At 29.8% G+C, this 115,343-nt stretch carries 105 protein-coding genes, 1 riboswitch and 1 other annotated feature (2 of these 107 cut by a window edge); of the genes, 23 read left to right on the forward strand and 82 right to left on the reverse strand.

The features are described from left to right. The 31 genes from FDN13_RS03325 to FDN13_RS03480 form a co-directional block, all read right to left on the reverse strand. Window positions 1-1,631, reverse strand: partial view of a phosphodiester glycosidase family protein gene (locus tag FDN13_RS03325; protein ID WP_168190059.1) — the 5' end (the start) only. Its footprint begins 2,530 nt before the window's first position; 1,631 of the gene's 4,161 nt are visible here — the first part of the coding sequence; the start codon lies at window positions 1,629-1,631; its stop codon lies off the left edge, out of view. A gap of 117 nt (window positions 1,632-1,748) precedes the next feature. Further along, window positions 1,749-4,676, reverse strand: a complete 2,928-nt coding sequence (locus FDN13_RS03330) for an insulinase family protein (protein WP_138978896.1) — start codon at window positions 4,674-4,676, stop codon at window positions 1,749-1,751. Between the two features lie 139 nt (window positions 4,677-4,815). Then, window positions 4,816-7,146: a PAS domain-containing sensor histidine kinase gene (locus FDN13_RS03335; protein WP_168190060.1), complete on the reverse strand. Its 2,331-nt coding sequence runs from the start codon at window positions 7,144-7,146 to the stop codon at window positions 4,816-4,818. A gap of 152 nt (window positions 7,147-7,298) precedes the next feature. Then, window positions 7,299-8,093 carry a tryptophan synthase subunit alpha gene (trpA, locus tag FDN13_RS03340; RefSeq protein ID WP_138978898.1) on the reverse strand — a complete coding sequence of 265 codons (795 nt, stop codon included), beginning with the start codon at window positions 8,091-8,093 and terminating at the stop codon, window positions 7,299-7,301. Next, complete coding sequence (gene trpB, locus FDN13_RS03345; protein ID WP_138978899.1) at window positions 8,083-9,267, reverse strand: tryptophan synthase subunit beta; 1,185 nt, start codon at window positions 9,265-9,267, stop codon at window positions 8,083-8,085. The genes trpA and trpB overlap by 11 nt, the downstream gene beginning before the upstream one ends. Then, on the reverse strand, window positions 9,264-9,908 hold the full coding sequence (locus FDN13_RS03350) for a phosphoribosylanthranilate isomerase (RefSeq protein ID WP_138978900.1): 645 nt from the start codon (window positions 9,906-9,908) through the stop codon (window positions 9,264-9,266). Before FDN13_RS03350 ends, trpB begins: the two co-directional genes overlap by 4 nt. After that, the gene (gene trpC / locus FDN13_RS03355) at window positions 9,895-10,692 is read right to left on the reverse strand and encodes an indole-3-glycerol phosphate synthase TrpC (RefSeq protein ID WP_138978901.1); all 798 of its coding nucleotides are present in this window, start codon (window positions 10,690-10,692) and stop codon (window positions 9,895-9,897) included. Before trpC ends, FDN13_RS03350 begins: the two co-directional genes overlap by 14 nt. A 1-nt stretch (window position 10,693) precedes the next feature. Further along, on the reverse strand, window positions 10,694-11,707 hold the full coding sequence (trpD, locus tag FDN13_RS03360) for an anthranilate phosphoribosyltransferase (protein WP_138978902.1): 1,014 nt from the start codon (window positions 11,705-11,707) through the stop codon (window positions 10,694-10,696). Next, window positions 11,688-12,278 carry an anthranilate synthase component II gene (locus FDN13_RS03365; protein WP_138978903.1) on the reverse strand — a complete coding sequence of 197 codons (591 nt, stop codon included), beginning with the start codon at window positions 12,276-12,278 and terminating at the stop codon, window positions 11,688-11,690. The genes trpD and FDN13_RS03365 overlap by 20 nt, the downstream gene beginning before the upstream one ends. Then, window positions 12,279-13,709, reverse strand: a complete 1,431-nt coding sequence (trpE, locus tag FDN13_RS03370) for an anthranilate synthase component I (RefSeq protein WP_138978904.1) — start codon at window positions 13,707-13,709, stop codon at window positions 12,279-12,281. 127 nt (window positions 13,710-13,836) lie between these two features. After that, window positions 13,837-14,070, reverse strand: a binding site (T-box leader). 129 nt (window positions 14,071-14,199) lie between these two features. Continuing rightward, complete coding sequence (locus tag FDN13_RS03380) at window positions 14,200-14,850, reverse strand: sugar transferase (protein ID WP_138978905.1); 651 nt, start codon at window positions 14,848-14,850, stop codon at window positions 14,200-14,202. Between the two features lie 11 nt (window positions 14,851-14,861). Beyond that, entirely contained in the window at window positions 14,862-15,425 is a 564-nt protein-coding gene (locus FDN13_RS14345) for an acyltransferase (protein ID WP_243120257.1), read from the reverse strand. 28 nt (window positions 15,426-15,453) lie between these two features. Next, the gene (locus FDN13_RS03390; RefSeq protein WP_138978906.1) at window positions 15,454-16,791 is read right to left on the reverse strand and encodes a nucleotide sugar dehydrogenase; all 1,338 of its coding nucleotides are present in this window, start codon (window positions 16,789-16,791) and stop codon (window positions 15,454-15,456) included. Beyond that, window positions 16,784-18,034, reverse strand: coding sequence for an O-antigen ligase family protein (locus FDN13_RS03395; protein WP_138978907.1), 1,251 nt, complete (start codon window positions 18,032-18,034; stop codon window positions 16,784-16,786). Before FDN13_RS03395 ends, FDN13_RS03390 begins: the two co-directional genes overlap by 8 nt. Before the next feature lie 22 nt (window positions 18,035-18,056). Continuing rightward, the gene (locus tag FDN13_RS03400; RefSeq protein WP_138978908.1) at window positions 18,057-19,085 is read right to left on the reverse strand and encodes a glycosyltransferase family 2 protein; all 1,029 of its coding nucleotides are present in this window, start codon (window positions 19,083-19,085) and stop codon (window positions 18,057-18,059) included. 11 nt (window positions 19,086-19,096) lie between these two features. Then, the gene (locus FDN13_RS03405; protein WP_138978909.1) at window positions 19,097-20,143 is read right to left on the reverse strand and encodes a glycosyltransferase family 4 protein; all 1,047 of its coding nucleotides are present in this window, start codon (window positions 20,141-20,143) and stop codon (window positions 19,097-19,099) included. A gap of 15 nt (window positions 20,144-20,158) precedes the next feature. Beyond that, complete coding sequence (locus FDN13_RS03410) at window positions 20,159-21,577, reverse strand: O-antigen ligase family protein (protein WP_138978910.1); 1,419 nt, start codon at window positions 21,575-21,577, stop codon at window positions 20,159-20,161. Between the two features lie 10 nt (window positions 21,578-21,587). Further along, entirely contained in the window at window positions 21,588-22,877 is a 1,290-nt protein-coding gene (locus FDN13_RS03415; protein WP_138978911.1) for an ABC transporter substrate-binding protein, read from the reverse strand. Between the two features lie 5 nt (window positions 22,878-22,882). Next, window positions 22,883-24,421 carry a murein biosynthesis integral membrane protein MurJ gene (gene murJ / locus FDN13_RS03420; protein WP_138978912.1) on the reverse strand — a complete coding sequence of 513 codons (1,539 nt, stop codon included), beginning with the start codon at window positions 24,419-24,421 and terminating at the stop codon, window positions 22,883-22,885. A gap of 15 nt (window positions 24,422-24,436) precedes the next feature. Beyond that, the gene (locus FDN13_RS03425) at window positions 24,437-25,540 is read right to left on the reverse strand and encodes a glycosyltransferase family 4 protein (RefSeq protein WP_138978913.1); all 1,104 of its coding nucleotides are present in this window, start codon (window positions 25,538-25,540) and stop codon (window positions 24,437-24,439) included. 25 nt (window positions 25,541-25,565) lie between these two features. Next, on the reverse strand, window positions 25,566-26,306 hold the full coding sequence (locus FDN13_RS03430; protein ID WP_207670934.1) for an acyltransferase: 741 nt from the start codon (window positions 26,304-26,306) through the stop codon (window positions 25,566-25,568). Then, on the reverse strand, window positions 26,306-27,400 hold the full coding sequence (locus FDN13_RS03435; RefSeq protein WP_138978915.1) for a Gfo/Idh/MocA family protein: 1,095 nt from the start codon (window positions 27,398-27,400) through the stop codon (window positions 26,306-26,308). Before FDN13_RS03435 ends, FDN13_RS03430 begins: the two co-directional genes overlap by 1 nt. A 50-nt stretch (window positions 27,401-27,450) precedes the next feature. Further along, window positions 27,451-28,764, reverse strand: a complete 1,314-nt coding sequence (locus FDN13_RS03440) for a nucleotide sugar dehydrogenase (protein WP_138978916.1) — start codon at window positions 28,762-28,764, stop codon at window positions 27,451-27,453. Window positions 28,765-28,788: 24 nt separating this feature from the next. Next, entirely contained in the window at window positions 28,789-30,630 is a 1,842-nt protein-coding gene (locus FDN13_RS03445; protein ID WP_138978917.1) for a polysaccharide biosynthesis protein, read from the reverse strand. 200 nt (window positions 30,631-30,830) lie between these two features. Next, the gene (locus FDN13_RS03450) at window positions 30,831-32,174 is read right to left on the reverse strand and encodes a DUF4340 domain-containing protein (RefSeq protein WP_168190061.1); all 1,344 of its coding nucleotides are present in this window, start codon (window positions 32,172-32,174) and stop codon (window positions 30,831-30,833) included. Beyond that, the gene (locus FDN13_RS03455; protein WP_168190062.1) at window positions 32,171-33,589 is read right to left on the reverse strand and encodes a GldG family protein; all 1,419 of its coding nucleotides are present in this window, start codon (window positions 33,587-33,589) and stop codon (window positions 32,171-32,173) included. Before FDN13_RS03455 ends, FDN13_RS03450 begins: the two co-directional genes overlap by 4 nt. Before the next feature lie 14 nt (window positions 33,590-33,603). After that, the gene (locus tag FDN13_RS03460; RefSeq protein WP_138978920.1) at window positions 33,604-34,467 is read right to left on the reverse strand and encodes an ABC transporter permease; all 864 of its coding nucleotides are present in this window, start codon (window positions 34,465-34,467) and stop codon (window positions 33,604-33,606) included. Further along, window positions 34,464-35,438 (reverse strand): ABC transporter ATP-binding protein, encoded by a 975-nt coding sequence (locus FDN13_RS03465; RefSeq protein WP_138978921.1) that lies wholly within the window; start codon window positions 35,436-35,438, stop codon window positions 34,464-34,466. The genes FDN13_RS03460 and FDN13_RS03465 overlap by 4 nt, the downstream gene beginning before the upstream one ends. 224 nt (window positions 35,439-35,662) lie before the next feature. Continuing rightward, a complete protein-coding gene (locus FDN13_RS14570; protein WP_138978922.1) occupies window positions 35,663-36,145 on the reverse strand; it encodes a PTS sugar transporter subunit IIA in 483 nt (160 codons plus the stop codon). Window positions 36,146-36,168: 23 nt separating this feature from the next. Further along, window positions 36,169-37,614, reverse strand: coding sequence for a PTS transporter subunit EIIC (locus FDN13_RS03475; protein WP_207670904.1), 1,446 nt, complete (start codon window positions 37,612-37,614; stop codon window positions 36,169-36,171). Window positions 37,615-37,755: 141 nt separating this feature from the next. After that, complete coding sequence (locus FDN13_RS03480; RefSeq protein ID WP_138978923.1) at window positions 37,756-38,592, reverse strand: PRD domain-containing protein; 837 nt, start codon at window positions 38,590-38,592, stop codon at window positions 37,756-37,758. Between the two features lie 187 nt (window positions 38,593-38,779). On the opposite strand from FDN13_RS03480, the gene FDN13_RS03485 reads away from it, so the two are divergent. The 4 genes from FDN13_RS03485 to FDN13_RS03500 are packed head-to-tail and all read left to right on the forward strand — an operon-like array spanning window position 38,780 to window position 43,815. Continuing rightward, window positions 38,780-39,526 carry an ABC transporter ATP-binding protein gene (locus tag FDN13_RS03485; protein ID WP_207670935.1) on the forward strand — a complete coding sequence of 249 codons (747 nt, stop codon included), beginning with the start codon at window positions 38,780-38,782 and terminating at the stop codon, window positions 39,524-39,526. Continuing rightward, entirely contained in the window at window positions 39,526-41,889 is a 2,364-nt protein-coding gene (locus FDN13_RS03490; protein ID WP_138978924.1) for an ABC transporter permease, read from the forward strand. Before FDN13_RS03485 ends, FDN13_RS03490 begins: the two co-directional genes overlap by 1 nt. Before the next feature lie 32 nt (window positions 41,890-41,921). Further along, window positions 41,922-43,163, forward strand: a complete 1,242-nt coding sequence (locus FDN13_RS03495; protein ID WP_138978925.1) for an efflux RND transporter periplasmic adaptor subunit — start codon at window positions 41,922-41,924, stop codon at window positions 43,161-43,163. A 19-nt stretch (window positions 43,164-43,182) separates the two neighbouring features. Next, window positions 43,183-43,815: a TetR/AcrR family transcriptional regulator gene (locus tag FDN13_RS03500; RefSeq protein ID WP_138978926.1), complete on the forward strand. Its 633-nt coding sequence runs from the start codon at window positions 43,183-43,185 to the stop codon at window positions 43,813-43,815. A gap of 47 nt (window positions 43,816-43,862) precedes the next feature. Here the strand turns inward: FDN13_RS03500 and FDN13_RS03505 are convergent, their stop codons facing one another. After that, window positions 43,863-45,359, reverse strand: a complete 1,497-nt coding sequence (locus tag FDN13_RS03505; protein WP_138978927.1) for a sensor histidine kinase — start codon at window positions 45,357-45,359, stop codon at window positions 43,863-43,865. Between the two features lie 5 nt (window positions 45,360-45,364). Continuing rightward, the gene (locus tag FDN13_RS03510) at window positions 45,365-46,060 is read right to left on the reverse strand and encodes a response regulator transcription factor (protein WP_138978928.1); all 696 of its coding nucleotides are present in this window, start codon (window positions 46,058-46,060) and stop codon (window positions 45,365-45,367) included. Between the two features lie 266 nt (window positions 46,061-46,326). On the opposite strand from FDN13_RS03510, the gene FDN13_RS03515 reads away from it, so the two are divergent. From FDN13_RS03515 to FDN13_RS03535, 5 genes are all read left to right on the forward strand, one after another. After that, window positions 46,327-46,917 (forward strand): hypothetical protein, encoded by a 591-nt coding sequence (locus tag FDN13_RS03515; RefSeq protein ID WP_168190063.1) that lies wholly within the window; start codon window positions 46,327-46,329, stop codon window positions 46,915-46,917. Window positions 46,918-47,096: 179 nt separating this feature from the next. After that, complete coding sequence (locus FDN13_RS03520) at window positions 47,097-48,485, forward strand: efflux RND transporter periplasmic adaptor subunit (protein WP_138978930.1); 1,389 nt, start codon at window positions 47,097-47,099, stop codon at window positions 48,483-48,485. Window positions 48,486-48,497: 12 nt separating this feature from the next. After that, a complete protein-coding gene (locus tag FDN13_RS03525) occupies window positions 48,498-49,199 on the forward strand; it encodes an ABC transporter ATP-binding protein (protein WP_138978931.1) in 702 nt (233 codons plus the stop codon). After that, window positions 49,200-50,378, forward strand: coding sequence for an ABC transporter permease (locus tag FDN13_RS03530; RefSeq protein WP_138978932.1), 1,179 nt, complete (start codon window positions 49,200-49,202; stop codon window positions 50,376-50,378). A 98-nt stretch (window positions 50,379-50,476) separates the two neighbouring features. Next, window positions 50,477-50,935 (forward strand): demethoxyubiquinone hydroxylase family protein, encoded by a 459-nt coding sequence (locus FDN13_RS03535; RefSeq protein WP_138978933.1) that lies wholly within the window; start codon window positions 50,477-50,479, stop codon window positions 50,933-50,935. A gap of 38 nt (window positions 50,936-50,973) precedes the next feature. Here FDN13_RS03535 and FDN13_RS03540 read toward each other — a convergent pair whose 3' ends face one another. From FDN13_RS03540 to FDN13_RS03615, 18 genes are all read right to left on the reverse strand, one after another. Beyond that, window positions 50,974-51,366 carry a secondary thiamine-phosphate synthase enzyme YjbQ gene (locus tag FDN13_RS03540; protein ID WP_138978934.1) on the reverse strand — a complete coding sequence of 131 codons (393 nt, stop codon included), beginning with the start codon at window positions 51,364-51,366 and terminating at the stop codon, window positions 50,974-50,976. A gap of 72 nt (window positions 51,367-51,438) precedes the next feature. Beyond that, window positions 51,439-52,383 carry a thiamine pyrophosphate-dependent enzyme gene (locus tag FDN13_RS03545; RefSeq protein WP_138978935.1) on the reverse strand — a complete coding sequence of 315 codons (945 nt, stop codon included), beginning with the start codon at window positions 52,381-52,383 and terminating at the stop codon, window positions 51,439-51,441. Between the two features lie 11 nt (window positions 52,384-52,394). Then, window positions 52,395-53,573, reverse strand: coding sequence for a pyruvate ferredoxin oxidoreductase (gene porA, locus FDN13_RS03550; RefSeq protein ID WP_138978936.1), 1,179 nt, complete (start codon window positions 53,571-53,573; stop codon window positions 52,395-52,397). A gap of 18 nt (window positions 53,574-53,591) precedes the next feature. Further along, window positions 53,592-53,894, reverse strand: coding sequence for a 4Fe-4S binding protein (locus FDN13_RS03555; protein ID WP_138978937.1), 303 nt, complete (start codon window positions 53,892-53,894; stop codon window positions 53,592-53,594). Then, window positions 53,887-54,465, reverse strand: coding sequence for a 2-oxoacid:acceptor oxidoreductase family protein (locus FDN13_RS03560; RefSeq protein ID WP_138978938.1), 579 nt, complete (start codon window positions 54,463-54,465; stop codon window positions 53,887-53,889). Before FDN13_RS03560 ends, FDN13_RS03555 begins: the two co-directional genes overlap by 8 nt. 331 nt (window positions 54,466-54,796) lie before the next feature. Beyond that, entirely contained in the window at window positions 54,797-55,432 is a 636-nt protein-coding gene (locus tag FDN13_RS03565; protein ID WP_138978939.1) for a ketohydroxyglutarate aldolase, read from the reverse strand. 38 nt (window positions 55,433-55,470) lie between these two features. Next, the gene (locus FDN13_RS14350) at window positions 55,471-56,196 is read right to left on the reverse strand and encodes a PTS sugar transporter subunit IIA (RefSeq protein ID WP_243120258.1); all 726 of its coding nucleotides are present in this window, start codon (window positions 56,194-56,196) and stop codon (window positions 55,471-55,473) included. Then, window positions 56,157-56,525, reverse strand: a complete 369-nt coding sequence (locus FDN13_RS14305) for a PRD domain-containing protein (RefSeq protein WP_207670937.1) — start codon at window positions 56,523-56,525, stop codon at window positions 56,157-56,159. The genes FDN13_RS14350 and FDN13_RS14305 overlap by 40 nt, the downstream gene beginning before the upstream one ends. 51 nt (window positions 56,526-56,576) lie before the next feature. Next, on the reverse strand, window positions 56,577-57,554 hold the full coding sequence (locus tag FDN13_RS14310; protein WP_207670905.1) for a BglG family transcription antiterminator: 978 nt from the start codon (window positions 57,552-57,554) through the stop codon (window positions 56,577-56,579). A gap of 209 nt (window positions 57,555-57,763) precedes the next feature. Continuing rightward, window positions 57,764-58,822: a tetratricopeptide repeat protein gene (locus tag FDN13_RS03575; RefSeq protein ID WP_138978940.1), complete on the reverse strand. Its 1,059-nt coding sequence runs from the start codon at window positions 58,820-58,822 to the stop codon at window positions 57,764-57,766. Between the two features lie 72 nt (window positions 58,823-58,894). Further along, entirely contained in the window at window positions 58,895-60,583 is a 1,689-nt protein-coding gene (locus FDN13_RS03580; protein WP_168190064.1) for a dynamin family protein, read from the reverse strand. A gap of 69 nt (window positions 60,584-60,652) precedes the next feature. Further along, a riboswitch (Fluoride riboswitch) is annotated at window positions 60,653-60,726 on the reverse strand. A 338-nt stretch (window positions 60,727-61,064) separates the two neighbouring features. After that, window positions 61,065-62,261, reverse strand: a complete 1,197-nt coding sequence (locus tag FDN13_RS03585; protein ID WP_138978942.1) for a MalY/PatB family protein — start codon at window positions 62,259-62,261, stop codon at window positions 61,065-61,067. Between the two features lie 4 nt (window positions 62,262-62,265). Further along, window positions 62,266-63,336: a M24 family metallopeptidase gene (locus FDN13_RS03590; protein WP_138978943.1), complete on the reverse strand. Its 1,071-nt coding sequence runs from the start codon at window positions 63,334-63,336 to the stop codon at window positions 62,266-62,268. 62 nt (window positions 63,337-63,398) lie between these two features. Continuing rightward, window positions 63,399-64,583: a PTS fructose transporter subunit IIC gene (locus FDN13_RS03595; RefSeq protein ID WP_138978944.1), complete on the reverse strand. Its 1,185-nt coding sequence runs from the start codon at window positions 64,581-64,583 to the stop codon at window positions 63,399-63,401. Window positions 64,584-64,697: 114 nt separating this feature from the next. Then, window positions 64,698-65,012: a PTS fructose transporter subunit IIB gene (locus tag FDN13_RS03600; RefSeq protein WP_138978945.1), complete on the reverse strand. Its 315-nt coding sequence runs from the start codon at window positions 65,010-65,012 to the stop codon at window positions 64,698-64,700. An 18-nt stretch (window positions 65,013-65,030) separates the two neighbouring features. Next, a complete protein-coding gene (locus tag FDN13_RS03605) occupies window positions 65,031-65,504 on the reverse strand; it encodes a PTS sugar transporter subunit IIA (RefSeq protein WP_138978946.1) in 474 nt (157 codons plus the stop codon). Further along, window positions 65,501-67,414, reverse strand: coding sequence for a BglG family transcription antiterminator (locus FDN13_RS03610; protein WP_168190065.1), 1,914 nt, complete (start codon window positions 67,412-67,414; stop codon window positions 65,501-65,503). The genes FDN13_RS03605 and FDN13_RS03610 overlap by 4 nt, the downstream gene beginning before the upstream one ends. An 81-nt stretch (window positions 67,415-67,495) precedes the next feature. Next, window positions 67,496-68,875, reverse strand: a complete 1,380-nt coding sequence (locus tag FDN13_RS03615) for a Sapep family Mn(2+)-dependent dipeptidase (protein ID WP_138978948.1) — start codon at window positions 68,873-68,875, stop codon at window positions 67,496-67,498. A gap of 265 nt (window positions 68,876-69,140) precedes the next feature. Here FDN13_RS03615 and FDN13_RS03620 point away from each other — a divergent pair, with 265 nt between their 5' ends. The 7 genes from FDN13_RS03620 to FDN13_RS03650 all read left to right on the forward strand — a co-directional run bounded on the left by FDN13_RS03620 (window position 69,141) and on the right by FDN13_RS03650 (window position 75,138). Continuing rightward, window positions 69,141-71,063, forward strand: a complete 1,923-nt coding sequence (locus tag FDN13_RS03620) for a BglG family transcription antiterminator (protein ID WP_256372274.1) — start codon at window positions 69,141-69,143, stop codon at window positions 71,061-71,063. 126 nt (window positions 71,064-71,189) lie between these two features. Further along, on the forward strand, window positions 71,190-71,504 hold the full coding sequence (locus tag FDN13_RS03625) for a PTS lactose/cellobiose transporter subunit IIA (protein WP_138978950.1): 315 nt from the start codon (window positions 71,190-71,192) through the stop codon (window positions 71,502-71,504). Window positions 71,505-71,525: 21 nt separating this feature from the next. After that, window positions 71,526-72,476 (forward strand): N(4)-(beta-N-acetylglucosaminyl)-L-asparaginase, encoded by a 951-nt coding sequence (locus FDN13_RS03630; protein ID WP_138978951.1) that lies wholly within the window; start codon window positions 71,526-71,528, stop codon window positions 72,474-72,476. Between the two features lie 36 nt (window positions 72,477-72,512). Beyond that, complete coding sequence (locus FDN13_RS03635; RefSeq protein WP_138978952.1) at window positions 72,513-73,850, forward strand: PTS sugar transporter subunit IIC; 1,338 nt, start codon at window positions 72,513-72,515, stop codon at window positions 73,848-73,850. Between the two features lie 18 nt (window positions 73,851-73,868). After that, entirely contained in the window at window positions 73,869-74,552 is a 684-nt protein-coding gene (locus FDN13_RS03640; protein ID WP_138978953.1) for a copper homeostasis protein CutC, read from the forward strand. A 4-nt stretch (window positions 74,553-74,556) separates the two neighbouring features. Further along, entirely contained in the window at window positions 74,557-74,862 is a 306-nt protein-coding gene (locus FDN13_RS03645; protein ID WP_138978954.1) for a PTS sugar transporter subunit IIB, read from the forward strand. Window positions 74,863-74,883: 21 nt separating this feature from the next. Then, window positions 74,884-75,138: a hypothetical protein gene (locus FDN13_RS03650; protein WP_138978955.1), complete on the forward strand. Its 255-nt coding sequence runs from the start codon at window positions 74,884-74,886 to the stop codon at window positions 75,136-75,138. 146 nt (window positions 75,139-75,284) lie between these two features. Here the strand turns inward: FDN13_RS03650 and FDN13_RS03655 are convergent, their stop codons facing one another. The 11 genes from FDN13_RS03655 to queD all read right to left on the reverse strand — a co-directional run bounded on the left by FDN13_RS03655 (window position 75,285) and on the right by queD (window position 83,194). Then, on the reverse strand, window positions 75,285-76,082 hold the full coding sequence (locus tag FDN13_RS03655; protein WP_138978956.1) for an HAD family hydrolase: 798 nt from the start codon (window positions 76,080-76,082) through the stop codon (window positions 75,285-75,287). A 184-nt stretch (window positions 76,083-76,266) separates the two neighbouring features. After that, a complete protein-coding gene (locus FDN13_RS03660; protein WP_138978957.1) occupies window positions 76,267-76,848 on the reverse strand; it encodes a 7-carboxy-7-deazaguanine synthase QueE in 582 nt (193 codons plus the stop codon). After that, a complete protein-coding gene (locus FDN13_RS03665; RefSeq protein ID WP_168190066.1) occupies window positions 76,841-77,290 on the reverse strand; it encodes a 6-pyruvoyl trahydropterin synthase family protein in 450 nt (149 codons plus the stop codon). Before FDN13_RS03665 ends, FDN13_RS03660 begins: the two co-directional genes overlap by 8 nt. 5 nt (window positions 77,291-77,295) lie before the next feature. Next, window positions 77,296-77,988 (reverse strand): 7-cyano-7-deazaguanine synthase QueC, encoded by a 693-nt coding sequence (queC, locus tag FDN13_RS03670; protein ID WP_138978959.1) that lies wholly within the window; start codon window positions 77,986-77,988, stop codon window positions 77,296-77,298. A 10-nt stretch (window positions 77,989-77,998) separates the two neighbouring features. Then, window positions 77,999-78,763 (reverse strand): acyl-CoA dehydratase activase, encoded by a 765-nt coding sequence (locus FDN13_RS03675; RefSeq protein ID WP_138978960.1) that lies wholly within the window; start codon window positions 78,761-78,763, stop codon window positions 77,999-78,001. Between the two features lies 1 nt (window position 78,764). Continuing rightward, the gene (locus FDN13_RS03680) at window positions 78,765-79,778 is read right to left on the reverse strand and encodes a 2-hydroxyacyl-CoA dehydratase family protein (RefSeq protein WP_138978961.1); all 1,014 of its coding nucleotides are present in this window, start codon (window positions 79,776-79,778) and stop codon (window positions 78,765-78,767) included. Between the two features lie 562 nt (window positions 79,779-80,340). Then, window positions 80,341-80,757: a secondary thiamine-phosphate synthase enzyme YjbQ gene (locus tag FDN13_RS03685; RefSeq protein ID WP_138978962.1), complete on the reverse strand. Its 417-nt coding sequence runs from the start codon at window positions 80,755-80,757 to the stop codon at window positions 80,341-80,343. A 12-nt stretch (window positions 80,758-80,769) separates the two neighbouring features. Beyond that, window positions 80,770-81,237, reverse strand: coding sequence for a 2-amino-4-hydroxy-6-hydroxymethyldihydropteridine diphosphokinase (folK, locus tag FDN13_RS03690; RefSeq protein ID WP_138978963.1), 468 nt, complete (start codon window positions 81,235-81,237; stop codon window positions 80,770-80,772). Continuing rightward, window positions 81,234-82,070, reverse strand: a complete 837-nt coding sequence (folP, locus tag FDN13_RS03695; protein ID WP_138978964.1) for a dihydropteroate synthase — start codon at window positions 82,068-82,070, stop codon at window positions 81,234-81,236. Before folP ends, folK begins: the two co-directional genes overlap by 4 nt. Next, the gene (folE2, locus tag FDN13_RS03700) at window positions 82,067-82,837 is read right to left on the reverse strand and encodes a GTP cyclohydrolase FolE2 (RefSeq protein ID WP_138978965.1); all 771 of its coding nucleotides are present in this window, start codon (window positions 82,835-82,837) and stop codon (window positions 82,067-82,069) included. The genes folP and folE2 overlap by 4 nt, the downstream gene beginning before the upstream one ends. 3 nt (window positions 82,838-82,840) lie before the next feature. After that, a complete protein-coding gene (gene queD, locus FDN13_RS03705) occupies window positions 82,841-83,194 on the reverse strand; it encodes a 6-carboxytetrahydropterin synthase QueD (protein ID WP_138978966.1) in 354 nt (117 codons plus the stop codon). Window positions 83,195-83,423: 229 nt separating this feature from the next. Between queD and FDN13_RS03710 the strand changes: the two genes are divergently transcribed. Next, window positions 83,424-84,098 (forward strand): Yip1 family protein, encoded by a 675-nt coding sequence (locus FDN13_RS03710; protein ID WP_138978967.1) that lies wholly within the window; start codon window positions 83,424-83,426, stop codon window positions 84,096-84,098. A 222-nt stretch (window positions 84,099-84,320) separates the two neighbouring features. Here the strand turns inward: FDN13_RS03710 and FDN13_RS03715 are convergent, their stop codons facing one another. The 12 genes from FDN13_RS03715 to FDN13_RS03770 form a co-directional block, all read right to left on the reverse strand. After that, window positions 84,321-84,611, reverse strand: coding sequence for a cation:proton antiporter regulatory subunit (locus FDN13_RS03715; protein ID WP_168190067.1), 291 nt, complete (start codon window positions 84,609-84,611; stop codon window positions 84,321-84,323). A 121-nt stretch (window positions 84,612-84,732) separates the two neighbouring features. Beyond that, window positions 84,733-85,677, reverse strand: a complete 945-nt coding sequence (locus FDN13_RS03720; protein ID WP_138978969.1) for a sugar kinase — start codon at window positions 85,675-85,677, stop codon at window positions 84,733-84,735. 215 nt (window positions 85,678-85,892) lie between these two features. Continuing rightward, a complete protein-coding gene (locus FDN13_RS03725; RefSeq protein WP_138978970.1) occupies window positions 85,893-87,134 on the reverse strand; it encodes a glucuronate isomerase in 1,242 nt (413 codons plus the stop codon). Window positions 87,135-87,146: 12 nt separating this feature from the next. Beyond that, the gene (locus FDN13_RS03730) at window positions 87,147-88,628 is read right to left on the reverse strand and encodes a UxaA family hydrolase (protein ID WP_138978971.1); all 1,482 of its coding nucleotides are present in this window, start codon (window positions 88,626-88,628) and stop codon (window positions 87,147-87,149) included. A gap of 4 nt (window positions 88,629-88,632) precedes the next feature. Beyond that, window positions 88,633-90,084 carry a tagaturonate reductase gene (locus FDN13_RS03735; protein ID WP_138978972.1) on the reverse strand — a complete coding sequence of 484 codons (1,452 nt, stop codon included), beginning with the start codon at window positions 90,082-90,084 and terminating at the stop codon, window positions 88,633-88,635. A 66-nt stretch (window positions 90,085-90,150) separates the two neighbouring features. Further along, a complete protein-coding gene (locus FDN13_RS03740; protein ID WP_138978973.1) occupies window positions 90,151-91,443 on the reverse strand; it encodes a TRAP transporter large permease in 1,293 nt (430 codons plus the stop codon). Window positions 91,444-91,447: 4 nt separating this feature from the next. Then, window positions 91,448-91,936 (reverse strand): TRAP transporter small permease, encoded by a 489-nt coding sequence (locus FDN13_RS03745; RefSeq protein WP_138978974.1) that lies wholly within the window; start codon window positions 91,934-91,936, stop codon window positions 91,448-91,450. 30 nt (window positions 91,937-91,966) lie between these two features. Beyond that, the gene (locus FDN13_RS03750; RefSeq protein ID WP_138978975.1) at window positions 91,967-92,986 is read right to left on the reverse strand and encodes a TRAP transporter substrate-binding protein; all 1,020 of its coding nucleotides are present in this window, start codon (window positions 92,984-92,986) and stop codon (window positions 91,967-91,969) included. 137 nt (window positions 92,987-93,123) lie between these two features. Next, on the reverse strand, window positions 93,124-94,644 hold the full coding sequence (locus FDN13_RS03755; protein ID WP_138978976.1) for a response regulator: 1,521 nt from the start codon (window positions 94,642-94,644) through the stop codon (window positions 93,124-93,126). Continuing rightward, window positions 94,622-96,127 carry a sensor histidine kinase gene (locus tag FDN13_RS03760; protein WP_168190068.1) on the reverse strand — a complete coding sequence of 502 codons (1,506 nt, stop codon included), beginning with the start codon at window positions 96,125-96,127 and terminating at the stop codon, window positions 94,622-94,624. Before FDN13_RS03760 ends, FDN13_RS03755 begins: the two co-directional genes overlap by 23 nt. Window positions 96,128-96,266: 139 nt before the next feature. Beyond that, on the reverse strand, window positions 96,267-97,463 hold the full coding sequence (locus tag FDN13_RS03765) for a MalY/PatB family protein (RefSeq protein ID WP_138978978.1): 1,197 nt from the start codon (window positions 97,461-97,463) through the stop codon (window positions 96,267-96,269). Window positions 97,464-97,467: 4 nt separating this feature from the next. Beyond that, window positions 97,468-98,520: a M24 family metallopeptidase gene (locus tag FDN13_RS03770; protein WP_256372275.1), complete on the reverse strand. Its 1,053-nt coding sequence runs from the start codon at window positions 98,518-98,520 to the stop codon at window positions 97,468-97,470. A gap of 119 nt (window positions 98,521-98,639) precedes the next feature. Here FDN13_RS03770 and tnpA point away from each other — a divergent pair, with 119 nt between their 5' ends. Together tnpA and tnpB are read left to right on the forward strand one after the other, a co-directional pair. Continuing rightward, window positions 98,640-99,041 (forward strand): IS200/IS605 family transposase, encoded by a 402-nt coding sequence (gene tnpA / locus FDN13_RS03775; protein ID WP_073249092.1) that lies wholly within the window; start codon window positions 98,640-98,642, stop codon window positions 99,039-99,041. Window positions 99,042-99,043: 2 nt separating this feature from the next. After that, window positions 99,044-100,114, forward strand: coding sequence for an IS200/IS605 family element RNA-guided endonuclease TnpB (gene tnpB / locus FDN13_RS03780; protein ID WP_138978980.1), 1,071 nt, complete (start codon window positions 99,044-99,046; stop codon window positions 100,112-100,114). 99 nt (window positions 100,115-100,213) lie between these two features. Here the strand turns inward: tnpB and FDN13_RS03785 are convergent, their stop codons facing one another. Both FDN13_RS03785 and FDN13_RS03790 read right to left on the reverse strand, forming a co-directional pair. Further along, window positions 100,214-100,564 (reverse strand): peptidase dimerization domain-containing protein, encoded by a 351-nt coding sequence (locus FDN13_RS03785; protein WP_138978981.1) that lies wholly within the window; start codon window positions 100,562-100,564, stop codon window positions 100,214-100,216. 336 nt (window positions 100,565-100,900) lie between these two features. Continuing rightward, a complete protein-coding gene (locus FDN13_RS03790; RefSeq protein ID WP_138978982.1) occupies window positions 100,901-101,326 on the reverse strand; it encodes a M20/M25/M40 family metallo-hydrolase in 426 nt (141 codons plus the stop codon). Window positions 101,327-101,741: 415 nt separating this feature from the next. On the opposite strand from FDN13_RS03790, the gene FDN13_RS03795 reads away from it, so the two are divergent. Then, window positions 101,742-102,536 (forward strand): rhomboid family intramembrane serine protease, encoded by a 795-nt coding sequence (locus FDN13_RS03795; RefSeq protein ID WP_138978983.1) that lies wholly within the window; start codon window positions 101,742-101,744, stop codon window positions 102,534-102,536. 205 nt (window positions 102,537-102,741) lie between these two features. Here the strand turns inward: FDN13_RS03795 and FDN13_RS03800 are convergent, their stop codons facing one another. The 3 genes from FDN13_RS03800 to FDN13_RS03810 form a co-directional block, all read right to left on the reverse strand. After that, window positions 102,742-103,524 (reverse strand): methyl-accepting chemotaxis protein, encoded by a 783-nt coding sequence (locus FDN13_RS03800; RefSeq protein ID WP_138978984.1) that lies wholly within the window; start codon window positions 103,522-103,524, stop codon window positions 102,742-102,744. A 425-nt stretch (window positions 103,525-103,949) separates the two neighbouring features. Then, window positions 103,950-106,085 (reverse strand): SpoIID/LytB domain-containing protein, encoded by a 2,136-nt coding sequence (locus FDN13_RS03805; RefSeq protein ID WP_168190069.1) that lies wholly within the window; start codon window positions 106,083-106,085, stop codon window positions 103,950-103,952. Between the two features lie 85 nt (window positions 106,086-106,170). Continuing rightward, window positions 106,171-107,874, reverse strand: a complete 1,704-nt coding sequence (locus FDN13_RS03810) for a phospho-sugar mutase (RefSeq protein WP_138978986.1) — start codon at window positions 107,872-107,874, stop codon at window positions 106,171-106,173. A gap of 271 nt (window positions 107,875-108,145) precedes the next feature. Here FDN13_RS03810 and FDN13_RS03815 point away from each other — a divergent pair, with 271 nt between their 5' ends. Both FDN13_RS03815 and galU read left to right on the forward strand, forming a co-directional pair. Continuing rightward, complete coding sequence (locus tag FDN13_RS03815) at window positions 108,146-108,844, forward strand: arginase (RefSeq protein ID WP_138978987.1); 699 nt, start codon at window positions 108,146-108,148, stop codon at window positions 108,842-108,844. A gap of 178 nt (window positions 108,845-109,022) precedes the next feature. Beyond that, the gene (galU, locus tag FDN13_RS03820) at window positions 109,023-109,916 is read left to right on the forward strand and encodes a UTP--glucose-1-phosphate uridylyltransferase GalU (protein WP_138978988.1); all 894 of its coding nucleotides are present in this window, start codon (window positions 109,023-109,025) and stop codon (window positions 109,914-109,916) included. Between the two features lie 48 nt (window positions 109,917-109,964). On the opposite strand, the gene srtB is transcribed toward galU, so the two are convergent. After that, entirely contained in the window at window positions 109,965-110,723 is a 759-nt protein-coding gene (srtB, locus tag FDN13_RS03825; protein WP_138978989.1) for a class B sortase, read from the reverse strand. Window positions 110,724-111,041: 318 nt separating this feature from the next. Between srtB and FDN13_RS14180 the strand changes: the two genes are divergently transcribed. After that, window positions 111,042-113,723 carry a prolyl oligopeptidase family serine peptidase gene (locus tag FDN13_RS14180; protein ID WP_168190070.1) on the forward strand — a complete coding sequence of 894 codons (2,682 nt, stop codon included), beginning with the start codon at window positions 111,042-111,044 and terminating at the stop codon, window positions 113,721-113,723. A gap of 129 nt (window positions 113,724-113,852) precedes the next feature. On the opposite strand, the gene FDN13_RS03835 is transcribed toward FDN13_RS14180, so the two are convergent. Together FDN13_RS03835 and FDN13_RS03840 are read right to left on the reverse strand one after the other, a co-directional pair. Then, entirely contained in the window at window positions 113,853-114,728 is an 876-nt protein-coding gene (locus FDN13_RS03835; protein ID WP_138978990.1) for a DUF4405 domain-containing protein, read from the reverse strand. A 66-nt stretch (window positions 114,729-114,794) separates the two neighbouring features. Beyond that, window positions 114,795-115,343, reverse strand: partial view of an FMN-binding protein gene (locus FDN13_RS03840; RefSeq protein ID WP_138978991.1) — the final stretch only. The gene runs 720 nt beyond the window's last position; the window shows 549 of its 1,269 coding nt (coding positions 721-1,269); its start codon lies off the right edge, out of view; its stop codon occupies window positions 114,795-114,797.

The raw sequence follows: 115,343 nt of genomic DNA on the forward strand, positions 1-115,343 counted from the left end.
TTAGCAGTTGAATTACTAATTATAACAGGTATCTCTCCATCACATTTTGCACTTAGATTAAACTGTTTTTTTGCGCCAGCTTGAAGCAGTATCGGACCACTTTCTGTAAAGCTTAATGCATCAAGATTTTCAACAACGTTAACATTTGCTTTTCCAACTGCATTTTTTAATGTCGCTATAACACTTCCATTTGCAGTTTTTGAGCCTGCCTTAAAATTGCCATTAGAATCTATTTGCCCTATACCACCCTCCGTTGTCCATGTTATGTTGATTTTTGTTAAGTTTACAGGATTGATATTAGTATCTACTCCCTTTAAATTGAATTTAAATGTCGAATTTTTATATATAGTAATATCCTTGTCTACTACTATATCCCCTGCTTCATAGGTTTTAGAACTTTTGCTTACAAAAAGAATACCATTAGTAATTGCTCTTTCTCTGCCATCTGAGGGCTTGTTTACAACATCAATAAAATCATTCCCATACAGCCTTACGTTCATCTGAGTTGAACCGCCACCATCTAAAGCTGCAGCTACAACTGCTCCCATATTTAGCATGACATTTGCCATCTCAGTAAATGTTATTCCATCACTAATTCCCGCAGAAGGCTTACCATAATCAACAGTAACAGCAATAACCTTTTTATCCTTTGTAATTCCTATGGCACTCCTTGCTTTTCTTGAGGTTACATGGGAGTATGCTGCCCCATTTTTAACCATTTCATCAACAGTTAATGCCCTTCCATCCTTTACAATATAGGCATAGGTTCCAACAGCCTCTACTATTCCCTTTTTATTAAAATCAAATTTTATTTTAATCTTGTCCCCTTCTTTTACATGGGATTTAACCCAATCAAACTTAGTTCCATTACTTGCAATTATAATACCATCATCTGGAATTTTAATGTTTTTACTTCCTATTCCCAATGATTCAACAACACCTTCATATTCTACTCCAAGCTTAATAGGTCCTTTTATTCCTCTAACAATCGTAAGTGCTCCATTTGATGCATAGCTTGAAAAATCTATTTTCTTATATTCATTTATCTGTGAAGTCAAAACTATAATATTATCCTTAAAGCTTTCCCTGTTTATATTATATATATCTACAGTTTCTCCGCCTGCAGTTAATTTTCCTTCCATATATATATTTTCAATAAATGGGCTTTTGTTGCTATCTATTCCAAATACAGGATATATCTTTTCCTCACTCCTTGCAAAATATCCTGCAAGAAGTGCACCTTCCTTTATCTGTGGGCCTGTACTTACACCAGTTGTCATACTAAACATATCTGCATTAATACCAGCAACAACGTTATTACCTTTAAATATCTCCCTTTGTATCTGCTGGCTTAATGTGTCGTATTTATTTACTACATCCTTTGCCTTTGAGAATATCATATCTACATCATTATCATTTAAATCTGCCGTAATTATATTCATTCTCTGCTTTATATTATTTGTTGTATATATCTGCTTCTCAATATATGTAATACCCTTTGCAATTGGTTTATTATAAAGTTCAATCTCAACACCTGGTGCAGCTTTAACCTCCTTTATATTTCCATTAAAAATTCCTGCTACAAAAAGCAGGCTTGTAAATAATGAAATAAATCTTTTTTTCTTTGCCATTTCATCACCTCTCCCAATTAATTTCTTAAACATTTACAAAATATTCTTAAATACCTTTTTTAATTAAGACGGTAAATATTTATTCATAGTTCCAAAAAATAAGGGCATAAATTTGCCCTATTCAAATACATTAATTATATTATTAAATATATCTTTGTTTTCTTTAATTTTAGTTTCACTTCCAAGAACGCATATATATTCATGTTTCATAACATCATGAACTAATCTATCAAAGCTTTTTATATCTGCTACAGTAGTATCTAATACTTCATTTCTTTCCTTTTGTAAATCTTCATAAGTTAAATGAGTTATATAATTAATATCTGCTCTTTCTGCTTTTCCAGAAGGAGTTAGAGGATAATCTAATCTTCCTATTGTTCCTATAATATACTTTGTCATCTCCCTTTTATCTGCATCAAAATTATTTAAATATTGAAAACTACTATTGTATACATTTAAAGTTTCTTTAAGGTTAGGATCACGGTATGATACAAACACAAAATTACCTGACCTATCAAACCTCATAAAGCCTCCATAAGCTCCACCTTGTACCCTTACTCTATTCCATAGATAATCCCCTGATAATATAGTTCGCAATACCTGCATTCTTCCAGTATATCTATATCCTTCTTTTATAAAATTATATCCTTTTGCAACATACTGAACATTACCAGGAGTTAAAAGCCCTTCATTTTTAGGTTCTAATTCAAATTCATATTCAACTGGTTTAAATTCTTTGTTTCCAATATAATTTAAAATCTTACCTATATTTTCTTTAAATATGCTATAATCCTTTTCTTCACATGTAACGCTAATAATAAGATTTCCTTTATTAAATATAATATCTGATGCTTTTTTAAGGTTTGATATAATTACATCCGACATAGAATCAAAGTTTTTCTCAATATCTACAATGAACTTATAATAGCTTAATCCAGAAAGCTTTTCTAAGTACGCTCCTACTTTTGAAAAATAGGACATTACCCTCATAGATGCTATAATATGTCCTCCGTCAAATATTCTCATCTCGGATCTTGATTTAATTTCCTGGATTATTTCTTTTAGTCTTTTTTTATCATTAAAATCAGTCTTCCCAGCTATTTCTCCTACAAATTCAACAAGTTTTGGTATTTTATCAGAAAGAGCCTTAGATTTTACAATAAGCTGCGGATAAAATTTGTCTAAGCTTTCTTTTTCTTGGTATGCATCAACTCCAAACCTTATGCCTCCTGTATTTATGTTTATCTCCTTTGCCAGTTCTGAATAACTATATTTTTCAGTACTCATTTTCCCTAAAACGTCAGATAATAGTGAAATATATGGTAATACATCATAAGGTACTGCACTTGTATTAAAAAGAAAGTTTATATAGAATATTTTGTTAGTAAATATTGGGTGAAAAAGAACTTTAACTCCCTCAATTGATTTTTCTTCTATAGGAATTATTTCTGCTTTAGTATTTATATCTTTAATTGAAAGCAAAGGAAGTTTTTCTAAATTTTCCTTTGAATCCGGCTCCTCCTGTCTCTTTTTAAGGGATTTAGTCTGTTGAATAACTATTTCTATTTCTTCTTCGCTCATATTATTTTTAATATCAGCAAGTTTTCTTTTGATTTCCTCTACCTTTTTCTCAGCAAGCCCCTTCTTAGGTACAAGTGCCAATATTAGGCTATGAGTATTATTTAAAAGATACTTTTCTATTAATTTTTCAAAATAATTCGTTTTTATGTTTTCTTTAAGCTTTTCGATTATCTTACCATATTGAAGATGAAGGGCTGGATTTTCATCGTAAAGCCAGCTTTCCATAAGTTTTATATCATATAAAAGCCCCTTAGGCATTCCTTCTTCTTCTGCTTCCCTCATCTCAAACTCCTTTTTGTTAATCGATGCCTCAATAAGCTTTTTGTCAATTCCTTCTTGAACAAGTTTACTTAACGTTTTAAATACAACATCTTTAAATTTATTCTTCATTTCAATATTAGAATTCTTAACTATTATGCTAAATACTGGCTGCATTATGCTGCTATCATATTGCCCAAAAACATCTTTTCCTATCCCTTCTTCTATAAGAGCTCTTTTTAATGGAGCTGCTGAAGTTTCAAGTAAAAGATGTTCAAGAATATTAAGTGCAAGATGGCTTTCAGCATCTGTTGATTTTCCAGTAACAAAACTCAAACTTAAAAAGGTTTTATCTTTTTCGTCTTCATTTGGAGTTATTGGGTACTCCAATACCATATCCTTCATAGAATCGAAGGGTTTTTGCTCTTTTATACTTGAATCTATTTCTATAATATCAAAGTCCTTTAGATAATTCTCATTTAAAAATTCAAGTTCCTTTAAAGTATCTCCATTTCCATAAAGATAAATATAGCTATTTGAAGGATGATAGTATTTTTTATGATATTCAATGAATTTTTCCTGAGTAAGGTTTGGTATAAAGTCGGGATCTCCTCCTGACTCATTACCATAAGGGCTATCTGGAAATAAATTCTGCTGAATTCTTCTAATAAGTAAGGATTCAGCTGATGAAAAAGCTCCCTGCATCTCATTATATACAACGCCTTTGTATATCATCTCTTCATTTTTATCATTAAGTTCATAATGCCATCCTTCTTGCATTAGTATTTCTGGATATTTATATATGTTGGGATAAAGGACTGCATCCATATAAACATCCATTAAATTAAAAAAATCTTTTTCATTTCTACTTGCAAAAGGATACATAGTTTTATCTGAAAAAGTAAATGCGTTAAGGAAAGTATTTAAAGATCCTTTTAAAAGCTCAACGAATGGTTCTTTTGATGGAAACTTTCTTGAACCACAAAGAACTGAATGTTCAAGAATATGTGGAAGGCCTGTATCATCATAAGGAGGAGTTCTAAATCCTATTGAAAATACCTTATTATCATCATCATTAATGAGTTTATAAAGCCTTGCACCACTTTTTTCATGAAAGAACAAAAGTGCTAATGAATTTATTTCTTCAATATTCCTTTTTTCAATTAACTTAAAACCATTATAGACTTTTCCAACTTCAAAATCCATAGTATTGCCCCCTTTGCATGTTTTATAAATATGCCTTACATTATAGTTATATCTTCTCCTATTTTCCACATTTATTTTATGAATGTATATTGATTTTATACCATTATTTGCATTTAAACAAGTATGTTATCTATGGCTTTTAATCATAATATATATTTGAAAACTCAACATTTACATTCTGAATAAACCTATTATCCTCTAATATTCCACATTTATCTTCAATTTCTTCTTTAACAAAGTCATCAGGTAAAAATACTTTAAAGCTACTTCCCACCCCTTCTATGCTTGAAAATTCTATCCTACCTCCTAAAGCCTCAGTAAAGAGCTTTGTAAGGTTTAATCCTATCCCCGTTCCATCACTTTTCCTTGATAGGCTATTATCTATCTGACTAAAGCGTTTAAATATTAGTTCTTGTTTTTCCTTTGGTATTCCAACGCCTTCATCCTTAACCTCAATACAAACACTATTTTCATCTGTTGAAATATAAACATATATATTTTTCCCGCAAGGAGTATTTTTAATAGCATTAGAAAGTAGGTTCAATAGTATTCTTTCATACTTTTCATCATCAATTGCAATTATCTTGTTTCTAATCTGGGGTATAAAACTTAAGTTTATATTTTTTTGCTTTGCATATATTGAAACCAGTTCAATTATTGATTTTGAAAATCTAACTATATCTATGTTTTTTTTGTATACCTTTAAATATCCTGCATCGGCTCTTACTACATCAAGAAGGTTATTAACAAGCCTAATCTGCTGAAGGCAGCTTTGCTTTATCTTTTTTAAATAATCTTTTGTTCTGTCAGAAAGCTCATCCTTAGATAAAAATTCTATTGTTTGAACAGCAGCACTAATAATTGATAGAGGTGTTTTAAACTCGTGAGTAATAAAAGAAAATATCTCCCCTTGAACCCTTAATAAATTCTCTATTGCCTCCTTCTGTTCAACTTCATTTGTAATATCTATTATTATCATAAGTATTTCATATATATCTCCTGATGAATTTAATATTGGCTGAAATATGATTTTTGCATGTATTTTTTTATTCTTCTTTAATATTTCAACATCATTAATCTCAATTGGCATTTTATTTTTTTCCATTTCATCAATTAATTTATATTCTTCTCTGTCTTTAAAGTCAAAGGGAATACACTTTAGGGATTGACCTAATTTAATTTCATCTAAATTGTTATGAAATCTTGGTATAGTCTGATTTATTAATTCCTTTGCCTTTTTATTAATTTCAATTATTTTATATTCAGGATAGGAGATTCTAACAATAGGTAATTCAAGTGAATCAATTATTTTATAGAAATGCTCCATCTGTGTTTTTAATATAGATTCATAATTTATCTGTTCTGTTATATCCTTATAACATAAAACTGCCATTGAAACTTCTCCATTTTTATCATATACAGGGCTTCCACAAGTATTAACATATATAGTCTTATCTTGGCATTTAATAACTTGTATAAAATCCTTTATTTTTTCTCCTTTTAATACTCTATATCCAGGCATATTCTCAAAGGCAATCTCATTACCATCATAACCATAATAAGTTGTATCCTTTAACGAATCCCCAAAATATTTTATTTTTTCCCAGCTACTGAAAAATTCCTTTGCAGAGTCACTTAAGAGTTTATAACTAAGGTCTTTATTTATAATACAGATTCCATCAGATATATTTTTTAATATTATTTCAAGCTGATCTCTTTGTTCTTTTATAATCCTTGCTTGATTTTCAATCTGTTTTCTCCTAATAACAACATCAGTTATATCTTTTATCGCTACAAGTATATATTTTATAACATCTTTTTCTTTAATAGGAGTAATATTTATAGAACAATATTCTATTTGTCCATCTATCCTAAGATGCTTATATTCTTTGATAAAATATTGCTTCTGAGTTTTTAGTATGCGCTCCCAAACCTTGTCCCAAAAGTATTTTGGCATCCCAACTTCAACTATATCATCAATTCTCTTCCCAATGAAATTTTCCTTTTTAATTGTAAAATTACTAAGAAAATTAATAAAGTTTTTATTAGCTTTTAAAAGTAGAAAATCCGGTACTGCAAAAAGTGCAATGCCAAAAGCGTTATCAAAATATTTCTCAAACTGATTAATAAAACTCAACTTTTTGCTTAATTTATTTTTATATATCTCATTAAATGCTAAAAGGTACTCATTATCTCTTTTTAAATCGTATTTTTTAATAGTTACAGCTTTAACCTGGAAAGTTCTGTTAAACAAATAATAATCTTTATCATTGGAAAATTTATTATCAAATTTAGGATATAGTTTTATTAAATTAAAAAAACTTTCAACATCCTTTCCTACAATGATTTTTTTATCATATTTAAGTAATGAAATTAGATTACTGCTTATTTTTCTTACAATACCATCTTTTACAACAACATAATTTTTTGAATACTTCATCTTTTGAGGCAAAATTTCACTTTTCCCCATCACCATATATACCCCCAAAACAATATATATGTTTTTTTTTAATAACTTCTACAAAATTTCAAAATTTCCTTTTTTTTAATCTAAAATATTCTATACTTAAATTTTAAAACAAAAGGGTGATTAAATATATAAATTAATCACCCTTTTACATTTTATTTTAAAACATTCTTTATTTGTGATACTATATACTTTACATTTTTTATTGTTTCTTCTTTATTAGTAGAATCTATTATTCTTTTTACTATTGCACTACCTACAATTATTCCTTCACAGTATAATTTATATTTTTTTGCCATTTCTGCACTTGATATTCCAAATCCAAGGGCTTTTGGTAATTTAGTATATTGAGATATCATTTTCATATATTCTTCAACGTTTGTATCAATATCATCCCTAATCCCTGTAACACCTTTCGTTGATACACAATACACGAAACCTTTTCCATTCTCTACTATCTTTTTTATTCTTTCTTTAGAGGTTGGGGCAACAAGTGGAATTAAATATACACCATATTTATCTGAAATTTTCAATATATCACCTCTCTCTTCAATCGGTAAATCCGGAATAATAATTCCATCAACACCGACTTGGCTACTTTCCTTAATAAATTTATCAATTCCATATTTAAATATAGAATTATAATATACTAAATAAATCAAAGGTATATTGCTCTTTTTTCTTATCTCTTCAACAGCTTTCATTATAATGCTAATCTTTGCACCTTTTTTTAAAGCTCTTGATGAGGATTCTTGTATAATAACTCCATCAGCTAAAGGATCAGAATAGGGTATACCTAATTCTATGATATCAGCCCCTGCCTCTTCCATTGCTAAAACCAAATCAATTGTCATATTTATATCTGGATCTCCAGCCATTATAAATGGAATCATTACCTTTTCACCATTTTGAATTAATAATTTAAATTTTGCATCAATTCTATTTGCCATTATTATTCTCCTCCATAATACTAATTACAGTATCTATATCTTTATCCCCTCTACCTGATAAATTAACAATAATAATATCATCTTTTTGAAGTTTTTTAGCAAGTTTTTCTCCATAAGAAACTGCATGGGAACTCTCAAGTGCAGGTATTATTCCTTCAAAGTGTGATAAATCATGAAATGCTTCAAGTGCTTCTTTATCTGTTACAGATACATACTCTGCCCTTCCTATTTCTTTCAAATATGCATGTTCAGGACCAATACCAGGATAGTCCAGTCCTGCAGAAATTGAATAAGCTGGAAGTATCTGCCCATCCTCGTCTTGAAGAACATATGTCATCATACCGTGAATAACACCAACTGATCCACCTGAAATACTTGCAGCATGCTTTCCAGTATCAATTCCTAAACCTGCAGCTTCAACACCAATAAGTTTTACTTTGATATCATTTATAAAAGGGTAAAATATACCCATAGAGTTACTTCCTCCTCCAACACATGCAACAACATAATCCGGAAGTTTTCCCTCTTTTTCCAAAATCTGTTTTCTTGTTTCATCTCCAATTATCCTTTGAAAGTCCCTAACTATTGTAGGATAAGGATGTGGACCAACAACAGATCCTATAACATAAAAAGTATTTTCTACATTTTTAACCCAATCTCTCATTGCTTCGTTTACAGCATCTTTAAGAGTACCTGTGCCTGAAGACACAGCTGTCACTTTGGCACCTAATATCTTCATTTTAAAAACATTAAGTGCCTGCCTTTTAATATCCTCTTCACCCATAAAAATTTCACATTCCATTCCTAACATTGCAGCTACAGTTGCTGTTGCAACTCCATGCTGACCAGCTCCTGTTTCTGCAATAATCCTGTTTTTCCCCATTCTTTTTGCAAGCAAGACCTGTCCCAATACATTGTTTATTTTATGTGATCCTGTATGATTTAAATCTTCTCTTTTAAGATATATTTTTGCACCTCCTAGCCTTTTAGTAAGATTTTCTGCAAAATATAAAGGCGTTTCTCTTCCTGAATATTCTTTAAGATAGTAATTATATTCATCCATAAAATCCTTATCATTTTTTGCTTTATAAAATTCATTCTCAAGTTCAATTAAAGCATTCATTATTGTTTCAGGAACATACTGTCCTCCAAATTTACCAAATCTTCCATTCATTCAAAATCCCTCACCTTTTTAATAAATTCATTCATTTTATTAAAATCTTTTACCCCATTTTCTTCCACACCACTTGAAACATCAACTGCAAAAGGTCTTACTTTTGATATTGCATTTGTTATATTATCAGAGTTTAATCCACCTGCTAAAATAATTGGCTTTTTTATATCAAGCATATCTATAACTTCTAGGTTAAAGCCCTTACCAAGTCCTCCTTGTATATCTTTCAATTTACTATCTAATACAATTGCCTCAATAGGAAGATTATTTAATATTTCAATTTGTTTTTGATAATATTTTAGCTTATCTGTAATATTCTCCCCAATATCTATCCCCAATACCTTCCATGTTCTAAAGCCTTTTAATTTTTTAATATATATTTCATCTTCACTTCCATGAAGTTGTATTATATCAAGTTTTAAATATTCAGCAATATATTTTACTTTTTCAATATCCTCATTTACAAAAACTCCAACTCTTTGTACCTTTTTATCAAGAATTTCAATTAAATTTTTTGCCTCTTCAATTCCAACACGCCTTTTGCTATTTGCAAATATAAAGCCAGTATAGTCAGGCATAAGCTCATTTACATAAGCTATATCTTCATATCTTTTTAATCCGCAAATTTTAATCTTTACCATAACTACAAGACTCCTCTTTCCTTACCTTTAAAACCAAATCCTCTAATTCAGCTATATTTTCAATCTTCCTCATAAACGTTTCCCCAATCAGTACTGAGTCCACACCAAGTGATTTTAAATATTCAATATCCTCAGTATTTTTTATACCACTTTCAGATATTACTAAAACATTATTTGGTATATACCTTATAAGCCTTTCGGTAGTTTTTAAATTAACTGTGAAATCTTTTAAATTTCGATTATTTATTCCTATAATGTCGCATCCTGCCGATAAAACAAATTCAAGATCCCTTTCATCATGAACTTCAGCTATACAATCCAGCCCTATTTCTTTAGCTTTAGTATAAAATACTTTTATTTTATCTTTAAGGACAGAAGCTATAAGCAAAACTGCATCTGCACCTAATGCTTTTGACTGATATATCTGATATTCATCAACTATAAAGTCTTTTCTTAATACAGGTTTTGAACTTACATTTTTAACCTCTAATATATATTCATCAGAACCTTTAAAAAAATATTTTTCTGTTAAAACTGATATTGCATCAACATCTATTTTTTCATAAATCTTAGCAATTTCAGAAGGATTAAAATCCTTTTTAATTATACCCTTTGATGGTGATGCTTTCTTTATTTCTGCAATTATTGTTATACGATCTTTTTTTAAGGCCTTCTTAAATTCTCTCAAAGAATTATTACAATTACTAAAGCTTTCATAAGATATTCTTTTTTTCTCTTCTTCTATCTGTGCTTTTTTATAGGCAATAATATCATCAAGTATCATATTAGCATCCCCTACTATATTCAATGATTTCATTCATTTTTTTATATGCCTTCCCTGAATCTATAATCTCCTCTGCAAGACGTATTCCTTCCTTTATGCTTAAACAAACATTCCCAACATAAAGTGCAGCAGCACTATTTAAAACTACAATATCTCTTTTAAAACCTTTTTTACCTTTTAAAATATCAATAATGATTTTTGCATTTTCATTTGGGCTTCCTCCTTTAATATCATTTATTGATGATCTTTCAATACCAAATTCCTCAGGATTTATAATATAATCAATAACCTCGCCATTTTTAACTTCACTTACAAAAGTAAATGTTGTTGTAGTAATCTCATCTAATCCATCATTCCCAGATACAACTAATGCCTTCTTGCATCCTAATCTTAAAAGTACATTTGCAAGCATATTTGTCAAATCCTTATCATATACGCCCAATACTTGACCTTTAACAAATGCAGGATTTGTAAGAGGTCCCAGTATGTTAAATATAGTGCTTGTTCCAATTTCTTTTCTTGCTGCTGCAACATTTTTCATTGCAGTATGGTATTTTTGTGCAAATAAGAATCCCATACCTGACACATCAATACATTCTGCTGCCTTATCTGGATCTAAATCTATATTATAGCCGAGCTCCATTAATACATCAGCACTGCCACTTTTACTTGAAACTGCTTTATTTCCATGCTTTGCAACCTTAATCCCCGCTGCTGCCGCAATTATGGCAACAGCTGTTGAAATATTAAATGTCTTCCCTCCATCTCCACCTGTCCCACAAGTATCAATTACATACTCTGATTTTAATTTTACCTTCTTTGCATTATCCCTCATTGCTCTTGCACATCCTGCTACTTCGTCAACTGTTTCCCCTTTCATTCTAATTCCAATTAAAAATGCTCCTATTTGAGAATTTGCTACATTACCTTTCATAATTTCGTTCATTGCATTATAAGCTTCATCTTCAGTTAAATTTTTCTTATCAACAATCTTTTTAATTATTTCTTGAAACATAGCATATCCCCTCCAAAAAATTTTTTATTATGTCTTTTCCATGCTCAGTTAATATAGATTCAGGATGGAACTGAAGTCCATATACATCAAAATATCTATGTCTAACTGCCATTATTGCTCCATCATCAATACTTTTTGCTATAATTTTAAGTTCATTTGGAAGAGTATTTTCTTCAACAATTAATGAATGGTATCTCATAACTTTAATTTTATTTTTTATACCTTTGAATATTTTGTCATCATCGTGTAGAATAACTGATGTCTTACCATGCTTAATTATATGGGCCCTAATAACTTTTCCGCCATAAGCACATCCAATAGCTTGATGTCCAAGACATATTCCTAATATAGGAATCTTACCTCCATATTCTCTTATTAAATCTATACATATCCCTGCCTTCTCAGGCCTTCCAGGCCCAGGTGATAAAATTATTCCTTTTAGATTCATTGAAGATATATATTTCAAATCCACTTCATCATTTCTTAAAACTAAAATATCATCATAAAATTCACCTACATATTGATAAATGTTATAAGTAAATGAATCATAATTATCAACTATTAATAACAATTAAATCACCTCCTTCATTGCCATTGCTTTATTAAGTGTTTCCATATACTCTGATTCTGGATTTGAATCAAATACAATTCCTGCTCCTGCCTGTATATATGCACTGTTTTCTTTAAAAATAATTGTCCTGATTGCTATACATGTATCCATATCGCCACTAAAGGAAAAATAACCAACAGCACCTGCATAAATCCCTCTCCGAACATTTTCAAGTTCATCTATTATTTCCATTGCTCTTATTTTGGGAGCACCTGATACAGTGCCAACAGGCAAACAAGAACTTAACGCATCAAAGCATGTTAAACCTTTCTTAAGCTCTCCTGAGACAGTTGAAACTATATGCATGACATGGGAATAATAATCAACTTCCATAAATCTTTCTACTGTGACGCTATTAAATTCACTTATCCTACCTATATCATTTCTTGCTAAATCAACTAGCATTACATGCTCAGATTTTTCCTTTTCATCTTTTAAAAGTTCAACTTTTAAATTTTCATCTTCTTGAGAATCTCTGCCTCTTGCCCTTGTCCCAGCAATTGGATTAGTAACTACCTTTCTCCCTTTTAAAGAAACAAGTCTCTCTGGAGAAGAACCAGCTATCTGAAAATCCCTAAAATCTATATAAAAAAGATATGGTGAAGGGTTTTTTGATCTTAGCCTTCTATAAACATCAAAAGGATCAGAATTGCAAATAAATTTCATCCTTTGTGATAATACTACCTGAAATATTTCGCCCTGCTTTATATACTCCTTTGCCTTTTCAACAATTCTGCAATATTCTTCCTTTGTAAAATTCGACTCAAATTCTTTTTCTTTATTTGTATCTTTCAATTCATGTGTTTCAATATTCTCTTTAATCGTTTTTTTAATTTCGTTAAGTTTTTCTATTATTGCTTTTAAATCTGCTTCATCATCTTCAAATACGTTATAAACTAAAATCATTTTGTGGCGGAAATGATCATAGCATATAAAAGTTTTATAAAACATTAAAAATGCCTCTGGTACATCAATCTCATCTTTATTTTTATTAGGAATCTTCTCATATTGCCTTATTACATCATAGCCAATATATCCTACCGCTCCTCCTGTAAACGGTATATCAAGGCCTAAAGATTCATAGTCACTTTCTATATATTTCTTTATACAATCAAGAACCTTTCCTTTTGACTTTATTTCTTCTGCACCACGGCATATTAAAATTTCTTCTCCATAACTTTTTATACTCATATAAGGCTGTGCACCAATAAATGAATATCTTCCTATCTCTTTTTCTGAAAAAACGCTTTCTAAAATAAACTTGTTCGAACCTTTAATACTGTAGTAAATACTTATTGGAGTTATTTCATCTGCATTAATCGTTAAGTATACTGGAAATACTTTTTTCATACTTTTATATTTTTTAAATTCAATCTCTGATAAATTTACCACTATCATCACCCCTTTTTATATATAAAAAAATCGCTACGCCCAAATAATGGGACGTAGCGACGCGGTGCCACCCATCTTCAGTTTTACCTTTGGTGGAATATAAAATAAAACAAAAAACATTTCATCCAAAAAGGACGAAATGTTAATTTCGTTTTGCCACCTCGGTTAAAACTATCTCTTCCAGGTACGGATTTTACTCGATACCCTGTCTTTTTAACGGTAGACTACCGGTTACTGCTACTTCAATTTCGCATCACATCTTCAAGACCCATTCAATACAGGCTACAGTATTTGGCTCTCACCACCCCAAACTCGCTTTAACTAAATTCCTGTACCTACTCCTTCTTTTCATCGACTTTAACTTATCCACTTTTAATATTATTATATTATTGCAACAACATTTGTCAACATGATAATATATTAATTTTTTTACATAATTAGTGAAATTTCATTTTTATTAGTATTCCCATTCTTATATCAGCTATACCTTCTAATAGGCTCCTTCACGCATAAATACAACCTTAAAAGTCTTTAAAAATATTTTAAAATCAAGCCAAAGGGAGAAATTCATTACATAATTAACATCGTATTCTATTGTCTGTCCAACATCTAAATCTCCTCTTCCATTAACCTGTGCAAGTCCTGATACTCCTGGTTTTACAAGTAGTCTTATTCTTTCATAGTCACTATAGAGGTTTACAATGTCAGGTATCTCTGGTCTTGGTCCTATAAGGCTCATATCTCCTTTTAATATATTTATAAGTTGAGGCAACTCATCAAGGCTTGTTTTCCTTAAAAACTTTCCTGACCTTGTTATTCTTGGATCATCTTTATCCTGAAATACAAAATTCTTAAGGTTTTCTTTTTCAACCTTTTTGTTAAAAAGTTTATCTGCATTTTTTACCATTGTTCTAAATTTATATATTGTGAATGGCTTGCCACCTAATCCTATCCTTGTTTGCCTAAAAATAGCTTCTCCTTCAGAATCAATTTTAATCCAAATAGCAAGAATAAGAAAAAGTGGACTTAATACTATAAGAAGTATTAACGAAATTATTACATCAAAAAATCTTTTAATAGCAAATTGAAATCTTTTTTTACTTAAACTATTTTCTATCTCCTTTAATGTTATCCCTGCCATAAGCCCCTCCTTTATTTTAAGTCTTTAATATATTTTGCTGGAACTCCTCCAACTACAGTATATTCTGGGACATCCTTATTTACAACAGAGCCTGCTGCAACAACAGAACATTTTCCAATTTTAACACCACAAAGTATTGTAGCATTTGCACCAATCCAGCATCCCTCTTCTAATACAACTGGTGCAACCTTTCTTTTATAAAACCTTTTTAACATCCTATATCCAACATCTTGATGAGTCAATATACTAACCCCTTCTGAAATTACTGCTTCTTTCTTTATAGTGATACAATCTGCCATATCAAAAAATACTTTTCGCCCAATAAAGCAATTATCTTCTATTTTAAGATTTTTATAGTTAAAATAGGTATTATCAAGTACAAGACCTGGTCTTATATTTGTAGTTTCTGAAATCTGTGCACCAAGAAGTTTTAATGCAATTTTTATTTCTCTCTCTGAACAATGTTCAATGTATCGGTTTATTATATAATCACCGAAAATTTTTGCCTTTATTCTTAGTACTCCAATTTTAACCTTAACCCATAAATATAATATACATCTAAATAGTCCTTTCAAATTATTTCTCCCCCATTTTGAAGGTATATTATATAGACATCACATAAATACCATTATTATTTAGCTGCTCTGCATATCTCACAAATAAGTTTTTAGTATCAAATAGTATTGTTCCTTTATTTAAGCTTTCTAATAGATAATCTAAGTCAATTGTGTCAAATTCTTTTTGTTTTGCAAGAACCATCACTGCATCAGCATTTTTCAAGGCCTCATCTATTTTTTCAACCTTAAAATCATAAACTGTTGGAACAACTGGATCATAGGCAAAAACAGATGCTCCTTTATGTTTTAATATATTTATAATTTCAATTGGGGGACTTATCCTGTCATCATTTGAATAATCCTTCATAGCAATACCAAGTATCCCAATTTTGCAATCCTTTATCTTTTTACCAATGCTTAATAATTTATCTTCCAGCATGCTTACCATAATGTTGGGCAAATTAGCATTTTTATCCCTTGATAATTTTAAAAGATCAAGACTTATATTAAGCTCTTTTGCCTTTGGCTCAAGATAGTGATATGCATTAGGTATACAGTATCCACCAACACCAGGACCTGGAGTTAAAAGCTTTACCCTTTTATGAGTGTTTGCTACATTTATAACTTCAAAAATATCTATCCCAAGGGCTTCTGTAAATCTTGCAAACTCTTGTACCATTGCTATATTAACATCCCTTTGAACATTTTCAAATACCTTTGCAGTTTCAACTATTTTTATATTACTTGCTATTATAACTTCAGCCTTACATACTATAGATAGTAATTCTTTTGCTCTTTTAGCACTTTCTTTATTTATTCCTGCAACTATTGTTGGCATATATGCAAATTCTTCAAAGGCATGCCCTTCAGCTATTCTTTCAGAAGAATATGCAAGATAAAAATCCTCTCCCGCCTTAAGATTTGACTCCTTTTCAAGCACTGGAAGTATTTTTTCTTCAGTAGTTCCTGGAATTACAGTACTTCTTATAACAACAAGATCTCCCTTTTTAAGATTTTTTCCAATTACATTGCAACAGTTTAAAAGCTCTGATATGTCATGTTCTCCATTTCTTATAGGAATTCCTACAGTTACAATTATATTATTACTTTCTTTAAGGGCAAGCTCCATATCTGTAGTTGCTCTATATCTTTTACTTTCAAGCTCTTCCTTTAAAATCTGCTGTATTGATTTTCCTTCAAATCCTTCAGTATGATATGTAATACCTCTATTTATGTCATCAACAAGGTCTTTTACAACATCAACTCCATAAACATTACATCCTCTAAAGGAAAAGCTAAGTGATAGTGGAAGCCCTACAAAGCCTTGTCCAAATACTGCTACATTCTTATACCTATCGTCTATTTTTTCAATTAAATTATTCATTTTTATCCTCCTGTTCTTCTAAATATTTACCTTTATATAGTAAAGCAATTATTATCCATACAAACACATTTAGCTGAGGTATAAACATCAAATTGTTAAAGAAATTTTGAAAAACGTAAGAAACTATAAAACACAAAGCTGCTAAAGCATAAAGCTTATATTTTTCACTTTTTAAATAGGTATCAAAGACAAGATAAAATAAATTTAAATAAATTCCAATAAAAATTAACCCACCAAATATGCCAAGCTCTGCAAACATCTTTATATATGAATTATGAACGCTAAACTTCCACCTTCCAAGGTATAGTTCTTTATATTTTTTTACATATTCTGTATATCTATAAAGATAGTTCCCATTTCCAACTCCTGTCCAAAAATGTTCTTTAAACATTATTATTCCAGTTTTCCAAAGCTTTAATCTTTCATTATTAGTAAGGCTTGAAAAACTAAATATTGAAAGTATCCTTTTTCGTGTCAATGGAACTAATAAAGATAAAACTCCTATGAAAGGAAGAGCTATAAGACCTTTTCTATACCTTAATAAAAATAAAAGAATAAGCCCTAATGCAAAACCTACCCATGAGCCTCTTGTAAAACTCATCAAAAGGTTAAAAGCAAAAAGAATAAAAAGCAAAAGGTTATATATAATTTTTATCTTTTTGCTCTCAAGCATATCTATAATTGGAATAAATATAACAGTATTTACTGCACAGCCCCAGTAGTTTGGATTTTCAAAGGTTGCAAAGACTCTGCCTCTACCTAAAGGATAAATTTGCTCTGCATCCCTAAAATTTGATAAATTCAATGCAAACTGCACCACTCCATATATATTTGCAAGTATCATTGAAAGAAAAAATAATAATAAAGCAATTTTTATAAATCTATCATCAGATATTATTAATATTAAATAAAAAAGAATAACATATTCTAAAAATCTAAAAGTTTCAGTTATAGCTACAGTTTTATTTACCGAGTAGCTAACAGAAATTAGGCTTAATAAAACAAAGAGTATTATCAATACATTTAATATTTTTATCCTTTTATCGAAAAAAATATCAAATACTTCTTTACCATCTTTGTTATAAATATATAAAGAATAAATAACACCTAATGCTATTGCAAAGCTTCCTAAAATAAAGTCGGCAGACATTGGGAAATATTTAATTTTAACTTTTAGAGGCATTATAGGAACAATTATAATAAACGAATACATTATAACATTAAATAATCTTTTTAAAAACATATTATCCTCCAGCTTACAGATTTCATCTTGAAAGCTTCTTATTTTTATCTATTTTATTCTTATCCTTTGAAATATAAAAAACATATAATCCTTCTAAGAAACCTACCCCATAGCTTGTATGAAGTATTAAAAAAGCAAATAAAATTTTGAAAACAAGATTATAATTCTTATCTGATGCTTTTATTGAAAAAGCTACTCCAAGTATTAAATATATAAGCAAAACTATAGCATAAAGATAACCTATTAATTTTGAAAAAATGCTTAAAAATGCTCCTAATGCAAGTCCACATACAAAGAAAACTGGAACAAGATGTCTTAGCGAAGCCGGTTTTTTATGCTTTTGAATAACTCTAACTTTCCAGAATCCATATTGATAATACTGTTTCCAAAGTTTTTTATATGAGCCTCTTGTATAATAATAGGATATTATATCAGGATCAAGCAATATCTTCCCACCAGACTTTATCAATCTAAAATTTATCTCATCATCTTGGTTTCTTACAAATTCCTCATCAAAATATCCTATTTTATCAAATATATCCCTTTTATATGCTGCAAATGCAACAGTATCAACAAGCTGTTTTGTTTTAGAAAATCTGAACAATGCATTACCAACACCAAAGGGAGATGACATTGCTTGAGCAATAGCTTGTGCAGTTTTATTTTCACTTATGTTAATTATTCTGCCTCCAACGCAATCAACATTATCTCTCTCAAAATCTTCAACAACCCTTTTAATATAATCCTTGTGCATATATGAATGTGCACCAAATATCATAACTATATCTCCTTTTGAATGCCTTATACCTATATTCATTGCAACAGGAGTTATTTTTTTTTCATTGTTTATGATTTTAATTTGAGTATAGGTTTCTTCATACTTTTTAATTATGTCTAAGGTTTTATCATCAGACATCCCATCAACAACTATTATTTCTATGTTTTCAATCCCATAACTTTGATTTATAATTGATTCAATACATTGCCCTATATAGTTTTCTTCATTCCTGCAGGGTATCACAACAGACACAATTTTTTTGTTTTCTTCCATTAAAAACACCCCTATTTATTCATACTTTCATAAAGCTCTTCAACTATTTTTACATTATTACTCCAAAGCGCCTTTTCTCTAATAATCTTTAAATTTTTTATTGAAGCTTCTTTTAATATTTTTTTATTATTACAACACCATAAAATAGCCTCTTCAACTTCTTTACTATTTATACCTTTTATTATATAACCATTATCTTTATCATGTACCCATTCCCTATTTGCAGGTAGATCTGAAACTATAGGAAATAGTCCACAGCACATAGCCTCAAGTAAACTAACAGATGTTGAGTCTGAGGAAGGTATTGAAACAAATACATCATTTTTATATAATAGCTTTCCTACATCTAAAGGATTATACCTTCCTACAAACTTTACTTTATCTTCAATTTTATATTCTTTAACCTTACTTTTTAATCTTTCCATCTCGCTACCATCAGCTGCAATTGTGAGGAATATATTATTATTTTTCAAAAGTGCCCCGTAAAAACCATCAATTATAATATCTATATTATAAAGCTTCTCAAGCCTTCTATTACTTATAAAGCTTAAACTATTATCTTCATCAAATTTATGGACATAGTTTAAAAGTTCATCTTCTACTCCCATCGGAAAAGTATATATTTTATTTTTATCAGCCCCAAGATCTACTATCTTTTCTGACATAAAACTTGAATCTGAAGTTATAAACTTAGCCTTTTTTAAAACATATTTCACTATTGTTCTTAATATAATTGATTTTTCAGGTGCAAGCAGAATATCGGAACCCCAAGCTGAAACTATAAACTTATATCCTTTCATAGTAGCAGCATAAAATCCACAGGTATTTGCCTGGTGTGCATGTAGCACATCAGGATTTATTGATTTTATAAGTCTATGAACCTTTCTTGATGCAACCAGAAAATTTTTGAGACTATAATCTATATAGTGAACATGTACACCTTCTATTTCTGCTTTTTTATGGGATATAACATGAACTTCCCATCCTTTTTTTGCAAAATACTGTGCCCATTTTTGAGTATGAGATAAGGCTGCATTTGCAATATAACAAATCTTCATATCCTCACCGCCTCATTATCTTTCAGCTTCTAAAGATTTTTCTCTTTTCAATTCAATAGATATAATAATAATCCATATAATAATAGTTGCAGTAATTATACCTTTATGTTCAAATTCAACACCTGTAAGCACAGAAAATATGAGATATGATATTATGCATGCAACTTCTGCCCTGAAAATGCCAAAATTCTTAACCGATAAAATAAGTCTATTAATAAGGATTACAAAGAAAATTACTGCACATACAACTCCAAATTCAGTTGAAATCTGAAGCCAAAGGTTATGAGCTGCTTCAAGGCTATAAGATGCAACTACAATCTTCGACCTTAAGCTATCTGGCATTAGATAATAACCGTCTATCATATATTTTTTATAAAATTCTTGAAAGTTTCCTCCACCTATTCCAAAGGGATATTTTAATATTATTACAATGCTTGTATATAACGATTGAAGCCTTGCAATACTTGATTCATTCATTGAAAAATCCATATTGGTTCCTCTTCTTAACACATAAGACAATGCAGGCTTTATAAATATTACACAAAATGCACCAAGCAAATAAAAAAACTTTTTATATCTTTTACTTAAAAGAATTATAAGTACAGATGTAAAGAAAGCAAGCCATGCTCCCCTAGTAAATGTCACATAAAGCCCTGTTGCACATAATAACAATGAAACAAAAAGATAGTACGTTTCTTTCTTAGTATTTTTGCCATATAAAAGTTCATTTAAAATAAATGGAAGAATCAGTATAACTATACCAGCAAATATATTTATATTATGAAATCCAAAGGTTATATAAATCCTACTTGAAGCTATTTGATTAAAAGGGATTCTATTTGTTATTATCTGTGAAAAACCATATAAGCAACTTAAATCACATTGAAATATCAATGCATAGATTACTTGTTTAATATTTTTCTTATCAAAGTTAACATATACACAAAGGGCAAACATTATGGGCACAATAACAGATATATAGGCATATCCAATGCTTCTTGCAATATTATTTGAAAATATGGAGCTGTTTATTGCAAATATAGTAAATAAAACAATAAAAATTATATATAAGAGCTCTTGTTTACCAGAATAATAAGCCTCTTTAAATCTATAAGTTATATCCTTAATGTCTTTTAAAAATAGTATTGTAATATAAATAGATTCATAAGTTATCTTAAATATTAAAAAGTCAAAATACACTACCCTTCTTGCAGTAACAAGTAAAGGAAATGAAGCAATAAACAAAAGAATTGATAACTTTTTACTATATATTAATAAGTATATTTCTATAAATAAGAGAACTGTTGCTATATAAATCATTAGCAAATCTTTTTTGCCTATATTACTGCACAAAAAAGCAGTTAATATACATGATAGTATTAAAATTATAAATAAAGCTATATAATCTTTTTTAGTAAACATTAACCTCTTCATTTTCTACCCCTTATCTTATATAGTCAATTAAAAAGTCTGGTTCTTTCTTTATTTTAGCATCCTTCATATAGTTAAAATATGAATTTAGATTTTGAATAACTTCATCTATTTTCATTTTCCCTTTAATCCCATCATATATCAAACTGTTAACTTTTGGAAAATTAATATTAAGCGAACCTGTAGGATCATTTCCTTCAAAATCAAAATACTTCATATTATCATATTCAGCATATTTCAAATTCGTTTGTTTTACACTTTCATCATTTAATTTTTTATACTCATCATAGAGATATTTATACACACTAATAACACTATTTAAATCATTATCATTTTTATATACTACCAAAACATTAAAGTTTGTTAAATAATATTTTCTGCTGCCTTCACCAAAGAACCTTGGAAGATTAGATATACCTATATTCATATCTATTTTATTATCTTCAAAATAAGCTTTATCATCGCTTGTACTTATCATCATGGCAGTCTTACCTTCAATAAAGTCATTTCTTATATCTTTAATACTTTTTTTATCAAAATCCTGTGGTATAAGATTATCGCTATATAACTGATTATATTTTGTAATTATATCCTTTGAATAATTAAAATTATATTCACCCTTTTTATAGTTCCAAAAGGTTGTATATATATCTCCTTTAAAAACACTTGGCTCTCCTATTGACATTTTAATTTCTCCAAAATTAGATGCAGGAAATTCAAAGGGTACTATTTGTGGATTTGACTGCTTTATTTTTTTTGCATAATAGAGCAATTCTTGCCAAGTTTCTGGAGGATTATCAGGATTTAATCCACTTTTTATAAATATATCTTTGTTCCATACAAATTTTACTGTAGCACCTGAAACCTTTAAACCAATATTTTTACCCTTATACATAAAAATTCTGCTCTTATCTATTTCATCAAAATTATTTATGTTTAAATCTTCCATAGTATATATTTCTTCTTTTTCAATAACATCATAAAAACCAAGCTGAAAAATATCCGGTCTTCCACTTGACTGAAGTGAAAGCCTTAATATGTTGGAATAATCATCATCAAAACTTTTGTAATCTATATAGATTTTGTTATTTTCTAAATTAAACTTTTCTATATCTTTTTTTAACCTACTGCTATAAGCAGAGTTTCTTGTGAATACAGTAACTACAGTTTTATTTTCTGCAATTTTTGGTAACTTTTTGTCATTTTTCTTTAATAAATCAACTTTATATACAAAAGATATGACTAATAAAAATATAGTAATAATAAAATATGAAGTTACCAATCTTTGTCCTTTTGCTTTCAACTACTTCACACTCCTATTTTCTTTCTCTTTAGCATATCAACTATAATCTTAAATTCTTCTACCTTTAATATAATAAGCATAAAAGAATATATTAATGCTCCTAAAACTGTTGATACAATAATCTTAAGAATTAGTAAAGCATTTATACCTTTTATCATATTATCCATATATTTAAATGATAAACTCACTAAAATAGCCATAATAATTCCTGAAAGCATAGCTTTTACAAGTGTTAATAAGTTTTTATAATACTGATTATATTTTAGTTTCTTTGTTATTTGTATAAACATAACTGTTGCAATAATAAGCGTAGATAATGTTGTAGATAAAGCCAATCCTTTTATTTGTAGTCTTGGAACAAGTATAAATATTAAAACTACATTTATTCCAACATTCACAAATCCATTTATCATAGGAGTTACTGTATCCCTTGTAGAATAAAATATCCTGCTAAAAATATCAATTAAAGAATAGCCTAGGGCAGAAAAAGATATATATTTAAGGCACAAAGAAGTTGCAACAGTAGCATTCCTATCAAATTTCCCATGCTCTAAAAGGAGCATAACAACAGGAGTACTTAAGGCATAGACTCCAAGTATAAGTGGAACTGCAACAATAATAATTAAGTTTATTGATTTTAACATCATTTCTTTAAACTCATCGTATTTTTCTGTTGCATACTTTTCTGTAAGGCTTGGATAGAGTACAGTTGTAATTGATGTTATAAAAACAAGATTAATTATACTATTTATTTTATAAGAATAATCATATATTGAAATGCTTCCCGCTGAAAGATTTGATGCAAAATTTCTCCCTACCATAAGATTAATCTGCGAAACTGCCGTACTAATTATTGTTGGGACTGCAAGCTTTAACATTTTTCTTACATTCTTGTCTTTTAAATTTAAATATAACTTATATTTATAGCCTTTCATGAAAGGTCTTTGTGTATATGCCTGAGCAATTGCACCAATAAAGGTTGCAACTATCGCTGATATAATACCATATTTATAAAATAAAATTATTCCCAATATGATAATTATATTTGCAACAATAGCTGCAACGGTTGGCTGAATGAATATATTATATGATTGTAAATACCCACTATATAAACCACTTATTCCAAGAAAAATTATAGATGGCATTAGTATTCTTGTCATATAAACTGTTGTATAAAAATCCTTTCCCTTAAATCCACTTGCAAAAAGATAAGTAAGCTGTGGTGAAAGGATTATACCTATAATCGCAAGAAAAGTACATATTAATAATATTATGTTAAGTATATTATTAAAAAACTCATCTGCCTTTTGCCTATCGCGTTTAATTCCTGCAAAAACAGGTATAAAGGCAGTAACAAGTGCCGCTGCAATACAACTAAATAGAACCGTAGGCATTGTAGATGCTATTTTAAATATATCCGATTCTCTTGTGGCACCAAATTTTACAGCTATTAGAAATTCTCTGATATATCCTGTTAACTTACTAATTACAAGTAAAATAGTTATGAATATGCTATATTTTGCTATTTTTTTTATTTCAGACATATTAAACCTCCGGCCCTATTTTTTTAAAAGCTCTTCATAAACTTTTAAAAGGACTTTGCTTTCAGCCTCCCAAGAATAATTATTTTCAACACAAAGCCTTCCTCTACATCCAAGCTGCTTTGCATAATCTTTGTTTTGCATTAGATATTTTATTTTTTCAGCAATATCCTTTGGATCCTTAGGGTTTGCAAATACAGCACAATCTTTAAACAATTGCTGCCAGTATTCAAAATTTGACATAACAATAGGAAGACTGCAAGTCATATATTCAAATGGTTTGTTTGGTTGTGTTGTATTATGATTTGGGGCTGGAAGAAAGTTAACAATTCCAATATCAGCTCTTTTCATATATGAATATGCTGTTTCAACACTAACTAATCCAAAATCCCTTGTATACTTCCAACCCTCAAGACTTACACATTCATCTTTATAGCTTATACTGTCCCACTTACCTAAGAGCCATAGTTCAATTTCTCCTTTTAAAAGCCCTACTGCTTCTACAATCTGTTTTATTCCCCTTATTTTATTCATGCCTCCAGCATATATAATAGCCGGCTTTGTCTTTTCCACATTAGCTGGCTTAACATCATCTATTAACTTTAATATTGCCATATTTCTAACTGTAACCGTTTTTTCTAAAGAAAAGTTTTGAGCTATATCCGGCCTTGCAGCTATTACTTTAGAAAAATATTTAATAGAAAATTTTTCAAATTTATTAAAACACTTTGAAATAAAATTTCTTAAGGACGGTCTTATCCATTCCCTTGTCATAATGCTTTTAGCATAATCTTCATGGACATCATATATAACTTTTTTTCCAAGAAAACTTAATATTATACCTGATATTATAAGTTCTGGATCATGAAAATGATATATTTGGGAATCAGTTTTAAGGGCAATTTTCATAGCTGAAAAGCCCTTAATGAAAAACCTATAAAACCTTCCATTGTTTTGAGGAAGAGGGATTATATGAACTCCATCTTTAATAGTTTCCCTGTCATAATTAGCAACAAGATAAACTTCATATCCATTATCAGCAAGAGTTTTGCATTCCTTATAAAATATTCTTATATCTTCTGCAGGATGGGCAGTTGATATATGGCACACCCTCTCTGCCATCTGTAAACCTCCTTAATTACGCCTTTTACTGATTTTCAAGAAGTTGTTCTTTAGGTACATCCTTAAAATATTTTGCAGGATTACCTGCAACTATCGTCCCTGAATTAACATCTTTTGTTACAACAGATCCAGCTGCAACAAAGCCATCCTCATTAATAATCTTACCTGGAAGTATTGTAGCCTGTGCTCCAATCCTTCCTCCTTTTTTTACAGTAACTCCTTTAAAATGTTTAAACCTCTCTTTTGAACGGGATGCAAAATTATCGTTTGAAGTTACTACCCCTGGAGCTATAAATGCATTATCTTCAATAGTTGAATAAGCAGTTATATATACGTTTGTTTCAAGTTTACAACTATTACCTATACTGCAAAAGTTCTCAATAGCAACTCCCCTACCTATAATCGTTTTGTTGCCAATTGTAACGTTTTCCCTTACAGTAGATAAATCTGCTATTAATGTATCCTTACCTATTTTACATCCACAGTAAATTATCACTCCTGCCCCTATTAAACATCCATCAGAAATAGTAGCAGCTTCAAGCTCCTTTTCATCTTTAAATATACTATTTACTGATCTCATAGGTTTTTTACCTATTACGGTATTATCATCTATTCTAACATTATTTCCTATTTTAGTTCCCTTGTGTATAACAACATTATGACCTATAATGCAGTTATCACCTATTTGAACATCATCTTCTATTACTACAAAATTACCAATGATAACATTCTCGCCAATCGTAGCACTATCAGAGATACAAAACATCATAATTTCTCACCTTTCATGTCAAGAGTTGAAAAACTTCCCATTGGGAACTTTATTGGCATACCTGTTTTTTGTGATTTATATGCTGCAAGTATTATCTCCATTCCCTTTTTACCTTCCTGACCGTTTATTAAAGGTTCTCTATTATTATTTATTGCGTCTATCATATCCTTAAACAAAGGAGTATGCCCATGCCCATAAACTGTTTCAGGATCAGCTTCCTGCATTTTTAATATTTCTTCCTCACTATCTTTACCATCTTCAAATCTCCAGGTTTCAATCCTGTTTACTGCAAGACCTCCAATTACTGCACAACCCTTTTCACCAAATATGCTTAAAGTCTCTTCAAGGTTCTTCGGATATACACATGCACTTCCTTCTATAATTCCTATAGAACCATTTTTAAACCTTACTATCACTGCTCCAAAATCTTCAGCTTCAATATCTCTCAAAAACCTTCCTGTTTGAGCATAAACCGACTCGACCTCGCCACCCATCATCCATTGCAAAAGATCTATATCATGTATACATTGATTCATTAATGTTCCACCATCTAGCTCCCAAGTTCCTCTCCAGGGTGCTTGTCTGTAGTATTCCATATTTCTATTCCATCTTATGCTTGCCATGCCACTGACAAGTTTTCCAAATCTTCCCTCTTCCAAGGCAGCTCTTAACATTTGAATAGATTTATTAAATCTGTTCTGGTGGCTTACACAAAGTTTTACTTTATTTTCCTTAGCAGTTTTAATCATTAAATCTGCATCATCAGTAGATAGTGCCATTGGTTTTTCTACAATTACATGCTTTCCTTTTTTCATTGCATATATGGCAATTTCAGGATGATAGCCACTTTCAGTTGCAATAGTTACAACATCAATTTCTTCACTATCAAGCATCTTTTTATAATCTTCATATATATTTACAGTTGCATCAGAAAAATATTTTTTATAAATCTCAGACTTTTCTATAGCCTTTTCCTTTATAATATCGCAGGTTGCAACAAGAACAGCTTCATTATTATTCTGTGCTATTGCATCAACATGCCATTTTGATATTCTTCCACACCCGATAATAGCAAACTTTAATTTTTTCATAATAACCTCCAATCGCAATTGTATATCTTTAAAAGCAAAAGCCTATAGGTTTATAGCTTGTGAATTTTTTCTCTATTATTTACAACGTTCTTAGAAGCATTTCTTGTATCATAAAATATCTTTGCTCTTCTAACTATATCTTCATAATCATAGCAGCTATGATCTGTTGTTACTATTACTATATCTGCTTTGTCAAGTTCTTCATCAAGTTCTACAGTTTTAACTTCTCTTCCTTTATATTTAAAAGTTTTTATATAAGGATCATTGACAGCAACTATAGCACCTCTTTTTTCCAAGTGCTCTATTATCTTTAACACAGGCGATTCCCTATAATCATCAATATCCTTTTTATATGCAACACCAAGCAGTAAAACTCTTGAACCATTTAATGCCTTCTTTTCTTTATTTAATAATTCCATTGCATTTTCTACAACAAATTCTGGCATATAATCGTTTATTTCCCCGGCAATTTCAATGAGCTTAGTATGATAATCATACTCCCTTGCCTTCCAAGTTAAATAAAAGGGGTCAAGAGGTATGCAATGCCCTCCAAGACCTGGACCTGGATAAAAAGCCATAAATCCATAAGGTTTAGTCTTTGCAGCTTCAATTACTTCCCATATATCTATTCCCATTCTTTTACATAATATTGCCATTTCATTTACAAGGGCTATATTTATATTTCTAAAGGTATTTTCAAGTATCTTTTCCATCTCAGCAACCTTTGGAGAGGAAACAGTCATAATATCTCCTTCCAAAACATTTCTATAAAGTGCTGCTGCAATTTCTGTACAATTTGGAGTTACACCACCTACTACCTTTGGTGTATTCTTAGTTTTAAAATGCTTATTGCCTGGGTCTACCCTTTCTGGTGAAAAAGCCAGAAAAAAGTCAATCCCGCACTTTAAACCACTTTCTTCAAGTATTGGTTTGCAAACCTCTTCTGTTGTGCCTGGGTATGTAGTACTTTCCAAAACAATAAGCATATCTTTATGAAGATATTTTGATATACTCTTTGTTGAATTTACAACATAAGAAATATCCGGTTGCTTATAATTATCAAGTGGGGTTGGAACACATATTGATACAGCATCAACATCCTTTACAAAGCTAAAATCAGTAGTAGCTGTAAGCTTCCCTTCCTTAACAAGAAGAGCTAATTCATCATCAACTACATCTCCGATATAGTTATGACCTTTATTTACCATTTCAACTTTCTTAGCTTGAACATCAAAACCTATAACCTTATATCCTGCCTTTGCCTTTTCAACTGCAAGAGGAAGACCTACATATCCGAGGCCTACTACTCCTATTACTGCAGTTTTATTGTTTATTTTTTCTATCAATCTTTCTTTTGCGGACATATTAATCCTCCTTAATATTTAATTTTACTGCTTTTTTCTTTTATACGTTGGTACCAGCTGTGCAACACTATCAAAAACAACTTCATCATCACAACTTAATTTATTATAAATCTCTATTATATTTGCTCTAAGCTCCATAAAATCGTAATTTCCTGGCTTTGCTATAAATATCTTCTTATGCTTTGTATTTTGAATTCCCTCTTCATCCATCAAAAGTTCCTCATATAGTTTTTCTCCAGGACGAAGACCAGTAAATACTATCTTTATATCTTTATCTGGCTCAAATCCAGAAAGCCTAATTAAGTCCCTTGCAAGGTCAACTATTTTAACAGGTTTTCCCATATCAAGTATGAATATTTCTCCACCCTTTGCCATAGCACCAGCCTGAATTACAAGCTGTGCAGCTTCAGGAATTGTCATAAAATATCTATTTATTTCAGGATGAGTTACAGTAACTGGTCCACCTTCTTTAATTTGTCTTTTAAACAAAGGTATTACACTTCCATTGCTCCCAAGTACATTTCCAAATCTTACTGCAACAAATTCTGTATCACTTATTTTATCTATTGCTTGAATTATCATCTCGCAGATTCTCTTTGTTGCACCCATTATATTAGTAGGATTTACTGCCTTATCTGTAGATATTTGAACAAACTTTTTTATATTATATTTATCTGCACATTCAACAAGATTTAATGTCCCTATAACATTATTTTTAATGGCTTCCTTTGGGTTTGCTTCCATTAATGGAACATGTTTATGAGCTGCTGCATGGAACACAACATCTATTTTATACTTTGAGAATATATCTTCAAGCCTGCTTTTTTCTCTAATAGATGCTATTATTACCTCTATATCAAGAATTGGATATTTCCTGTTAAGTTCCATTTGAAGATCGTATGCACCATTTTCATTTATATCAAGAATGAGAAGTTTTTTAGGGCTAAACCTTGCAATCTGTCTGCAAAGCTCTGAACCTATTGAACCTCCTCCACCTGTTACAAGAACAGTTTTATCTTTTAAATATCCAGCTATCTCTTCAATATTAAGTTCCACTGGTTCTCTTCCAAGTAAATCTTCTATTTCTACATCCCTTATTTGATTTACACTAACCTTTCCATCAATAAGCTCATATATTCCAGGAAGAGTCTTGAGATGACATCCAGTATTGCTGCATATTTTAAATATTTTCTGCCTCTCCTCAAGGCTTGCTGAAGGAAGAGCTATAAGTATCTCATCTATATCCTTTGAAGATACTATTTTTTCAATATCGTTTCTTGTTCCTATTATAGGTATTCCATGAATAACCTGACCTTTTTTACCTTCATCATCATCAACAAAAGCTATTGGTATATATCCAAGTTCTGGATGCTTTTTCATCTCCTTTACAACAATTGCACCTGCATCCCCGGCACCTACAATTAATGTTCTTTTGCTTTTTTTAAGTACATCTGAAGGCACCATTTCAATACTTGCAACTATCCTTCTTAAAAATCTAATTCCACCAGACATAAGAATTGTTAAGGCCCACATTATAAGATAGATACTAATAGGGAGTCTATTGCCTATAAAAGGCTTTGCAATCTGTCCAAAAACAAATGAAATCATCGTTCCAAAACTTACTGCAAGAATAACAGATATTAGTTCGTCAACACTTGCATATCTCCATACGCTTCTATATAGTTTAAAAGCACTAAAACATCCAATCATTATTATTGATATTGGAATAAAAGACCTAAGGTAAATATCCAAATAAGCCTTTGGTATATTCCAAGAAAATCTTACAAAATATCCAATAAAAATAGATGCATTAATAAATAGCACATCAAGAATAACAAAAAAAATTTGCTTAATCTGCCTATTCATTTCTTATTCATCTCCATTTCACTCTTGTCTTACATTTAGTAACCACAAAGTTACATCATTCAGCAATATAATTATATATCAATTAATATAAGTAGTAAAATAATTACCTGTAATATTATATCATTTATTTATGAACATTTTTTAAATTTATAGTTATATATTAAAAAGAGATGACTAGTTGTTAGCCATCTCTTTTTAAATTAACTTTTTTGTTTTTCTTTAACCAAATTTATAAATTCATTTATTTGAGTCTTGCTTATAGCAAAATCCCCTTTACCATTTATAAGCATCTCATAAAAATTATCATTATACGGTATGAGCTCTATCTTCACATACTTTTCAAACCCTTCATTTAGTTTAAATGTAATTACCACATCAGGTGTTCCTTTTATCACATTTTTTATTTGTGAATCAACTACAAGGTTACAATATTTATTATACATATCTTTAAAATCTTCATCTTTTATCTGCTTTCCATTTAATTCATAAATATATTTAACCTCATCGTTATTTTTGTTTGTACCTGAATTTTGCTTTTTAACTGTAAATGTATATTTATTCTTTCCATTAACAATAGTCATTTCATCGATATTAGCTATTAATGGATTTACAGGACATTTGCTTACTATATCGAAAGGTTTTATATTAAATGTATTAAAGCTTTCTAATGACATCATATAAATTGAATTACTATCTGATGTTTTAAAATATATGTTGTCTTCTCCTACCTTATTTCCAAATATAAGACTTTTTGTATTGTTTCCTTCAAATACATCAACCTTGAGCGATGGCTTATTCAAGCCATATTTTGAAAGATCCTTACATTCATCTTCAACAAAACCTTCAATATATATTTCTTTTAGTGAATATATCAAAGAATTTAATTTATCGTTATCCGCACTAACTGACATTCCATAGGGTTGTTCCATATACCATCTTGTCCCATCACTTGATTTTAATTCTATAATGTTATTTCCATTTGATATTTTAATTCCTGATATATTTTCATTTGCAATTACAATTGTTTTATCTCTAATATCATCTAAAGATTTAATCATCTGTTTACCAATTGTATCAGAAACAGTATAGATTTTATTATCTCCAATAGCTACATAATAGGCACTTCCACCAGGAACAACATCACCTAAATATAACTTTTTACTTGTTCCGTCCTTAAGATAAATAGTACATTGTCCCTGTGGATTATCTAATCCAAATCTACTTAAGTCCTCTTTTTTATCTGATATCAACCTTAATGCTTCTATATTACAAAGATTTGATACAATTTCTTCAACTGAAGTATTATCAATTTTATATCTTACATTCATTACAGTAAATTTGTTATTTTCATTTTTTATAGAAAAGCTTCCTTTATTATTCTTAATTTCTATAGCATCTATATTCTTTTTATCAGTTTTAAAAAGCTGTATTTTATCAGTTTCTTCACTCTGCTTTTTATTATCATAACTTACCTTAGCAATGTAAATACCAATTATAGCACATAAAACTATAAGAAGAAAAATTATCTTCTTTGAAGATTTCATAGATTCTTCCTCCTTACACATACAGTAATACCACTGATAAGAATTATAAGAGGTATTACTATAACAACAAGACCTGAGAATAATAACTGTTTTGCTCCACTAAGCTGTAAATAATTTGAAGATAAATCTTTAGGAGATACAGATATATTTTGTGTATTGTCTTGAAGCCAATTTATACTATTTAATAATAAATCAGTATTTCCAAGGCCATTTGCAGTAAGGCTTTCATCAACAAAATTGCTACTTGATACAATAACTATTTTAGGATTTTTATTATCAATACTAACTTCATCCGTAATAGCACAAGCAACAACAAAAGGTCCTGATAAATCATTTTTTTCCTTTTCTATAACTTCACTTTGGAGATTGGTTTTTGCATAAGCTTTATCTGAAGTCTTTAAAAGAGGCTCAACTTTAACAGTATGCCTTACAATATCAACATCAGAAATAGGATGTGCAGCCTTTAATATAATAGGAAATTTAGAATTACTAATTGGATTTATAATACTATGATCTAAATTATCCGGTATTATATAAAGAGGATTTTGTAATCTATTTGAACTACTTCCTTCAATTACTAAAGCATTTTCTAGTTTCACACCATAATTTGAAATAAGTTTATTTAAATTTTTAGGCTCACTTTTCATAATAGGAGCTGAAATAAATACATGACCACCTTTATCTAAAAAGTTTTGTATCTTGGATATTTCTTCTGGAGCTAAATCAACTTTTGGACCCATAATCATCAATAATCCGCTATTAGAATCAATGTTATCAGTTAATAGATTTACATTTTTGATTTCATAATTTTGATTTTCAAGTGAATTTTTGATATTATAAGGGATTTCATCTTCGTTATGCCCTTGAGTGTTATATATTATTATTCTTTTATCAGAAGTTACATAAGTAATAGCACCTGTTATGTTTTGCTCTGCAGTTAGAAGCTGGCTATATTGTGAATAGCTTACAAGATCAGTTGAAGATAATACTTTAAATTTATTTCCGCATTCTACTATAATGTTTCCTTCTGTAATGCTATTACCTTCTTTTTCATATTTCTTTACATATTCAGGATAAAGCTCTGGATCCTTATATTGAACTTTAATTTTATCAGAAAATTTTTCATACTGATCCAATATCTGTTTCACTGCCTTATCCTCATTTCCTGCCTTATAAAGAGCAATTATATTAACATCTTTATTTATGGACTTTAATATCTGTTTACTCTGATCTGACAATGTGTATAATTTATTTTTAGTAAGATCAAATTTTAAATCAAACTTACCAATTAATAGATTTAAAGCAATAACTATGCAAATTATAATTATTGTAGATAGAGTTGCATAACTTCCCTGTTTGAATTTTTTATTTTTAAAGGATGAATTAATATTTGAAATTAAATCTATCTTCTTCATTTTATGCCTCCTTCTTAGCTCCATCGTTTTTTATCAATTGATTTTACCGTTAAAAGTAAAAATACAAATATAAAAGACAGATAATAAACTACGGAGCTTATATCAAAAACTCCTCCTGAGAAGGAATCAAATCGAATAAGTACAGAAAACCAATTTAGAAAACTTGCAATAAAACCTTCAAAAAAGCTTTTTTTAATAAAATAAATAACTAAAATAATTAATAATCCAATAATACCTACAATACCACTAAAATATGGATTTTTAACTGTTAAATTGATAATAAACACGATTATAGCAATTAAGATAACAGCAAATATTATTCCAGATTTAACTCCACTTTGTATATTTTGAGTTATCCATTCCATAATCCATAATATAAGTAGTGCTCCAAAAGTTCCTATAGCTGAAGTTATCTGATTTTCTGTAAGAGATGATATAAATACCCCTACAGATATAAAACTACAACCAAGAAGAAAAAAACCAATATATGTGCATAAAACTTCAGTTGGTGAAATATATCCATTAAACTTTATTATAAGTGGATATATAAAAGTCACTAATAAAGTTATAAGGAATAATACTGATGAAGCTAAAAACTTTCCAAAAACAATATCCCATACCCTTAAGGGAGAAGTTAATAGAAGCTGCTCCGTCTTATTTTTCTTTTCTTCACTTAATGTTCTCATTGTAAGTATAGGAACAAGAAATAAAAATATAAAAACTATAGTATTAAGTACACTTGTAAATTCTGCATCGTTTTGAAGTAAATTCATAAGTGAAAAGAAAATACCGCTCATAAGTAAAAATACTCCCATGAACACATATCCAATAGGTGTTGTAAAATATGATTTAAGTTCACGTTTAAAAATAGCTATCATACCTTTACCTCCTTTGTTTTGTTTTCTTCATTTCCTGTAACTTGGAGGAATATATCTTCAAGATCATATTTTTGTTCAACCATCATAAGAATAGGACATCTTTTTTCTGCAGCAATCATAAAAACCTCTTCCCTAACATCCCTTCCTTTCTCTGATTCCACTATAATATCAATTATATTAGGATCTTTCTCTTGGTTCTTATCATTTTTTATGATGTTTGCAAACTTAACTCCAGATATTTTAAGTATATCATTAATAAATGTTTCATTTGCCTTAACTTTCAATTTTAGTCTTCTGCTTCCTTCAATATGACTTCTAAGCTCCTCTGGCGTACCACTTGCTACTATCTGTCCTTTATTTATAATGATTATTCTGCTGCATACTGCCTCAATTTCTGAAAGTATATGAGAACTTAAAAATACAGTATGCTTTTGTCCTAAATTTTTAATAAGGTTTCTTATTTCTATAATTTGCATTGGATCAAGTCCTGAAGTTGGTTCATCAAGTATAAGCACTTCAGGATTTCCAATAAGTGCTTGAGCTATTCCTATTCTTTGTCTATACCCCTTGGATAAGTTTTTTATAAGCCTGTTTTTCACATCTTCAATTTTAACGATATCCATTATTTCATCTATAGCTTTATTTTTATTAGAAGGATCAGCTTTTTTAATACTATAAACAAAATCTAAATATTCTCCTACCGTCATATCCATATAAAGAGGTGGAATATCCGGAAGATATCCTATTTTTTTCTTTACAGCATAGGAGTTTTCAATTATGTCAAGGCCATCAATTTCTACACAACCTTCTGTTGGTGATAAATATCCTGTTATAATATTTAATGTTGTAGTTTTACCTGCTCCATTTGGACCTAAAAATCCTACAATTTCTCCTTTGTCAACTTGAAAACTCACATTTTTAATTGCAGCATGTTCTCCATATAGCTTCGTAAGGTTTGTAACCTTTATCAATTTCTTCCCTCCTCACAATATATTAATACAATTTTTACTATAAACATTTTTTATATAAAATTAATGACCAAACAATTAATAATTTGTAAAGTTTTAATCATATTAAATCTTTTGAATAAGGCAGATATTGTTAATAAATACCTACGAAACTTTAACAACGTACCTAAAAAAAAGCAGTTAAAAAGATAATTATTTTTAACTCCTTTTAACCGCTTCTTTAGAAATTATTTTTTTAATGTTACCTTTAAAACTACTTTATTTATATCACATTCTCCATAAATTGTATCCATTGATTCTACTATGTCCATGTTAGTTATAACCATAGGTGAAATAGCTGATTTTGCTTTACTTTTAACAAGATCTAAGTCAAAGGAAATTAGCTTATCGCCTGCTTTAACTTTGTCACCAACATTTACAAAAGCTTCAAAACCTTCACCTTTCATTTCTACAGTATCTATACCTATATGAACTAGTATTTCAAGACCTTCCTTTGTTTTAATACCTATAGCATGTTTTGTTGGAAATAAATTTACTATTTCACCACTGCATGGGGAATATACAACTCCTTCAATTGGTTCAAATGCAATTCCATTTCCAAGCATACCTGATGCAAAAACCTGATCTGGAACATTTTTTATGTCTATTGCACTTCCTTTAACTGGGGATGTTAATTCAATTGTATTTTTCTTTTTGAATAAGCTAATCATTATTTTTTCCTCCTCTTTATAATTTATAATAATTTTTTAATTTCATCTTTTAATGTTTCAGAATCTGTTCCATATACAATTTGAAGATTTCCACCACCAAGATCCATTATTCCTGATGCACCTAATTTTTTAAGTTCAGATTTATTTACCTTTGAAATATCTTTTACAGTAAGTCTTAGTCTTGTTATACATGCATCTATTGCATCAATATTCTTTTTCCCTCCAAGAGCTGCAAGTATTCTTTTTGCTTTTGAATGATAAAGTGACGAAGTGTCAAAATCATATTCATCATCTAAATCTTCAGTATCATCTTCTCTTCCTGGAGTTTTAAAGTCAAACATTTTTATAGCAAAGTAAAATACAGTAAAATATAATGCAAAAATTATTGGGCCAACAATAAGAAACAGCTTCCATCCATTTTGAGAATTTGAAATTCCCAATATGTAGTCTATCATACTTGCTGAAAAAGTATAACCAAGCCTTATACTAAATGCTTTTGTTAGAATACCTGAAATAAATGCTCCAATAACATGGAATACATAAAGTGCTGGTGCAACAAAAATAAAGGAGAATTCAATAGGTTCAGTAATTCCTGTCAGTATTGATGTCATTGCTGCAGTCAGCATAACACCTGCAACTGCTTTCCTTTTACTTTTTTCAGCAGTTAGATACATTGCAAGAGTAGCTGCCGGAAGACCAAAAAGCATTATAGGGAATTCACTTGCCATAAAATATCCTGCCGTTTTATCTCCTGCAAAGTATCTTGCAGCTTCCCCTTTAAGAACCTGACCTGTTGCAGGATCAAGATATCTTCCAAATTCATATAAGAATACAGGATAATAAACATGATGAAGCCCTACCGGAATAAGTGCCCTTTTGCCTGCCGCATAAAAAGCAGGGCCAAAATATGAATTAACAGCAAAGTTAGCAAATTTATTAATTGCAACCTGAATAGGAGGCCAAATATAAGAAAACGCAATTCCCATAAATAAAGCTGTAACTGCTGCAACAATTGGAACAAATCTTTTCCCTGCAAAAAATCCAAGGTATGGCGGAAGCTTAATTTCATGGAACCTGTCATATAGTTTTGCAGCAACAATACCAATAATTATTCCTGCAAAAACTCCCATATCTATTTTCTCTATACCTTTTGCCTGTATGTTATTTAAATTCCCCATGGCATCAAGCACTTTTGTCATTACTTCATAGCCAACAACTGATGCAAGACCAGCAACACCTATATTACTTGCAAATCCAATAGCAACACCAATTGCAAAAATTAATGGAAGATTTTCAAATACTACTATTCCTCCATCATAAATTATTTGCCCTATTGCTTTGGAAACACCGCTATTTTGCATCAGCCATCTGCCAAAGGCTACAAGAATACCCGCCGCTGGAAGAACTGATACTGGCATCATGATTGCTTTTCCAATTTTTTGTAATATCTTAAAAAATCTTGTTTTCAATATTTTTATCCCTCCTTTATTATAGTATTTCAAAGATAAATTTTTATATTAATTGCTTTAATCAAAAAGGCATGAGTTATAATATCCTCGTGGGATATTATAAGACTCATGCCTGATAGAATCGAATCAGTAACACGTCTTTTATATACTATCATTTAACCTTGCTATATGGATTGCAATATATCCAATTTCAGTATCAGGAACTGGTTTACCAAGCCTTTTTTCAATATATGTACATACCTTTTTCGATACTTTAAATTCTTTTTTAAGCCTCTTTTCTAAATTAGGAGATAAAAAATTTTCAAAGGTTTTTCCCCTATCCACTCTTTGCAAAGCATATCTTAAATGAGATATTAACCTTGCATATTCAAGGGATTTTTCATTTATGCTTATATCTAAATCTTTTTGTATAAAATTTATAATTTCTTTAACAAGCTTAGTATACTTTAAGCTGTCAGATACACTTTGGTTAACTCTTGCAGAATATATATGAAGTGCAATAAAACCTATCTCACTCTCTGGCAGCTTAACACCAATCCTATCTTCTATTAGATGAATACATTCTTCTGCAATAGAGTATTCTATAGGGTATAGAGTTTGAATTTCAACTAAAAAAGGATTTACAATATCTATCCCTTCAGAAACGCGACGTATTGCAAAGTTTATATGATCCACCAGGCCAACATGAATATGAGAATTCAAAGGTTCCTTTAACTTTTGTGATGCCATATATATAATTTCTTCAGCAACTGCAACAATACTTTTTTCCGTGTTTTGAAGTATCTTGAAATAATCTTCCTTATCTTCATCATCTATTGCTACAAATTTCTTTTCTATACTATTCTCATTTTTTATTATATCTCCCTTTGATTTCCCAAATCCTATACCTTTTCCTGTTAATACATAAAGTTTTCCTTCTTTTTCGCAAATAACAACATTATTGCTTAAAATCTTTGATACGACAAATTCTTTATCCATACTAACACCTACAAAATACAATTTTATAATAAAATTTTAAAAATATCAATATTATTTTATGTCTAATTACCAGTATTAATTTTCCCCTAAAAAAATAATTAATTCAAATATGATGTATACAATTGTTTGAAAAATATTTTAACATTATATTGACTATATGGTCAAGAAGATAGATAATATAATTGTAATGACTTGGTGGTCAAAAAATAATGTGGGTTGTGATAATTTGAAGGAAAGTATTATAATTGTAAAGGATGTTGTAAAAGAATATACAATGGGAGAAGTGAAAGTTAAGGCCTGTGACGGAATGAGTTTTGAAATATGTAAAGGTGAGTTTGCAGTAATTTTAGGTCCCAGTGGCTCTGGTAAAAGTACTATATTAAATATCATAGGTGGAATGGACAGGGTAACATCTGGAGAAGTTTGGGTAGATGGAATAAATATAACTCTATATTCTGACAAGGAACTTACATTATATAGAAGAAAACATATCGGATTTGTTTTTCAGTTCTATAACCTTATTCCAAATTTAACTGCCATTGAAAATGTTGAACTTATGACACAACTAAGCAATAATCCACTGGACTCAAATGAAATTATGAAAAGAGTTGGACTTTATGACAGAATAAACAGTTTTCCCTCTCAATTATCCGGGGGAGAGCAACAAAGAGTTGCAATTGCAAGAGCTCTTGTAAAAAATCCATCATTAATATTATGTGATGAGCCAACTGGAGCATTGGATTTTAATACAGGTAAGATAATTTTAAAACTTCTTTGGGATATTAATAAAAAAACTGGAAAAACAATTGTAGTTATAACTCACAATGCTGCTATTGCAACTATGGCAGATAGAGTTTTGAAATTAAGAAGTGGAATGGTTGAATCAATAATAATAAATGAAAATCCTGAACCTCCTGAAAGGATTGAATGGTAATGAATATTTTTTTTAGAAAATTATTAAGAGATATAAAAACATCAATGGGGCAATTCATTTCATTATTTATAATAGTGGTAATCGGCGTAACCTTTTATACGGGAATAAATAGTACTTTCAGAAACCTAATAGAAGCAAAGGACAAATATTATGAAGGGTATAGATTTGGACATTTATGGTTTGATATCTATAAGGCACCATATAGAATTACAAAGGAAATAGAAAAACTTCCAATGGTTAAAATGGCTACGGGAAGAATAGTAAAGGATGTAAGTTTAAAAATAAATGGGGAAAATGCAACAGTTAGGCTTATTACTCTTCCAGATAAAAAAAATGATATAGTAAATGATATTCAAATACTTTCAAAAAATTATTTTTCTGAAGGAGAAATAAATCAATGTATCGTCGATGAGAGATTTTTAAAAGCAAATGGATTAAAAATAGGGAATTATATTTGTCCTATAATAAATGGTAATGAAGTCAAAATAAAAATTATTGGGTCAGCTTTAGGTCCTGAATTTATTTATCCTTTAAAGGATTCTGGAGAGCTAATATCCGACAATAAGAAATTTGGGATTGTATATATTAAAAATTCATTGGGTCAAGCAATTTTTGGATATAACAATTCAATAAATAATATAACAGTTTTACTAAATGATAATAAAGATATTAAAGCTGCCAAAGAGGAAATTGAAAAAGTTTTAAAATCTTATGGAATTGCAGATGTTATTGAAAGGGATGACCAACTGAGTAATAGAATGATAAATATTGAGATTGAAAAACTAAAAAAAGCAGGAAGCGCTTATCCAGTAATTTTCTTTATTGTTGCATCAGTAATTATATATATTATGATGGGAAGAATGATAGAAAATCAAAGAGTGCAGATAGGTGTTTTGAAAGCAATGGGGTTTTCTGATTTTAAAATTTTTTCCCACTACCTTTCTTATTCAATATTAATAGCACTTTTAGGAAGCTTCGTTGGATCAATTTTTGGTATGTATCTTGGTGGTGTTTTTACAAAAATTTTAAACATTTATTTTTCACTTCCACTTGGGGCAATGAAAATATATCCAGATCTCGCTCTTCCAGCATCACTACTTACACTCTTTTTCTGCATTCTATCAAGTTATAATTCTTGCAAAACTATATTTAAAATTATGCCTGGTGAAACAATAAGACCAACAATCCCAAAGAGTGGAAAAAAAATTTTTCTAGAAAGATATAATTCTATCTGGAACAATATATCTCATATATCACGGCTTGTTTTTAGAAACGTTTTAAGATATAAAAAAAGAGCTATGATAACATCAATAGGAATAATTTTTTCAACAGTTTTGCTTATAATTGCTTTTGGTATGAATGATTCGGTAGATTTTCTTATTGAACAGCAATATAAAAATATACAAAATTATGATATTAAAGTCAATTTTAATAAATTGATGAGTATTGAAGAATTAAATAGCATTATAAACATAAAACATATTGAAAAAATGGAACCTTTGCTTGAAACTGGTGTTGAAATATCAAATGGATGGATAAAGAAAAAGATTGGATTTACAGCACTTATTAAAAATCCACAATATTATAAAGTTACAGATGACAAAGGAAGATCTATTGAGCTGCCAAGTAAAGGGATTATGATTCCAACAAGGCTTGCTGAAATCCTTGGTGTAAAGCAAAATGATACAGTATATATAAAACCTTTTTTCCCTGGAAAGGAAAAGAAAGAAGTTGTTGTTAAAGGAACAATTGCCCAATATATAGGACTTAGTGCATACGCAAGCGTTGACTATGTAAATAACATATTTAATGAAGGAAAAATTGCTAATGCTGCAGTACTAAAAATTGATGATAAAGCATTTGCGGAAGAAGTTAAAAATAATCTTAGAGATCTTCCATCAATAAGTTCTGTTCAATCAAAGGATGATTCATATAATGCACTGATGGGAAGCATGTCTGCAATGACATCTACTATAGGAGTTTTAATAGTCCTTGCTGCAATTTTATCCATTGCTGTTTTATACAATATTGCAACAATAAACATATTTGAAAGACAAAAAGAGCTTGCCACTTTAAAGGTAATGGGCTTTAAGGACAATGAGATTAAAAAACTCATATTCAATGAAAACTATATTATAACTATTTTTGGTATTATTATTGCTCTACCCTTTGGAACATGGCTTGGTAAATTGATTATGATTGCAAACAGTACAGATAATTATTACTTTCAGTTTGTAATAAAATTTAAATCCTACATTTTTGCCATTGTATTTACTTTCTTTTTTACATTTATTGCTAATTGGATTTTAATTAAAAAAATCAAATCAATTAATATTGTTGAAACATTAAAAAGTGGTGAATAATTAAAGGATGTTTTTAAAAGGGGATGGAATTAATGAAAACAAGAAAGATTATATCAATATCTGGTATATGTGTTTTTTTAATTGTACTAATTATAATAATATATACACAAAAAAGTATAACTGCAGAAACAATTATAATTTCAAAAACTGATGTTTATCAATATGTTGAGGATACAGCAATAGCAAAATGCAAAGGAGCCCAGACAGTCTATACTGAAGGGATGGGTAAAATAATATCAGTTAATTTCAATATTGGAGATAAGGTAAAAAAAGGTGATATATTATTATCCCTTGATAAGACCGATTTAGAATTTCAACTTAAAGATGCCGAAGCAAAAGTTAAAAATGCAAGAGCTCAACTTGAAAGCACAGATACTAAAAACTATGCAAATAAAATTTTAGAAGCTGAAGCTACTGTTGAACAATGTGAAGTTTCTATGGATGCTGCATATAGAAATTTTGAAACTTCAAAGTCATTGTATGAAGCTGGAGCAATTAGCAAAGACGATTTAAACAAATCAGAAGATACGTATAAAACTGCATCCGCACTGTTAAAGTCTGCAAAAGCACAATTAAATGAAATAAAAAATGGTGCTCCATCGTATTTAAAAAGCAGTTACATTTCACAGCTTGAGCAAGCTTTAATTTATAGAAGCAGTATTTTAAAAAGCCTTGAAAAACAAGAAGTACGCTCCCCAATTGATGGTATAATATTAGAAAAACTTGTTGACGATAATTCAATTGTTTCAAAAGGAACAGCTGCATTTATAGTTGGTGATGTAAAGAATATTGAACTTGAAGCAAATATACTTTCTGATGATAGTTATAAAGTAAATGTAGGAAATGAAGTTGAAATATCTGGAGATTCAATAGCAAATACAGTATTAAAAGGCAAAATAATCAAAATTGCTCCTCAGGCAAAAATTATAACTTCAGCTCTTGGAGTAAATCAAAGTAGGGTTCCAGTAACAATAGAAATTTTAAACAATAGCGGTATTTTAAAACCAGGATACAATGTTGATATAAAGATTATAACTTCATACAAAAAAAACGTAATTGCAGTACCAGACAGCTTAGTATTTAATTATAATGGTAATAGCTGTGTTTTTGTATTGCAAAATGGCAAAGCAGTTATAAGACAGGTTGAAAAAGGACTTGAAGGAGATAAATTAATTGAAATAACTAAAGGATTAAAAGAAGGAGATATAATAATAAAGCCCAACAATAATATAAAAGAAGGAGCAAAGATAAAAACAAAACAAAGTAAAAACTAATGATAAGGAGAGAATATTTTTGCAGAATAGCTCATTTAATAGTTTGGAAGATGAAAAAAGAAAAAGAATTATAAATGCATGTATTGAAGAATTTGCTAATAAAGGTTATGACAATGCATCTACAAATTCAATCGTAGAAAAAGCAAATATCTCAAAGGGACTTTTATTCTATTATTTTGGAAATAAAAAAAATCTTTTCCTTTATACATTCGATTATTGCATAGAATATTTATTAAATAAGTATTTTAACGAAATGAATTATAAAACATCAGATTTATTTGAAAGACTTATATGGCTTAGCCTGCAAAAGATGAAAATGATTTGTGAGGAACCATTAATGACAAAAATGCTTTCAAATGCAATAATAAATATGCCAAAGGTATTGGAGAAAGAACTATCTCAAAAATATAATGCTTTATATACCAAAAATATATCCTCAATTTTAAAAGATATCGATACTTCAAAATTCAGAAAAGATATTGAAACCAAAAAAGCAATTGAATTTATCATGTTATGCATTGATGGGCTTTCAAACAAATACATTAATATCTATAAAAACAGATCTATAGATGAACTTTTAAATGATATGGAAAAACTAATGAATGAATTTAAAATATATATAGAAATTATAAAATACGGAATTTATGTATAAAGCAAAAGCATCAGCCTATTAGAGCTTCATTAATAGGCTGATGTTTTTTACTTAACACCACCGTCTAATGGTAATTCAATAATAAAACGAGCTCCTGAATTTGTATTTTCTGCCATAATACTTCCATTAAGCCTTTCAATTACATTTTTGCTTATGGATAATCCTAATCCAAAGTTGCCTTTTTTCCCTTTATAAAACCTCTCAAATATATTAGATATCTCGTTAGGCTCAAATCCAGGTCCATCATCTGTTATAATTAACTTTACTTTATTCTTATCAACTATACTCCATCTTATTTCAACAAGACTTTTTGCATAGCGTATACAATTGCTAATTATGTTTGTTATTGCACGGGCAAGCTTTTCTTCATCTGCATAAATTATAATTTCATTACAACATGCTATTGTATTAATCTTTATATTGTTTTTTATTGCTATCCCATTCATACGTTCAACACATGAATTTATAAGCTCATTAAAATCTAAATTATCATAACGGTAGTTTTCTTCAATTGCATCAAGTCTCGATAGATAAAGCAAGTCCTCAACAAGATGAGTTAGACGTTTAGATTCATCTATTATAATATCCGCTGCAGCATTTTTATCTACTACATCATACTTTATACCCTCTGCATAGCTTTGAATAGACATTATAGGTGTTCTAAACTCATGAGATACATTTTGAAGGAAAGTTTTTTGTGCTTTATCATAAGTTTCAAGCTTTTCAGACATAATATTAATATTATTTACAAAATCCTGCAACTCATCATCTACAACAATATTAATTTTATTTCCAAAATTCCTTTCTGCAATGTCCCTTATATGCTGATTCAATGATGAAAAAGGTGCAGATATTTTTTTAGATATATTTGAAGAAAAAACAACAATGATAATAGCTGAGAAAATAATAATTATAAATAATAAAATATTTATTACCATCAAAAGATGGCTTATTTTTTGAAGGTTAGAGTAAATTACAATCCAACCTAATCCAAATGAATTTTTAAGGGATACTGGTTTTATAATTGCTATATATTTCACACCAGATAAAGTAAAGTTTAAATAAGTTTCATTTGTTGAATTTTTTGATTTTTCAACTTCATTTTCTATTTTTGACAGTAAATCATCCGAAATTTTAAAGAACTCCTCTTGAGATGGAATTATCCTTTTTTTATCACTGTCAAATAAAATATAATCTGCATTTATAACAGAAAGGGACTCTTTTAATGTACGGTCTAACATAAAATAAAATCTAATAAGTTCATTATTACTATTTTCGCTATTATTGCTTTCTGTTTCAGTAATATTAGGGGGCGGTGGTGGATCATGTTCAGCAGCATCACCTGATTTTTGCAAAAACCTTGGACCTTTTTTCAAGGTAGTTTCTTCAACACGTAGTGCAATCTTATTTAATTGTGAAAGAGTATCTTTTTCCATATACATACGAATTGCAACATTAAATATTATTGCAACTAATGCAAGAAGCATAAATATTATAATTAAATTATATTTAAAAATCCTCCATTTAATTGTGTTTTTTTTCATAAAAATCATTCCTTATCTTGAATTTTAAAGCCAAATCCCCATACTGTTTCTATTTTAAGTGTTGAACCTGAATCAGAAAGCTTTTTTCGTATTCTTTTTACCATATCATCTGTAGCTCTTGTTTCTACTTCACTTTCAAACCCCCAAACCTTATCAAGAAGTTCACTTCTGCTTATTGCTTTATTCTTATTTATTGCAAGATAATAAAGCAGGGAAAATTCCATACCAGTTAATCCAATATCTTTTCCATTAAATTCTGCTTGCCTTGTATCAGCATTTATTGTTATATCACATATTTTAATTACATTGCTCTTTTCGGAAGTAGATTTGTCCATTTCTATCCTTCGAAAAATACTTTTAATCCTTGCTACAAGTTCCATTGGACTAAAGGGCTTTGTAAGATAATCATCGCTTCCTAATGTGAGACCTGCTATTTTATCTGGTTCCGTATCCTTTGCAGATACAATTATTATAGGTACTGAACTTTTCTGGCGTATTAGTGAACAAAGGGAATATCCATCAATTTCCGGCATCATTATATCAATTACAACCATATCCGGCTCTTTTATATTAAAAGCCTCAAAAATAGAACGCCCATCATTAAATGTTTCTACTTCAAAGCCCTCTTTTATAAGGAAAGATTTAATAATATTACAAATATTAACTTCATCATCTGCTATATATATTAGCTTCTTTTTCATTCCCTATTGCACCTCCAATTTTATTTTAACATTAAACACGCCATTATTCATTTAAAAAATATGCTTGCTTTAATCTTGCCACAGTTTAGCCAAGAATCATTATATTATACTAGTATAGAATTAGTATGTGGCAAATAAATCCAACGAAATATAGAAGGGAGGGTATAAATCATTTATATACGCATATCAGGATGTGTACATATCAACTTAAAAAATTTTCTAAGGAGGATATCAATATGAAACTAAAAATCAGTACTATCATGTTTATGTTCATATTAACATGCTTTTTAATGGTTTCATGTTCTAAAACATCACAGAATGCTACAAGCACAGTTACTAATAACAAAACAGAAACAACACAAGAAATATCTTCTTCACAGACGTCACAAAATAATATTCAAAATGAAATTGAAGAAAAAATTAATAGTTTAGTAACCTCTGGAACTATAACAAAAGAACAGGCAACTGAAGTATTAAAAGCTCTACAGCCTCAAGATAAACCTCAAAATAGTGGAGAGCAAACTCCTGAAAAAAAGCAAAGTCCATTAGACAGCTTAGTTAATAAAGGAACAATAACCCAAGAACAAGCTGATAAGATTCAAAATGCAATGAAATCTGCTAGGGATTCTAACAAATCAGTGGATGATGCTATAAATGATCTTGTATCAAAAGGAACTATAACAAAAGCACAAGCAACTGAAGTATTAAATAATTTTAAACCTAAAGGTAATGGTGAAAAACCTTCTGAACAAAAAAATAGTCCTTTAGATAGTTTGGTAGAGAAAGGAACTATATCTCAAGAACAAGCTGATGCAATTCAAAAAATATTGGACTCTGTAAGAGGAAATAATAATTAATTATTTTTAATAGCAGGAGACATAACTAAAGGGACTTGATAGTTTAAGTCCCTTTAGTTATGTCTAAAAGAACATTTATATTGCCACAATTTTGCCAAGACTTTATTTTATAAAATTGTTTAGAATTATAATTAGCAATTAAAATTAATATAAACACTAATATTCTGGAGGTTTAAAAAATGGCAAAAAAATATCTAAAATACCTAAAATTAATAGTAATACCAATACTAATAATTGCTATAGGCACAGGAGGATTAGTTCTGTATAAAAAATTCAATTCAAAAAGTACTTCCGTATCATCGACTGTATATTCAAGGGAAAAAGTAGTAAAAACTAATCTAGAAGTTACTGTAGAGGCGACCGGAACAATCAGTGGTGCTGATGCAGTAAATGTATTTTCATCTATTACTGGCGTAGTTCAAGGCTTAACTGTTAAAGAGGGAGATATAGTAAAAAAAGGCGATGTATTTTGCAAAATCGATGCAAGCACAACCGAACAAGAAGTTAAAAATGCCAAACTATCCCTTGAAAAAAGCAAACTTGAATTGCAAGCATTAGAAAATCAGTTAGAATCTCTTTATGTAAAGGCTCCAATTGACGGAAAAATTACAAAAGTATTTGTAGAACCTGGTGATAATACTTCCACAATACAATCAACTTATGGAGGAATGGCAGTAATGACTGCAGGATCAGATGATTCATTAGAAATTACAATTCCATTCTCTTCAAGTGGAAAAATTGCTGAAGTATATGTTTCTCCAGGAAAAACCGTAAAAAAAGGCGACATACTATTTAAATTTGATGATACATCACTTAAAAACAATATTGCTCAAAAGAAACTGGAAATACAGCAAGCAGAAAATAACCTTAAAGAAAAAGAAGCTGATCTTTCAAAAACAACTATAGTTGCTCCAGTTAGCGGAGTTGTTACAGCTCTTGAAATCAAAAATGGTGAAATTGTTGATGATAGTAAACTTATGGCAACAATTACTGACACATCAAAGATGCAGGTAACCATTCCTGTTGATGAGCTTGATATCAATAAAGTAAAAGTTGGACAGAAAGCTTCTATTAAAGTTGATGACGTCGATGGAAAAACATTTGAAGGTAAAGTTGAATCCATATCTCATAACGGAGTAACTTCTAATAACATTACCACTTATGATGTTGTAGTCTCCATTGATAATCCTGAAAATTTGAAAATAGGAATGAATGCTGATGTTACTATATCAATTGAAAGCAAAGAAAATGTTCTTGCAGTACCTCAAGAAGCTATTATAGAAAAAAATGGAAAGAAATATGTAATGATTGCTAATAATGAAACTCAAAATACTGATAACAAAACTGTTTCAAGAAAGCTTGTAGAAGTACAAACAGGAATAAAAACAACATCAATGATAGAGATAACAAGTGGGCTTTCTGAAGGTCAGATTGTATTAGTTCAACTAAATACAAATTCAAATTCAAATAACAACAGAATGCAAGGATTCCCAGGCGATATGGGTATGGGTGGTATGCCCGGTGGTGGTATGCCAAGTGGAGGTATGTCAAATAGAAGTAAAAATTAAAGGAGGGCAATTATGGATTATGTAGTTTACATGGAAAATGTTGAAAAAATCTATAATTCAGGCTCAAACGAATACAGAGCATTATATAATATCAACTTAAAAATAAAAAAAGGTGATTTCGTATCAATAGTTGGACCCTCTGGAGCTGGAAAATCTACACTTATGAATATAATAGGTTGTCTTGATACACCAACTTCTGGAAAATACTATCTTGATGGAGAAGATACAAGTTGTAGTGATAATAAGCTATCTGATATTCGTAATAGAAAAATAGGGTTCATTTTTCAAACTTATAATCTTCTCCCAAAGCTTAATATTCTTGAAAATGTTGAACTTCCTTTAATTTATCAAGGGTTAAGTAATAAAGAGATGAGAAACAGGGCATTAAAAGCACTGGAGAAGATGGGCCTTATTACACATATAAAACATAAACCTTCACAGCTTTCTGGAGGGCAAATGCAAAGAGTAGCAATTGCAAGAGCACTTGTGACAGAACCTGAAATACTTCTTGCCGATGAGCCAACAGGAGCACTTGATAGTAAAACTGGTAAAGAAGTTATACAAATTTTTAAAGAGCTAAATGAGGAAGGTCATACAATAATTCTTATTACCCATGATAAAGATATTGCATCTCAAGCCAAGAGAATAATAACAATAAAAGATGGTACTATTATATCTGATGAACTAAATTATTGTTTAAGTAAGGTGATATAATTGAAGTTTAGTAAATTAATTAAAATGTCCTTTAAATCTGTTCTTTCAAATAAAATAAGATCCTTTTTAACAATGCTTGGTATAATAATAGGCATTAGCTCTGTTATAGTTTTAGTTGGAATGGGTGAAGGTACAACACAGCAAGTAACTTCTCAAATTGAAAGTTTAGGAACTAATCTTTTAACTGTAAATATTTTCACGGGGCGAACTGGAGGTATAACAACAAATGATCTTGAACAGCTAAAAACAAAACCCGGCATTAAAGATATTGCACCATCAGTTTCCCAAGGAAATGTCACTGTAAAATCTGATTCAAGTTCAAGTAGTACTACAACTACTATTGAGGGTTGTGTTCCTAATTCAGCAACTATAAGAAAATTAAGCGTTAGCCAAGGTCGATTTATAACTCAGGATGATGTTGATAATAGAAACAGAGTTGCAATAATTGGTACCGATGTTGCTGATGAAATATTTAAGAGTACAGATGTTGTAGGTCAGAAGATAAGTATAAACGGGAATACATTTACAATAGTAGGTGTTTTAAAAAGCAAAGGTGGAAGCGGCTCAAACTCAGAAGATGATAAAATAATAATCCCCTTAAGCACTGCCCAAAGATTATTTAAAATTTCAAAAGTAAAAACTTTCTATGTAGCAGCTACAGATAAAGATTCTGTTAATATTGCAAAGGGTTACTTACAGCTATTTCTAAACAGCAGGTTTAAAAATCAAACTAATGCTTTCAGGATAATGGACCAAACAAGTCTTCTTGAAACTGTTAATGAAACTAATAAAAGTATGACTGCAATGCTTGCAGGAATAGCATCAATATCACTTATAGTCGGTGGTATAGGAATAATGAATATAATGCTTGTTTCTGTAATTGAAAGGACAAGAGAAATAGGTATTAGAAAAGCAATAGGTGCAAGGAGAAATACAATATTACTTCAATTTTTGATTGAATCCGCCATTATAAGTGGCTTTGGAGGTATTTTAGGAGTACTTGGAGGGTACGGGGCTGAAAAATTTGCAAAAAGTTTCTTTAATACTTCTATCATAATATCTACTAAAGTGGTTTTAATAGCCTTTGGCTTTTCTGTATTAGTTGGTATAGTATTTGGGGTTTATCCTGCATTAAAAGCTTCAAAACTTAATCCTATTGATGCTTTAAGATATGAATAAAACTTTTATATTGAGGCGTTTAAGCCTCTTTTTTATTTAGTTAAGGATCTGAATATTTTCTATAGTTTTAACAAATATTAAAAAAGGAGGTGGAAATAATGATTAATCTAACACAAAAAGAAAGAATGTTACTGCAAGATCAAAAATCCCATGAAGAATTATGCATTAAAAAGTACAACAATTATGCAAATCAGGCTCATGATCCCCAGCTTAAACAACTTTTTACTCAGCATGCCCAGCAAGAGCAACAGCACCTTAACACACTTAACCAAATTCTAAATGGTCAGGTTCCAAACTTAAATCAACAAGGTCAGCAGAATCAAGCTCTTCAAATGCCTGCAATGCAAACAGGTATGTCTAATCAAGCTGATGCAGATCTATGCCAAGATATGCTTGGTACAGAAAAATACGTTTCAAGCTCTTATAATACTTCAATTTTTGAATTTAGGGATCATAATATAAGGCAGATACTAAACCATATACAAAAGGAAGAACAAGAACACGGAGAGAGCATATTTAAGTACATGGAAAGCAAAGGAATGTACCAACCACAATAAAAAGAGGCGGCATATTGTCCGCCTTTTTTATATAACTTTCACCCTTCAATAATCTTAACAAATACCTTTCTATTTCTTGGTCCATCAAATTCGCAAAAGTATATTCCCTGCCATGTACCAAGTTTTAAATTTCCATTTTCAATAATAATACTGCATGATGATCCCATAAGGGACGCTTTAATATGGGCATGAGAATTACCTTCAACATGTAGGTATCCATTTTCAACCGGGAACACTTTATCAAGTCCATACAGAATGTCCCTTACAACATCCTTATCACAATTTTCATTTATAGTCACACCAGCAGTAGTATGGGGTACAAAAATATATACTATTCCATTTTTTACATTAGATTTTTGTACTGCATCCTTTACAATATGAGTTATGTCAATTAATTGCTGATGTTTTGTTGTTTTTACTTCGTATTCCATAAGATCACCTTCGAAACATCTATTTTAACATAATTCATAATTAAAATAATCTCGGGCAAAGCCCGAGATTATTTATTTTACATTTGCAAGGTGAAGAAGTCTTTCCCATCTTCTGTCAACTTCTTCTTGTATCATCTTTATAATATGTTCATTTTCTGGCTTAAATAAGTGTCTGAATCTTCCCTGCGGTTTTAACCATTCAGTAATTGGCTTCTTTTCCTTTGGAATGTAGTTTATCTTGTAAACTCCATTTTCAACTTCATAAAGTGGCCAGAAGCAAGTATCAACAGCAGCTTTTATAACTTCAAGCTCAGTTGCTGTGTCACATCTCCAACCTCTTGGACATGGAGTTAATACATTCATAAACTTTGGACCTTCAATGCTAAATGCCTTTTCTGCTTTGTTATAAAGATCAAACATATACTGAGTTCCTGGAATTGCTGGTACAGTTTGAGCAACATAAGGAATATGATGTGAAACCATAACTTCAGTTAAATCTTTTCTGTACTGCTGTTTACCTGGTTTTACCTTACCTGCAGGTGAAGTTGTAGTATCTGCACCCATTGGAGTTGCTGATGATCTTTGAATACCAGTGTTCATATATGCTCCATTATCATAGCATACATATAAAAGATCATGTCCTCTTTCCATAGCACCAGAAAGAGATTGAATACCTATATCGTAAGTTCCACCATCTCCACCAAAAGCTATAAATTTATACTTTCCGTCAATTACTCCTTTTCTCTTTAAAGCCCTGTATGCAGCTTCTGCTCCACTACCTGTTGCAGCAGCATTTTCAAAAGCTGTATGTATCCATGAATCCTTCCAAGCTGTATATGGATATAGACATGTTGAAACTTCAAGACAACCTGTTGCATTTGCAATAACTGCTCTTTCATCATCCTTTAAAGCTTTTAAAACCCAGTTAACAACCATTGGTGCACCACAACCGGCACACATTCTATGTCCACCTGTAAGTCTTACTTTCTTAGCTGAAAGTTCCTTCAAATTTGGCATAACTACACCTCCTATTCTCTTACGCCTAAGTAGTTGTAAACTTCGTATTTACCTGTTTCAATTGCGCTAAATAAATCTGAGTAAACCTTTTCTATATTAACACTTGTAACGTCTCTTCCACCAAGACCATAAATATAATTTGTAACTATCTTTCCATCTGCTATTCCATACATAGCACTTCTTACCTCATTGAATAATGGACCTCCGGCTGCTGAGAAGCTATCAGCCTTGTCCATTATAGCAACAGCCTTAACGTTCTTTAAAGCCTTTGCTATTTCTTCTGCTGGGAAAGGTCTAAATACTCTTATTTTAATCAATCCAACCTTCTTGCCCTGTGCTCTTAAATTATCTATAACATATTTTGCAGTACCTGCTGTTGAGTTTATTACAACTATAGCAGCTTCTGCATCTTCCATCTTATATTCTTCAAAGAAGCTGTATTTTCTTCCAGTTAACTTTTCATATTCTGCAGCTACTTCAAGAATAACATTTTTAGCATTTTTCATAGCTTCTGCTTGAAGTCTTTTATGTTCAAAGTAATGGTTTGGAAGATCGAGTGGTCCCATTGATATTGGATCTCCTCCAAGTAATGCAAAAGGAGCAACTCTCTTTTCTCCAACAAATTTCTTAACATCTGCATCATCAAGCATTTCAAGGTTTTCTACTGCATGGCTTGTTATAAATCCATCATAGCAAACCATAACTGGAAGCTGAACATCTTTATGTTCTCCAATTCTTACAGCCTGAATTAAGTTATCATAAGCTTCCTGTGCTGATTCGCTATAAAGCTGTATCCAGCCTGAATCTCTTGCACCCATTGTATCCGAATGATCGTTATGTATGTTTATTGGTCCTGATAATGCTCTGTTAGTAACAGCAAGCACCATTGGAGTTCTCATTGAAGCACCAACATAAAGCATTTCCCACATAAGTGCAAGACCAGCTGATGCTGTTGCTGTCATAACTCTTCCACCTGCTGCTGCTGCACCTATACATGCTGACATAGCACTGTGCTCTGATTCAACAGGAACGAATTCTGTATCTACCTGACCATTAGCAACAAACTGTGAAAAGTACTGAGGTACTTCTGTTGATGGTGTTATAGGAAAAGCAGCAACAACATCTGGATTTATTTGCTTCATACCAAATGCAACTGCTTCATTACCACTTAAAGACACTCTCTTTGCCATTTTCTAATCCTCCCCTCATTATTCTTCTGGAACAAAATCAAGTGCACCAAATTTACATTGTTTTGTGCAAACTCCGCAACCTTTGCAGTGATCATAATCAAATCCAGTAAGCTTTCCATTTTCAACCTTAATAGAGTTGTCAGGACATACAACCCAGCAAAGTAAGCAATGCTTACATTTATCTTCATGCCATACTGGTTTCATTGATCTCCAGTCACCTGTCTTAAAATCTTCAGCATTACCTGCATCAAGTATAACTCCACCTGGTGTAGTTTCTTTCCAAGTAGTATCTGGTGTTATATTAACCTTTCTATTACTCATTTCCCTTCACCTCCTCAAGTGCTCTCTTAACTGCTTCCATATTCTTTGGAACAACCTGTGGCTTGTTAGCAAACTTGTGCTTGAAGGATGCTTCTATGTCATTTAAAAATACTTCTACTGGTATTACGCCTGTAATCTTTACGACAGCTGCAAGCATCGGAGTATTTGGGAAATATGCTCCAAGAGTTTCTTCTGAAATCTTTCTTGCATCAATAGTGTAGACTTTTCCATTGTAATTTAATTCCTTTTTAATCTCTTCTGGAGATTTAGAAGTGTTAATAATTACTGCACCATTTTCCTTTAATCCTGCAGTAACCGGAACTGATTTAATTAAAGTTTCATCAACAACTACTACATAATCTGGTTCATAGATATTGCTATGAATTGTAATTGGATCATCACTAATTCTGTTATATGCAGTAATTGGAGCACCCATTCTTTCTGGGCCATATTCTGGAAAACCCTGTATGTACTTTCCAGTGTTAAATGCTACTTCAGCAAGAAGCAATGAAGCTGTTTTAGCACCTTGTCCACCACGACCGTGCCAACGAATTTCAACAAGCTTACCCATTGTTTTTTCCTCCCTTCAACTACTTAAAATTAACTTTAGGATATGCCTAAAGTATTTAGCAATTATTTATACAAAAATCTATATGGAAAATTATGTATGAAATAAATGCAAAAATATAACAGCATCTAAAATAGATTGTAACAAAGTAGCAATGTTAAGTCAATAATTCTACATTTTTTCTTTTAAATTCAAGATTTTAAAAAAAATAAAATTGATACTGTTTTTTATTTGTTACCTTTCTATTATATTTTTTCTCAACAATATAATTCCCCTTATAGTAAATTTTTTATTACATACTAAAAGGGGAATTATGAAAGGTTGGGCAAAAGTATTATTTATTTTTTCTTATACTTAATATTATTTCTCTTATTTTTTTAGCATTTTCAGCAATTTCTTCTTTTGTTCCTTTTGTCAAAAGTCCTCCAAAACCCACCACATCAACCCCATTTTTAAGCCATTCCTCTAAATTATCAAGATTAACTCCTCCAGAGGCAAGTATTGGCATATTAGGAATTGGTGTTTTTATAATTGATACTAAGGAAGGACCATAAAAATTTGAAATAGGGAATGCCTTAATAAAAGAAGCTCCAACCTCTAACGCCTCAATCATCTCAGTAATGGTAGTACATCCAGGAGCATAAGGAATGAGGTAACGATTGCATACTTTTGCAACATCTTTACTAAAGTTTGGAGCAATAATAAATTTTGCACCTGATAAAATTGCAAGTCTTGCTGTTTCTGAATCTAAAACCGTTCCAGCTCCTACTAATAACTTATCTCCAAATTTATCACTAAGAGCTTTAATCACATCTCCTGCATTAGGTAAAGTATAACTTATTTCAAGTACATCTATTCCTCCAGCCAAACACCCTTCTGCTATTTCTATTCCTCTTTCTATTGTTTCTGTCCTCACAATTGCCATAGCACCTGTTGATTCAATTCTGTTAATTATATCAGCTTTAAACATCTATAAATTCCTCCTGTTTATTAATGAACTAATATTGATTATCTATTGTTCATATTCTTGATATAATCCATAACTTCTTCAGGAGTTTTTGAATTATCTAAAACGTTATAAAAATTTTCATCCTCTAAAAGTACTGCTAATTCTGACATAGCTTCAAGATGTGTTTTTTGATCTTTAGCACTAAGGCAAAATATATATTTAACTGGATCATTATCTTTATTTCCAAATTCAATTGGATTTTCCAATGTTGCAATACCGATAGCAATCTCTTTTGCGCCAGCTTCAGGCCTTGCATGTGGAAGGGCAACATGCTTTGTTATTACAATATATGGGCCTGATTCCTTAGCTGTATTTATCATTTCATCAATATAATTTGCAGTTATTTTATCATTTTCAAGCAACGCTGAAGCTGATTTTCTTATAGCTTCCTCCCAATTTTTAGCTGATACCTTTAAGCGAATTAGATTTTCATTTATTAAATCACTTAACAAAATATCTCCATCGCTATTGACTGTATAATTCTCCATTTGTGAAAAATAAGACTGCAATTCATTTCTAAGCATTTTTTCAGAAGTTACAATTGAATATTTTTTTATAATTTCCATAACTTCTTCTATCTTAGGTAATTTAAAAAAGGTATTCCCAAGCTGCATATAAACTTCCCTTTTTACTTGGGCTTTCTCTTTTAAAGTCATAACAGGACTAACTTTTATAAGAGGTTGTTCTATTTCCATAAGTTCAGCACTATAATTTGAAGTAAACACAATATCAACCGGCTCACTAATGTTTTTAATCTAGATAATTCAATAGGATATAAAAAATTTAATTCTGGAAATAAATTTTTTAACTCAGTATACAAAATTGCAGAACTTCCAATACCTCCTGAGCAAACAATTAGTGCTGTCTTTTTAGGTGGAATTATGGATTCCTTCCCGTTAAACAAAATAGCCCCAAAATGTACTGTCAAATATGCAAGTTCATCCTCTGGTATATCCTGATCAAACAATTCACTAAATGGCTTCATTGTTTCACTAACTAATTTATATAATTCTTTGTATTCTTCTTTGACTTTCTCACATAGAGGATTATAAATTGGTAGTTTAAAAAGAAGTCTATAATAGGCAGGTCTAAAATGTGAATATAACTATTCAAATATAGCCTCTCTATTGATATAATGAAATCCACTTAAGGATTCAAATCTTGTCATTATTCTTGTTACTATTTTAGAAATAATAGACGAATCCTCTGTCTTATCTTTAATATTTCCTACTGATATGCCTATAATCCAAGCACTTATATAATCAACATCAAAGGTTTTTATATTTCTGCAGTTATCGAAGCTATATAATAAATCCTCGGTAAACTCATATTCTTTCAAAAGCTTTATTACAGAAATATTTGGTATATGAGCCATTTCAGATTCATTCTTCTTTTTTGAAATCATTCTCGCCTTTAAAAAAATAAAAATATATATAAATTCAACTAATCTATCTTCTACAAATTTAATATTATGCTTATTCGCAAGATTTAAGATTATTTCCTTTGTTTTTTCAAAGTTGTCCAATTTATATTCATTAATTAACAAATTAAAAATCTTACAATCATGGCTTATAGATAAAGTATTAATAACCATTTTTATCATCAGCCTTCTTATTTCCATTTCAGAACCAGTTAAGTAATATCCATAAGTACGATTATATTCTATACTAATATCAAATTTTGATAATAACTGGGTTAAATCCTTTAAATCCATCAGTACACATGATTTGCTAACCTTCATCGAATCAATAAAATGGTTAAGTGCTAAATAATCTAAATTAATAAATAAATTTAAATACATAAATATAAGTCTTTCATCTTTACTTAGGTAATAATTGTTTTCAGAATTATATAGATGGATTATCTCACGTATTGCATCCCTTGTTTCTGATTGGATAATAATATTCTTATTATATCCTATTGAAATAAGTGCTATATTTTTTGATTTTAATAAATCATTAATCTTATTAATTCTATATGTGATTTGCCTTATCGATAAACCTGTTATGTCCTTTAATTCTTTTGTTGTTATTAGGGTTCTTTCTAATAACAGCTGTAAAATCAAGGCAAGTTCCTTATCCATAATAATGAACCTCCATTTTTATTTAAAAAAAGTTAAACATTAATTGTACATTAAATTAATTCTAATTAATTGTCTTTTCATTTTCAATTAAAATTCAGTGCAAAGTTTGTAATATGGAATACAAATTATGAACTTAAAATTAAAACAAAATAAAAATTGCCTATAACTAATTTAATATATAGGCAATTTTTATTTTGGCTATATTCATATTAATTACACTTTTCAATCCAAAGTTTTGCTATACCATCATTAGGATTTAAACGTAAACAAAGCTCAAAAGCCTTTTTGGCTTCCTCTAAATTATCAAGATAGTAATAACAAACACCTATATTACATATTATATCAGGATTATCAGGTTTTATTTTTAAAGAGTTTTTAAAGAATTCAATAGCTTTGTCAAATCTATTTATACATGCATAATTCAAACCAATTTCGTTATATATCTCCGGCAACTCGCCATTCTTTAAAAGTTCAAATAATATTGAAAGAGCACTATCATAATCCCCAGACTGTCTTAGAGCCATAGCAAAGTAATATTTACAATTTAAATTTTGAGGAAATAGTTGTAAATATCTTTCTAAAATACTTATTACTTCACTACCTTCACCTTTTTTAATTTTGTCTACTGCTTTATCATATTCTTCTGTTAAATCTATCTTCTCTAAATAGTCTAATGCCTTTAACTTATACTTATCATCATTTAAAGCCTTTGAAAAATACATTTTAGACATTGTCATATCCTTGTCAAGATAATATTCTCCTAATAAAAAAAACGGTGGGGAATAATCAGGGTAATTTTTTGCTAACTCTTTTAACTCATATACTATCTCATCTTCTAAAAACTTATAACCTGTTTTATCATGCATACTCATCATAATATAAATCATATTCATAATATACTCTTTTTTAGGATAAATTTCACAAAGGGCTTTTGTAAGAATTAATGATTCTTTTGTATTATTAATCTTTTTATTTTCTATTTCCATTATTAAATAACTTTTTGCTTGAGGGACATTTCTCATACAGTTAATATAGTCATTGTTATATTTAAAAGCTGGATCACAAGCAATTACATAAGCCATTCCTTTAATAAAATAACTAATAGGTATGTTTTCTTTCCCTTTACTTGCAAATGATATCATATCTTTAGATATTATAGGATATACACCTTTTTTTAGAATAGCTTTATCTTTAACCTTTATATCCTTATCAATCTCTAAAAACAAAATATTATCTAGTTCCTTCTTTAAATAACTTAGAAAATCCATTAGTTTCACCTCCTAAACATTATAACATTTTACACTAGGAGGCGCCACATTAAAAAATCCCAAGCATTAAACTTAGCTTGGGTAACAGTTTTTAACAATATCCTCTATATTTTCACACAAACTATTTAATTTTTTTATTTTGTTCTCAACCTCCATATTCTTATCCTCTCTATTTAATATAACTTTATTTAAAGTGTTTTGAATATCCCTTTGCAGATTAGATGAGTCCTCTGTAAATGTTAACTTAAAGGAACGAAGACTTTCTTGAATTTTATATCTATAATTGTATAGCATATTGTTTTTATTTCGCTCAATAGCTCTTTTCATATTATCTAGTAACTTTTGATATATAATCCTATTTGAATACGATTTTGGCATAATATAAACAAAATCATTAATATTTATAAAAAATGAACCTGAAAAGCTATCAACTTCAACATAAAAATCCTCTTTATTAGAGAGAATATAATCATTTTTTTCATAGCTGTACTCTACATTGAAAATATCATATACTGTTTTTGATATATAAGATTTTATATCATTGATGTCATTATTAAGCATTTCTATTATATTCTCATACCCAATTTTTAATTTCTCTAATCCTTCTTCATTCATACTCTCAAGCTTTTCAACCAAGCTACTATCAATAATGTACTTCAACTTTTCTTCTAATTTTCTTGGTCTTAAAAAGTTATTCTTTTCATACTCATCTTTTAATATTTTTTCCATATCACTTACCATATTATCTACCTTTATCTTAAAGTATTCCTCAATATTTTGAATAAGGTTGTCTGTATTTTTTTCAGCATGATAAAAAATATCTTCAGTTATCCTATCTAATTCTTTTAGCTTATCATATAGCTCTTTTATTTTTTCCTCTAAACTATCAATAGGCATTTTTAATGCACTGATATAAAGCTGTATCTTTGATAAAACAGTTTTTAATATATCAGTTGTTTTTATCTTTATTGAATTTACAATAATTTCATCTTTAGAATGATTTACATCTCTTTTAATAATTGATATTAATTTTTCAACCCCTATTAACTTCTGAGCACTAATAGGGAAAAAATCAATATAATTAATGTTCATTATTTCACAAATAACATTTTCACAATATTTTAAATATGTTTCAAGTTCACTGCTATTTATTACATCTATCTTATTAATTACAAAATAAAACTTTGATGCATACTTTTTTGCCGCACTCAAAAATTCTCTTTCTATTTCATTTATTGGACTATCAACAGAGAGCATAAAAATTATGGCATCGCTGTTTTTTATAAAAGAATAAGCAGCATCAGTATTATGTTTATGAATCGATCCAACCCCAGGAGTATCTACAAGTATTATTCCTTCCTTTAATATACTGCTTGGATAGAATATTTTAACATATTCCACCTCTTTTTGATTGTTAGGATTTTCCTGTTCACTAATATAAATAGAAAGATTATCTAAAGGAACCTCTTTTTCTTCTCCATTTTTAAAAATAACTTTTGCACAAGAAGTAGGGCTATACTGAAGTCTTGTAACAACAGATGTTATAGGAATAATTGCAACAGGTAGTATATCATCTCCTAAAACCTTATTTATAAAGGTTGTCTTGCCACGTTTAAACTGACCCACAACAGATATTATAATCTCTTTATTCTTTAACTTTTCCCTTAACTTTAAAAGCTTTTCAAGTTGATCTTTACAAACATCAGATTCTTCTAATAATTTAATAGAATCATCTAATATATCATATATTGAAATACCCACAACAACCTTCCTTTCTATATATTAGTGAAAATATAATCCTTTTATAAATAAAAAAAGCTAATGAATTCTACTAAAGTAGAAGTCATCAGCTATAAAGCATTTAGGAATATTCTCCAAGGAGGAACTTCATCTCCCATGTAAAATTATAACAAAAATATTATAAAATATCAACAATCTAGTTATTCCCCTACTACCTTTTCAATAACCTTAATAACACCACTACTGTTATTGTAATGTATTGATTTTTCTCCAGTATATTACATCTTATAGAATTATATGAGTATCTTTTTTTTTAATAACTTTTGTTCATTGAAACAGAAGTTTTACACCTATTTCTTCATATTCCTCCTTATGGCAAATGCACTTGTTATAAGCTATTAATCCTTTCTACCAAGCCCATAAGGGACTTTCATAGCCAAGGTATCGCCTATAATGGCGGCATAATAATTAAAGACCGGAATCATCGGCCATCAAAATTAACTTATGAAAAAATCTTATCTAAATTTTGAACACATTTTTCTATCCTTTCCATAGCCTTTTTAATATTTTCTCTTTGGGTCCCAAGGTTTATTCTTATCCATCCTTCACCATCACAAACAAAATTATTTCCATCCTCAACTAAAACACCATATTCTGATGATAATAGTTTAGTAAATTCAGTGGATGTAATTCCAGTTTTACTAATATTTATCCATAAAAGATATGAAGACTCCATTTTCATATAGGAGAGTTTAGGAATTTTATTATCTATAAAATCTACAGTATATAAATAATTATCATAAATATATTTTGTAACTTCCTTAAGATAGTCTTTGCAATCATTATAGGCTGATATTATTCCTATTATTCCAAATACGTTTGGTGAAGTTATCGAATTTTTAAAAAGTCTTTCTCTGAACCTTTCTCTTATATTTTTATTTGGAATAATAGAATATGAAGTTTTAAGCCCTCCCAAATTAAAAGCCTTATTTGGGGAAGAAAGCAATATTATATTATCCATTAATTCCTCCTCCAAGGAAAGAATAGAATAAAATCTTCCAAAATGTATCTGCTCTCCATGTACTTCATCAACAACAAGAATAGTTTTATATTTTTTGCAAAGCATTGCAATTTTTCTTAATTCATCGATGCTCCATATCCTCCCTGAAGGATTGTGAGGTGAGCAAAGCAAATATAGCTTTGGTTTAAATTCTCTAAGCTGAGATTCTATTTCTTCAAAATCTATGTAATATCTGTTTTCAATAATATTTAATTTATTATAGATGCATCTTACTCCCTGTTTTACTACTGCACCATTAAAGGGTTCATATACTGGAGTATTAATTATTACAAAATCATTTTCATTGCAAAATGCCTGAACAATATAATGCAGAGTAGATACCGTTCCATAACTTAAAGTTATCCATTCTTTATAAATCTCAACTCCATGCATATCCTTCTTCCAGTTTATTACTGCATCATAAAATTCATCATAAACATAAGTATATCCAAATACTCCTCTGTCGATTGCTTTTTTAAAAGAATTCAGTATATTATCAGGGGCTTTAAAATCCATATCCGCAATCCATAATGGAATAAAGTCATCTGATACATATTTAAAATGTTCCTTGATTATTTTTTTGTCCCATTTTCTACATCTTTCATTTATTCTATCTGTTTTTATATCAAAATTGTACATAACATCACCCCTTTACAGAAATAAGTTCTCTATCGCTATTAGTTAAAACTTCAAAACCTTCCTCAGTTACAAGTATATCATCTTCTATTCTAACTCCTCCAAGCCCCTCTATGTAAATTCCAGGTTCAATGGTAATAATCATTCCTGCCTCCAAAAATATGTCATTCCCTTTTCCAATTACAGGATATTCATGAACCAAAATGCCTACTCCATGGCCAAGATTATGGCCAAAATTCTTTCCGTATCCTTCTTTTTCGATAATATTCCTTGCTATACCGTCAAGATACGAGGCAGTTATCCCTGCTTTAACGCTCTTTACAGCTTTCCACTGAGCTTTTTTTACAATCTCATAAATTTTTATCATTTCTTTATTATAAGCTTCTCCAAGCAAAAAGGTTCGAGTCATATCTGAACAATAGTTATTATAATTTACGCCAAAATCAATAGTTATAAATTCTCCTCTTTTTATAACTTTATCCGATGCTTTCCCATGGGGAAGAGCACCCCTTTCTCCTGAAGCTACAATTATATCAAAAGATTCTTTATCTCCGTTACATTCTTTAATATATCTTACAAGTTCTCTTTCAACCTGCTTTTCAGTCATTCCTTCTTTTACAAAAGACAGTATGTGTTTATACGCTTTATCGGCTATTTGAGCAGCTGTTCTTATTTTTTCAATTTCTTCCGAAGTTTTTATCACTCTTAGGCTATCTAAAGAAATGCTTAAAAATACTACTTTAACATGCTCAGCCAACTTCATATAATTATCATAAGTAAGATTATCTCCTTCAAATCCTATTATTTTTATACTTTCTTTTTTAGCAATCTCATTTAAGAGGTTAAAAATAGTTCTTTCCTTTGAAATTTCAATAACGCTAAACTCCTTTGCATTTTCTTTTACCTGAACATAATATCGTGAATCCACAAGAGCATATTGATTGTTTCTTGTTATAAGAAGATATCCTGAGTTGCTATATAGATTTGCCAAATAGAATTTATTATAGGGAGAATTTATTAAAAACGCATCTAAAAAATTTTCTTTCATTATTTCCCTTATTTTATTTAATCTTTCCATAATATTACCTTCCTTATTAATGTTAATGCAGGATTGATATTCAATCCTGCATTAACACTATATTATTCATCTCCATCAACAACAAGTTTTCCTTCATTTATAAGTTTATTTCTGTATAATACGTTTATAACTGCAATAAATACAGCACCTACTATTAAACCTAGTATATATATTCCAAGTTTAGATACCAATGGCCAAGCCCATATTGCAGATTCTGGGAACCACTGAACTGCTCCAAGAACAACAGCTACGAGGGCACCAAATACTGAACCTACTACATATAAAGGAATTACAAAGGCTGGTCTTTCAAGGGCAAAAGGTATAGAACCTTCAGAAATACCCATGAATGCAAGGAATATTGCTGTTTTTCCTGCTTCATAAAATTGTTTATCATAAACTCTTCTTCTTACAAGCTTTCTGTCTATTAAAGTTGATAAACCAAGTCCAAAGGATGGAGTAACTATCGCAATACATCTTGCTGTTATTGGAAGAATCTTTTCTGTAGTAAATCCAAGGGCCACAAATCCAGCTGCTTTATTAACTGGGCCTCCAAGGTCAAAAGCTGTTGCTGCTGCAAGAACTATTGAATAAACTATTTGTCCAGCCTTACCCGCAGCCTGAAGTCCTGATTTTATTAATGTATTTACCCATCCTCCAAATGGAGTTACAACAAACACCATTGCTACCATTGTAAATAATGCTGCAAGAAGAGGAATTAAAAATGTTGCTTTAAATGCAAGCCAGTTGTGTGGAAGCTGTATCTTTTTATTCAGCCACTTTACAAAATAACCAACCATAAAAGCTATAATTATTGCTCCAAGGAATCCTGATGCAACCGGAGCCTTTGGAGCCCACTTCCCTTCATTTAGTGTGAGAAGAGCTATTGGCTTATTAGCAACATAACCTCCTATAAATCCTGCCGCAAGTGCAGTTTTTCCTCCAATAGAATTTGCTGTAAAAGCTGCAAACATAGGTATAGCAAAACTAAATAATGTAAATCCAAAACTTTCCATTATATGTGAAAGCTTTAAGAAGGCAAGGCTTGCACCTGAAAAATTCCCTGAATTAACCGCATCTACAATAGAAGTAGATGGATCAATCTTTAAAAATACATAAGGTATCATCTGTGAAAATGCCCCTATAAGTCCTCCCATGATAAGTACTGGAATCATATATGAAATGCCTGTCATTACATGCTTATTAAATTCTTTCCAAGCCTTTGAACCTTTTGATGTCTGCTTCTCCATATAATTTCCCCCTTTTTTATTTAAATATTGTTAATTATTTAAAAATAAGTTATTATACTTTATGTGGTTATTTATTTTAGTACCTTCCAATAATTTTTTGTGGAGGGTACTTTTTTATTTCATGCTCTCTTCTATTTCCTGAATTATGCTCTTTGCATTTTTAATTGCCTGCTGAAGTGTAATTTCATGAACGTCACACCCTTCAAATCTGTCGGGATCAAGGGGAGTTACAGCTACTGCATGGATAATAATATCTGCCTCCTTTATGTCCTTTAAAGTCAATTCGTTTTGGATTCCATCTGCCCCTTGAGTTTCAATTTTAACTTCATAGCCAAGCTCCTTTGCTGCCTTTTCTAATGATTGTGCAGCCATGAAAGTATGAGCTAACCCCATAGGGCATGCACACAATGCTACTAATTTTTTACCCATCTTAACACCTCCAATTTATTAATTATTAAAAGCTGTTAAAGCTTCTTTAACCAAATTAAATATTTCCTCTTTTTTATCTGTTTCTATTATCTTTTTCTTAAAGCTCTCATCAATTAGACTTCTTGAAAGGCTGGCAAGAAGTTTAAGATGAACATTACCACTGTTATCATAAGGAGTTAATAGTGCTATTATTATTGAAACTGGTTGTCCATCTAATGCATTCCATTCTATAGGAATCTTTGGTTTAATTATTATTACTCCTGCTTCCTTTATACTTTTCCATTTAGTGTGGGGTATTGCTATACTATCCCCAAGTCCTGTAGAAAATTCGTTTTCTCTTTGTAATAGTCCTTTTAAGGTTTCCTCTTCATCATCAGTAAGCTGAGCCTCTTTTGCAACTTTTGAAACATACTTTAGAGCTTCAAGCTTATCTTTTATATCAGCATCCAATCTTATATTATCGATTTTGAATATTAAATCAGAATTTATCATAACTCTCTCCCTTCACTTAAAAGCTGAATGAATTCATCAAAATCCTTTGATTTAATCATGGATTTAACAAAGTCAACATTATCTATTAAACTGTATATATTTTTAAATATGTGAAGGTTCTTCCTATCTGCAAGATTAAAGCATATCATAAAAATTATTTGAACCTCATCCACATCCCATAGAATTGGTTTATCAAGAATTGCAACTCCAATTACCGATTTGTGAACCCCGTTTATTGCAGTATGCGGAATAGCAACTAAATTGCCAATATCAGTCGATGACATCTTTTCCCTCTCTAATATTGATTCAACCACATTAGAATCAATTAAACCTTCCTGCTTCATCATACTTCCCATAAAATTTATAACTTCTTCTTTGGATGTAGCTTTTAATCTATAAAAGGCTTTCCTGTTAAACATTTCAAACAAAAGTTTCTTTTTACTAATATCCAAAGTTATAATGTCTCCAATTTTTTTAATAGAAGAATCTGATAGAACATTATCAACGCTGATAATAGGTATGTTTGATTTGTAATCTTCAATCTCAACTGTTGAAACTATATAATCTACGTTTTGTTTTAATGCAACATCTAAATATCTTGCTGGATACACGCCTATAACTTCTACATATTTAATTTGGTTTTTTATTTTTTCAGATAGAAGCTGCGCAGTACCGATTCCATATTGACATACTATACATATCTTTTTTGTCATGTTTGTTTTAATTCTTTCCTGAGCAGCTCCGAAATGCATCGCTATAAATCCTATTTCATCTTCATCAAGCTCTATGCCATAATAATCGTATATCTTCTTTGCAGCAAACATTGCAAAGTTCATTTCGACTGGATAATTAGATTTTATCTGCTGAAGCAGAGGATTTTTAACCTGAACTCCTGCCCTTGCTCTGTTAATTGCTATTTTAATATGTATTGTCATCGCTTTTATAAGTTTTGTATCCTGGTCAAATTCATTGCCAGTTATTATTTTTATCTCCTCAAGGATTGCTTTTACAAAGTTGAATATTTCTTCATCTTGCAAGTCAGTATCCTGAAGATTTCTCATGCTATAATTATATATCATAAAACCTGAATAAAAAGAAACATAATAATATTCATTTTCACTAAACACAACATCCAAAGCCTTTTCAACTTGACTCATAATACTGTGAATGGCTGAGTAATTGTGATGCCTGTAATTATTAATAAGTGATAAGTTTTCAACAGTTTTATTTTTTCTTATCCTCGATAAAGATACAATAATCCTCGACAACAAATTATTAAAGTCTTTATCAGCAACAACTATATTGTTTTCCTTAAGATAAATGGATATTATTTTTTCTATAGTTTGAATGTCTTCTTTAGTTACATTAGAGAGATAAACCTTAAGATTATTATTATTGTCTGCTTTTATACAATAATCGAGTATAAGAGCTCTAATATTCAACTCCTCTCCATCAATATAAGTTCCATAATGAGGCTTTGAGGTAATTGTCAGATTATATTTTTTTATACACTCTTTTATTTTTGAAGTCATTTTATTAAAACTTGAAGTACTTAAATTAAGTTTTTCTGCCATCTCATCAACACTTAAAGTATCATTATTAATTAAAAGGTTTATTGCATTTTCTACTCTGCCTTCAATCGAATCATCGATATCAAATCCATCAATTACTCTTAATGCTTCTTTTAAAACGCCCTGTAAAACTTTAGGTGCACCGGTCAGCTTATAACCTATACCCTTTAAGGCTATAATTTCAACCCCCATTTTTTTAAGTTCATAGTTAATATCATTTATATATCTTTTTACTGTTCTTGTCGACATTCCTATCTTTTGTGCCATCTCTGCCGAAGTTAGACAGGCATCCTTATTGCTGAGGTATTTTATTATTAAATAATGCTTTTTTGTTAACACCTCACTCACCATCCTATTATATAGTATAATATTTATTTTCTGAAAATTGATTATAAACAATGTCATACTAAGTGACATCATCTACATATTGGCCATTTCATAAAGTGCATGTGCATAAATTGCAGCAGACTGAAAAAGTCTTTTAACTTCCATATATTCATTAGCAGAATGCACATTTCCCGAGCTATCATCTCCAAATTCTGCACCAAAGGCTACAGAGTTTTTCATTTCACTTGCATAAGTGCCTGCGCTTGTTACCCTTATCTTACTTTTTGAATCTTTAGTATGGTTTATATATATTTCATGAAGTTTATTAACTAATATAAAATCTGGCTCAATATAAAATGGATTTTTTATATTTTTTAGTTTAATCTGATATTCTCCCTTTAAATTTTTACAAATATATTTAGTAATTTTATTTTTAATAGAATTCAAATCAGCATTTTCTGGATATCTTATGCTAAATATCAAATTCATCTTGTCCGTATTTATATTAAACATAGTTGGAACAATAGTGAGTTCTCCACATTTACCTGAAGTATAAATACCAAATCCCACCCCTTTGTAATCATTATCAAATAAAATATTGCCTAAATCTAAAAACAATGGAGTATTGATATTTGTACTTAGAAATCTCACAAGTTTTGTTATTGGGTTAACAGTTTTTTCAGGCTTTGATGAGTGTCCTCCTACTCCTTGAACCTTTATTGAAGTATAATCATTATTTATATAAAAATCTCCATTTAAATTATTTTCATATAAATAACTAATAAATTTCTCTTTTAGATAAGAATAATTTGTATTAAGTTTAATTTCTATCGTTGAGGGTATTATATTATTAGCTGTTCCTGATTTTATTTCTATTCTCTCTTTAATAATTCCGCTAACTTCTAAAATCGCTGCTCCCTTCTCTCCATGAATAACAGGAAACTTAGCATCAGGAGTAAATCCAAATTTAGGCTGAGGTTCTTTAGAAAAGTAATGTCTAATACATCTAAATCCGTTTTCTTCATTTCCTCCAACAATAATCCTAATAGAATTTTTTACAGGAAGATTCAATTCTTTTATTATTTTAAGCCCCATATAGCATCCAAGTATCGGCCCTTTATCATCGACCACTCCTCTGCCATAAGCTTTCCCATCGATAACAGTAAGTTGAAAAGGATTTGTCCTCCAGTTATCATCTACTGGAACTACATCGGCATGTCCAAATGCACACACGTAATTATTGCCCTGTCCATATTCTGCATGAACAGCATAACCATAATCATTTTTAACTCTAAATCCATCCTTTAAAGCCAAGTTTTCAAACCATTTTAAACTTCTACAGATTTCTTTGCCAAAGGGCATATCTTTATTTATTGTGTCTTCATCATAAATAGAGGGAATCTCTATCCATTCACCAAGCAATTTAATATATTCATCCCCTCTTTTTAATACTTCTTCATAAAAATCAATCATATTTAATCTCCTTCCATATTTAAAAATAAAAAAGCATAAGATGACCAATATGATAGATTATCAATAGAACATAAAAAATCATATTGGGGGTCATTCTTATGCCTGAGTTAATAATATAGCAATATTTGAGAATAGTCAAATGTAAGAATAAATTTAAGCGATTGGAATTTTTTATTAATAAGTATATACTTTAAATTAGATTTATTAACAAATTGGAGGGAGGAAATATGTATAACAATTTTCTACATCCTCGTCAAAAAAAATAATTGAATATTTATTAAATAAAAAAACATGGGTTAAAGGACGTGAAATCGCTTTTGAATTAGGCGTAACTGATAGAACAATAAGAAAGGATATAATGTATATAAATTCTTTAGACAAAAGTAATGGAGATATTATTATTTCACATAATAAAAACGGATATATGATAAACAATTGCAAAAATATTAATAATCTAATAATGCAAGATGATGTTAATATACCAGATGTTCCTGATGAAAGATTAAAATATATTTTAAAAAAGCTTTTATTTTGTAAAAATAACATAGACATTTTTGATTTAGCAGATGAAATAAATGTTAGTGAATCTACTATTGAAAACGATATAAAAAAAATAAGAGAGATGATAAAAAAATATGGAAGTAACATTAAAGTTATTAAAAATTCATCTTATATTTATCTTCAAGGCTTAGAAAAAGATAAAAGAAAACTATTGAGCGATATTTTATTTAATGAAACTAATGGTGATTTTTTAAATATTGAAAAATACAAAAGATATTTTAAGGATATAGATTTGAATATTATAAAGTCTCATTTAAATAAATTATTAAAAAAATATGAGTACACTATTAATGAAATGACAATTATAAATCTAATAGTACATATTGCTATAACAGTTGATAGAATAAAAAAACATAATATTCTAGATATGTATTATACTTCAAATGATATACTTAATACTATAGAATATAAAATAGCTTGCGATTTATGTGATAAATTGGAAGAAAATTTTTTTATCGAAATTCCTCCTAGAGAAAAATTATATATTTCACATCTTATTTTTAGTAAAAAAATATTTAAAAACATTTACTCTAATAAATATGAGTTAGAAAAAAATATTGAACCTTATTTTATTATAATAACTGAATATTTAATAGATTCCTTATGTAGAGAATTTAGTATTGAGTTGCAAAATGATCATCTTCTTTTTTCAGGATTATGTTTTCATATTAAAGCTATGTATCAAAGAATAAAACATGATTCAACTTTGAAAAATCCAATATTAAATGATTTAAAAAGAAAATATCCATATATTTTTGATATTACAGTTTTTTTAGCTAATGAATTTTATAAATTGACTGACTTAAAAATGGATGAGAATGAAATGGGATACTTTGCTCTGCATATAGGAGCAGCCTTAGAAAGAATTAAAGAAAAACAAAATAAGAAAAGAAAGGTTGCTTTAGTATGTTCATCAGGGCATATAACATCAAATGTACTATATTCTAAAATTAAATCCATATATAGCAACCGAGTAGAAATAGAGGGACTGTTTTCTTTCTTAGAAATAGATTTAATAAAGGGAAAAAAGCCAGATTTAATATTATCAACTGTACCATTCGAACATAATTTGCAAATTGATACGATAGTAATATCTCCATTTTTAAATGATATGGATATAAAAAAGATTAATTCTATTCTTGATAAGGAAATAAATAATAAAAAAAATCTTTTTCAAGATGTTGCACAATTTTTTAAGGAAGATATATTTTTCAAAGATATTAGATTTAAAAATGAATTTGAAGCTATATATTTTATGGCAAATAAACTTTTTGAAAAAGGATATGTACCAAAAAGTTATATTAATAATGTAATTGAAAGAGAAAAATTGTCGTCAACTTCATTAGGCAATCTTACTGCAATACCACATCCAATTTTAATGGATGCTTTTGAAACAGTAATCTCAACAGCAATTCTAAACAAACCATTAGAATGGGGATGTCATAAGGTACAATTGATTTTAATGTTTGCAATTAAATCTGGAGATAGAACTAAACTTAATGATTTATTCGAGCATCTATTATATATAATAGATAATGTCGAAGGTGTCAATTATTTATTAGAATCAAAAAATTTTAATGATTTTAAATTAAGGCTCTTAAATTATGAATCAAATTATATGAAATAGAGTTCCTAATACTTAGGAACTTTATTTTTTTCCTAACTTTAAGGAAAATATTTGTTTGAATATTCTTTATTTAAAATTTTATTATAAAGGTAGATACTTAACATTGCAATTAGGAAGGTGACAATTATGGAGTCAATTGAAAAAGCAGCATTTCAAATTATTTCTTCAGCAGGAGATGCCCTATCAATGATGTTTGAAGCATTAAAATTATCAAGAAATGGAAATTTTGATGATGCAGAAGAATTAATAAAAAAATCGGATTCATTACTATTAGAAGCCCATAAAGCACAAACTACTCTAATCATTGAAGAGTCTCAAGGAAATAAATCTGAATATTCTATTCTTATGGTACATGCTCAAGATCATATTATGAATGCAATGCTGGCAAAACCACTAATTTCAGAATTGATTAATCTTTATAGAATGATATATCAAAAATAATTAAGAAAGGAGAAAAAGATAATGAATTGGGCAATTATTGCTACATGGCGTATGGCTTTGGAAGGTGTTTCTGCTGCTTCTGAGCTCCTTAAAAGTGGGGGTAGTGCTTCTGATGCTGTAGAAACTGCCGTTAAAATGGTGGAAGATTATCCTTTATATAAGTCTGTAGGATACGGTGGACTCCCTAACGAAAATTGTGAAGTAGAACTGGATGCAGCATTTATGGATGGAGATACATTTTCAATAGGTGCTGTTGGAGGAATTAAGGATTTTAAAAATCCTGTTTCTATTGCAAGAAAATTGAGTTTAGAAAGATTCAATATTTTTCTTGTTGGAAATGGTGCAGAAGAATATGCTCATAAAAATGGATTTGAACGAAAAAATATGCTTACAGATAGAGCAAAGCGAATTTATGAAAAGCGAATAGAAGAAATAAAAAATAAAAATTTAAGCCCTTATGATGGACATGATACTGTTGGAATTGTATGTTTAGACATAAATAAACACATGGCAGTAGCAACTTCTACAAGTGGTTTATTTATGAAAAAAAGGGGGAGAGTTGGAGATTCACCTATACCCGGCTCTGGATTTTATGTAGACAGTTTAATTGGAGGTGCTGCTGCAACTGGCTTAGGAGAAGATATTATGAAAGGTTGTTTATCATATGAAGCTGTTAGGTTAATGGAAAATGATATACATCCCCAGGATGTTGCTGAAAAAGTAATATATGAATTTAGTTCAAAACTTATAAAAAAGAGAGGAAAAGCTGGGGCAATGTCTATTGTTTGCTTAAATAATAAAGGTGAATGGGGGGTTGGTACAAATGTAGAGTTTTCATTTATCTTTGCAAATGAAAAAATTGAGCCCAAGGTATATTTAGCTTATCCTAAAGGTAGTTCTACAATTTACACCGAAGCTACAAAGGAATGGCTCGATAGTTATTTAAAAAGAATATCAGCACCATTAGATTAGTTTAATTTATCACTAAAAAATGAGAGGAGTGTTAAAATGAAAAAATTACAAGAATTTTTAGAGATTCGCTTTGCTCCTTTTGCTACTAAATTAGCAGGTGAAAGACATTTAGCTGCAATTAGAGATGGTTTTATTTCATTTATGCCATTTTTAATTATAGGTTCACTTTTTATAATTATACAAGATTTTCCTGCACCTGGATGGCAAGAATTACAAACAAAATTATTCGGACCTGAATTTAATCAATTCATAATTCTTCCAAAAAGAGTTACTTATGATATTATGTCTATTTATATAGTCGCATCTATATCATATAAGCTTGCACAATCATATAGAATAGATGCGTTTTCATCTGCAATGCTAAGTATTGGTTCATTTATTCTATTAACTCCTATTACAACAACAATAACAATTGAAAAAGTAGATTACGTAGTACCTAAAGTTATAACTGTCGGAGGTTGGTATGGTACAAACGGTATATTAGTTGCAATTATAACAGCATTAGTAGTAACTGAACTTTTCAATTATTTTATTAAAAAGGGGATAATTATTAAAATGCCAGAAGGAGTACCTCCTGCTGTATCAAGAGCATTTTCAGCTTTAGTTCCAGGATTTATAATTATTGTAATGATGCTTCTTGTAAGATTATTGTTCTTACAAACGCCTTATAAATTTATTCATGAATTCATTTATAAAATAGTATCAGTTCCTATGCAGGCATTTGTAGCAAATAATATTTTTGGTGCAATAGGAACAGTATTTGCAATAAGCCTTTTATGGTCAATAGGGTTAAACGGCGGCACAATTGTTAATGGTATAATGCGACCATTTTGGGTTCCACTTCAAGATGCGAATCTTGCAGCTATTGAAGCAGGCAAGTCAATCCCAAATATTATTACAGAACAGTTTTTTGATATGGTGTGGATAGGAGGAGCTGGAGCAACTTTAGCTGTTGTAATTCTATTAATGTTTAGAGCAAAATCAAAGCAATACAAAGAACTTGGCAAAATGTCTTTAGCACCTGGTTTGTTTAACATAAATGAGCCTATTATGTTTGGTCTTCCAGTTGTTTTAAACCCGATAGGTATTATACCTCTCATTTTAGGTCCTGTAGCTATAACAATAATAAATTATATCGCTATGGCATTAAATATTGTAGCTCGACCAACAGGTGTTATAATTCCATGGACAACTCCACCTATACTTCAAGGTTTTCTTATTACAAGTAGTATTTCAGGAGCAATTTTGCAGGTTGTTGATATGATTATTGTTGGATTGATTTGGTGGCCATTTATAGCAATAATGGACAAAAAAAGAGTAGAAGAAGAAAATATGATAGAGCATAAAAATAATAATAAAAGCTTAAAAATATAAATTGAAAGGAAAACATAAATGATTGAAGTAATAGCAATGACAATTGAAGATGCAAAAAAAATTGAAGCTTGTGGTGCAGATAGGATAGAATTGGTAAGTTCACTTTCAGAGGGAGGATTAACTCCAAGTTGGGCTTTGATTAGAAATATAATAAAAGCGATAAAAATTCCAGTAAACATTATGATAAGACCTCATTCAAAATCTTTTATATATACTGACGAAGAAATCGCTATTATGAAAGAAGATATTATTATTGCAAAAGAATTAGGAGCAAATGGGGTTGTATTTGGAACAATAGATGAAAATGGCTCAATATGCATTAAATCATTAGAAAATCTATTAAAAGTATGTGCTGGTATTGATATAACTTTTCATAGAGCTATAGATGAACTTAAAAATCCTATTGAAGGAATAAAAATACTTTCTAATTATCCACAAATAACTAACGTATTAACATCTGGAGGAAAAGGTAATATATTAGATAATATTTCTACAATAAATGAGATGATTAGATACAGAAAGCATATAAATATTATGATTGGTGGAGGTTTGAAATTTAGTAATATAAAACAGATAATGAAAAATACATCCGCTAATCAATACCATTTTGGAACTGCTATTCGCTATAATGGGACATGTTGGGGCGAAATTGATGATAAATCGCTTAAAATGCTAGTAAACATTATTAAAGAAAGGAGTTGAACTTATGAAAATAGTTTTAGTATGTTTTGCAGGAATGTCAACAAGCATGCTGGTTAATAGGATGAATAAAGCAGCTTTAGAAAAAAATATAAAAGCTGAAATAATTGCTGTACCTGCATGCGATATTTACAATAATATAGATGATGCAGATGTAATATTGCTAGGCCCCCAAGCACGTTATCTTTTAACTGAAATAAAAAATAACGTATCAGATAAAAATACTCCCATAGATATAATTGATCAACAAACCTATGGTATGATGAATGGAGAAGCAGTACTTGAAATAGCTCTTAAACTTCTTAATAAGTAAATTTTGAAAGAAGGTATATCTATGGAAACAAAAAATATAATAATATGTTCTTCAATGAATAACAAAATAAAAGAATTTTTAGAAAGCTATTCAGAGGAAAATTTAAAGTTTACATTTTTAAAGATAATTGATCCTTTAAAAATTGCTTTTAAAGTATATACAGATGAAAATGACAATGAAAAATTAGTTAGAAAGATAAAGGATTTAATAAAATCTACAACTTTTGGAAGTATATTATATTTTTCTGTCATAGTTGATGACACTGTAAATAATTAAATTATATGTAAATTGAACTAAAAACCTCCTTCTCATTAATTAATAATAAATGGTGAAGGAGGTTTTTTAGCTAAATTAATTTCGTAAAAGCAAATGATTTATCATAATTTTTTGTTCATAAGCAAATTGTAAAAATATTTCTTTTACTATTCCCCTACTACCTTTTCAATAACCTTAATAACACCACTACTGTTATTGTCAAGTGCTACAAATCTTGCCTTCGCCTTAACATCATGGGGGGCATTAGCCATAGCGTAGCTGTAATAAGCCCTTTTAAACATTGAAATGTCGTTATAATAATCTCCAAAAACTAATGTTTCTTCTTTTTTAATATCGAAAATGTTTTGAAGAATTTTTATTGCATTTCCTTTGTTAACCTCTTTGTTTGTAATATCAAGCCATACATTGCCTGATACTGCATATTCAAACCTATTATCTGTTGCAATTTTAATTTTATCAATTTCTTCTTTTGTAAAACCTGAAGTTTTAAATATTCCAATTTTAAATATATCCTCATTAATATCATAATAGTTTTCTATAAAAGCCATATCCGCATCCGAAATTGCAAATTTTTCAATAAGCTCTTTATTCTGTCTTAAAAGATAGTTACTATTCTTACAAGTTATATATATTTCAATATCCATATTTAAATCTATTAAAGCTTTTACACTTTCAAAGCATATTTCTCTATCAATTGAATTTTCATAAATAACTTTCCCGTTATTATTGTATTGAATTATAGCTCCATTAATTGCAACAATTATTAAATCAGAACCATAATCTTTAAAATTTCTGCAAAGAGTGCTGTAGAGCCTGCCACTGGTTGGAACGAATTTAATATCCTTTGATTTTAATACTTTTAATATATTTATAAGTTTTTTGTCTATTTCTCCTTTATCATTCAAAAGAGTCCCATCAAGGTCTGTTGCTATTAATTTAATCATTGTATCACTCCTTATGAATAATTACCACATCAAAAAGCAAATAATTATTATTCACTTTATTCTTATAGCAACCCAAAATCTCAACTCTTAGCAATTATTATATTCTAACTGTTCTTTATACTATCATATATATAAATAAAATGCAAAAAATAATTAACCGTCCCTCTAAAAAAGCATATTTAAATTATTTTACATCTATTATCTTATGAAGCTGAAGCCCTACTCTTAAAGCGTTGTCATTCATAGAAAAGTCAAAAGCTTCCTTTGCTCTTAAAATTAAATTGCTGCTTTCTGGTTGAAGCCATATCCTGTCTTTATACTTTTCTTTGATTGCCTTTGGAATGTGTTTATCAGGGTTAAACTGTCCATCAACCACATATTTTAATTCGTCAAAAATGCATCTTTCATTTATTGTCCAATTTTTTTCTGGTTTTGGCGAACATACTATCCAATCCAAAAGATGCCTTATATCATCTGTGGGGTTTGTCCCATTAGTTTCAAGCATCGTAACTTTGCTTCTTTTTTTAAGCTCTAAAAGAAGAGGCTTTAAATCATAAATAGTAGGCTCTCCTCCTGTAATTATAACTTTTTCATATTTTATCTTATCTATAATTTCCTCAGCTGTCATGATATATTTTAGTGAAAAATCAGTATCGCACCAGCTGCAGTGCAGATTGCATCCCGAAAGCCTTATAAATGATGCTGGGCACCCTAAGTATGAGCCTTCTCCTTGAACTGAATTGAATATCTCTGCAATCTTATACATAATTTTTCACCTCTGCATAGGATGTTGGAGTCTCATAAAGCCTTACCTTTACTATATTAATAGGGCTGTCCTTTAAATGCTCGTTTAACGTATTAATAATAAAAACAGCAATATTCTCTGCTGTCGGTCTATCTTTTAACTTTACAATCCTCATTCCATATTTTTCTATAATATCGGCAATTTCCCTTTCAGCATCGCAGCCACTTTCCCAGAATAAAAATGAATGGTCAAATATATCTATTATTAAATCCTTTACAATTCTTTTTAAATCACCAAAATCTAAAATCATTCCTTCAGAGCTTCCTTCATTTATAAGCTCATTTTTTGATGCTGTAACCTCTAATCTATAAGTATGTCCATGAAGATTAGAGCAAAGCCCCTCATGGTATGAAAGTATATGCGCACAGTCAAAGGTAAACTCCTTCGTAACAGTTAACTTCAAATCTATTACCTCCTTAGAAGCGGATCTATTGTATCATTTAACTCAAAGGCCTTTTCCCTGTCAATACAGGTTGCACAGCTTCTGCAGGGCTCATCCTGTCCTTTATAGCAGCTCCATGTATGGGAAAAATCAACTCCCAAATCTAATCCTTCCCTTACAATATCCTTCTTTGTAAAACTCCAAAAGGGAGCTTCTAATTTAATTTTTCCTCCAGTTCCCTCATATATAGCTGATGCCATACTCTGTATAAAATTATAGGAACAATCAGGATAAGCATTCCCAGCTGCATCATCTGAATGTGCCCCATAGTATATTCTCGATGCCCCAAGTTGAATCCCAACAGCTGCAGCATAGGATAAAAAAAGCCCATTTCTAAAGGGCACATAAGTTGATACAGTGCCATATCCTCCCATATCCTTTAGCTGTTCAGCGTAGGACTTTTCTGGTATTTCATTTTTACTTCCCTCTAAAAGAGGGCAGTCCTTTGAAAACTTAAAAACGCTTGAAAGATCAGCAGTAATATAGTTAACATTATATTTTTCAGCTTGAAGCTTTGCAAATTTAGCTTCCTTTGCATGTTTTTGACCATAGAAAATATTTAGTGCAGTTACGTTTTCTCCTTTTAACTCCTTAACAACCTTTGCAAGAAGTACCGTACTGTCAAGTCCTCCACTTACTAAAACCAATGCTTTATCCATGTTATCCCTCCTATTTTTTATACTTTAAAATTCCAAAGTAGCAGCACCCAATTGCACCATTAAACTTTGAATCATTAAGCACATTTATCTCATCATAATCGCTTTTAAGATATTCCAAAAGAGCCTTATTTTCAGCAACTCCTCCAGAAATCAGAAGGCTTTTTCCTTTAAACCTTGTTAAAAGAGGCTTTAACCTTTTATAAAGGGAATAGTTAACCCCTGCACAAAGGTTTTCAAAGGGAACACCCTCTGCAATTTTACCTATAAGTTCAGATTCAGAAAAAACTGCACAGGTTGAATTAAGCTCTACTGGGTTTTTATAATAAGAAAATATTTCATCTATTGAAGTTTCAAGTATCTTAGCCATATTTTCAATATACCTGCCACAGGAAGCTGCACATTTATCATTAAGCTCAATGTCAGTTAAGACACCTTTTTCAACCTTTATAATTTTAACATCCTGTCCACCAACGTCTAAAAGAATAAAATCCTTTAAACCTGTCTGATACATAGCTCCATAGGCATGGGCCTTAAGCTCATTTATTATGTTAAAATTTTCTATATCGACGTTATTCCTTCCATAACCTGTTGAAACCCCAAAATCAAAACTATCAATACCAAGCTTTTTAAAATCTACCTTAAGCCTTCCATTAAAACTGCAGTATTCCTTATAAAAGCTAACTGTGCTTATACAAATCCTTTCAACTATTTTATAATCCTCCATTACTAAAGTCTTTACAAATCTTGAGCCTAAATCAATACCAACAATCCTCAAATTAATCCCCCTTTAAATCCATAAGCATATCCAAAAATGCTTCTATCCTTATTTTTGTCCTCCCATCGAGGCAGTTTAATTTATCGCCCTCAATATTAAGAACAGGGATATTTAGCTTCCTTTTAATAACAATATCGTCTATTGCCCTGTAGCAGAAGGCCTGTGTATAATGTATTACTCCATCGATATTCCTTTCCTTTATAATCTTTTCAATTTCCTTAAGCCTGAATTCAAGGCTGTATGGATAGGTATAATCATAATACTGCTCATATATATCCTTTGCCCTGTCAAACCTTGGGAAAGCAAATTCCCTTTGCACTTCATTGTAAACTATCTGTGCATCATATTTTTCAATAAAGTCATATATATCAGGAGTCATAGGCGGAACTCCTATATAGGCAAGTTTTATTTTTTTTGTCTTTGGTTTTCTTAATTCTATTTCTTTAACCTTTTCCTTCAATATCTCTGTATAGCCTTCAATGTCGCCGTTAAAATCACTAAGAGATATCTGATAAATATGGTTTTCCAATCCCGTTGCCTTAAAATCGCAAGTCAATTCATCTATTCTCCTTGCAAGAACCCTTCCTTTGCTTAGAGTCTGCCTTGTATCTTCAATTTTTTCTTTTATATTAGAATCTACAAGCTCATCTTTAAAAAACAATTTTATAAAATCATCTATTGATTTTTTAACTTCTTCTATTGTATGCTTTGCGGGATAAGAAAAAGGATATATTTTAACCCCCTTTGATTTTAAAACCTCAATAAGAGATTTTGTATTAGAGCAATCCCCTTCTATAACTCCAACAACTTCATCTATTCCATTTTCAATACACGCACCATATATGCCCTTTATCCATGCACAAAGACTCTTTGGAAATCCATCCCTTTCTGCAATTTCAATATATCTTAAATAGTCCTTTGATGTTATAAAAATATTGTTTAAATCTACAACGCTGTATCCTGCTGCATATAAGACCTCAACTGGAACAGTTGTTGTTATCCCTATTTTTTTCATTTTAACCTCCAAAAAATAAAAAAGGGCATACCTGCCCCATAAATAAAAAAGGGCATAATACGCCCTGTGCTGAAATGCCCAGCACTGGCCCATAGTTTTATTTAAAGACAGGATGGTTTCGAACTGTCTTATTAAGTTTTTTAGTAAACTATTCCCACTTTACAAAGTGGTATCTTCGTGGTCAAGTTAACTCTTGTTACCAGATTATCTACGCTCAAAGGGCTGACCAATCTCTGTAAATCACTTGCATAGCTAATATTGGCTTGGTTTCCCTATATAGCTATTTTATATTTTATGTTTTTATCAGTCAAGCAGCAATCATCACCCACTTCGGTAAGTGAATGATAATTATCGCTTATTAGGTTAGTGTGAAAAAGTTTTCTCAATCTCCGGTGCCTGGCACCGGAGAAAGTAGGTAAAAAATACCATCAAATTAACAAGAGACAAACTTTTTCATGCCGTCGTTGTAGCTATTTATTAGTCATGACCTATTAGGCATAATTTATTATATATTATTTTTATATTAAAAAATCAACAGGTATATTTTTCTTTAAATTATAATCTATTCACCTATAATCTTTAAAAGCACCCTTTTATTTCTCATACCATCGAATTCCCCGTAAAAAATCTGCTCCCATGGACCAAGGTCGAGTTTTCCATCGGTAACAGCAACGACAACTTCTCTTCCCATAATAGTCCTTTTAAGGTGTGCATCTGCATTATCTTCAAACCCGTTATGCATATATTGGCTGTAGGGCTTTTCAGGGGCAAGCTTTTCAAGCCATTTCTCAAAATCCTTATGAAGCCCTGCCTCATCGTCGTTGATAAATACGCTCGCTGTTATATGCATAGCATTGCAAAGAAGCAATCCTTCTTTTATGCCGCTTTCTTTTAAACATTTTTCAATATCGCCTGTGATATTTACAAATCCTCTTCTTGATGGAATATTAAACCAAAGTTCTTTTCTGTAGCTCTTCAATTTTACCCCTCCCTATTTATTTTTTAATTCAAGCTCTAAAAGCATATCCTTAACGCTCTTTTTTAAAACAGGATGCATAAAATTCGGAGCAATTTCACATAAAGGCTTTAGAACAAACTCCCTGTTTTGCATATCCGGATGGGGAACCTTTAAATCTTTTTCATCAATAACATCATCATTGAAAAATAAAATATCTAAATCTATAATCCTTGGTCCCCACTTAAATTCCCTAACCCTTCCTAAATCCTTTTCTATATTTAAAAGAGTATATAAAACATCCATAGCATCTAAATCAGTTAAAGCTTCTAAAACCCCGTTTAAAAATTCAGGCTGATTTGTATATCCATAGGGCTCTGTTTTATAAATCTGAGATATTTTTATTACATTAAGCCCTCTAGCATTCATCATTTCAATAGCTTTTTTAATATTTTTATTCTTATCACCAATATTACTTCCAAAGGCAACATAAACCCTATTCATCTTAACACCTCAATCATTTTTAAAGCCCTTTTATTTTCTTTAACATCATGAACTCTTATCATATCTACCCCTTTTAAAGCTGCAAAACAGGAAACAGCAATAGTCCCTTCAAGCCTATCCTTTGGGGGAAGATTCCCAAGGACAGCACCTATACTCGATTTTCTTGAGTGTGCAAGAAGAATTGGACAGCCCAATTCATCAAAATAATCTATATTTTTAATAAGTTCAATGTTATGCTCTAACAGTTTCCCAAATCCAATTCCTGGATCTATGATTATTTTATCTTTTTCAATTCCAAAGCTTTTTGCATATTCTATTCTCTCTTTTAAAAAATCATATACTTCTTTTAATACATCATCATAGTAAGGATTATTTTGCATATTTTTAGGAGTCCCTTTAATATGCATCAAAATAACAGGAACATCATATTTTTTAACAACATTAACCATATCATCATCAAAGGTCATAGCACTTATATCGTTTATTATATCTGCTCCTGCTTTAATTGAATATTCAGCAGTTTTGGCTCTGTATGTATCGACTGATATTAAAATTTCTTTATTAACCTTTCTTATTGCCTCAATAATTGGAATAACCCTTTCTATTTCTTCATCTTCAGTTATAGGCTCAGAGCCAGGCCTTGTTGACTCTCCTCCTATATCAAGAACATCAGCTCCCTCTTCAATCATCTCAAGGGCTCTTTGTAATGCCAAATCTACCGAAGCTACCCTTGAGCCTTCATAAAATGAATCAGGAGTAATATTTAATATTCCCATAATCTTAGTACTATCAAATACATACTTTTCCCCATTCTTTAAAGTCATATAATTCATAATATCACCCCTTTTTCCGTACATGCAAAAGCATTATGATTATGAATACTTTCCATGCTTTCAACATAAACCCTGTACCATAAAATTTCTTTCATATCATCAAGCCTTATTGCAGCCTCTCTAACCACGTCCTCAACAAACCTTGGGTTTAAATATGCTCTTTCTGTTACAAATTTTTCATCCTTTCTCTTTAACAGTGAAAAGACTGGAGAGCTTGCGCTGTCCTCAGCAACTTTAACCAAATCTTCTATCCATATAAGCTTTTTTGAATATATGCTTATATTAACAGTAGCTCTTTGATTGTGTGCCCCAAACTCGCTTATTTCCTTTGAGCAGGGGCAAAGCGTTGAAACTGGAACTATAACCTCCATTATAAATCTAAAATCTTCTCCCTTTTCAGCATCAAAGGAGCATTTAACATCGTAGGGAGATACAATTCCCGTAACTGGAGATGGCTTTTTAATAAAATAATCAAAATCGATTTTAAGGTGGGCTGTCTTTGCACCAAGTTTTTCCTTTAATTTATCTAATGCCTTTTCTATCTCCTTTGGTGTAATTTCCTTCAAATCGTTTACAAGTTCAACAAACCTGCTCATATGGGTTCCCCTTATATCAGCAGGTAAATCAACTGACAGTGCCATCTGTGAAATAGTATTTTGAACTCCTCCGCTCTTTTCCTTAACAACGATGGGCCATTTTAAACCGTTTATTCCTACTTTTTTTAATGAAACATTTCTAAAATCCTTTTCGCTTTGTACGTCCTTCATAGTCTACCCCCTATAAGCTACACCACTATTTTTAGTTTCCCAAACTTCAACTTCAAACAATCTGCAGTTATCCCTTTTTAAAACATCTTTTAGCTCATTAAAGACATATACAGCTATGTTTTCTGCTGTTGGTTGTTTTATTATTTCATTTATATAAGAATGGTCAAATTTATCTATAACTTTTTCCTTTACTATTTTTTTGAGTTCAACAAAATCAAAAACCATACCCTCCTCATCTACTGTTCCTTCAAGTTTCACTACAAGTTTATATGTATGTCCATGAAGTTTTTCACATTTTCCATGATAATTAACAAGATTATGGGCTGCATCAAATTCAAATTCCTTAATCAAAATCATAATATCACTCCATTCGATAATACATTTTAATCTTACTATATAAAACTTTTATTATTTTACCAAATACAAAGGATTTTTTTCAATTTTTATTATATAATCTTTATATTTAATTGTCCAAATAGATAAATATACAAAATTAAATTAATAACAACTGTCCTCTGCATATTTTAAAGTTTTGGATTATATGATATAATAAAAAACAATAGAAAATTCTGGGAGGATATTCATCATGGAAGAAATTACAATCAACAAAAAAACATCTCTAAGCGATAAAGCAAAATATTTTTTTAAAAAACCTTCTATATTATTTGAACAATTTGTTGAGGATCCAAAATATGGTTTAAACCTTTTAATTTTTATAATTGCTACAGCTATCTACTCAGTATCTTATGCAATAGGCTGTAAAGACTATATTATTAGTATGATTGAAAAACAAGTGCAAGAAATATCTCAACCACAGGCATTAGAAATTGCAAAATCTGTAGCAACAAATCCTATTATACTTTCGGTTTCTGCAATAGTTACTACAATTATTTCTGTTTATCTTTTTTCATTATTATATTTTTTAATTGCTAAATTTACTGATAGAAAAATATCATTTAAGCGCATTGTTTCCATATACTGCCTATCATCAATAGCAATTGCAATTGGTCTTATTATAAAATCCATACTTATGCTTATAATACACAAGCCTATTTTGGATAATTCATCAAATCCAACATTGATAGGTACCTTATTAAATTACATTGATCCTTTTAATATATGGCAATATGTATTACTTATAATAGGTATTTCTACTGTAGGAAAAACTTCAAAAAAGGAAAGTTCATTTATTGTAATCATTGGTATAATAATATCAATCTCTATTTCACTTCTCATGTTTGCTTTAAAATTAAAAAAGTAATTTAATATTTTATAACCTTGGGACGGTTACTTATTTTATCTAATATGAATACAAAAAACACCTATATTTTTTATATTACTTTAGTTGTATTATACAAAAATAAATTAAATCTCTATTATAAATACTATATATAACCCATGGTATTCATAATACAAAAAAGGACAGATATTTTATTAAATATCCGTCCAAAAAAATTTACAAAACCCTTATAAAATAAGCTTTTTAATCCACCCCATTTTCCCCATATATAAAATTACATACTCTTTCATATACATCACTGCTCCCAATAACAACTATAATATCTCCTGCTTTAAATCTATAATCAGGACCAGGAGACACAACTATTTTTTCTCCTTCCCTATAGGCAATTATTGTTGCTCCAGTATTTTTCCAAAATTTAACTTCATCAAGATTCTTTCCTATAACCCAGCTTGGTTCTTTAATACTTATCTCAATTAATGTAAAAGGAGATATGTTTTTAAATCTCTCAATATAATCAATGAGTTTTTCCAAATTATTTTGAAGAATCAAATCTAATTCCTTTTTTTCTTAACTATATCAAGTATATTTTCTTTTATGGTTCATTATACAATTAAATGCAACAAGTAAAAAATATTTAAACCATAGATTAAAATTATCTATCAATAAGGCTGCATTTCATAAATTCATCAAGCTGTCTTAGCGTTGGAAAACCCTCCATATCCCCCTTTACAGCAATTGCCATAGCACCAACAGCATTTGCTATTCTTCCGCACTCGCTTAGTAAAAGGTTATTCAAATATCCATGCAAAAATCCAGCTGCAAATCCATCTCCTGCACCTACGGTATCCTCTATCCTGTCAATCCTAAATCCCTCTACATAGCTCTCTTCATACCTGCTCTTTATGTAGCATCCCTTTTCTCCTAATTTAACTGCAGCAACTTTAGCTCCTAAGTTTAAAATTTCTTCTGCAATATCTCTTTCATTATCTTTTTTAAAGATAATCTTTCCTTCATCAATACCTGGAAAAACTATATCACAAAGAGTTAGAGCCTCCTTAATTACTGGTACTGCCTCTTCCTTTTTACATAGTTTTAACCTTATATTAGGATCAAAAGAAACTAAAACTCCATTCTCCTTTGCAATCCTCATCGCCTTAAAAGCAGCTTCTCTTGCTGATTTTGAAATATCGAGGGTTATTCCCGTTATGTGTAAAATTCTTGCCTCTTTTATATAATTCTCATCAATATCATTTTCAGATAAAAAACTCGCAGCAGAATTTGATCTATAATAATAAACATTGGGATTGCTTTTCAAAAATCTTTCTTTAAATAATATTCCAGTTGGGTTGGTTCCATCCACTACAACCCTTGAAACATCTATGCCTTCTCCTCTTATGGTATTAATGATAAACCGTCCAAATTCATCATCTCCAATTCTCGAAAACCATCCAACGCTTCTTCCAAGTCTTGAAAGAGCAATTGCAACATTTGATTCTGCTCCTGCTAATCCTTTAGTAAATGTGTCTACAAACCTAAGCGGGCCATTGCATGTAGGACTAAAAAGAACCATCGATTCTCCAAAAGTAATTACATCCATTTATACTGCGCCCCCTGCTTTTTCTATCTTTAAAGCACATTTTATATCCAATTTTTTTCAGAGCCTATGAGCCCTCCGAAAAAATAAAGCTTCATTCAAAAAAACACAATATATATTAAATACCAATTTGCATTACTATATACTGTTACAGTAAATTTTGGTGCTATTTTTCGGAGCCTTCCCAGGCACCGGAGAAAAGATCAGAGAACTTATATTTAAGCATTTAAAAATTTATAGAAATTATTTCCAAATAAATTTTCAACGTCCCTTCTAACATCCTCCTCTGATATTGCAAAACCTGTATCGAATATATCTGAATACTTATCATATAGGACCTTTGAAATGATTTGTCTTGAATGCTCCCATTTATAAATTAGCTGATCTAACACTCTCGCATCAGAATGCTGTGGCATAAACGAAAGCCCTAAAAGTTCAAATCTCATTCTCGTCATCTCTTCTATTAAAACTGGATTGTTGAGGAACCACCAGCAGCCAAATACAAATAAGTTTTTAAACTTTCTTGCAGTAACTAAGACTTCATGCTGATTTTCCCTTGAAAGATATGTAATCATAAACTTATTTTCAGGATAATTTCTACAAAGATATTCTAATGCGCTGTTGTTTGCTCTGCCTACAGAATCTCCTGCAAGCCCAAGTTCATAATTTACATTCTTATTCACACCAATCATCAAAGCAAAGGGCATATTTCTTTCTCTGCATACTTGAAGTATGCATCTGTCAAGTATCGTCCATCTTGCTGAATCCTCTGGAACATTAAATGAAGGAGGCAATGATGCAGCCATATAAAGAGCTCCCATTCTTTCTGCCCAATCATTTAAAAATCTTTTAATTTCACAGATTGTTTTTTCATTCAAATTTAGAGAAACATCATAACCCATATTTATCATTTTTTCCATAGCCTTTGGATAATTCATCAAAAGTGCATCTATTCTAAGAGCTGCTTTAAATCTTTCGTCCTTGTTTCCGCCTTTTTCCCAAATAGGTCTTTCATAATCATCAAAGGGATCATTCGTCATAACAACGCACTTAACATTTGATACTTCAAATACTTTGTCTATATACTCTTCTAAAGGAATATTTTTAAAATAGTTTCTGTAATATTCCAAGTCTTTGTTTGCTGTATCAAGCCCAAGCTTATTTAATATAGTTAAAACTCCTCTTTGTGCCTCACTTATAGGAGTATTCTCAATAAATAAAGTGTTCCAGACAAGCTCTGCCTGTTCCTTCTTCGACATTTTAAAAAACTTATCATAATCCATATTAGAATATCTAAAAAATTCAGCTATAAGATAGTGGTAAGTTAAAAGCTCATCAATTCCCCACAATAAAAGCTCATTAAAATCTTTTGAATAAATATGTGTATGTATATCTGTTATCTTAACGTTATTGACTTCCCTCTCAACAACTTTTTTTAACTCTTCATGATTTCTAATCATATTAACAACCTCCTATAAAGTTACTCCATTTTTAAATATTGCAATTTCACTGAATCCATTCTTTTCGTTATTAGTCTTTTTACCATTTGCAACATCAAAAATAAAATCTATAAGCTCTTTAGTTTTATCCTCCAAGGTTTTACCTTCAAGCAAGTCTCCTGCGTTAAAGTCTATCCAATTGCTTTTTTTATTAAAAAGTTCGCTATTTGTTGAAATCTTTACTGTAGGAACCAAAGTTCCATAAGGGGTTCCTCGTCCTGTAGTAAAAAGAACAATCTGACACCCAGCTGCTGCAAGAGCAGTTGAAGACACTAAGTCATTTCCCGGTGCAAATAAAAGATTCAATCCGCTTTCAACTGCACGTTCTCCATATCTTAGTACATCAACAACCTCGCTGTTTCCTCCCTTTTGAACATTCCCAAGGGACTTTTCCTCAAGGGTTGTAATTCCACCTTCCTTATTTCCAGGCGAAGGATTTTCATATACTGGCTGGTTGTATGAAATAAAATACTCTTTAAACCCATTAATCATTTCAACTATCTTATTAAACACTTTTTCATCCTTTGCTCTTTGCATGAGTATATTTTCCGCTCCGAACATCTCAGGAACTTCGCTTAAAATACTTGTCCCTCCCTGAGCCACAATGAAATCGCTTATCCTTCCAACAAGAGGGTTTGCAGTTATTCCAGAAAAGGCATCAGAACCTCCACATTTCATTCCAATCTTAAGTTTTTCAGCCGGAACTTCAACCCTTTCATCCTTTAAGGCTTTTTCATAGAGTTGTTCTAATATCTTTGCCCCTTCATCAACTTCATTTAAAACATCCTGACATACTAAAAACTTGACTCTTTCATCATCAAATTCTCCTAAAACCTTTTTAAAAGAATCCATGGTATTGTTTTCACATCCAAGACCTAGTACTAATACTCCTGCTGCATTAGGATGTTTAACTATACTCGATAGTATTTTTTGTGTATACATTAAGTCATCTCCAAGCTGAGAGCATCCATAGGGATGTTTTAAAACTTTTATGTCATCAAGTTTAAAATCTGACATTGTTAAAAATTTTTCTTTTATTTTATCCGCAACACCGTTTACACATCCAACCAGAGGAACAATAAATAAATCCTGCCTTATACCTGCGTTTCCATCTTTTCTAATATAACCTTTAAATTTTAAATCCCTAAATTCATATATGTTTCCGCAGCTTTTCTTTTTAAACTCATATTCTAAAGTACCGCAAAGCTTAGTTTTTAAGTTGTGGCTGTGAATATGACATCCTTTTTTTATGTCTTCTTTTAAGATTCCAATTGGATATCCATACTTAATTACATCCTCACCTTTTTTAATTTCGCATAATGCTATTTTATGACCCTTTTTAACGGGTTCCTTAATTTCAATTTTTTCTCCTAAAAAATCCACTATATCTCCCTCATTCAAATCACAAAGGGCTATTGCAACATTATCCTTATCGTTTATTCTAAAAATATTCATTAAATCACCTCAAATTTGAAAGTGCTTCTCTAATTCCAAGCTTTAAAATGTTTTTCATATTTTCAGCAACGGATTTAGTTAATCCTTCTATTTTAGTCAAATCCATTTTCCAAAAATCTTTATTCATAAGAACCTTTTTAGCAATATCTTCTAAAGATTTTTCATCTTCGTTGTAATCTTTCCATACATCATTAAAAAAGTCCAAAACAAACTCAGAATCATTAAGCTTAATTTCACTTCCATCAAGCCCTTTGCCTTTATAGAATAAAATTAAAGAAGCTAGTGAAAAAACTATATTTTTAGGAAGACATCCTTTATTATTCCTGTATTCTATTAAAGTCGGTAAAACTCTTGTTTCAAACTTTGATATACTGTTTAAAGCAATACTTAATAGATAATGCTTGATAAATGGATTTTTAAATCTTTCTAAAACCGCATAGGAAAATTCCTTTAGCTCATTTTCCGGCAAGTCTATAACAGGAACTATCTCATTAAAAATTGTTTCCTTTACATATCTTCCTATAAGCTCATCTTCAACTGATTCTCTAACAGTCTCAAGCTTCGAAAGCATTGCAACAGGAACCATTAAAGTATGGGCTCCATTTAAAATTCTTACTTTTCTTGTTCTATATGGTGTTAAATCATCAACCACCAATACATTTAAATTGGATTTTTCAAATGGAAGAACTTCCTTAATCTTCTTTGGTCCTTCAATAACCCAAAGATGGAAAGGTTCACATTCAACTATTAAGTTATCCTCGTATCCTAAATACTCGCATACTTCCTTATAGTTATCCTTTGGAAAGCCTGGAACTATCCTATCAACAAGGCTGTTATAAAATATGTTTGCCTTTAAAAGCCAATTAATAAAATCATCTCCAAGATTCCAGTGATATGCATATTTTAAAATTGTTTCTCTTAATTTTTCTCCATTTTTTTCTATAAGCTCACAGGGGATAATATAAAATCCTCTTTCTAAATCTCCGTTAAAATGCTTAAATCTCTTATATAAAAGTGCAGTTAATTTTCCAACATAGCTTTTTTGAGGTTTATCCTCTAATTTTTCAGTTTCATCAAAATAAATTCCAGCTTCAGTAGTATTTGAGATGATTATTTTTAAGCTTTCACTAAAACTCAATTTTTCATATTCATCAAAGTTTTTATATGGATTTATCCCCCTTGAAATGCTTTTAACAACCTCGCTGTTATAAACTTCATTCTCATTTTCAATTCCCTTTAAAATAACTGTATAAAGCCCGTTTTGCTCATTTAACTTTTCAACCATTCCGTTTTCAAGGGGCTGGACTACAACAACAGAACCTTCAAAGTTGCCTGTCTCATTTAACCTGTTTATCATCCAATCCACAAAGGCTCTTAAAAAATTTCCCTCTCCAAATTGTAGTATTTTTTCAACGTTGTTGTTTTTGGTTTTAATATTGCTTATATTCACCTTTATCCCACCTTATTTTTTTTTGCTAAAGTTTAGAGTGCACCGTTTATTAAGTGCACTCTATGTTTAATATCATTTCCCTAACAATCTTGGTAAAAATAGTGTTACTTGAGGTACATAGGTCAGAATCATTAACACAATAAACATCATTGCATAGAAAGGCATCAATGATTTTGCTATCTTCTCCATTGGTATTTTAGCTATCGAACATCCAACAAAAAGTGTTGAACCTACTGGAGGAGTCAAAAGCCCAATTCCTAAGTTGAGCATAAGCACTATTCCAAATTGAATAGGATCCATTCCAACCTTTGTAACAACCGGAAGTAAAATAGGCGTACATATTAAAATTAACGGAGCCATATCCATTATCATACCTAAGATAAGGAGTACAATATTTACTATTAGCAGAATTACATATTTGTTATTTGAAATTGAAATTAATGCGTTTGTTACTAAAAAGGGAATTTTTAAATAAGCCATCATCCATGCAAAAGCACTCGAAGTTGCAATAAGCGCAAGAACCATTGACAATGTTCTTAATGAATTCTTTAATATAGGTATCATTCTTGAAATTTTTATATCTTTATATACAAAGAATGTAATTATGAAGGCATAAACTGTTGCAATTGCTGCTGATTCAGTTGCTGTAAAGACTCCTGTACTAACTCCAACTATTATAATTACTGCAGTAAATAATCCTAATATACCATCCTTTATTATTTTTACTGCTTCCTTAAATGGAACTTTTTCACCACGAGGATAATTTCTTTTAACTGCAATAATATAGCTTAAAACCATCAGCATAACCCCAAGTAAAATACCAGGAATTACACCTCCTAAAAACAGGTTTCCAACTGATATCCCGCCAGCAGCAAGGGAGTATATAATCATATTATGGCTTGGAGGAATCAATATCCCTTGCGTAGAACCTGTAATTGTTACGTCAACAGCATAATCCTTATCATAACCCTGCTTTTCCATCATTGGAATCATTATAGAACCTATTGAAGATGTATCAGCAACTGAAGAACCTGATATACCTCCAAAGAACATGCTCGCCAATACATTTACCATTGCAAGGCCTCCACGCATTCTTCCAACCAATACATTGGAAAAATCTATCAGCCTTTTAGATATTCCTCCTTCTCCCATTATTTCTCCTGCAACAATAAAAAACGGTATAGCAACTAAAGAGAAGGAATTTATACCTTTTACCATCTGCTGCACAACTACCATAGAAGGTATTTTTAAGTAAATCGCTGTAACAAATGTTGATATTGCAAGGGAAAAAGATATTGGAACTCTAATTATTAATAATCCAAAAAACACTATAAGTAAAAGACATATCGCAGTTGTATTAACCATATTTTCACCTCTGATTTTCCTGATTAACTGCCCTAAATCCTGCTAATTTATTAATTGAGAATAGTACTATAAGCACACCTGACAATGGAACCATTAAATAAAGCATTGATGAAGGCCATTGAGTTGCGGGCAAAGTTGACCCCTTTGCCTCTACAACCAATCTATAGCCATAAAACGCTGTGAATATTCCAAATATCAAAGTGATAAGCTCATCCACCTTATAAATTATCTTTTTTGTGTTGTTAGAAAATAAATTTACAATGGCTTCAATTGAAAGATGAATATCCTTTTTAACTCCGAGGGCGATCCCTATAAACCCGAACCACACCATAAGGAGCATTGTAATTTCTTCAGACCATCTTAAAGTAAAACTAAAGAAGAATCTGGTAAAAACCTGAAAACTAACAATCATAATCATCAATCCTAAAAATATAGATGCTAAGTATTCGAAAAAAGAACTAATTTTATTAAGTAAATTTGAAAAACTCTTCAATATATAACCTCCTCCTTTAGAAAAGGCTTATTATTTTGTATTAATAATTTCATTAATTAAATCCTTATATTCCTTACCGTATTCATCGTATAATACTTTTACCTTATCTTGGAATTCAGAATTACTTTCAAGAGTTGTAATTTTTACACCCTTATCTTTTAATTGATTTTTAGCTGCTTCTTCATCCTTTTGCCATTCCTGTCTTTGATATAATCCAGCCTTTACAGCAGCATCCTTTATTATCTTCTGATCATCTGCAGAAAGCTTGTCCCAAGTAATCTTACTCATAATTATTACTTCTGGAACTCTTGTGTGTTCATCAGTTGTTATATATTTTGCAACTTCAAAGTGATTTGAAGAAAGATAACTTGCCCAGTTGTTTTCAGCTCCATCTATTACTCCTGTTTGAAGAGCACTATATACTTCGCTGTATGCCATAGGTGTTGGTGAAGCTCCTAAAGCTTTAACAAGATCCATCATCATCTTGTTCTCTTGAACCCTAATCTTTAATCCTTTTAAATCATCTGGTTTCTTAACTTCTTTCTTAGTGTTGTAGAAGTTTCTTGATCCTGCATCAAACCAGCATAATCCTTCAAATTTATAATTTTCAAGGTTTTTAAATATCTTTTCTCCTACAGGACCATCGAGTACTTTAAACATATGCTCAGTGTCCCTGTAAAGGTATGGAAGCATCAAGGCGCTTAATTCTTTATCAAATTCTGCCAAAGGTGAAATACTTGTTCTTACTAAATCGATAGCTCCAAATTGAACCTGCTCAATTACGCTCTTTTCGTCTCCAAGCTGTCCTCCAGGATAAACTTCAACTTTTATTCTACCCTTTGAATTTTCTTCAACGAGTCTTGCGAATTCCTTATCAGCTCTTACAGTTACAAACCCATCTGGGTGAGTATCAGAAAGTCTTAAAACGATTTGTTTTTGTTCTTGATTTGAGTTACTTGTAGAATTGTTTGTTGATTTGCTTGAGCATCCTAAAAATGAACTTATTAATGCTAAAGACATAGTAATTGTTAGTAGTTTTTTAAGTTTCATATTAATCCCCCTTTGATTTTTTCTATCTTAATTTTAAGATAAATCTTAATTTTTTTATATGTTTATTATTGTTGTATTTCTTTCTTTTTTTGCTAATTTTCAAAAATTAACAAAAATTTAAAAGGCTCAAAAGCCTTTCAATTTATTATCTTCTTAAAATATTCTGTTGGAGCAGAATTTGTATACTTTTTAAATGCCTTGCTAAAATAATTTTGATCTGGATACCCAACCTCCTGTGCTATTTCTTTTATGCTTTTATTTCCTTTTAAAAGCATATTTATTGCCTTTTCCATTCTAATCTTTATCAAATAATCCTTAAAGTTTATTCCTTCAGCTTCATAAAAAATCCTGCTAAAATGGGAGCTGCTCATTGAAACATAATTTGCTACTCTCTCAAGGGTAATATCTTTCATATAATTTTCCTCAATATAGTTTTTAGCTTTTTCAATTACACCAAAATTATCACTTTCTTTAATACGTTTAAATAAAATTATTAGATTTTTTATCTTTTCTTTAAGTAAAAGCGTAACATCTTCAATTTTATTCATTTTATTTATTTCTTCATTAAAAATTAAAATTTCGTCTTTATTGAGATTCTTTTTAAAATAATTTGGTATATTAGTTATCAGATATTCATAAATTTCTGAAATAAAAATTTTATATTGATTTATTTCATAGCAATCATTGGAATTAAATCTCAAAAGAATCAATTCCTCAAATACTATATTAAATCGATTAATATCATTATCAATAATGCTTCTTAATAGCTTATTATACACATGATTATTTTTTTGAAAGGTATCTTCTTTTTCTTCATTTAAAGCTTCATTTTCACATAAATCTCTTTTTGCCTTTTTATATGATAAATAAAAATTTTTCAAATCATCTTCAATCATCCCAATTGCAAAGGATAAAAATATATCTTTTTTATCAAATATTTTTTTAAAAATCTCTTTATTAAGCTTTTTATCTATATTATCATCAAATATTAAAAAAACTGCTTCGTTTTTATTTACTCCACCAATCACTTCATTAAAAAAACACTTTAATTCATCTTTTATAATTTCAACGCTTTCATCCTTTAAATCATCCTTTAGTAAGCATATAAGACAGCAATATCTATTATTGGTTATATTTAATATTTTTTTATACTCTTCAATCTGCACTTCCTCTGGCTTATGAGAATATATTAAATTTAAAATTATTTCCTTTTCCGCAAGGGATAATAATTCAGCGTATTTCTTTTCAATCTGCTCATTTTTATTTTTAAGAAGTTTTTTAATATAGAATTTGTTAAGCAAAGAATCTATGATATCGGTAAATTCTTCATTAGAATATGGCTTTAATAGATAATCTGCAACTCCAATTTTTATAGATTCCTTTGCATATTCAAAATAATTAAAAGCAGTAAGTATTACAATCTCTGTTTCAGACAATTCACTTTTTATTATCTTCCCTGCTTCAAGTCCATCAAGCATAGGCATTTTAATGTCCATCAAAATTATATCCGGCTTTAAATTAATTGCAAAATCAACAGCTTCCCTTCCATTTGAAGCTTCTGCCACAATTTCAAGATTGTTTTTATAGTATTTTTCTAATAAATATCTTAATGCTTTTCTTTCAAGACTCTCATCTTCAGCTATCATAATTTTCAGCAAAATAATCACCTCGAACAATAGGTAGGATTATTGATATTTTTGTACCTTTATTTAGCTTAGATTCTATGTTAAAAGAAAATCTATCTTTATAATACAACTCTAAGCGCTCTAAAATATTGGATATTCCTAATCCTGAAGATTTTTTTGAAATACCCTTAAACTGTTTTTTTAGTATTTTTTGTATAGTGTCTTCATTCATTCCCATTCCATTATCAGATATTGTTATTTTTATACATTCATTATCTTTTTGGGCATATACAAAAATATCCCCTCCATCTTCTTTTTCATCAATGCCATGGGAAATAGCGTTTTCTACTAAAGGCTGTAAAATCATTCTTGGTATTCTTATATTTTCAGCATCCTTTTCAATTTCAAAGTTAAAACTCATTCTGTCTTTAAATCTCGTTTCCTGAATTAGTGCATATGCTTTTAAAATATTTATCTCTTCCTTTAATTCAACAAAATCATCAATACTGTTTAGGTTATATCTTAATATCTTTGATATAGCTTCAATTAGTTTAACAGTATTTTCTCTTGGTTCAAAGAGGGCAGATCTTGATACTGTATTTAATGCATTAAAAAGGAAATGAGGATTAATCTGCGTTTTTAATGCTCTTAATTGAGTCTCTCTTAAAATTTTATCTTTCTCAATGTTTTTAATTTTTTCTTGGTTGTACTTGTTTTCAAGTTCAGCTTTCTCATTTATTTCATTTATATAGTTTTTTATGCTATGCTTCATTTTGTTAAAGGCCTCTGCTAATATATTTAATTCTTCATACTTTTGCCCCTTCATGTCCTCAATATCCCAATCTGCATTTGAAAGCCTCTCAATGTTTTTTAGTATTTGCCACATAGTGTTCTTAATATTTAAGCTGACTGCAATAACTATCATTATAGAAATGATTATAATTATAAAAACAATCCTTTGTATTTCCCGCTCTACTTTTTTGTTATTTATAAGTATTTCGTTATATGTATTGTTGCTGTAAAGCAAAAATGAAACTGCTGTTTTTTGAAGATGGCTGTTAATATGAATGTACATGCTCTTAACTTCCATTATTTTATTATAGTCAGATTGTTCAAGTATATCTTTTTTAGTCAGCATTTTTATTTGCTCATCATACCATTCAAGCATATTTTTTATGTTTCTAATATAAATTCCGCACTCAGTATTTATATTATGATTAGTTTCTATTGAATTTACATTATTCTTAACCTTTTCAATTGAAATATAGTATTTATTAAGATAATCTTTATCCCTTGTTTTGATATATTTATCAAAATAGTTAAAGCTGTTATTAAGTTCTAATGAGGAGCTCCCTATGGTTATATTTATCCTCATAAGATTATCATAACGTTCTTTTGCCTTTTCTTTTAAATTTCCTAAAAGTATATATCCACTGCTCATTATTATAATTACAAGTAAAAGAGTAAATATTATTGTTGAAACGATTGTCCTTTTGAAAACTTTAGTTTTTCCCATAATCTCCCCCTTAAATAATTTCATAGTCTTATTCACAGATTTATTATAAATACTAATCAGTTGATAAGCAAATATGAATTATAAGTTGTAATATTTTCCCATGCAAAAAAGACCGGAATCATCGGCCATCAAAATTAACTTATGAAAAAATCTTATCTAAATTTTGAACACATTTTTCTATCCTTTCCATAGCCTTTTTAATATTTTCTCTTTGGGTCCCAAGGTTTATTCTTATCCATCCTTCACCATCACAAACAAAATTATTTCCATCCTCAACTAAAACACCATATTCTGATGATAATAGTTTAGTAAATTCAGTGGATGTAATTCCAGTTTTACTAATATTTATCCATAAAAGATATGAAGACTCCATTTTCATATAGGAGAGTTTAGGAATTTTATTATCTATAAAATCTACAGTATATAAATAATTATCATAAATATATTTTGTAACTTCCTTAAGATAGTCTTTGCAATCATTATAGGCTGATATTATTCCTATTATTCCAAATACGTTTGGTGAAGTTATCGAATTTTTAAAAAGTCTTTCTCTGAACCTTTCTCTTATATTTTTATTTGGAATAATAGAATATGAAGTTTTAAGCCCTCCCAAATTAAAAGCCTTATTTGGGGAAGAAAGCAATATTATATTATCCATTAATTCCTCCTCCAAGGAAAGAATAGAATAAAATCTTCCAAAATGTATCTGCTCTCCATGTACTTCATCAACAACAAGAATAGTTTTATATTTTTTGCAAAGCATTGCAATTTTTCTTAATTCATCGATGCTCCATATCCTCCCTGAAGGATTGTGAGGTGAGCAAAGCAAATATAGCTTTGGTTTAAATTCTCTAAGCTGAGATTCTATTTCTTCAAAATCTATGTAATATCTGTTTTCGATAATATTTAATTTATTATAAATACACCTTACTCCCTGTTTTATTGCTGCACTATTAAAGGGTTCATATACTGGAGTATTCATTATTACAAAGTCATTTTCATTGCAAAATGCCTGAACAATATAATGCAGAGTAGATACCGTTCCATAACTTAAAGTTATCCATTCTTTATAAATCTCAACTCCATGCATATCCTTCTTCCAGTTTATTACTGCATCATAAAATTCATCATAAACATAAGTATATCCAAATACTCCTCTGTCGATTGCTTTTTTAAAAGAATTCAGTATATTATCAGGGGCTTTAAAATCCATATCCGCAATCCATAATGGAATAAAGTCATCTGATACATATTTAAAATGTTCCTTGATTATTTTTTTGTCCCATTTTCTACATCTTTCATTTATTCTATCTGTTTTTATATCAAAATTGTACATAACATCACCCCTTTACAGAAATAAGTTCTCTATCGCTATTAGTTAAAACTTCAAAACCTTCCTCAGTTACAAGTACATCATCTTCTATTCTAACTCCTCCAAGCCCCTCTATGTAAATTCCAGGTTCAATGGTAATAATCATTCCTGCCTCCAAAAATATGTCATTCCCTTTTCCAATTACAGGATATTCATGAACCAAAATGCCTACTCCATGGCCAAGATTATGGCCAAAATTCTTTCCGTATCCTTCTTTTTCGATAATATTCCTTGCTATACCGTCAAGATACGAGGCAGTTATCCCTGCTTTAACGCTCTTTACAGCTTTCCACTGAGCTTTTTTTACAATCTCATAAATTTTTATCATTTCTTTATTATAAGCTTCTCCAAGCAAAAAGGTTCGAGTCATATCTGAACAATAGTTATTATAATTTACGCCAAAATCAATAGTTATAAATTCTCCTCTTTTTATAACTTTATCCGATGCTTTCCCATGGGGAAGAGCACCCCTTTCTCCTGAAGCTACAATTATATCAAAAGATTCTTTATCTCCGTTACATTCTTTAATATATCTTACAAGTTCTCTTTCAACCTGCTTTTCAGTCATTCCTTCTTTTACAAAAGACAGTATGTGTTTATACGCTTTATCGGCTATTTGAGCAGCTGTTCTTATTTTTTCAATTTCTTCCGAAGTTTTTATCGCTCTTAGGCTATCTAAAGAAATGCTTAAAAATACTACTTTAACATGCTCAGCCAACTTCATATAATTATCATAAGTAAGATTATCTCCTTCAAATCCTATTATTTTTATACTTTCTTTTTTAGCAATCTCATTTAAGAGGTTAAAAATAGTTCTTTCCTTTGAAATTTCAATAACGCTAAACTCCTTTGCATTTTCTTTTACCTGAACATAATATCGTGAATCCACAAGAGCATATTGATTGTTTCTTGTTATAAGAAGATATCCTGAGTTGCTATATAGATTTGCCAAATAGAATTTATTATAGGGAGAATTTATTAAAAACGCATCTAAAAAATTTTCTTTCATTATATTTCTTATTTTTTTTAACTAAACAGCAACATTCATCGCCCACTTCTGTAAGTGGGCGATGAATGTTGCTTGATAAATTATTCCTTTATGATATAATCAGTATTATAGGAAGGAGGTTATGCAATATAATGGATTTAGATAATAATAATCATTCAGTATTCTTATTGTATTATCATCTTGTTTTGGTAACTAAATATAGAAGAAAAGTTATTGATGATAATATATCGAATAGACTAAAAGAAATATTTGAAAAGATACAAGATAATTATAATATCACATTACAAGAATGGAATCATGATAAAGACCATATCCATATATTATTCAAAGCACATCCTAATACAGAGTTGTCTAAGTTTATAAATGCGTATAAAAGTGCTTCATCAAGATTGATAAAGAAAGAGTATCCTAAAATAAAAGAGCAATTATGGAAAGAATATTTTTGGTCAAGAAGTTACTGTTTACTTACAACAGGTGGGGTGTCAATTGAAGTAATTAAAAAATATATAGAAAAGCAAGGGAAGGAGGTGTAACTTTGCTTAAGGCTTATAAATACAGAATATATCCAACAAAAGAACAAGAAGAATATTTTGCTAAGGTATTTGGTTGCGTAAGATTTATATACAACAAAATGCTACATGACAAAATAGAATACTATAAGCAAACAGGAGAAAAGTTAAACAATACACCTGCACAATATAAAAAAGAATATTCTTTTCTGAAAGAAGTAGATAGTCTTGCACTTTCCAACGCACAACTTAATTTAGAAAAAGCATATAAAAATTTTTTTAGAGATAAAAAAATAGGATTTCCAAAGTTCAAGAAAAAGAAAGGTTACCAGTATTATACTACAAATAATCAAAATGGAACAGTAACACTTGAAGGTGGTTATCTAAAAGTTCCAAAGTTAAAGACAAAAATAAAAATAAAACAACACAGACAATTTGAAGGAAAAATCAAATCCGTAACTATATCAAAGACGCCAACAGGCAAATATTATGCTTCTATATTTGTAGAAGAAGAAATTAAAGAATTATCTAAAACAGATAGAAAAGTAGGTATAGATTTAGGCATTAAAGAATTTGCTATTTTATCTGATGGAACAAAGGTAGAAAATCCAAAATGGTTAAGAAAAACAGAAAAAAGAATTAAAATTATACAAAAATCATTATCAAGAAAGCAGAAGCAAAGCAAAAACTATGAAAGAACAAGACAAAAACTTGCTAAACTACATGAAAAAATATCAAATCAAAGAAAAGATTTTCTTCATAAACTATCTTCTAAAATTATACACGAAAATCAAGTGATAGTTTTAGAAGATTTACAGGTAAAAAATATGCAACAAAATCATAAATTAGCAAAAGCAATAACAGAAGCATCATGGGCAGAATTTAGAAGGATGTTAGAATACAAAGCAAAATGGTATGGCAGAGAAATAATAATAGCACCACAAAATTATGCATCAAGTCAAATATGCAGTGAATGTGGATATAAAAATTCTGATGTAAAGAATTTAGCATTGAGAGAATGGAAATGTCCAAAGTGTGGTACGGTTCATGATAGAGATATAAATGCAAGCAAGAATTTGCTAAAATTAGCCATGTAATTGGTATATCTGGGGAGGGAACAGCCCTTTGAGCGTGGGATAACTTACTTCGCTGGGAGTATTGACCACGAAGCCACCACTTCTATAAGTGGGGGTAGTTCACTCTGTCCATAATATCTCCTTCCTTATTAATATTAATGCAGGATTGAATATCAATCCTATTTTATTTTCAATAAAATCTAAACTTACATTTTCAGGATACCTTATACTAAATGTAGCTGATAAATTCCCATCAAAAATATTAAGAATAGTAGGAACTATTGTTATTTCTCCACATTTACCAGATACATTAAGCTCAAAGCCTATACCTTTATAGTCTCCATCAATAAAAAGCTTTCCTAAATCTAAAACCCATGTTGTTTTTATATTTTTATTTATAAAACTTATAAATTTAGTTATAGGATTTATCGTTTTTTCTGGCTTTGATGAATGCCCTCCTTTCCCAATCATTTTTAATAATACATTCCCATTATAAATATTAAAATTACCATTTAAGTTATTTTCAATTAAAAAGCTATCAAATTTATCTTTTAAAAACCAATAATCTCCAGTAAGTCTTGCCTCTATAATTGAAGGAATTATATTATAAGCTGTACCCGACTTTATCTCTATCGCTTTTTCATTTAGTTTCCCATATAATTTTAAAATTGCCCCTCCTTTTTCACCATTAATAACGGGAAATTTTGCATCTGGAGTAGATCCAAACTTAGGCTGAGATTCTTTAGAAAAGTAGTGTCTTATACATCTAAATCCACTTTCCTCATTTCCTCCAACTATAATTCTAATTCAATTTTTAACTGGAAGATTTAAATCCTTTATAATCTTAAGACCCATATAGCATCCAAGTATTGGTCCTTTGTCATCTACTACTCCTCTCCCATAAGCCTTTCCATCAATAATATTAAGCATAAAAGGATATGTGTTCCATCCTTCTTTAGCAGAAACGACATCTCCATGTCCAAAGGCACAAACATATTCTTCACCCACTCCATATCCAGCAAAAACAGCATAACCTTCAAGATTTTTAACATAAAATCCATCTTTTATAGATAGTTTTTCAAACCAATCTAAGCTTTTTCCCACTTCTCTTCCAAAGGGTAAATCTTTATCAACCGTACTTTCATTATAAACTGATGGTATCTTAATCCATTCTTCAAGCAATTTAAAACATTCCTCTTTCCTTTTTAATATTTCTTCATAAAAATTAATCATTTTTTATCTCCTTTCAAATTTTCAAATATTATCAATACAGAAAAAGGGACCTACCTTTGTTAAAATAAATATTAACCCAAAGGAGTGTCCCATATATATCCATTGATATTTTAACTGATACCTATTTTAAAAGCAATAAAAGATAATAACAACCTATATCCTAATTCATGATTGCTTTTATTAAACTATTACTATATTACATTCGTATTCATAAAGATAAAAATACAAATATATTCTATTTTCTTCTATGTATATTAAAGATAAGCTAATTATAATTCATGTTTAAAAATTGTCATAATTATATTGTATTAAATGTTTTTATTCATATTATAGTAATTAACATATAAGCAGTTGAAAATCAATATAATCTTCGTCTATAATATTGATGATATATTATTTATTTGGAGGTTTATAGATGAGCTGGATTGATAAGCTTGAAAGAAAGTTTAATAAATATGCAATACCTAATCTTATGTTATATATAGTTAGTATAACTGGATTTGTTTATCTTGTTTCTTACTTTTTAGACCAATCAGGTACTTTTTTAGATAAGCTTACCCTTTATCCTGATGCAATAATACGCGGAGAAGTCTGGAGACTTATAACTTATATATTTATCCCTCCAGCATCCTCGCCAATATTTATAATATTCATCCTTTATTTTTATTATATAATTGGAATTAGCCTTGAACATGAATGGGGAAGCTTTAGATTTAATTTATATTACCTTTTAGGAATGGCTGGAACAACAATCGCAGCCCTTATTACAGGCTATGCTACTTATGTATACTTAAATCTCTCGTTATTCTTAGCATTTGCATATATATATCCAAACTTTGAAATGCTATTATTTTTTATAATACCTGTAAAAGTTAAATACCTTGCTTATTTTGAATGGATATTTATTATAATCACCTTAGTTACTCAACCTATACCATATAAAGCTGCTGCAATTGCTTCTTTAATTAATTATTTCATATTTTTTGGTAAAGATATATTTGAAAGCTCACGAAATAAAAATATTGCTTATAATAACAAGACGAAGTTTAAATCTAAAATGGATATAAAACCTTTATCCCATAAGTGTACAGTATGTGGAATAACTCCTGAAGATGATCCAAACATGGAATTTAGATACTGCAGTGAATGTGAAGGCCTAAAATGCTATTGCATGAACCATATCAAAAATCATGAGCATATAAAATCATGAAAAATAGCAGGATAAAATTTTGTCCTGCTATTTTTTATTTAACAATAATTATATTTGTTTTAAGAAATACATAAGTTTTTACATGAAACTTTATATTGTTAATATTTTGATAAACTTCCATAAGAAGTACAAAAGTTAATAAACATATTAAAAAGCTTTGATTCACAACAAATTACATATTGCTATTCATTGACAATCCTTATTATTATGACTTTAAACTGTTTATTGCTATCCTAACTTCTTCTGTTGCATTAATTTGGTTTTGTGACAATTTTTCTAAACTTTCCACCTCATAATTTAGTTTTTTTATTTCTTCTGATAATTTTGTCAGTATACCATTTATATCCTTTGCATAAACTTCACTATTACTTGCAAGGTCTTGTATCTCCTTTGCTACAACTGAAAAGGTTCTTCCATGTTCTCCTGCTCTTGCAGCTTCTATTGTAGCATTTATTCCAAGTATCTTTGTTTGCATTGCTATATTATTTACATATTCTATTATCTCATCACTTTGTTTTATATAATCATTTGAAATATTTAATAGATTTAATAACCTATCTGCAACACCATGCATTTCTTTAACAGAATTTATTATGCTTTCTATTTGTGATTGAACAATTAACGTTGCACCATTTATGTCTTTTACTTTCTTACTTAATTTTTCAAAGTTTACTGCATCATGATTTGCTATTTCTATAATAAGTAATGCACCCTCAGCATCTATTATCTTGCATTTATTTCCATACTTATTATAAATTAATTTCGATACGTTCTCATTTCCAGTAACTTCTATAATAATATCAACAACATCAGCATCTAAATCATCAATATTTTGAGAAACTTTAATACCCATTTCCTGGGCAAGTTTTATTCCTGGAGCATCATATTTCTTATCAATTACAATTTTAATTTCAACGCTTTCAATTTGGCTTAGAAGTTTTATTATTTTACTTCCTCCTGCTCCTCCACCAATTACTGCAACATTCATAATAATCCCTCCACAACTACTTCTTTACTACACAACTTTGTACTAATTCTACAAAAAAACAAATTTTCCTTCAATTTTTTAAAAACAGTATTAAAAAACACTAAGATATTTTTGGGCTTAGTATGATAAATTCATGCTAAAAAGATATTTAATACATCGTAAAAGCCTTTTTTTCTCATATTGTCATTTACAATATAAACAGGTACATAGGCTTGTTTTTCAATCATAAATTAATTAGTATTTTTATTAAAATTAGGATATAATCAACAAAACTTTTTATAATAAAACAATTGATTTTGAAAATCATAATATATTTTATCCTCATTTTTATCATCGATTAATGATACTAAACTATATCCTGGAGCTTGTAACAGAAACATTTCATTTAAAAGGCTCTATATACTTGAGAAAATTTAAAAGGCTGCCTATTGCAGCCTCAATCTTTCTTCTATTAATTTTATTGTTTTACTTCCAACAATTCCATCAATCACTAATTTATTTGATTTTTGAAATGCTTTCACAGCTACCTCAGTTTTTTCATCAAAAACTCCATTAATATCAACGTTATATGATAAAAACTTTAATGCCTCTTGTAGTTTTTTTACTTGCTCACCTTTATCTCCTTTCTTTAAAACTCCTTGAAAACTAAATCTTATATTCTTAATAGAGCTTTCACCTCTTGAAACTGTAACAGAAGATGTAGTATATTTATTCATTATCGCCTTGTTAATTGCAGCTACAGTTTTAACTCCTACTATTCCAGAAGCATTAATATTGTTCTTTTTTTGAAAATCTACTACAGCTAAATTAGTTTTATTATCAAATACTCCGTTTTCATCCAACTGATAGCCAAGCATCTTTAAATACTTCTGCAACAAAAGTACATCATTACCTTTACTCCCTTTTGACAATGATCTACTAATGCTTAAAGCACTTACTGTTGTAATTGAGTTTGTAGCATTATCACTTTTATTTATGTCAGAACTGTTTTGTGAATCTGTCTTTGTTTTATTATCAGAAGATGTACCTTGTGTAGAACTATTGCCTTGTTGTATGGTATCATTACCCGAATTAGAGTTTACTTCTTTAGACGATGAATTTGATTGAGAATTATTACCTATCCCAGAATCATTTGAATCAATAACAACAAAATCCTTAATCTTTTCTTCATCGAACTCATTTTGAGAAGAACTATATTTTATATAAAGATGAACTCTATAATTTCCAGCTTTATCAGGAACATACATTAAATTTTTATCATTAGAATAGTCTTTTACATACACAACATTTCCATCCTGTTCCAGTACATATTTATATAATGCTCCTTCTAAAATTCCATCATAAGTTATAAAAATATTATTATTAATATTTATTTTATCTTTATTAATAATTAACTCTTTACTTGGATTTAGCATATTTAACAAATAAGTACCATCATAATAAAAATTCAAAATAGAATCATAAGTTTGTCCAGCTATTGCTCTGTTTTTAGCCCCTATTTGGCTCATACCAACTCCATGTCCATTACCTTTTCCTTTAAAAGTATATGTATCTGTGTTTATATCATAAGTAACATCATATAAAGAGCTTGGAAGTGACAAGAAAGTCCTTGCCTTCTCCTTTGTAAAAGCCAATTTCTGTTCTACTCCATTAATATCTTTATAAACAACTTCAATTGATGATATTCTTCCGCTATCGTATTTTTTTATACTATCTAAATCAATCCTTACAAAATTATACTCTTGCTTTAAATACCCTTTGCTTTTTAGTTTTAAATCTATATCACTTGATTTTAAGTTTACGTCTCCATAGGGCCATAATTCATTATCAAATTCATCTAATTTAGTTTTTAAATAATCTTTATTTGCACTCCATATATTAATTGAAGCTTCTGTGTATCCTCCATCACTTGCACTGTAATACCCTTCTACAAATTCATCATTATATAAAAGAATCATCCCTTTTGTATCCTCAACAGCTTTAATAACATTACTATAGCTTGGATTATACCCTCTATATACCTGGCAATCTGTAGTATCACATAAATCATAGCCTTTATCAGAATGTTTTCCCTTATTTGAAAGTGCATAGTTTCTCGCTGCTACTGACTGTGCTTTTAAAGCCTCAATTGGGAATGAGTTTGACATTTCATAAGGAACAACTCCCTTTAAGTAATCTTCAACGTTTATAATATTTATAGGCAAAATACTCCCAGATCTAACTATAAACTCAAAAGCTCCAAGATAATTATATACTTTCATTCCAACCTTCAACGTCAAAGTATTAGTATTATTTTGAGGGGTAATTAAAATACTGTCATAATCCACCCCATCCATATTTATTTTATTATTATTAATATTCAAAAAATGGCTTGTACCAGATTGGATTATATTATCTCCAACTTTATAATCACCATTTAAAATAATCTCAATAGAATTTGAAACCATATTTTCAAGACCTATTCTTAAATTTTCAAAATATGAGTTTCTTTGAAATGCAAAAGAAATGCTTGAAAAAAGAAATGAAAAGACAACAGCAAATACTAATATTCGTCTTTTCATCCTATCACCTCCAAAAATAATTCCACTTAATAGCATTATATAACAAAAACCTCCGTATTACAATCATACGGAGGTAATGCTATATTTAGATATTGCAAAAACTTAGTACATCTTCTTGCATTTTTTCTATCTTTCTATTGGCTTCATCAATATCTTTGGCAACAGCAGCAAAATAAAATTTTATTTTAGGCTCTGTTCCAGAAGGCCTTGCAGTTATAACACTTTTATCCTTTAATACTAACTGAATAACATTTGATTCTGGAAGATCAATTACTTCTTCATCACCATTTAATACATTCTTCTCAATTTTCTTTAAATAATCTTTAACAGTTATAACTTCCTGTTGAGCAATCTTTAAAGGTGTTTCATTCCTTAATTTTTCCATTATATTTTTTATTCTCTCACTTCCTTCAATACCTTTTAGTGTAACTGATTTAAGGTCTTCCTTATAATAGCCATATTTTTTATATATCTCTTTAATTCCATCATACAACGACATACCTCTTGATTTATACCAAGCAGCCATTTCACATATTAGAGCACAAGCAATTACTCCATCCTTATCCCTTACAAATGTCCCTGAAAGATAGCCATAGCTCTCTTCAAAGCCTATTATAAAATTCTTTTTCCCTTCATATTCTTTTATTTTTTCACCAATATATTTAAAACCTGTTAATACATCTATAATCTCAACACCATAATTCCTGCAAATTTCCTTTGCAAGTTCTGTTGTAACTATAGTTTTAATAACCATAGGATTGTCAGGCATTTTATTATTACATTTAAGCTGAGATAGCATATATTCTGTAAGAAGCACACCAGTTTGATTTCCAGTTAATACAATATATTCCCCATAATCGTTTTTAACAACAACCCCTACTCTATCACAATCTGGATCAGTTCCAAGAATTAAATCTGCTCCATCATTTTTTGCCATTTCAATAGCTATTTCAAAAACATCATGTTCCTCAGGATTGGGGTATTTTACAGTGCTAAAATTAAAATCTGGCATTTCCTGCTCTAAAACTATTTTTACATTCGTAAATCCCAATTCTGATAATACTCGTCTAACAGGCTTATTCCCCGTTCCATGAAGAGGAGTATAAATAATTTTTATTTTTTCCCCTTCACTTTTTACAAGATCCTTATTTATTACAAGTTCTTTAACAAGCTCAATATACTTATCTTCAACAGATTTATCTACATAATTAAAAAGTCCAATTTCTTTTGCTTTATTTAATTCTATTGTTTTAATATCATCATAATCAACTCTTTCAATTTCCTCCAGTATACCCTTTGCATGCTCTTCAGTTATTTGTCCTCCATCGCTCCAATAAACCTTATAGCCATTATATTCCTTGGGGTTATGGCTTGCAGTTATTACTATTCCTGCTGTTGTCTTAAGTTCTCTTACGGCAAAAGAAAGCATTGGCGTTGGTTTCAATTCATTAAATATATAAGTCTTAATTCCATTAGCATTAAGTACCAAAGCCGCTTCCATTGCAAAAACATCTGAATAAAGTCTTGAATCATAAGCTATAGCAACAGAAGGGTTGTTAATTCCTTTATGTAATATGTAATTTGCTAACCCCTGAGTTGCACGTCTTATAGTATATACATTCATTCTGTTAGTACCAGCACCTATAACCCCTCTTAAGCCACCAGTACCAAATTCAAGATTTTTATAAAACCTATCCATTATCTCTTTTTCATCCTTTATAGTTAATAGCTCATTCCTTGTTTTTTCATCAAAATCAAGCCATTTATAATACATTTGTTTATAATCCATATAAAACACCCCTTTACCATTTTCCTATTATTATAAACCAAAATATACCATTATCAAAGTTTCTTATCCCAAACTTATCCTTATATTAATTTTAAATTCTTCTATTTTATTTAATTTATTAGAAATTATGAACTTTTTAAATAAAGTTAAAATAGATTTATCTTTATCTTAGTTTTTAAAATTAATTGAAATTTTTATTATTAATATTTTATAATAATACAATAAGGAAAAATCATAACATTTTTAAATAAAAATCTTTTGGGGTGGTGTTATGGGTTGTTTGTTATCTGTAGATTGGGATTATTTTATATGTTGTAAAGACTTAAAGCTTAATTCTTCCCTGGAAAACAAAAAAAATGTTATTGATTTATGGTATAAGAAATATTTATATTTTCAAGAAAAAGGAATTAATATAAATAAATATTATGATTTATCTATGGAAATAAAAACTTTTTGGCAAAAAATAAAAAGCAAATTTAACATTTCAAATGATACAAAGGTTTTTGTTTCTGATTCCCATAAACTATCTTATGATATTGCAAAGAACTTTAAATGTGATATAGTTTATCTATTTGATTCACATAGTGATTTAGGATATGGTGGTATAGATTCTTTAGATTTTGAAGTGAATTGTGCAAACTGGCTTGGTAAACTTTTTAAAGATAACTATATTAAAAAAGCATATATAGTTTATAGTAAGTATACATTAGAAAAACCTATCTTTTTTGAAAGCATAAACAAAATTTACAACATTAAATACATATCATTTAAAAATATAAGCACCAGTATTCCTATAACAACCATTCATATATGCAGATCAGGTGCATGGACTCCTCCATGGTATGATAATAAATTCTTTGAATTTATAAATCAACTGAAAATACCTTTCAAATTAATAGATTGTCCCAAAAGAAAATGGGATCCTCAAAACATTAGCTTATCCGATAAGATTTTTTTTATGATATCATAAAGCTTTTTAACTCAAATAAACATTTTTAAAAACATTAATAATCGTTAAAATTTAAGGAAAAAAGTTCAATAATAATTATTTAGTTTTTGTAAAAGCTATGATAAATTATAAATAAGGAAATTTTTCTAATTATAGAAATGATATAACCAACTTCAAGATTTAAGAAAGGAGAAGGAATATGAAAGTTAGGAAAGCTATAATTCCTGCTGCAGGGCTTGGAACACGTTTTTTACCTGCAACTAAAGCTCAACCAAAAGAAATGCTCCCAATTGTAGACAAGCCAACTATTCAATATATAATTGAAGAAGCTGTTGAGTCAGGAATCGAAGAAATTTTAATAATTACTGGAAGAAATAAAAGAGCAATTGAAGATCATTTTGATAAATCTGTTGAACTAGAGATGGAACTAAAATCAAAACATAAAGATGAACTATTAAAGGAAGTTGATTATATTTCAAATCTTGCTCAAATATATTACATAAGACAAAAAGAACCAAAAGGTCTTGGACATGCTATATATTGTGCTAAAACATTTGTTGGAAATGAGCCTTTTGCTGTAATGCTTGGAGATGATGTTGTAGATAATAAAGAACCTTGCTTAAAGCAGCTTATTGATGTTTATAATGAATATAAAACTACAATACTTGGAGTTCAAGAAGTACCTATAGAAGACGTTAATAAATATGGAATAGTAAAAGGAATGCATATAGAAGACGGTGTATTTAAAGTTAAAGATTTAATTGAAAAACCTGACATAGAAAAAGCACCATCTAATATTGCAATACTTGGAAGATATATTATAACTCCAAGTATTTTTGAAATATTAGAGCATACAAAACCCGGGAAAGGTGGAGAAATACAACTTACCGATGCCCTAAAAGAACTTCTAAATAAGGAAGCAATGTATGCTTATGTTTTTAAAGGCAGAAGATACGATGTTGGAGATAAACTTGGCTTTTTGCAAGCAACTGTAGAATTCGCACTGAAAAGAGATGACCTGAAAAATGATTTTTTAGCATACCTCTCTAAAATAATTAATAAACAACCAAATAACGATTTAGCATCAAATTAACAAAATCTTTAACATAAAAATTATATTCCATACTGATGATAAAACTCATCATTGTTTGATGAGTTTTGCATGAACCACTGTTCTTGCATCATTAAATTCATAGCTGCAAGTAGACAAGGTAATTATTTTATCATCAGAAGTAATTTCTAAATTATTTTTGAAAAGAGATTTACTTTTAGCTTTACTAATATATTCCATAAAATCCTTTGGAGAGCTAAAGGCTGTTATTAAATAATTATCAGAAGAACTTGTTACATAAACAGAAAATATTTCATATATATATTTTTTATTATTTATTGTTATTTCTATGGTTTTATTGTTTTCAAAAAAATTCTTATCTTTAAATTTTATTAAGTCATGAAACATGCTCCCATCATGCATATTATGGCCATAAATAATTATATTTTTATCTTTTTGCATATCATTCCTGCAATCAATAAATATTGATGCAGCTTTTCTTTTTTTGCGTTCAAAATCATAAATGGTATAATAATCATTATCTTTTCCTTGAACTACTGGATAGTTGATCTTTGTGTTTTCTATCCTTATCCAAAATTTATAATCACTATTAATTGATTTTAATTTGTCTTCATTTATATTTATTTTTTCTAAACTGTTGGATACTTTTAAGCTATTGTCAAATTCAATTTTTTTATCCGATTCGTTATAAACAGCACTTTTTACTAATTCACTATACATATCTCTATCTTTTTTGTATTCATAAAATATATAAATCAAATCAATCATTGATATAATAGCAATCAATAAAAAAATAAAACCAAAAGATTTTTTTATATTTATTTTCATTGTTTCACCTCTTATTAAATAAGTTTTTCTATATAGTTTACATTGTTGTTAATAAAATTGTACATTAACAAGTCAATATTCTCCATACGTTATATATAGTTTTTATACAAAATATGTTTTTAACTAAACATGGAATTTAAAACACATAATTAAACACTAAATAATATCTAATAAAACACTTTCCTTATCAACTTTAAAAAGCTATGATATTTCTCAACATCACTGTTTTGGCATATATATTGCTATATGTAATTTTTGGTATTGATGTATAAATTTTATATTAATATATTTTAATTTAAAAATAAAGGAGGTTAAAAAATGAAGGGAAAAATTCTAAAGAGGACAAGAGCATTAATTGCATTTTTCTTAACATTTACAATGATATTTTCTTCTAACATTAGTGTTCTTGCTGAAACATCAACTTCACAGGAACCATCATACCGTTCTGTTATTGAAATATTTGATTGGGGAGCTGCTATTACAAAAGTAATAATTGATATTGGACAAACAATAACTAAAGATTCAGTAACAACTGACACTTTTAAGGTACATGTTGTAAGAAAAAACACAGATTCAGCAAAAACAATATTAAATGAAGGAGATCGTAAAATTACAAAGGCTTATGTTTCAGACAAAGATGGTAACGCTGTAGACAGTGGAAATTTTGTAGTACTTGAAATGGAAGTTGGACCAGAGCTTACTTTAGGTTCACCACTAAACTTCGACATGAAAACATTTTTGAATTCATGGATTAACAGCGAATATACAATTACACAGCAAAAAGATATAACTACTAATTCTAAAACAGTTTCAGGGCTTGTTATTACTAATTGTAAAGGTGAAATAAGAAAGATAGTTGATGATTTCACAACAGGAAGTTTTACTAACAGTGAGGATAATGTTACTTTAACCTTTGCAAGCTTTTCTCCAGCAAATGATAATAAAAAGAATCCATTAATTATCTGGCTACATGGTATGGGAGAAGGTGGAACAGACCCAACTATTCCGATTTCTGCAAATAAAGCAGATAATTTTGCATCAAAGGATATACAAGCATACTTTGGAGGAGCATACATTTTAGTTCCTCAGGCACCAACTTACTGGATGGATGGATTTAATTCATTTGGAGATGGAACTTCAAAATACGAAAAAGCGCTTATGGCTTTAATAAAAGATTATGTTTCAAAGAATAATGATATTGATAAAAATAGAATATACATAGGCGGAGACTCCAATGGCGGGTATATGACAATGCTTATGATTAGAGATTATCCAGAATATTTTGCAGCTGCAATACCAACTTGTGAAGCATTAGCAGACAAGCTGATAACCGACGCCGATATTCAGAAAATTAAAAACATTCCTATATGGTTTACTGCTGCTAAAACAGATACAGTTGTAAATCCTAATGAATATGTAGTGCCAACATATAATCGATTATTAAAAGCAGGGGCAAATAACATTCATTTTTCATTCTTTGATAATGTTGTTGATACAACAGGCTTATACAAAAAAGCAGATGGTACACCCTATGAATACAACGGACATTGCTCATGGATTTATGTTTATAATAATGAGTGCAAAGAAACAGTAAATGGGAAAACAACAACAATAATGGAGTGGCTTGCTTCTCAAACAAAAGCAAAATCAACTGGCTATACATCTGTAGTTGAAATAAAGGATTGGGGAGCAGCCATTACAAAGGTAATAGTTGATTTAGGACAAACAGTAAAACAAGGTTCTGTAAATAAAGATAGTTTCTCTGTATTTGTTACAAGAAAAGATAGTAGATTAGCAAAACCTCTATTAGAGCAAGGATATAGAAAAGTTTTAAATGCTTATGTTTCTGATTCAAAAGGTAACTCTGTTTCAAGTGGAAGATATGCAGTGCTTGAAATGGAAATTGGTCCTGCAGTTACATTAGGCTCGCCTTTAAATTACTATAGCGGCTCTAATGTTTGGATAGACTGTAATTACATCATTACTCAAGAAAAAGATATTATATCAGGTAGTGTAACTGTTTCTGGGCTCGTTGCAAATAAATGCACTAACCAAATACGAATAGGTGTTGATGATTTCAAATTAGGAAAGATTAGTTATGATAATGTTACTTTAACCTTTGCAAGCTTTTCTCCAGCAAATGATAATAAAAAGAATCCACTGATTATTTGGCTACATGGTGGTGGTGAAGGTGGAACAGATGCAACAATTCCCCTTTCTGCAAATAAATCTGTTAATTTAGCATCAAAAGAAATACAAGCATACTTTGGAGGAGCATACATTTTAGTTCCTCAGGCACCAACTTATTGGATGGATGGATTTACTGGTAAAGCAGATGGAACTTCAAAATATGAGAAAGCTCTTATGGCTTTAATTGAAGAGTATGTTTCTAAAAACAGCGATATTGATAAAAACAGAATATATATAGGTGGATGCTCTAACGGTGGTTATATGACAATGCTTATGATACGTGATTATCCTGGATATTTTGCAGCTGCATATCCTGTATGCGAAGGTCTAAAAGATTCATTGATTACTGATGAGGATATTAAAAAAATGATGCAAACTCCAATATGGTTCACTTGTGCAAAAACAGATACGGTACTTCCACCTGCAATTAATACACTTCCAACTTATGACCGTTTAATAAAAGCTGGAGCCAAAAATGTTCAATTATCATATTTTGATAATGTTGTTGATACAACAGGCTTATACAAAAAAGCAGATGGTACACCCTATGAATACAACGGACATTGGTCATGGATTTATGTTTATAATAATGAGTGCAGCACAGTAATTAATGGTAAAAATACAACAATAATGGAATGGATGGCTGCTCAAAGGCTTAACAAAGTTTCAACTGAACAAAGCAATGCTACAAAAGAAGTGTCTGTTCCAAAGACTGGAGATAATACACCAATAGCTTCAATAATAATACTAATGATAGTTTCTATGTTAGGTGCATATTTAACATTAAGAAAGAATAGTATTAAAAATTAATATGATTATATAGTAAAAATAGCCCTGAGAATAGCATTAGTTAAATAAAACAATGGTATTATTCTCAGGGCTATTTATTAATATTTTAAAATTGTCATACTAACTTAAATAGTTTTTCATATTTTATTATCAATTTTGATATAAACACTTTCTATTTGTTCTCAATCTTATAAAAAGTTTTTCAATATAAAATGTAACTATTGCAAAAAATCCAACTATACTAAGGTATGTTCTAATAACACTTAATGCGCTAACGTTTCCGAATCCATTTCCTCCACCTGGCATTTGACCACCATGCCCAGGGAAATTGCCCATTCCATTATTTCCATTTTGTGGAGTAATATTGATATTATTTTTATTTTCAAACTGTCCATTATCTCTATTTAGCTGATTATTATTTAATCCTCTTTCTATTCCAGGTTTATTAGTTCCATTTATAGCTGAACCTATCATTGCAAACCTTCCAAAGAAATTTGTTGAATAAATGCTATATATTCCAGAAGATAGTACAACAAGCATTAATACTTTAGCTACAAAACTTGATATTTTCTTTGAATTTGATATCCCAAATATTTTTTTAAATATATTAATAACCCAACTCCAATGAAACCCAATATGAATGCCAATTAATATAAGTGCAGCATAAGCCACAGGCTTATGTGTGATAGAAAAAAAGCTTTCATTTCCAACATTTATATTAGGAAATAGTGTCTTAGAAATAAGAATGCCACTAACTATAATATAAGTAAATGAACATAATAAAAGTACATCTACTGCATAGCATATCTTAGTTCTGAGAGATATTTTTTTCTTTGTTATATTCAATGTCACTTGCTTTATCCATCTCCAGTTTAAAGCTTTATGAATAATAAATACTCCTCCGATACAAAGTCCTGCCATCTCATGAAATGCTAAACCTGAAATTACCCTCTTGTTATAAAGTAATACCAATACAAGTGTCATAACAATGTCTAATATCATTTTTATTAAATTTATTTTTCTCATTTTACCACTCCTTTCAAATTTTTAATAAATTTTTTTGAATGTGTTTATTTTTAAAAATTAAACCCTTTATTTTTTTGCCTGTTTTAATGCATCAGCAACAGCATTAATTATTCCAACACTTGTCCTTGTTGCACCTGATACAGTATCAACATTTGTTGACTGGCTGTTTATAATCTCATTTGGAATTAATTGCATAGGCATTCTTGCATAACTTGGCGTTTCGTTATGATCTACTATATCAATCTTTGTAATCTTACCTCCACTTATTGTTACTTCTACTGTAAGGCCAGGTTTAAATCCATTTGCAGTACCGGTGTACGTGCCATCCTTATATTCTCCCTCTGTAACTTGAATATTTTCTACCTTTGACTGCATAACCACATGTTCTCCATGGCCATGTCCTCTAAATCTATTTACTTTATCATTTGAAATACTCTGTTTATTCTCAGTTTTAATTTCATTTGACTCTTCAATTTTTACTGAATCAACACTTGGATTAATATAATTTATTTGCCCAGCCAATCCCTTAAATGTTATGAAAATAAATATAAATATCAATAGAACTGCAACTCCATTTATTGCCTTTGATGCTATTGTTAATTTAATATTATTTTT

It is taken from the genome of Caloramator sp. E03 (assembly GCF_006016075.1).
Taxonomy (GTDB): Bacteria; Bacillota; Clostridia; order Clostridiales; family Caloramatoraceae; genus Caloramator_B.

Coding starts and splice junctions, on each gene's coding strand:
- FDN13_RS03480 (WP_138978923.1), bottom strand. CDS start 38,592: ATGGATAAAGAATTTGTCGTATCAAAGATTTTAAGCAATAATGTTGTT.
- FDN13_RS03815 (WP_138978987.1), top strand. CDS start 108,146: ATGGGTTGTTTGTTATCTGTAGATTGGGATTATTTTATATGTTGTAAA.
- FDN13_RS03575 (WP_138978940.1), bottom strand. CDS start 58,822: ATGGATTTTCTAAGTTATTTAAAGAAGGAACTAGATAATATTTTGTTT.
- galU (WP_138978988.1), top strand. CDS start 109,023: ATGAAAGTTAGGAAAGCTATAATTCCTGCTGCAGGGCTTGGAACACGT.
- murJ (WP_138978912.1), bottom strand. CDS start 24,421: ATGTCTGAAATAAAAAAAATAGCAAAATATAGCATATTCATAACTATT.
- tnpA (WP_073249092.1), top strand. CDS start 98,640: ATGGATTTAGATAATAATAATCATTCAGTATTCTTATTGTATTATCAT.
- FDN13_RS03600 (WP_138978945.1), bottom strand. CDS start 65,012: ATGGGTAAAAAATTAGTAGCATTGTGTGCATGCCCTATGGGGTTAGCT.
- folK (WP_138978963.1), bottom strand. CDS start 81,237: ATGAATAGGGTTTATGTTGCCTTTGGAAGTAATATTGGTGATAAGAAT.
- FDN13_RS03645 (WP_138978954.1), top strand. CDS start 74,557: ATGAAAATAGTTTTAGTATGTTTTGCAGGAATGTCAACAAGCATGCTG.
- FDN13_RS03410 (WP_138978910.1), bottom strand. CDS start 21,577: ATGAAGAGGTTAATGTTTACTAAAAAAGATTATATAGCTTTATTTATA.
- FDN13_RS03800 (WP_138978984.1), bottom strand. CDS start 103,524: ATGAATGTTGCAGTAATTGGTGGAGGAGCAGGAGGAAGTAAAATAATA.
- FDN13_RS03730 (WP_138978971.1), bottom strand. CDS start 88,628: ATGAATATTTTTAGAATAAACGATAAGGATAATGTTGCAATAGCCCTT.
- FDN13_RS03720 (WP_138978969.1), bottom strand. CDS start 85,677: ATGGATGTAATTACTTTTGGAGAATCGATGGTTCTTTTTAGTCCTACA.
- queC (WP_138978959.1), bottom strand. CDS start 77,988: ATGGATAAAGCATTGGTTTTAGTAAGTGGAGGACTTGACAGTACGGTA.
- FDN13_RS03635 (WP_138978952.1), top strand. CDS start 72,513: ATGAAAAAATTACAAGAATTTTTAGAGATTCGCTTTGCTCCTTTTGCT.
- FDN13_RS03400 (WP_138978908.1), bottom strand. CDS start 19,085: ATGGAAGAAAACAAAAAAATTGTGTCTGTTGTGATACCCTGCAGGAAT.
- FDN13_RS14310 (WP_207670905.1), bottom strand. CDS start 57,554: ATGGATAAGGAACTTGCCTTGATTTTACAGCTGTTATTAGAAAGAACC.
- FDN13_RS03660 (WP_138978957.1), bottom strand. CDS start 76,848: ATGTATAAGATTGCAGAGATATTCAATTCAGTTCAAGGAGAAGGCTCA.
- trpB (WP_138978899.1), bottom strand. CDS start 9,267: ATGAATGGAAGATTTGGTAAATTTGGAGGACAGTATGTTCCTGAAACA.
- FDN13_RS03750 (WP_138978975.1), bottom strand. CDS start 92,986: ATGAAACTTAAAAAACTACTAACAATTACTATGTCTTTAGCATTAATA.
- FDN13_RS03710 (WP_138978967.1), top strand. CDS start 83,424: ATGGAAGAAATTACAATCAACAAAAAAACATCTCTAAGCGATAAAGCA.
- FDN13_RS03330 (WP_138978896.1), bottom strand. CDS start 4,676: ATGGATTTTGAAGTTGGAAAAGTCTATAATGGTTTTAAGTTAATTGAA.
- FDN13_RS03760 (WP_168190068.1), bottom strand. CDS start 96,127: ATGGGAAAAACTAAAGTTTTCAAAAGGACAATCGTTTCAACAATAATA.
- queD (WP_138978966.1), bottom strand. CDS start 83,194: ATGATTTTGATTAAGGAATTTGAATTTGATGCAGCCCATAATCTTGTT.
- FDN13_RS03625 (WP_138978950.1), top strand. CDS start 71,190: ATGGAGTCAATTGAAAAAGCAGCATTTCAAATTATTTCTTCAGCAGGA.
- FDN13_RS03585 (WP_138978942.1), bottom strand. CDS start 62,261: ATGTACAATTTTGATATAAAAACAGATAGAATAAATGAAAGATGTAGA.
- FDN13_RS03485 (WP_207670935.1), top strand. CDS start 38,780: ATGACTTGGTGGTCAAAAAATAATGTGGGTTGTGATAATTTGAAGGAA.
- FDN13_RS03560 (WP_138978938.1), bottom strand. CDS start 54,465: ATGGGTAAGCTTGTTGAAATTCGTTGGCACGGTCGTGGTGGACAAGGT.
- FDN13_RS03555 (WP_138978937.1), bottom strand. CDS start 53,894: ATGAGTAATAGAAAGGTTAATATAACACCAGATACTACTTGGAAAGAA.
- folE2 (WP_138978965.1), bottom strand. CDS start 82,837: ATGAAGGACGTACAAAGCGAAAAGGATTTTAGAAATGTTTCATTAAAA.
- FDN13_RS03615 (WP_138978948.1), bottom strand. CDS start 68,875: ATGATTGATTTTTATGAAGAAGTATTAAAAAGAGGGGATGAATATATT.
- srtB (WP_138978989.1), bottom strand. CDS start 110,723: ATGAAAATAAATATAAAAAAATCTTTTGGTTTTATTTTTTTATTGATT.
- trpA (WP_138978898.1), bottom strand. CDS start 8,093: ATGGCAAATAGAATTGATGCAAAATTTAAATTATTAATTCAAAATGGT.
- FDN13_RS03510 (WP_138978928.1), bottom strand. CDS start 46,060: ATGAAAAAGAAGCTAATATATATAGCAGATGATGAAGTTAATATTTGT.
- folP (WP_138978964.1), bottom strand. CDS start 82,070: ATGAATTATATGACTTTAAAGAATGGGGAAAAGTATGTATTTGATAGT.
- FDN13_RS03810 (WP_138978986.1), bottom strand. CDS start 107,874: ATGGATTATAAACAAATGTATTATAAATGGCTTGATTTTGATGAAAAA.
- FDN13_RS03495 (WP_138978925.1), top strand. CDS start 41,922: ATGAAAACAAGAAAGATTATATCAATATCTGGTATATGTGTTTTTTTA.
- FDN13_RS03520 (WP_138978930.1), top strand. CDS start 47,097: ATGGCAAAAAAATATCTAAAATACCTAAAATTAATAGTAATACCAATA.
- FDN13_RS03425 (WP_138978913.1), bottom strand. CDS start 25,540: ATGGCAGAGAGGGTGTGCCATATATCAACTGCCCATCCTGCAGAAGAT.
- FDN13_RS03405 (WP_138978909.1), bottom strand. CDS start 20,143: ATGAAGATTTGTTATATTGCAAATGCAGCCTTATCTCATACTCAAAAA.
- FDN13_RS03765 (WP_138978978.1), bottom strand. CDS start 97,463: ATGTACAATTTTGATATAAAAACAGATAGAATAAATGAAAGATGTAGA.
- FDN13_RS03505 (WP_138978927.1), bottom strand. CDS start 45,359: ATGAAAAAAAACACAATTAAATGGAGGATTTTTAAATATAATTTAATT.
- FDN13_RS03390 (WP_138978906.1), bottom strand. CDS start 16,791: ATGAATAATTTAATTGAAAAAATAGACGATAGGTATAAGAATGTAGCA.
- FDN13_RS03835 (WP_138978990.1), bottom strand. CDS start 114,728: ATGAGAAAAATAAATTTAATAAAAATGATATTAGACATTGTTATGACA.
- porA (WP_138978936.1), bottom strand. CDS start 53,573: ATGGCAAAGAGAGTGTCTTTAAGTGGTAATGAAGCAGTTGCATTTGGT.
- trpC (WP_138978901.1), bottom strand. CDS start 10,692: ATGATACTTGATGATATTATTGCCTATAAAAAAGCACAGATAGAAGAA.
- FDN13_RS03805 (WP_168190069.1), bottom strand. CDS start 106,085: ATGAAAAGACGAATATTAGTATTTGCTGTTGTCTTTTCATTTCTTTTT.
- FDN13_RS03515 (WP_168190063.1), top strand. CDS start 46,327: ATGTTCATATTAACATGCTTTTTAATGGTTTCATGTTCTAAAACATCA.
- FDN13_RS03545 (WP_138978935.1), bottom strand. CDS start 52,383: ATGCCAAATTTGAAGGAACTTTCAGCTAAGAAAGTAAGACTTACAGGT.
- FDN13_RS03525 (WP_138978931.1), top strand. CDS start 48,498: ATGGATTATGTAGTTTACATGGAAAATGTTGAAAAAATCTATAATTCA.
- FDN13_RS03455 (WP_168190062.1), bottom strand. CDS start 33,589: ATGAAGAAGATAGATTTAATTTCAAATATTAATTCATCCTTTAAAAAT.
- FDN13_RS03380 (WP_138978905.1), bottom strand. CDS start 14,850: ATGGCAGGGATAACATTAAAGGAGATAGAAAATAGTTTAAGTAAAAAA.
- FDN13_RS03655 (WP_138978956.1), bottom strand. CDS start 76,082: ATGATTAAATTAATAGCAACAGACCTTGATGGGACTCTTTTGAATGAT.
- FDN13_RS03565 (WP_138978939.1), bottom strand. CDS start 55,432: ATGTTTAAAGCTGATATAATTAACAGAATTGAATCAACAGGTGCTATG.
- FDN13_RS03460 (WP_138978920.1), bottom strand. CDS start 34,467: ATGATAGCTATTTTTAAACGTGAACTTAAATCATATTTTACAACACCT.
- FDN13_RS03435 (WP_138978915.1), bottom strand. CDS start 27,400: ATGAAAAAATTAAAGTTTGCTATTATCGGGTGTGGAAGAATATCAAAA.
- FDN13_RS03535 (WP_138978933.1), top strand. CDS start 50,477: ATGATTAATCTAACACAAAAAGAAAGAATGTTACTGCAAGATCAAAAA.
- FDN13_RS03395 (WP_138978907.1), bottom strand. CDS start 18,034: ATGTTTTTAAAAAGATTATTTAATGTTATAATGTATTCGTTTATTATA.
- FDN13_RS03650 (WP_138978955.1), top strand. CDS start 74,884: ATGGAAACAAAAAATATAATAATATGTTCTTCAATGAATAACAAAATA.
- FDN13_RS03595 (WP_138978944.1), bottom strand. CDS start 64,583: ATGGAGAAGCAGACATCAAAAGGTTCAAAGGCTTGGAAAGAATTTAAT.
- FDN13_RS03445 (WP_138978917.1), bottom strand. CDS start 30,630: ATGAATAGGCAGATTAAGCAAATTTTTTTTGTTATTCTTGATGTGCTA.
- FDN13_RS03450 (WP_168190061.1), bottom strand. CDS start 32,174: ATGAAATCTTCAAAGAAGATAATTTTTCTTCTTATAGTTTTATGTGCT.
- FDN13_RS03335 (WP_168190060.1), bottom strand. CDS start 7,146: ATGGGGAAAAGTGAAATTTTGCCTCAAAAGATGAAGTATTCAAAAAAT.
- FDN13_RS03680 (WP_138978961.1), bottom strand. CDS start 79,778: ATGAAAAAAATAGGGATAACAACAACTGTTCCAGTTGAGGTCTTATAT.
- FDN13_RS03725 (WP_138978970.1), bottom strand. CDS start 87,134: ATGATTAGAAATCATGAAGAGTTAAAAAAAGTTGTTGAGAGGGAAGTC.
- FDN13_RS14180 (WP_168190070.1), top strand. CDS start 111,042: ATGAAGGGAAAAATTCTAAAGAGGACAAGAGCATTAATTGCATTTTTC.
- FDN13_RS03605 (WP_138978946.1), bottom strand. CDS start 65,504: ATGATAAATTCTGATTTAATATTCAAAATCGATAATATAAGATTGGAT.
- FDN13_RS03440 (WP_138978916.1), bottom strand. CDS start 28,764: ATGTCCGCAAAAGAAAGATTGATAGAAAAAATAAACAATAAAACTGCA.
- FDN13_RS03785 (WP_138978981.1), bottom strand. CDS start 100,564: ATGATTGGGAAAGGAGGGCATTCATCAAAGCCAGAAAAAACGATAAAT.
- FDN13_RS03740 (WP_138978973.1), bottom strand. CDS start 91,443: ATGGTTAATACAACTGCGATATGTCTTTTACTTATAGTGTTTTTTGGA.
- FDN13_RS03540 (WP_138978934.1), bottom strand. CDS start 51,366: ATGGAATACGAAGTAAAAACAACAAAACATCAGCAATTAATTGACATA.
- FDN13_RS03630 (WP_138978951.1), top strand. CDS start 71,526: ATGAATTGGGCAATTATTGCTACATGGCGTATGGCTTTGGAAGGTGTT.
- FDN13_RS03430 (WP_207670934.1), bottom strand. CDS start 26,306: ATGTTTTGTATCTCTGATAGTGCTACGATTGGCGAGAATGTTATCATT.
- FDN13_RS03350 (WP_138978900.1), bottom strand. CDS start 9,908: ATGGTAAAGATTAAAATTTGCGGATTAAAAAGATATGAAGATATAGCT.
- FDN13_RS03490 (WP_138978924.1), top strand. CDS start 39,526: ATGAATATTTTTTTTAGAAAATTATTAAGAGATATAAAAACATCAATG.
- FDN13_RS03590 (WP_138978943.1), bottom strand. CDS start 63,336: ATGGAAAGATTAAATAAAATAAGGGAAATAATGAAAGAAAATTTTTTA.
- FDN13_RS14570 (WP_138978922.1), bottom strand. CDS start 36,145: ATGATTAGCTTATTCAAAAAGAAAAATACAATTGAATTAACATCCCCA.
- FDN13_RS03790 (WP_138978982.1), bottom strand. CDS start 101,326: ATGATTAATTTTTATGAAGAAATATTAAAAAGGAAAGAGGAATGTTTT.
- trpD (WP_138978902.1), bottom strand. CDS start 11,707: ATGTTTCAAGAAATAATTAAAAAGATTGTTGATAAGAAAAATTTAACT.
- FDN13_RS03795 (WP_138978983.1), top strand. CDS start 101,742: ATGAGCTGGATTGATAAGCTTGAAAGAAAGTTTAATAAATATGCAATA.
- FDN13_RS03640 (WP_138978953.1), top strand. CDS start 73,869: ATGATTGAAGTAATAGCAATGACAATTGAAGATGCAAAAAAAATTGAA.